The organism is Pseudomonas putida (assembly GCF_002906855.1).
In the GTDB taxonomy this organism is placed as follows: Bacteria; Pseudomonadota; Gammaproteobacteria; order Pseudomonadales; family Pseudomonadaceae; genus Aquipseudomonas; species Aquipseudomonas putida_N.
The window spans coordinates 1,074,501-1,187,792 of record NZ_MINI01000038.1 but is presented as its reverse complement, the minus strand read 5'-3'; the positions used below and the strand labels follow the sequence as shown (position 1 = coordinate 1,187,792).

Below are 113,292 nucleotides of genomic sequence, written 5' to 3'. Positions count from 1 at the left end.
TCGCGTTTGCGAGGCCTTCATCTTGCTCAAGCTGTATCAGCCAAACGGCCGTAGCCCCTGGCGCATGCCAAAGAGGAACAACAGCAGGTCCTGGTCCGGTTCGGCCTTGTTCTGCTGCGCCTTGACCTCATGCGGCACCGCGCACTGGTCTGCCTTGCTGAATACCACAGGCCGTGGCTCTTCCCAGGCAGCTACCGCCGCCGTGGTCACAGCCAACCCAGCCACCAGGAATAAAGCTCGAGCTATTTCTAGTTTCATTACCCTAACCCTTTGACAGCGCTGCCAAACGCCATCTGGTAAAAATAGAGCAGCGTTTGCCATTCCGTGTCATTTAGCGACGAGTGGCGGCGCAGCTGACGCAGGTCGTTACCCGCAGCCCGCTGACAGCTGATGCGTCGTCGGCATTTTTCCAGATCCAGAAGTGCTACCTCGACGCGGGCCTGCTCACCCTCGCCGATGACCTTGATGAAGACGTGCTTGCCGTACAGGCAGCCATGCTGCCAATGGCCCAGGTGCATGCGCGCCAAGTTGTCGGCCAGATCCTTGAGCATGCGTTCATGCACAACTTGAGGATAGCGCTCGCGGGCGCCTTCGGCGTGCCACGTATCGAGTTCGACAAAGCCATCCAGCGCCTCGCTGACCAGCAGCGCGCGCCATTGGTGCTCGGGGTCACGCTCGGCGCCACAAAACACGATGCGCGGCACACGCACACCCAGTTGCTCGAAGCTGTTCAGTGCATCGAGCTCGCGCAACACGGTCGGCCTGCCGAGTGGGTGCAACAGGCTGCGATAGATATGGCCGACCTGACGCTTGGCATACAGCACCTTGCCGTTGCCATCGTTCAGCCGTTGTACGCCACTCTCACCACCGCGCCGCTGGTTGGGTTCCTCGACCCATTCGCCCTGCTGGCGCCAGTAATAATCGAACCGAGACTCCCCATTTTGCGCTACAGCCATCAAACACTACCCCTTACGCAATACATACACCCGCCACATGGCATAGAACGGCAGGAAGTCGAGGTGTTCCTGGATTCTGAAGCCGGCGGCCTTGAATTCTGCTTCGACCGTTTCTGCCGGTAACACGAAACGGTTCTGATAACTGCCCTGCTCGGCCTTGGCGTGACGCTCTTGCTCGAGCTTCTTGCGGCGCCAGGCCTTGAAGTTGCCGTCCACCCACAATGACAGGATTACACTGTCACGGCTAACCCTTTGAAACTCGTCAAGAATGGTCTTGCGGTGAGCCGCCTCGCCAATGTGGTGGAACAGGCGCATGCAGAAGATGCTGTCGACCGAATTATCCGGCAAGTCGATCGCGAATGCCGAAGTCTGCAAAGGACGTACCCGTGCCACCACTTCTGGTGGTTGTGCGGCACAGGCCGTCTGGATCATCGCCTCGGAGTTGTCGGCACCGATGATCACCCGGTTCGGCTTTTCCGCCAGCAGCGGCCAGAAACGGCCCGCGCCGCAAGGCAAGTCGAGGACCAAGCCCGGTTCTCCAGCCAGTGCCAGGGCACGACGGGCCAACTGCTCGTCACGCTTGTGGGACAGACGTCGGGCCAGTCCATCCTGGTGCTTGAGGAAGTAGTCCTGGGCATGTTGCTGGTCGTACTTCTCGGAAAATTCGAGTTTGATCGGGCTGCGCATCGAGTAGCTCCTGTCTCCAATGCGCATACCTTAGGTAACAAATCGTAGGCAACTGGTCATGCCAATGTGAAAATAATGTCATCAAACGGAAGGTATGTTTCACATTATTTCGTAGAAATTTTCCACCTTATTCTTGCGTGGGATCGATCTTTTCCGCGCTCTGGCTCAGGTCCACCTGGAAGCGGCAGCCATGCGGTGCCGTCGAAGTCAGCGTCACCCGCCAGCCCTGGTCATCGCAGATCCGCTGCACCAGCGACAGACCCAACCCAAGGCCTTCGCCACGCCGCTCCTCGCCGCGCACGAAAGGCTGGAACATGGCCTCGCGCTGCTCCTCCGGGATACCCACGCCACTGTCCTCGACACTGAAGCCGTTGAGCTCCAGGCTGAGGCGAATATAACCGCTGTCGGTGTAATGGGCGGCGTTGCGTAGCAAGTTGCCCATCACCGATTGCAGGAAGGTGGCGTTGTACAGCAATGGGCCTGCACTGACCTGGCCATCGTAGTAGAGCGCCAGGCCCTTCTGCTCGATGGTATCGCGCCACACCCCGATCAGGTCGTCGGCGACTTCGCGCAGGGTTGCCTGGGATGCCACGGCACCCTGGTCACGCTGGGCACGCGCCAGCATCAGGAAGGTCTTGACCAGCTCGCGCATTTCTTCCGTAGCGCGGGCGATACGCTCCACCTGGCTGCGCGCGCGGGTATCCAGATTGGGGTTTTCCATCAGCAGTTCGCACGAGGTGGCCAGCACCATCAGCGGCGTGCGCAACTCATGGCTGACATCGCTGGTGAACAAGCGCTCGCGGGTCAGCGCATCGCGCAGCCGGCCCAGGGTATCGTCGAACGCCACCGCCAGCTGGCCGACTTCGTCGGCCGCGTAGTCCGGGGCCAACGGCGGCGCCAGGCCAAGCAACTGATCACGATGGCGAACCTGTCGCGCCAGGCGGATGACCGGTGCCATCACCCTGCGCGCCAACAGCCAGCCGAGCACCACCGCCAGTACCAGGCTGAGCACGAAGCCCACCACCACGACGGCGAACAGCACGCGCTCGCGCTCTTCGAAATCGCTCTGGTCCTGCAGCAGCACATAGCGGCGACCATCGACGATCTCGACCATCGCGTGATAGGACAGCTGGTCGCGAAACACCTCATGGAAGCCGACGTCGAGGTGGCGCAGGTCCTTGGGCAGCTCGAAGTCATCGCGCCCGCCACTGAAGTAGAACAACTGGTCAGGCCGTGGCCGGTGGCTCCAGTCGCTCACGCTGTCCATGCGCAGCAAGCGCTGCAAGTCGCCGCCGAGCACCGACGAGATCAGGCGCTCTTCGACCAGGTGCACGGTGGCGACAATACCGAAGGCGAAGGCGCCGGCCACCAGCGCACTCATCAACGCAAAGGCGATGATGATGCGCTGGGCAAGGCTTTGCTTAAACTCCATCGCGGCCCTCGGCGAGGCGATAGCCGACGCCATGGACGGTATGCAGCAGCGGTTTTTCGAACGGTTTGTCGATCACCTGGCGCAACTGGTGCACGTGGCTGCGCAGGCTGTCGCTGTCCGGGCAGTCATCGCCCCACAGGGCTTCTTCCAGCACTTCGCGGCGCAGCACGTGCGGGCTCTTCTGCATCAATACTGCGAGCAGCTTGAGACCGACCGGGTTCAGCTTGAGCAGGCGGCCCTGACGGGTCACTTCGAGGGTATCGAGGTCGTAGCTCAAGTCTGCGACCTGCAGGGTACGCCGCCCGCCGCCCTGGGCACGGCGCAGCACGGCTTCGATGCGCGCGGCCAGCTCGGACAGGGCAAAAGGTTTGAGCAGGTAATCATCGGCACCGGAGCGGAAGCCCTGGAGGCGATCGTCCAGCTGGTCGCGGGCCGTGAGCATGATCACCGGGGTATCACGGCGGGCATCCTCGCGCAGGCGCTTGCACAGGGTATAGCCATCGATACCGGGCAGCATGATGTCGAGCACGATCAGGTCGTAGTGCTCGGTGGCGGCCAGGTGCAGGCCTGAGAGGCCGTCCTGGGCGCAGTCGACGGTGTAGCCTTTCATGCCCAGGTAATCGGCAAGGTTGGCAAGAATATCGCGGTTGTCTTCAACCAAAAGAATACGCATCGGGTTCTCCTGTGCGGCGCTTCGCTAGGGGGCGCGGCACGCGCAGCTTAAGGCCATCGCCGGTACTGTGCCAGCCCCAGGGCAAATTCAGCGAACTTGACAGTTTTTTCACTGATCCTTCACGGACAGAGAATAGCGGGCGCATGACAATGCCCGGTCTTTTTACCCCCTGGAGTCGTCATGCAACAACGCACTCGTCCGCGTCCGATCAATCTCTGGCTGTACCTGGGCATACCTCTGGCTATTGCCGCGGCCCTGCTCCTGCTGGAGTTGACATCGGTCGACATGGACGTCGCCAACCTGTTCTTCGACCCCGCCGCCGGGCAGTTCATCGGCCGTCACAGTTACTTGCTGGAAACCGTCATGCACGACCGGGTCAAGCAAGGTGTGATCCTGCTTGGGCTGATTTCGCTGGGCGCATTCGCCTCGAGCTTCTTCTGGAAGCGTCTGTTCAGCTGGCGCCGCGAGCTGGGTTGCCTGGTCTTGGCGCTGGGGCTGTCGACGGCCTTTGTCACGCCGCTGAAGAAGGTGACCCAGGTGCAGTGCCCGTGGAGCCTGACCCAGTTCGGCGGCAAGGAAACCTACAGCGAGCTGCTGCAACATCGCCCGGCCACCGACAAGCCGGGGCTGTGCTGGCCAGGTGGGCATGCGGCCACCGGTTTCTGCCTGTTCGGCCTGTTCTTCATGCTGCGTGACCGCAAGCCGAAGCTGGCGCGCGTGGCGTTCGGGGTAGCCCTGGTGGCTGGCTCGGCGCTGGGGTTGGGGCGGATGCTGCAGGGGGCGCACTTCCTGTCGCATAACGTGTGGACCGCAGTGTTCTGCTGGTTGATAGGCCTGGGCTCCTATTACCTGGTGCTGTATCGCAACGGCGTGGCCGAGACGGCAGCCGGCGAGCCTCGTACTGCCTGATAGGGGGCCGCGACAGAAAAACGAAAAAGCCCCGGTTCTCACGAACCGGGGCTTCTTCTTGCTGCAGGGGGTAAGGCTGGCTTACATCATGCCGCCCATGCCACCCATGCCGCCCATGTCAGGCATGCCAGCAGCTGGCTTGTCTTCCGGCAGGTCGGCAACCATGGCTTCGGTGGTGATCATCAGACCACCGATCGAAGCTGCAGCTTGCAGAGCCGAACGGGTGACCTTGGCTGGGTCGAGGATACCCATTTCGATCATGTCGCCGTATTCGCCGGTAGCAGCGTTGTAGCCGTAGTTGCCCGAACCTTGCTTGACCTTGTCAGCAACAACGCTTGGCTCGTCGCCGGCGTTGGCAGTGATCTGGCGCAGCGGAGCTTCTACAGCGCGACGCAGCAGGGCGATACCGACGTTCTGGTCTTCGTTGTCGCCTTTGAGGTCAACAATGGCAGCCAGGGCACGAACCAGGGCAACACCACCGCCAGGCACCACGCCTTCTTCGACGGCAGCACGGGTAGCGTGCAGGGCGTCTTCAACGCGAGCTTTCTTCTCTTTCATTTCAACTTCGGTGCCAGCACCGACCTTGATCACGGCAACACCGCCAGCCAGTTTGGCCAGACGCTCTTGCAGCTTCTCACGGTCGTAGTCCGAAGAGGTTTCTTCGATCTGGGCACGGATCTGCTTGACGCGTGCTTCGATGTCGGCGTCAACGCCAGCACCGTCGATGATGGTGGTGTTTTCCTTGGACAGGATGACGCGCTTGGCGTTACCCAGGTGCTCCAGGGTGGTGGTTTCCAGGGTCAGGCCGATTTCTTCGGAGATGACCTGGCCGCCGGTCAGGACAGCGATGTCCTGCAGCATGGCCTTGCGGCGGTCGCCGAAGCCTGGTGCCTTGACTGCAGCAACCTTGACGATGCCGCGCATGTTGTTGACCACCAGGGTCGCCAGCGCTTCGCCTTCGACGTCTTCGGCAACGATCAGCAGTGGACGGCCGGCCTTGGCAACGGCTTCCAGAACTGGCAGCAGCTCACGGATGTTGGAGATCTTCTTGTCGACCAGCAGCAGCAGCGGGCCTTCCAGCTCGGCAACCATGGTGTCCGGCTTGTTGATGAAGTACGGCGACAGGTAGCCGCGGTCGAACTGCATGCCTTCTACGACGGACAGTTCGTTTTCCAGGCCCGAGCCTTCTTCAACGGTGATCACGCCTTCTTTACCGACTTTTTCCATGGCTTCGGCGATGATTTCACCGATGGAGTTGTCGGAGTTGGCGGAGATGGTGCCTACCTGGGCGATGGCCTTGGAGTCGGCGCATGGCTTGGACAGGTTCTTCAGCTCGGCGACAACGGCGGCGGTGGCCTTGTCGATGCCGCGCTTCAGGTCCATCGGGTTCATGCCGGCAGCGACGGCTTTCAGGCCTTCGTTGACGATGGCCTGAGCCAGAACGGTAGCGGTGGTGGTGCCGTCACCGGCAGCGTCGTTGGCCTTGGAAGCGACTTCCTTGACCAGCTGGGCGCCCATGTTTTCGAAGGCGTCTTTCAGCTCGATTTCTTTGGCGACGGAAACGCCGTCCTTGGTGATGGTCGGAGCGCCGAAGCTCTTGGCCAGCACTACGTTACGGCCTTTCGGGCCGAGGGTCGCTTTTACCGCGTCAGCCAGAACGTTGACACCAACAAGCATTTTCTTACGAGCGGAATCGCCGAATTTTACGTCTTTAGCAGCCATGATCGTTTAATCCTTGTAAATCTTTGGAGTAACGGGAAGTCGGGGGTGAAATCAGCCTTCGATAACGGCGAGGATTTCGTTCTCGGCCATGACCAGCAGGTCTTCGCCATCGACTTTCACGGTGTTGCTGCCCGAGTAAGGGCCGAAAACCACTTTGTCACCGACCTTGACGGCCAGCGCACGTACTTCGCCGTTTTCCAGGACGCGACCGGTGCCAACAGCAACAACTTCGCCGCGGTTTGGTTTTTCAGCGGCCGAACCCGGCAGGACGATACCGCCAGCGGTTTTCGATTCTTCTTCGCTGCGACGGATGACTACGCGGTCATGCAGAGGACGAAGCTTCATTGTCGATCTCTCCCAAATTGTGGTTTTCATCGGCCGGTATCGACACCGGCGGGTTTATGCGGTCCGGCGTTGCCGGGGGTGGCCCGCAAAGGGCGAACCACCTGTGTCATGACTGGTGTTGCCACCAGAAACCTTGCGGTGACCACATACATGAGGCCGCCATATCCAATTACAAGGTTTGATATGCAAAATTTTTCAGCCGGTTGAAAAAGACCAGGGCCGCTTGTGCGGCCCCGGGGGTTGCAGGTCTGATTATTTGTCGCGGCGCTCGTACTCGCCTTCGATCACGTTCGGGCGATGGCCGCCATCACGCGGCTGCGGCTGGAACGGGTCGTCCTGGAACGCGCGCTGGCGCATGGCCTGGGCTTCGGCGCGCTCGCGCATCTTGCGGGCCGCCAGGTGGCGGGTGAAGGGCAGCAGGCACAGCAGGCCCAGCACGTCGCTGATGAAACCTGGCAGCAGCAACAAGCCACCGCCCACGGCCAGCATCAGGCCCTGAAACATGTCCTCGGCGGGCAGTTCGCCACGCTGCAGGCTTTCACGGGCACGCAGGGCAGTGGCGAGGCCCGCCACACGCACCACCAGCACCCCCAGGGCGGAGCCGGCGATGATCAGCAGCAGCGCCGGAAAGAAACCGATGGCCCCGGCGACCTTGACGAAGACGAACAGCTCCAGCACCGGGAACAACAGAAACAGCAATAGAAAAGCACGCATCAAAGCATTCCTCGTCGGAAGAGACCCTTCCTGTTAGACCTACAGTTGGATGCGTTCACTCGGGATTTCAAGCCTCGACTTCAGTCGCAGTCGGCCACTGGTCGGCGCGTGCCAGCAAAACCAGGGCTTCGCGGACTTGTGTCGGCGTGTTGCAAGGCGCGGGAAACGCTAACCAGTAAATACCCTGGCCGATACGCAGGTGCATGCCTTCGCTGTCGATGCCGACCATCTGCGCCGGTACGTTGCGCGGCAGGTCGCTCAGCTCGGCGTAATGGGCGATGGCATTGGCATGCTCGCTGTTCATGTGCTCGATCATGCCCGCCTCGGCCTTGCCCGCGAACGGATTGGCCAGGGTCACCTGATCGAGCCAGTGGATCGCACCGAAGCCACCGATATAGCGATGGCGCACCGGCTGCAGGCCCCAGAAGTCGAAGTCATGGGCCTTGTGGTAGTTGGCCGCATCGGGGAAATAGCGGTAGTAGCGCTCGGCCGCCGCCTCGATGGCGGCCTCATCGACCAGCTTGTGCGCTTCGGCCATCACCGTCAGGCGGCCCACAGCCTGCACGTCCTCGGCCTCACGCTCACCCACCAGCAGCGAGCACTTGGGGTCTTTGAGCAGATTGTGGGTGTGCTGTGCGATACGGCTGATCAGGATCAGCGGATTGCCCTCGGCATCCAGGCAGTAAGGCACCACCGAACCGAACGGGAAGCCCGGCATGGACTTGGAATGGGTCGAGAGCACGCCGCGGTATTCCTTGAGCAGCAGTTCCCGGGCGGGGCGGATGGCGTTGGTACTCACTTGGGGGCGGCTCCTGGCGGCGGACTGGATAGGTGACAAGATAAGCATTATCACATCCAGTGCCAATGGTGCTGCTGCGCCGCCATATGATCTACCAGGTCACACCGAAACCGGCGGTGTAACGGGTCTTGTCCAGGTCGCTATCCCGCGTCCCGGTAATGATGTCCTTCTCCGCCTTGAGGTTGAGCGAGGCCCATTCGGTGACCTTGTAGCGCAGCCCCACTTCGGCATCCAGCGAGTAATCGGCGACACCGCCCAGCGGCTTGGCAAATTCGCCATTGGTGAACAGTTGAACGTTCTTGCCGATCAGGTAGCGGGTGTAGTCCCACTTCACCGCCGCCGAATAGAAGTTGTCCTTGGCACCATCCTGGTATTCGAAATCGGTGCGGTTGATCAGCGAACCCAGCGAGAACGCGCCCAGTTCGTCATCCCAGAACTGGTAACCCGGGCCGGTACCGACCGTGCGCTGCCGGGCCAGTTCCTCGATGCGGTCGCGCTTGTACTCCATGCGCCCCTGCCAGAACCACTTCTCGGTGATGAAGCGGTCGAGCGCGTACTCGGCGCTCCAGTTGTCGGTGGTGGTGACGTCGTCCTTGGATTCGCGGTTGTATTCGCCTTCGGCATTGTGCCGCCAGCGGCCATGGCGGGCGGTGGTCTTGAAGCCGATGTCGTAGTCGTCGCTGTCAGTCTCGGCGCGCTTGTAGTCCAAGGCCACGTCGACGTTGCCCTTCCAGATGAAGTCCTCGACCAGCGGTTTGGGCTTCATGATCTGCTGGACACTGGCCAGCTCGACCGTCTTCGGCGCATCGCCGTTGGCCAGGGTCACCTTGCCCGGCTCGGCGGCCTTGAGTGACTTGGCCTTCTCGCCGCTGTAGGCGTCCTGCTTGACCAGCAGTTCCTGGTCGCTTTCCAGGGTCTGGACCTGTTTCCAGTCCAGCGAGATCGCGCCACCATACGGCGTTTCCAGCACCAGCTTGCCACCGTCGAATACACGAATCTTGCCGCTGAGCCGGTCCCCGTTCTTCATCCACACGGTATCGGCGAACGCCGGGGCGGCGCACAGCGAAGCGGTCAACAGGCAAAGCAAGGATCTAGAATACATAAGCGCGCTACAGGTTCGATTTGACGAAAAAAGCCGGGCATTATCCAGATACCGACGACCAGAGCAAGGACAGACCCAGGAGTATGCCGTTGAGTTCAACTCTCATTTGCCGTGACCACTCGTCCGGTTTCATCCCAGGCCTGGGCTGCTCTGATGTCTGAGTCATATGTGCACGTCGCGGAATCACCAGAGGCCCGACGAACGGCGCTGTTTACCGTGCTGGGACAAGTGCCACCGGGCAAAGTCGTGACCTATGGCCAGCTTGCCGAGCTGGCTGGACTGGGTCGCGCGGCGCGCTGGGTTGGTCGAGTGCTCGGCCAGCTGCCAGCGGACAGCCGCCTGCCATGGCACAGAGTGGTCGGTGCGGGTGGCCGCTTGAGCCTTGGAGCAAGCACGCCCTCTGGCGACGAACAGCGGGCACGCCTAAGGGCAGAAGGTGTTGAAGTGTCTAATAATCGTGTGGGAATAGCGCGCCATGGCTGGCGCCCGATGGATCACAGCGGTTAGAGTGCGCGCTTTGTTTTCGCAAATTTGAGGCAGATGTTGGCCCATGCCCCGTAAAACCTGGCGCGCTGCGCTTGCTGCATATGCCAGCCCGTCAACCTTGGTACTTTTGCTGCTGGGCTTTGCCGCCGGCCTGCCCTACATGCTGGTGTTCTCGACCCTGTCGGTATGGCTGCGCGAAGCGGGCGTGGCCCGTGAAACCATTGGCTACGCCAGCCTGATCGGCCTGGCCTATGCCTTCAAATGGGTCTGGTCACCCCTGCTCGACCAGTGGCGCCTGCCGTTGCTTGGCGGCCTGGGGCGACGCCGTTCGTGGCTGTTGCTCTCGCAAGCGCTGGTAGTGATCGGCCTGGTCGGTATGAGCTTGTGCGACCCGCAGCAACACCTTTCCTGGCTGATCGCCCTGGCGGTGCTGGTGGCCTTTGCCTCGGCCACCCAGGACATCGCCGTCGATGCCTATCGCCTCGAGATTGCCGACGACCAGCGCCAGGCAGCCCTCGCCGCCAGCTACATGGCCGGTTACCGGGTCGCCGCCCTGCTCGCGACCGCAGGCGCACTGTTCTTCGCCGAGTGGTTCGGTTCCACCGGCTTCAGCTACCTGCACAAGGCCTGGGCTGGCACCTACGTGCTGTTCGGCGTGATGATGCTGCCGGCGCTGTTCACCACCCTGGTGATGCGTGAGCCACCGGTACCCCTGCGCACTCAGCTGTCGGCCGCTCGCTATGGCCTGATGCATCAGATGGCCTCGGTGTTCGTGCTGATCATCCTGCTGGTGTCGGTACCGGCCAGCTTCACCCAGATGTTCAACACTGGCTGGTCGAGCGTCATTTCCGGCGATGCGACACCACTCGACCTGCTGCTCGAAGACCGCGCCTTCCTGCGCCTGATCCTCTACGTGCTGCTGACCTGGGCTTGCCTTTCGGGCATGGGCCGCCGTGGCCTGGCCCCGGTGCTTACACCGGTGCACGACTTCATCGCTCGCTACCGCTGGCAGGCGCTGCTGCTGCTAGGGCTGATCGCCACCTATCGCATGTCGGACACGGTCATGGGCGTGATGGCCAACGTGTTCTACATCGACATGGGTTTCACCAAGGACCAGATCGCCAGCGTCAGCAAGGTCTTCGGCCTGATCATGACCCTGGTCGGTGCCGGCGTCGGCGGATTGCTGATCGTGCGGTTCGGCATCCTGCCGATCCTGTTCATCGGCGGCGCGGCCTCGGCGGCCACTAACATCCTGTTCCTGATGCTGGCCGACATGGGGCCGAACCTGGAAATGCTGGTGGTGACCATTTCGCTGGACAACTTCAGCTCGGGCCTGGCCACTTCGGCGTTCGTCGCCTATCTGTCGAGCCTGACCAACCTGAAGTTCTCGGCCACCCAGTATGCGCTGCTCAGCTCGATCATGCTGTTGCTGCCGCGCCTGATCGGCGGCTATTCAGGGGTGATGGTGGAGAAGTACGGGTATCACGATTTCTTCCTGATCACTGCACTGTTGGGTGTGCCCACACTGATCCTGATCGCGCTGCACTGGCGCCAGGAAGTGAGCCGGGGAAAGCAGGTGCCGGTGGATAACCCGGCGGCCGAGCAGCCCTGATAGCTCTCTAAGGCCTGTACAAGCCCGCTCCTACAGTAAACGAGTTTGCCTGTAGGAGCGGGCTTGTCCCGCGAAGAGGCAAGTGCAGGCAAAATGGTTATTGAGCGACAGCCCCTTCCCCAGGCTGCCCACCCACTACAAACCACAAAGGCCACAGCGCCAAGGCACCTGCCACACCCGCCGCCAGGGCAAAGTGCAACAGGCTCGCCCCCGCCCCGATCATCGCCAATACCGCACCACCCAGCCCCAGCAAGGCAATGGTGATCATCCCCAGCATCGCCGATACCAACCCCTTGCTCTGCTCGCTGGCGAACAGCGTCATGCGGTACAGCACCGCATTGGCCACGCCCAGCCCCAACGCGTACAGCGACATGCCGGCGACCACACTGGTTACCGTCGGCCACACCCAAGTCGCCAGCACCATCAGGCACAGGCCGGCCAGGTACGGCCCCAGCGCGCCGCGCACAAGGGCCGGCAGCGGGTAACGGTCGGCGATCCGGTTGATGATCAGGTTACCCAGGATCAGCCCGCCGAACACCGGCAACTGCCAAAGCGCATATTCCATCGTGCTCAGCCCCTCATCGTGAATCAGCAGCACTGGCGAAAGGCCGATCCAGCCAATCAGCGGCAGGCCCACCAGGCCCAACGCGGCACTGCCGGCGACGAATTTGCGGTTGGCCAGCAGCTGGCCGTAACCGGCAAGCAGAGGCAACAGGTGGATTGGGGTGAACGGCAGGCGTGAGCCATCACGACGCTCCACACCGAGGGTTTCCGGCATTAGCCGATGCAGCAGCAGCCAGCACAGCACTGCTCCGATGGCGAAGGCCACGAACAGCCAGCGCCAGTCCAGCCACTGCAGCATGAGGGTCCCGACCAGCGGCCCGAGCAACGGCGACAGCAAGGCGATATTGGCCAGCAACGCCATCATGCGCACCGCGTCCGCTTCGCTGAACGACTCGTTCAGCGCTGGGTAGCTGACCGTCACCACGAAGCCCAGGCCGATGCCCTGCAGCAGGCGCAGCAGGTTGAACAGGCCAATGTCTTGCACCCAGTAGGTGGCCAGGCAGGCAACGCCGAAGAACGCGCAGCCGGCCAGCAGAAGCGGGCGGCGACCATAGCGGTCAGCCAGCGGGCCGATCAGCCATTGCAGCACCACGCCACCAAGCAGGTACAGGTTGAGCGCGTGGGGAATGTACTCGGGGCTGGCGTTCAGCTGCTCGACCACCACCGGCATGGCCGGCATCACGGCGTCGCTGGCCAGGTAGGTGAGCAGCTCGAACAGGGCCAGGGTCAGGCCGAACAGCAGGGCCCGAAGAGGCGTGATGTAGAGCAGTGGTTTCATGATGGCGTATCGGGTGCAGGCAGGAGGGGACAGGTTATATGCCAGAAATGGCGGGGGATTGCTGTGAACAAGTGTAAGGGGTGCTGAAAAGACTGGGGCCGCTTTCGCGGCCCCAGTCTGGCATCACTGCGCTGCAGTTTCCTGCACCACGCGGATCACCCGCTGCGGGAACGGAATGTCGATCCCTTCGGCCTTCAACCGGTCACGGGCATGCTCGTTGAGCATGAACATCACGTCCCAGTAATCGGAGGTCTTGGTCCACAGGCGCAGCGAAACGGTGATCGAGCTGTCGCCCAGGGTCGAGACGACCGCCTGCGGAGCAGGGTCCGCCAGCACGCGTGGGTCCTGCGCCAGCTCCAGCAGCACCTGGCGGGCCTTCTGCAGGTCGGCCTCATAGTCCACGCCCACATCGAACACCACCTTGCGCGTCGGCTGGCGGTTGGTATTGGTAATGATGCCGTTGGACAGGGCACCGTTGGGCATGATCACCGTCTTGTTGTCACCGGTACGCAGCACAGTATGGAAGATCTGGATGCTGTCGACGGTACCCGCCACACCCTGCGCTTCGATCCAGTCACCGATGCGGAACGGGCGGAACATCAGGATCAGCACACCACCCGCGAAGTTCGCCAGGCTGCCCTGCAAGGCCAGGCCGATGGCCAGGCCGGCAGCACCGATGGCGGCGACGAACGAAGTGGTCTCGATGCCGATCATCGACGCCACGCTGACGAACAGCAGCACTTTCAGCACAATGTTCGACAAGGTGCTGATGAACCCTTGCAGCGCCAGGTCGGCGTTACGCAACCCAACCAGTTTGCCCAGGCGGGCGCTGACCTTGTTGATGATCCACCAACCGACAGCCAGGGTCAGCAGTGCCAGCAGAAAGCGGCTGCCGTATTCCATGATCAAGGGGACCCAGGTCTGCGATTGGCGGACCAGCTGATCGACTTCAGCGTTCAAATCCATGTATTCATCTCCTGATGCCGAGCGGCACGTACACAGTAAAGCAGGCCGCGGGTCTAACAGCGGCCATGGCCCCCATGGACATCATTACGCCATCGAGGTTCCGCACAACCCGGCGATCAGTCGCGGAAGTTGTTGAACTGGATCGGCATGTCGAATTCCTTGGTGCGCAGCAGGGCAATGGCCTCCTGCAGGTCGTCGCGCTTCTTGCCGGTGACACGCACCTGCTCGCCCTGGATGGCGGCCTGGACCTTGAGCTTGCCGTCCTTGATGGTGGCGACGATCTTCTTGGCCAGGTCCTTGTCGATGCCTTCGCGGAACTTGGCTTCCTGTTTCTTTTCCTTGCCCGAGGCGTACGGGTCCTTGGTTTCCAGGCACTTGACGTCGATCTTGCGCTTGACCAGCGCCAGGCGCAGGATTTCCATCATGGCTTCGAGCTGGAACTCTTCCTCGGCGGTCAGCACCACGGTCTGTTCCTTGTCCTTGAACTCGAAGCTGCCCTTGCCCTTGAGGTCATAGCGGCGCTCGAGGTCCTTGATGGCGTTGTCGACCGCGTTCTGCACTTCGTGCTTGTCCAGTTCCGATACCACGTCGAACGAAGGCATGGGTAATCTCCATAAAATAAACGCGCGCTCAGTCTGAACATGGAGCGCGTCGGTGTTAGCGGGTTAAAATGCGGGCTCATTATAACGGGTTGCGAAACGCAGATGAGCAGCACCTGGCATATTCTCGGCGCCGGTAGCCTCGGCAGCCTCTGGGCCTGCCGCCTGGCACGCGCCGGCAAGGCGGTACGCCTGATCCTGCGTGATGCGCAGCGCCTGCAGGCCTACCAGCGGGCCGGTGGCCTGACCTTGGTCGAACAGGATCAAACCCGCCTCTACGCGATCCCGGCCGAAACGGCCGAGTCCGGTGGGCCCATCCATCGCCTGCTGGTGGCCTGCAAGGCCTACGATGCCGCCCCCGCCATCGCCCGCCTGGCGCCGCGCCTGGCTGAAGGCGCAGAAATCGTGCTGTTGCAGAACGGCCTGGGCAGCCAGGACGAAGTCGCCGATCAGGCCCCCCTTGCCCGCTGCATCTTCGCCTCCAGCACCGAAGGCGCTTTCCGCGAGGACGACTGGCAGGTGCGCTTCGCCGGCCATGGTTTCAACTGGCTGGGAGACCCGGCCAACCCCACCACCCCAGAATGGTTCGATGACCTGAACGACGCCGGCATCCCAGGCGAATGGACGGTCGACATCCTTACCCGCCTGTGGCGCAAGCTGGCACTCAATTGCGCCATCAACCCGCTGACCGTGCTGCATGACTGCCAGAACGGCGGTTTACTTGGGCATCTCGGCGAGGTCGAGGCACTGACTACGGAACTGGCCGAATTGCTGCGCCGTTGCGGCCAGCCGGAAGCGGCAACCGATCTGAATGAAGAAGTGCAGCGGGTGATCCTGGCCACCGCAGCCAACTACTCTTCCATGTACCAGGACGTGCGCGCTGGCCGGCGTACCGAAGTGCACTACCTGCTGGGCCACGCCTGCCGGGCAGCCGAACGCCACGACCTGGAGCTGCCACGGCTGGAACACCTGCACCAGCGCCTGGTCGATAACCTGCGAGCGCGTGGTTTGCCCAGCGCCTGACGTCAACCCAATACGGATATTGCCTTGCCCATGAGCCTGCGCCAACGCCTGGAAAACCTCCCGGTCGGGCAGAAACTGCTGGCAGCCCTGCTGGTACTGCTGGTAACCATCCTGCTGGTCGCCAACCTGACCTTCATCAGCGCCGCCTACTGGATCACCCAGGAGAGCATGGCGCCACAGGCATTGCAGACCATCGGCAAGCTGGTGGCCAATCCGCAACTGTCGGCCCGTGCCGGCGACTCGACCGAGACAGCCACAGCCCTGCTCAAGGAGCTGGACAGCTACACCCCGCTACGCGCCGCTGCCATCTACGGCGGCGACGGCAGCATGCTGGCCCAGCTGCAACACGGCGATCACCTGGCGCTGCCCAAGCGCTACCGCAACATCGACGGCTGGCGCCTGATGGAGTTTCGCAGCACCCAGCTCATCCGCATCCCCCGCGACGCCAACCCACCGGCGCACCTGCTGCTGGTGGCCAGCAGTGAACTGCCCACGGCGTTCTACACCGGCACGCTCAGCGCCAGCCTGGCGATCCTGGTGTTCAGCATCCTGCTGTGGATGATCATCGCCCGACAGATCAAGCGCCTGATCACCCAGCCGATCAACCAGCTCGAAGAACTCAGCCGCCAGGTCACCCGCGAAGAAAGCTATGCCTTGCGCGCCACCCGCGGCAACGACGACGAGATCGGCAGCCTGGCCGAAGCCTTCAACACCATGCTTTCGCGTATCGAGGCCCGCGAGCAGCAGCTCAAGCGCACTCGCGACGAATTCCAGACGGCCTACGACCAGGCCCAGGGCCTGGCCGAGGAAACCCGTCACACCAATCGCAAGCTGGAGCTGGAAGTCCAGGTGCGCAGCAAGATCGAGAAGAAGCTCACCGGTTTTCAGAACTACCTCAACAGCATCATCGACTCCATGCCCTCGGCGCTGATCGCCCTCGATGAGCAGCTTTACGTCACCCAATGGAACCACGAAGCCACGGTACTCTCCGGCACGCCGCTGGACGAAGCGCTGAACCAGCCGATATTCATCGCCTTCGAACCGCTCAAGCCGTTCCTGCCGCAACTCAAGGAAAGCGTGGAAAAGCACCGGGTGGCGAAGATCGAGCGGGTCACCTGGCCCAAGGGAGACGACCTGCGCCATTACGCCCTGACCTTCTACCCGCTGATGGGCGGCGGCGGCCGCGGCGTGGTCATCCGTATCGACGACATCACCCAGCGCCTGTCGCTGGAAGAAATGATGGTGCAGTCCGAGAAGATGCTCTCGGTCGGCGGCCTCGCAGCCGGCATGGCCCACGAAATCAACAACCCGCTGGGCGCGATCCTGCACAACGTGCAGAACATCCGCCGGCGCCTGTCGCCGGATCTGCCGCGCAACCAGGAGCAGGCGAGCGAGCTGGGCATCGACCTGGCCAGCGTCAACCGCTACCTGGACAACCGCGAAGTGCCGCAACTGCTCGACGGCATCCAGCAGGCCGGCGCACGCGCCGCCAAGATTGTCACCCACATGCTCAGCTTCAGCCGCCGCAGCAACCGCCTGCTGGTACCTTGCGAACTGCCGGCGTTGATCGACCAGGCCGTGGAAATTGCCAGCAACGACTTCGACCTGACCATCGGCTTCGACTTCAAGGGGCAGGCCATCATCCGCCAGTTCGACCCCAACCTGGGCCCGGTGCCCTGCACCGCCAACGAACTGGAGCAGGTGCTGCTGAACCTGCTGAAGAACGCCGCCCAAGCCATCCACCAGCGGCCTCAGCCCAGCGAGCCGGGGCGTATCACGCTGCGCACAAAGCTCAATCCCCCCTGGGCCGAGATTCAGGTTGAGGACAACGGCGTGGGCATGCCCGAAACCGTGCGCAAACGCACCTTCGAGCCGTTCTTCACCACCAAGGAAATCGGCCAGGGCACTGGGCTCGGGCTGTCGGTTTCGTACTTCATCATCACCAACAACCACAAGGGGCAGATGGAAGTGCAGTCCACGCCCGGCCAGGGCACCTGCTTTACCCTGCGCCTGCCCCTCGGCCAACCGCCAGCGGCTGCGCCGACCCACACGGAGGCATGACATGGGCTATCGCCTGTCGAAGATCTACACCCGCACTGGCGACAAGGGCGAAACCGGCCTCGGCGACGGGCGGCGGGTGCCCAAGGACCACCCACGGGTCGAGGCGATCGGTGAGGTGGACAGCCTCAACAGTCAGCTCGGGCTGCTGCTGGCCGGCCTGGATGACCACAAGCTGGATGAGGTAAGCAACGTCCTTGCGCCATGCCAGCATCGTTTGTTCGACCTTGGCGGCGAGTTGGCGATGCCCAGCTATCAGGCCCTGAACCAGGCCGAGGTGGAGCGGCTGGAGGCAGCGATCGATGTGTGGAACGAGGAGCTGGGACCGCTGCAGAACTTCATTCTGCCCAGTGGTTCGGCGCTGGTGGCGCAGGCCCATGTGTGCCGTAGCCTGGCGCGCAGTGCGGAACGGCGGTGTCAGCAGTTGAATGCGCTGGAGCCGTTGCAGGGGGTTGGGTTGGCTTATATCAACCGGCTTTCGGATCTGCTGTTTGTGGCGGCGCGGATCATTGGGCGGCGGCAAGGGATTGCGGAAGTGCTTTGGCAGCCTGCAGAAAAGCCTCAAGGCTGATATCGCCGGGGCTGCTTTGCAGCCCCGGATACTCAGGCCTCAGGCCAGAATGCGCGGATCCCGGCAACACCTTGGGCACCAGCCTCCCAGGCCTTCTCCCGCTCACCCGGCCCAACCCCACCCAACAGGTAAACCGGCTGGTTGAAACCGGCAATCAGCCGCTGCGCCTCATCCCAGCCCAACGGCACCGCCTCGGGGTGGGTCTGGGTTGCCTGCACCGGCGACAGGGTGACGAAATCCACGCCCATCTGCTCGGCCAGGGCCAGCTCTTCAGCACTGTGGCACGACGCCGCCAGCCAGCGCTCCTTGGGGAACGGGCGGCCTTTGGCTGCGTACTTGCGCAGCTGCGCGGCGGTCAGGTGCCAACCGGCGGACGGGAAGTCGCCCAGCCACTCCAGCGGCCCCTTGAGCATCAACTGCGCCTTGCCTGCGCACAGCCCGACCGCGTCCACTGCCACATCGCGGTACTTGGGGTCGTACATGTCCGGGGCGCGCAGCTGGATCAGACGGATACCGTTGGCCACGGCCTTCTGGATACCTTTGAGCATCTGCGGCACTTCGAGGCCATCCGGAGTGATCAGGTACTGGGCCGGCAAGCGCGCAGCAGCGACGATCGGCTTGTTGGCCTCAGGGAATTCGTATTGCCCCAGGTCGCGTGGCGCAACCCAGGCCAGTGGCTGGCCTTCGGCGCCGTGGGGCTCACCGGTGAACGCATCGACCTCACGCACATCCAGCAGCACCTGCTTGTCCGGGTAGTCGTGGCTGACCTTGATCAGCGCCCGCGAACGGGTCACTTCGATGCCAAGCTCTTCGCGCAACTCACGGGCCAGGGCCGCTTCGACGCCTTCGCCCTCTTCCACCTTGCCGCCCGGGAATTCCCACAAGCCGCCTTGGTGCTGAGTATCGGCGCGGCGGGCAATCAGAATGCGGCCGTCACTCCCGCGGATCACCGCGGCTACAACATGAATCCGTTTCAACCTTCACGCTCCGCCAGGCCAGCTTGCTGCCAGGCCTGGAAGGCCGGCCACTGGTAAATGGTTTCGATATAGGTGGCTGCCTCGGCGGGCACTTCCACGCGGTAGGTACGCAGGCGCACCGCCACCGGGGCAAAGAAGGCATCGGCCAGGGTCGGCTTGCCGAACAGGAAGGGGCCATTGCCCTTGGCCACCAGGCGGCACTCGGACCACAGCGCGACGATGCGGTCGATGTCCACTTGCACGTCCAGAGGCATGTCATCCAGCCCCTGGTCACGGGACAGGTCGAACGGCATGGCACCGCGCAAGGCGAAGAAGCCGCTGTGCATCTGCGCGCAAGCCGAACGGGCCTGGGCACGAGCAGCCACATCGGCCGGCCACAGCTGGGCCTCTGGGTGACGCTCGTTGAGGTACTCGGCAATAGCGAGGGAGTCGGCAATCACCCCGTGTTCGGTCTTGAGCAGCGGCACCTTGCCGGTGGAAGAGAATTCGAGGATGCGCTTGCGGGTATCGGGCTGGTTCAGGCTGATCAGCGTTTCTTCGTACGGCACGCCGGCCAGCTCAAGGGCCAGGGCACCACGCAGCGACCAGGAGGAATACAGCTTGTCGCCGATGATCAGGTGATAGCTCATGGTTCGGCTCCATTTCTTGAGAGGTTGGGGCCGCTGTGCGGCCCCGGGTGAATCAGGTGCGGTATTCGGCGTTGATCTTCACGTATTCGTGGGACAGGTCGGTGGTCCAGATGGTTTCGCTGCACTGACCACGGCCCAGCTCGATACGGATGGTGATCTCTTCCTGGGCCATCACGGCCGAACCCTGCGCTTCGGTGTAGCTCGGGCTGCGGCCGCCTTTGCTGGCGATGCACACGCTGTCCAGGTAAACGTCGATCAAGCTGACATCCAGCTCCGGCACGCCGGCACGGCCCACGGCAGCCAGGATACGGCCCCAGTTCGGGTCGGAGGCGAACAGCGCGGTCTTGATCAGCGGCGAGTGGGCCACGGCGTAACCGACATCCAGGCACTCCTGGTGGTTGCCACCACCGTTGACCTGCACGGTGACGAACTTGGTGGCGCCTTCGCCGTCACGGACGATGGCCTGGGCCACTTCCATGCACACTTCGAATACGGCCTTCTTGAGCGCTTCGAACAGCGCGCCGCTGGCTTCGGTGACTTCCGGCAGGTTGGCCTTGCCGGTGGCGATCAGCATGCAGCAGTCGTTGGTCGAGGTGTCGCCATCGATGGTGATGCGGTTGAACGACTTGTTGGCGCCGTCGAGCATCAGGTCCTTGAGCACCGCCGGGGCAACTTTGGCGTCGGTGGCGATGTAGCCGAGCATGGTGGCCATGTTCGGGCGGATCATCCCGGCGCCTTTGCTGATACCGGTCACGGTGACGGTCACGCCCTCGTGCTGGAACTGGCGGCTGGCACCTTTTGGCAGGGTGTCGGTGGTCATGATGCCGGTGGCGGCTTCAGCCCAGTGGTTTTCCGACAGGTTGTCCAGGGCGGCCTGCAGCGCACCTTCGATCTTCTCGACCGGCAGTGGCTCACCGATCACACCGGTGGAGAACGGCAGCACCGATTCGGCCGGCACGCCGGTCAGTTCGGCCAGCTTGGCGCAGGTACGTTCGGCAGCGGCCAGGCCTGGCGCGCCGGTGCCGGCGTTGGCATTGCCGGTGTTGGTCAGCAGGTAGCGCACGGTACCCTGCACGCGCTGCTTGGACAGGATCACGGGAGCGGCACAGAAGGCGTTGAGGGTGAACACGCCAGCCACGCTGGAGCCTTCGGCGCAGCGCATGACCACCACATCCTTGCGCCCAGGACGCTTGATGCCGGCAGAAGCAATACCGAGTTCAAAACCCGGAACCGGGTGCAGGGTGGGCAAAGGACCAAGACCAACAGCCATTAGAGCGCTCCTAGAAATACGGTGAATATGGAAAAAGGGGGCCGCAATGCGGCCCCCAGGGATGTCACGATACAACAATCAGGTCAGGTCACTCGATCTGACCATGGCAATGCTTGAATTTCTTGCCCGAACCACACCAGCACGGCTCGTTGCGGCCCAGCTTGAGGTCGTTGCGCACCGGGGCAGCGGCCACGGCCACTTCGGCGCCCTCCTCGCTCAGTTGCTCGCTTTCAAGGCCCGGCGCGGCTGCGTGCTGGAACTGCATGCGGCTAGCCAGCTCCTCGGCCTCGCGGCGCAGGCGGGCTTCTTCCTCGGCCGGGTCTTCGCGGCGCACTTGAACATGCGACAGCACGCGGATGGTGTCGCGCTTGATCGACTCGAGCAGTTCCTGGAACAGCGTGAACGACTCGCGCTTGTACTCCTGCTTCGGGTTCTTCTGTGCGTAACCACGCAGGTGGATACCGTGACGCAGGTGGTCCATGGTCGACAGGTGGTCTTTCCACAGGTCGTCCAGCACGCGCAGGAGGATCTGCTTCTCGAAGGTACGCAGCGCTTCGATGCCGGCCTGGTCTTCCTTCTCGGTGTAGGCGGTGGTGATCTCGTTCAGCAGCTTCTCGCGCAGGGTCTCCTCGTAGAGGTGATCGTCCTCGTCCAGCCACTGCTGGATCGGCAGCTTCATGGCGAAGTCGCTGGCCAGCGAAGCTTCGAGGCCGGCCACGTCCCACTGCTCTGGCAGTGACTGCGGCGGGATGTGCTGGCTGATGGTGGCGTCCAGCACTTCCTGGCGGAACTCGGCGATGGTATCGCCAATGTTATCGGCTGCCAGCAGGCTGTTGCGCATGTGGTAGATCACCTTGCGCTGTTCGTTGGCCACGTCATCGTATTCAAGCAGCTGTTTGCGGATGTCGAAGTTGCGGCCTTCGACCTTGCGCTGGGCTTTTTCGATGGCGTTGGTGACCATGCGGTGCTCGATGGCCTCACCAGACTGCATGCCCAGTGCCTTCATGAAGTTCTTCACCCGGTCGGAGGCGAAGATGCGCATCAGGCTGTCTTCCAGCGACAGGTAGAAGCGGCTCGAACCCGGGTCACCCTGACGGCCGGAACGGCCACGCAGCTGGTTGTCGATACGGCGCGATTCATGACGCTCGGAAGCGATCACGTGCAGGCCACCGGCTTGAATCACCTGCTGGTGACGCTTCTGCCAGTCGGCCTTGATCTGGGCGATCTGCTCGGGGGTCGGGTTTTCCAGGGCAGCCACTTCGGCTTCCCAGTTACCGCCCAGCAGGATGTCGGTACCACGGCCAGCCATGTTGGTGGCGATGGTCAGCGCACCCGGAGCACCGGCTTGGGCGATGATCTCGGCTTCCTTCTCGTGGTACTTGGCGTTCAGTACCTTGTGGTCGATACCTTCCTTCTTCAGCAGGTTCGACATGTGCTCCGAAGTTTCGATGGTGGCGGTACCCACCAGGATCGGGCGGCCCTGGGTCATGCTCTCTTTGATGTCGGCGATGATCGCGGCGTATTTCTCGTCGGCGGTCAGGTACACCAGGTCGTTGAAGTCTTTACGCGCCAGCGGCTTGTTCGGCGGAATGACCATCACGTTCAGGGCGTAAATCGACTGGAACTCGAACGCTTCGGTGTCGGCGGTACCGGTCATGCCGGACAGCTTGCTGTACAGACGGAAGTAGTTCTGGAAGGTGGTCGATGCCAGGGTCTGGCTTTCGGCCTGGATGTTCAGGTTTTCTTTTGCCTCGATGGCCTGGTGCAGGCCTTCGGACAGGCGACGACCCGGCATGGTACGGCCGGTGTGTTCGTCGATCAGCAGAACCTGGCCGTCCTGGACAATGTATTCGATGTTGCGGTGGAACAGCTTGTGTGCCCGCAGGCCAGCGTAGACGTGGGTCAGCAGGCCCAGGTTGTGCGCCGAGTACAGGCTCTCGCCTTCGGCCAGCAGCCCGGCCTGGGTCAGCATCTCTTCGATGAACTGGTGACCGGCTTCGTTGAGTTCGACCTGGCGGCTCTTCTCGTCGATGGTGAAGTGGCCTTCCTGGGTGACCTGGCCTTCGACTTCTTCGATGTGCTGGGTCAGGCGCGGGATCAGGCGGTTGATCTCGATGTACAGCTTGGAGCTGTCTTCGGCCTGGCCGGAGATGATCAGCGGGGTGCGCGCTTCGTCGATGAGGATCGAGTCGACTTCGTCGATCACGGCGAAGTTCAGTTCACGCTGGAACTTCTCTTCCTGGCTGAACGCCATGTTGTCGCGCAGGTAGTCGAAACCGAATTCGTTGTTGGTGCCGTAGGTGATGTCGGCGGCGTAGGCGGCACGCTTTTCTTCAGGCGGCTGGAAGGCCGAGACGATGCCTACGGACAGGCCAAGGAATTCGTACAGCGGGCGCATCCAGTTGGCGTCACGGCGGGCCAGGTAGTCGTTCACCGTGACCACGTGTACGCCTTTGCCAGACAGGGCATTGAGGTAAACGGCCAGGGTACCGACCAAGGTCTTGCCTTCACCGGTACGCATTTCTGCGATCATGCCCTCGTGCAGGGTCATGCCGCCGATCAGCTGCACGTCGAAGTGGCGCATGCCCATCACGCGCTTGCCGGCCTCTCGGGCCACGGCGAAGGCTTCGGGCAGCAGTTGGTCCAGTGTCTCGCCTTTGGCCAGGCGCTCCTTGAACTCTGCGGTCTTGGCCCGCAGTTGCTCGTCGGAGAGGGCCACCATCTTCTCTTCGAAGGCATTGACGATAGCAACCGTCTTGAGCATGCGTTTGACTTCACGCTCATTCTTGCTTCCAAAAAGTTTTTTTAACAAAGGCGCAAACATATCGGCAGGATCTTCCACACGTAGGGATGGAGGGCGGCCCCATGAGTCGCCCGTGCAGCCCTGAGGCCGCATGCGAACGAGCATTCTACCCGGAAACGATGGTGAGGAAAGTGGTCGATTGCCACGATGCTGGCACAGCGCTTAGGCGGGGGCTTTTCTAAGATAGGGGTATTTTCCCCGAGTTCAACCCGCGGGTTGATGAAACAATAGCGAGAATGACTCCTATCCTGCGAAGAGGCCAGCTCAGGCAACGAGGATGTTAGACTGGCCACCTTGTCACTGGATGCACACCACCATGGCCTTCAAACCCTCCCCCGCCCAGCCGCCCGCCACCCTGCTGCGCCAGAACCGCCCGCTGCGCCTGCTGCTGAACCAGGCCGAGCGCCTGGAGCACCTGCAGCGCCTGCTGGAAAGCCAGCTGCAACCAGCGGCCCGCGAGCATTGCCATGTGGCCTCGTGGCGGGACGGCACATTGTTGCTGGTGGTCACCGACGGCCATTGGGCCACGCGCCTGCGCTACCAGCAGAAGCGCCTGCTGGCGGCGTTACAGGCCATGGAAGCCTTCGGCAACCTCAGGCGCATCCTTTACAAGGTGCAGCCGCCGCTAGTGCCCGCCAAACGCGCTGGACATGCTGCAGTGCTCTCCAATAATGCGGCTGAAAGCCTTCGTGATACCGCAGAAGGCATCAGTGACCCTAAACTCCGCGCAGCACTCGAACGGCTAGCTGGCCATGCGATCATTGATAGCAGCACAACAAGGTAAAATATCTCCCTGGGCAGAACGGCAGAACTGATATTTTTGTCAGTAGCCAGCGTCGTATGAGAATGGTCAATTGAGCACTCTTAACCGAGGATTGCGAAATGACTACCAACCCTGCCGACCACAGTGAACGTACCCAATTTTCCGACAAACAGTGGAATGATTGGTCGCACAGCAAACAAAAGCGTTGCCTATCGCTTGAAGAACAGAATTTAAACACTTACGTCAGCCTTTCCAGCGCACCCAATGATCTGTCACCACCCAGTTGCTACCAAGCAACACCACTGATTCGAAAAACCATCGAAAACCTTGTTGCAGGTAATATTTACGCAATCAGCCTGCTCGCAAAACGCCCCCAAATTGATGGCGCGCCAACGCAGTTATCCTGGAGTATCGATGATATTTTTCACCATCGTTCCGACCTGAAAAAAACGGATGAATGGGAGCGCTTCATCGTCGACTTTAGGGCTACCGCTTCTGAGCACACCTTGACCCTTGGCAGCGTCGAGCCCGAAGAGGGAGTAGTACGGATCGAATTTGATGACATCCGCCTCTATCCGCACGTTGTTGAAATTGACTTTGAGAACGAAGAGCCCAAGCTGATTCAGCCAGGCGAAAGCCTCAAGCTACGCCATTTCACCTTGCATAATCAGGGCGGAAAAAATGGCTCAGAGATGGGAGTAAAAAACACCGACAAAACAGTACCTGGAATGTCTGAAAAGAAGGGCATCATACTGGCGAAAAGCCAAAGCAGTGACAGACAGCGTGCCGTGTTTGAGCTCAATGGAGAGTACGGATATATACAGTTCGCGTGGACCCAAGTCCACTATGACTGCACCGTCAGCTTCCATGACGACCTTGCGGCCAACCCACTGCACACCATCGATGTAAAAGGGGCCGCCGAACCGGTTAGCCCGTTGAACTATTGGGTCAGGTATCGGAGCAACGAAGGAAAGTTGGTCAAATACATTGTCTTCAACGCAATCGATAATAGCCTCATTGACTTCATGACAATGAAGTCACCTTCAATCTTGACCAGCCACGACAAAAATTCCCTGCCTGAGATCGTGTAAAAATAAAACGCCTGCTTTGCAAAATGCAAATACTCGCGAGCATTGTCGAATCAGAGCGAAGATAAAAAAGGCCACCCGAAGGTGGCCTTAATGAACTAGAGAGTGTTCGAACTTACACAGCCGCAACAGGGCGCATGTAGGAGATCGGTGCCGTGCTGGCATCTTCGAAAGTGACCACTTCCCAGGCATCGGTTTCAGCGATGAGCTTGCGCAGCAGCTGGTTGTTCAGCGCGTGGCCGGACTTGTAGCCCTTGAACTCGCCGATCAGGCTGTTGCCCAGCAGGTAAAGGTCGCCAATGGCGTCGAGGATCTTGTGCTTGACGAATTCGTCATCGGAACGAAGGCCGTCTTCGTTGAGCACACCGGTCTCGTCGACCACGATGGCGTTCTCGACACTGCCGCCCAGCGCAAGGTTGTGCTTGCGCAGGTACTCGATGTCACGCATGAAGCCGAAAGTACGGGCGCGGCTGACTTCCTTCACGAAAGAGGTGCTGGAGAAGTCGACGACCGCACTCTGGGTCTGGCCCTTGAGGACCGGGTGATCGAAGTCGATCTCGAAGCTCACCTTGAACCCGTCGAATGGCAGGAAGGTGGCGCTCTTGTCGCCCTCCACCACTGTCACTTCGCGCAGGATGCGGATGAACTTCTTGGCTGCGTCCTGCTCTTCCAGGCCAGCAGACTGAATCAGAAATACGAAGGGACCGGCGCTGCCATCCATGATCGGCACTTCCGAGGCGGAGAGCTCGACGTAGGCGTTATCGATGCCCAGGCCCGCCATGGCGGAGAGCAGGTGCTCGACCGTATCGACCTTGACGTCACCGTTGACCAGCGTGGTGGACATGGTGGTCTCACCGACGTTAGCCGCACGCGCCGGGATCTCGACCACAGGGTCAAGGTCGGCGCGACGGAAGACGATGCCGGTGTCGACAGGCGCAGGCTTGAGGGTCAGGTAGACCTTCTCCCCGGAGTGCAGGCCGACGCCCGTGGCACGGATGGTATTCTTCAGGGTGCGTTGTCTAATCATGGCATTGGCCGCTTCAGCGCAAATAATGCGAACAGGTATCAACAAAGGCTGGGGATGATAACAGACCCGGCCTTTGCTGAACACCAATCACCCTTATACCCCTGATAAATTCCATCAATCAGCCTGACGACGCAAGAAGGCTGGGATATCGAGGTAGTCCAGATCATCCTGAGGGTTGAGTTTAGCTGCCGCAGCGGCACCGGCGTGGGCCTGGTTGCGCATCACGGTCGGGCGCTCCAGGTCACGGTAGTTGACGGCTGGCTGCTCCTGACGCACCGGCGCCGGGTTGGAAGCCTCGTACACCTGCTGAGCGGTCTGCAGGGTGTTGTCGACCACCTTGACCGGTTTTTCGATGCGCGCGCCCAGACCGGTGGCAACCACGGTCACGTGCAGTTCGTCACGCATGTCAGGGTCGATCACGGTACCGACCTTGACCATGGCGTGGTCGGAGGCGAAGGCTTCGATGATGCTACCTACATCGGAGTACTCACCAAGCGACAGGTCAGGACCGGCGGTGATGTTCACCAGGATGCCGCGGGCGCCCTGCAGGTTGACGTCTTCGAGCAGCGGGTTGCGAATGGCCGCTTCGGTGGCTTCGCGAGCACGGTTCGGACCGCTGGCGCAGCCGGTACCCATCATCGCCATGCCCATTTCACCCATGACGGTGCGCACGTCGGCGAAGTCGACGTTGATCATGCCCGGGCGCTTGATGATGTCGGAGATACCGCGAACGGCACCGGCCAGTACATCGTCGGCCTTGGCAAAGGCGGACAGCAGGCTGGCATCCTTGCCCAGGATGGTCAGCAGCTTCTCGTTGGGGATGGTGATGAGCGAGTCGACGCTCTCAGCCAGCATGCGGATGCCTTCGTCGGCGATCTGCATGCGCTTGCGGCCTTCGAACGGGAACGGACGGGTCACCACTGCAACGGTGAGAATACCCATTTCCTTGGCCACTTCGGCGATGATCGGCGCCGCGCCGGTACCGGTACCGCCGCCCATGCCGGTGGTGATGAACACCATGTTGGTGCCCTGCAGCACCTCAGCGATGCGCTCACGGTCTTCCAGCGCGGCCTGACGGCCGACTTCCGGATTGGCACCAGCACCCAGGCCCTTGGTCACGCCGGTACCCAGTTGCAGGATGGTGCGTGCGCCAATGTTTTTCAGCGCCTGGGCATCGGTGTTGGCGCAGATGAACTCGACGCCTTCGATGCTGCTCTTCACCATGTGGTTGACGGCGTTGCCGCCGCCACCGCCGACGCCGATCACCTTGATGACCGGACTTTGCGGGACGTTGTCTACGAGCTCGAACATTTTCCCTCTCCTTACAGTTCTCTAGTTGTTGCGCCTACCACTACTGCTTTGAAACTTAGAAGTTGCCCTGGACCCATTTCTTGAAGCGCTCAAGCACTGGGGCCTTCGGTTCATCGCCATAGCTGTTGTTGCTGCTGTTGGTGTTACCGGTCAGGACCAGGTCCTCGGACTGCTTGAGCAGCCCATAGGTGAGCAAGCCCACACCGGTGGAATAGATCGGGTTGCGCACCACGTCGCTCAGCCCCCGAACGCTGTGCGGTACGCCCAGGCGTACCGGCATGTGGAAGATTTCCTCGGCCAGTTCCACGGCGCCTTCCATCTTCGCGGTGCCGCCGGTGAGGACGATGCCGGCTGGCACCAAGTCCTCGTAACCGCTGCGGCGCAGCTCGGCCTGGATCAGGGTGAAGAGCTCGTCGTAACGTGGCTCCACCACCTCGGCCAGGGCCTGGCGCGACAGCTCGCGCGGTGGGCGGTCGCCCACGCTCGGCACCTTGATGGTCTCGCCGGCGCCGGCCAGCTTGGCCAGGGCGCAGGCGTAGCGGATCTTGATTTCTTCGGCGTACTGGGTCGGCGTACGCAGGGCCATGGCGATGTCGTTGGTCACCTGGTCGCCGGCAATCGGGATGACCGCGGTGTGACGGATCGCACCCTCGGTGAAGATGGCGATGTCGGTAGTGCCACCACCGATGTCCACCAGGCACACACCCAGTTCTTTCTCGTCATCGGTCAGCACCGAGTAGGCCGAGGCCAGCTGCTCGAGGATGATGTCGTCGATTTCCAGGCCGCAGCGGCGTACGCACTTTTCGATGTTCTGCGCCGCGTTGACCGCGCAGGTGACCACGTGAACCTTCGCTTCCAGGCGCACGCCAGACATGCCCAGCGGCTCGCGCACGCCTTCCTGGTTGTCGATCACGTAGTCCTGCGGCAAGGTGTGCAGCACGCGCTGGTCAGCCGGGATGGCCACGGCCTGGGCGGCGTCGAGCACACGCTCGAGGTCGGCAACGCTGACCTCGCGGTCGCGGATGGCGACGATGCCGTGGGAGTTCAGGCTGCGGATGTGGTTGCCGGCTACGCCGACGAACGCCGAGTGGATACGGCAGCCAGCCATCAGCTGGGCTTCTTCCACTGCACGCTGGATCGACTGCACGGTCGATTCGATGTTCACCACCACGCCCTTCTTCAGGCCGCGGGATGGATGGGTGCCGATGCCCACGATCTCGAGGGTGCCGTCTTCGCCCACTTCACCCACCAGCGCCACCACCTTGGAAGTGCCGATGTCCAGCCCGACGATCATTTTGCCGCTATGCGCGTTTGCCATGGTCCTGCCTCTCTCTAATTCTTCGCAACGGCGGGTTTGGCCGTCGTCGGTGCGTTCGGTTCCCGCCAACCAACGGCAAGTCCGTTGGCATAACGCAGATCAATGCGGGCGATATTGGTGATCTGCTCTTTGAGTGTCTTGTCGTAAATGGCAATGAAACGGCGCATCTTCTCCACCAGATGGTCGCGCCCCAACAGCAGCTCGATGCCCGGCCCGGCACTGCTCGCACCGGTGGTCAGGAACCAGCTGCCCCGCTCGCGCAGCTCAAGGCGAGCGATGGAAAAGCCCAAGGGGCGCAGCATCTGGCTCAATACCTGATATTGCTGCATGACTTGTTGCTGAGCACGCTGCGGCCCGGCCAGCTGCGGCAGGTGCTCATAGTTGGCCAGCTCGCGCGGAGTGAAGGCCTGGCCCTGGTTGTTGAGCAAGGCCTCATCACCCCAGCGCGCCACCGGCAGCTGTTCTTCCAGGCGAATCACCACTTCGTCCGGCCACACCCGGCGTACTTCGGCATGGGCGATCCACGGCATCTGCTCGAGCTCGGCGCGCATCGCGGTGAGGTCGACGCTGAAGAAGCTCGCCGCCACATACGGCGCAATGCGCTGCTGCACCGACTGCTGGCTGATGTAGCTGAGGTCACCCTGCACGTCGATCTTGGTGATCGGCCGGTCGGCATAGGGCATCAGGCGGATGGCGCCCTCATAGGCGCCGAAGCCTGCAGCCACCAGCACGATCGGCCACAGCAGTCGCTTGAGGCCGCCCAGGCTGGGCCGCGGCAGGCGCGCCGATACGGGCTCGTCGGCCACCAGTCGGCTGGCACCGCGCGGCACCGGCTTGCTGCGGCCGGTAACGGGTTGCTGCTGACGTATCATTGCGCCTTGCATGATGGTTAACCTCGCGTCGCCACGCTTTCGGCCAGGATCGCCAGCACCAGTTGCTGGAAGTCCAGGCCGGCCGCGCGGGCCGCCATGGGCACCAGGCTATGATCAGTCATGCCGGGTGCGGTGTTGACTTCGAGCAGCCAGAACCGGCCCAGCTCGTCCTGCATCACGTCCAGCCGGCCCCAGCCTTCGATGCCGATGGCATCGCAGGCGCGCGCGGTCAGGTCGATCAGTTCCTGCTCCTTGGCACTGTCCAGGCCACACGGGATGCGGTACTGGGTGTCATTGGCGATGTACTTGGCGTCGTAGTCGTAGAACACGTGCGGAGTGCCCAGGGCGATCGGCGGCAGCACCTGGCCACGCAGAACGGCGATGGTGAACTCCGGGCCGTGAATCCATTGCTCGACCAGGACTTGCGAATCGTAGCGGGCGGCGTCTTGCCAGGCAGCGATCAGTTCCTGCTCGCTATTCACCTTGGCCATGCCGATGCTAGAGCCTTCATGGGCAGGTTTGACGATAAGCGGGAAGCCCAGTTCCGTACTGGCTGCAACACAATCCTGGACACTGGCCAGCACCGCGTGGCGCGGGGTCGGAATACCCAGGCTCTGCCACACCTGCTTGGTGCGCAGCTTGTCCATGGCCAGTGCCGAAGCGAGGATGCCGCTGCCGGTGTAGGGGATGCCCAGGCACTCGAGCAGGCCCTGCATGCTGCCGTCCTCACCGCCACGGCCGTGGAGGATGATGAAGGCGCGGTCGATTTTCTCGCTCTGCAGGCGCTCCAGCAGGTCGTCACCGACATCGATGCCGACCACATCGACACCGGCACTGGTCAGTGCGTCGATCACCGCGGCGCCGGACTTCAGCGACACTTCACGCTCGGCGCTCTTGCCGCCGTATAGCACGGCCACGCGGCCGAATGCTTTCACGTCCAGGGTCGAGTGCAGTTGTTCGTAGGCGCTGGTCATTTCGACTTCTCCTGCTGGGCGCCAGCGAACAGCGGGCTTTTCATCAGTTGCGGAGCCAGGCCACCGACGTCACCGGCACCCTGGCAGATCAGGATGTCGCCGGCGCGCAGCAGCGGCTTGACCAGCGGCGCCAGCTCGGCACCACGTTCGATGTAGATCGGGTCCAGCTTGCCGCGCTGGCGGATGCTGTGGCACAGCTGGCGGCTGTCGGCACCGGGGATCGGCTCTTCGCCGGCCGGGTAGACCTCCATCAACAGCAGCACGTTGGCATCGCCCAGCACCTGGACGAAATCGTCGTACAGGTCGCGGGTACGGCTGTAGCGGTGCGGCTGGTAGACGATCACCAGGCGACGGCTTGGCCAGCCACCGCGCACGGCCTTGATCACTGCTGCCACTTCGGTCGGGTGGTGACCATAGTCATCGACCAGCATCACGCTGCCGCCGTCGACCGGCAGTTCGCCGTAGACCTGGAAGCGTCGGCCGACACCCTGGAAGCCGGACAGGCCCTGGACGATGGCTTCATCGCTGATGCCTTCGTCAGTGGCGATGGCGATGGTGGCCAAGGCGTTGAGCACGTTGTGATTGCCAGGCATGTTCACCGACACCTCGAGCGGCTCGCAGTCACGGCGCAGCACGGTGAAGTGGGTCTGCATGCCCTGCTGGCGCACGTTGATGGCGCGGATGTCGGCCTCTTCGCTGAAACCGTAGGTGACGGTCGGGCGCTTGACCTGCGGCAGGATCTCGCGCACGACAGGGTCGTCCAGGCACATCACGGCCAGGCCATAGAACGGCAGGTTGTGCAGGAACTCGACGAAGGTCTTCTTCAGCTTGTTGAAGTCACCCTCGTAGGTTGCCATGTGGTCGGCGTCGATGTTGGTGACCACGGCTACCATCGGCTGCAGGTGCAGGAAGCTGGCATCGCTTTCGTCGGCTTCGGCAATCAGGTAGCGGCTGGTGCCCAGCTGCGCGTTGGTACCGGCAGCGGTCAGGCGACCACCGATGACGAAAGTCGGGTCCAGACCGCCGGCGGCGAATACCGAAGCCAACAGGCTGGTGGTGGTGGTCTTGCCGTGGGTACCGGCAACCGCCACGCCATGGCGATAGCGCATCAGCTCGGCGAGCATCTCGGCACGCGGTACCACCGGAATACGCCGCTCCAGGGCGGTGGCGACTTCCGGGTTGGCTGGGTTGATGGCGCTGGACACCACCAGCACATCGGCATTGGCGGCGTTCTCGGCGCGGTGGCCGACGAAGATCTCGGCGCCGAACGACTCCAGGCGCTCGGTAACCGGCGACGCCTTGAGGTCGGAACCGGACACCTGGTAGCCCAGGTTCAGCAGCACTTCAGCGATACCGCACATGCCCACGCCGCCGATACCGACGAAGTGGATACGATTGATGCGGCCCATCTTCGGCTGGGGCATGGCTTTCTGGCTTTCAACCATGGGCCACCTCCAGGCAGATATCGACCACGGTGCTGGTTGCAGCAGGTTTGGCCAGGCGCCGTGCGGTGCCAGCCATGGTGTTGAGTTTCTCGGGTTGCATCAGCACCTCGTTCAGGCGTTCAGCGAGTTGCGCTGCGCCAGTTGTCGCTTGTGGCATGAGGAAGGCAGCACCTTCCTGGGCCAGATATTGGGCGTTGTAGGTCTGGTGGTCGTCGATCGCGTGGGGCAAAGGCACCAGCATTGAAGGCAGGCCCGCCGCCGCGAGTTCGCTGACTGTCAGGGCACCGGCCCGGCAGACCACGATATCGGCCCAGCCATAGGCATGGGCCATGTCCTTGATGAACGGTTCGACCTGAGCGTCGACACCCGCTTCGCGGTAACGCTCGGCAGTGGCCGGCGCATGGTGCTTGCCGGCCTGGTGGAACACCTCTGGGCGCAGGTTCGCCGGTACTTCGGACAGGGCCTTAGGCAACAATTTGTTCAATGGTTCCGCACCCAGGCTGCCCCCCATCACCAGCAGGCGCGCGCGGCGCTCGGCCAGGGGCGCCCGTTGGGCATCCATGAACAGCTCCGGGCGCACCGGGTTGCCGGTGGTACGCAGCTTGTCGCTGGCGTCGAAGGTCGCCGGGAAGGCTTCGCAGACACGCGCCGCAAGGGGCAGCAGCAGGCGGTTGGTGGTACCGGCACGGGCGTTCTGCTCGTGGATCACCAACGGCACACCGCACAGCCGTGCGGCAACGCCGCCTGGGCCGGTCACATAGCCGCCGAAGCCAACTACACAGACGGGCTTGAGCTCGCGCACGATACGGCGCGCCTGGAGCACCGCCTTGACCAGGGTGAACGGTGCCTTGAGCAGCGAAAGCTTGCCTTTGCCACGCAGGCCACTGACCTGAATCAGGTGCAGTGGCAGGCCGGCTTGCGGCACCAGTTCGTTCTCGATGCCACGCGGGGTGCCCAGCCAATGCACGGTGTAGCCGCGGGCCTGGAATTCACGGGCGCAGGCCAGGGCCGGGAACACGTGGCCCCCGGTGCCGCCTGCCATGATCAGTACGTTCCTGCCGTCAGCGGCCATGACTGGTCTCCTCGGCAAAATCGCTCTCTTTGAATTCGTGCTCCTCGCTGCCCAGGTGCGTGCGACTTTCCCATTCGATGCGCAACAGCAAACCCACGCAAGCACAGCAGATCACCAGCGATGAACCGCCGTAACTGAGGAATGGCAGGGTCAGGCCCTTGGTCGGCAGCAGGCCGACGTTCACGCCGATGTTGATCAGGAACTGGCCGATCCACAGGAACGCCAGGCCGAACGCCATGTAGGCGGCGAAGAACTGCTTCGCCTTCTCTGCCCACAGGCCGATGTACAGCGCGCGGATGGTGACGAAGACGAACAGCGCGATGGTCACCAGCGAGCCAACCACGCCAAGCTCTTCGGCCAGTACCGAGAACACGAAGTCGGTGTGCGCTTCAGGCAGGTAGAACTGCTTCTGCACGCTGTTCCCCAGGCCGACACCCAGCCACTCGCCGCGGCCGAAGGCGATCAGTGCCTGGGTCAGCTGGTAGCCGGAGCCGAACTGGTCGGACCAGGGGTCGGTGAAGGTGATCAGGCGCGCCATCCGGTAAGGCTGCGCCTGTACCAGGATGAACACCGCAGCCACCGCCAGCACCACCATCAGGCTGAAGCGGAACAGCCCCACCCCGCCGAGGAACAGCATCGCGGCGGCGGCCCCCATCATCACCACGGTGGCGCCGAAGTCCGGTTCCATCAGCAGCAGAGCCGCCATTGGCAGCAGCACGATGAACGGCTTGAAGAAGCCCATCCAGGTCTCGCGCACCTCGGTCTGCCGGCGCACCAGGTAGCCAGCCAGGTAGATGACCACGAACACCTTGGCGATCTCAGAGGGCTGCACGTTGAAGAAGCTGAAGCCGATCCAGCGCATCGAACCGTTCACTTCACGGCCGATCCCCGGCACCAGCACCAGCACCAGCAGGCCGAAGGCACCGATCAGCATCATGAAGCCCATGCGCTGCCAGGTGGCGATCGGCACCATCATGGTCGCGCCACAGGCAACCAGGCCGAGGAACACGTACACCAGGTGACGGTACATGTGGTACAGCGGGTTACCGGACTGCACCGCAGCAACTTCCGACGACGCCGAGGTGATCATCACCAGGCCCAGGCCCAGCAGCGCCAGGCAACCGGCCAGCATGGCGAAGTCGAGGTCGACGCCACGGCCGCTGATCAGCGGCGACGGATACGGCTTGAGGATGCCGAAGATCATGCCAGCCCTCCCGCCGCCTGGGCGAACAGGCGCCCGCGTTCTTCGAAGTTCTTGAACATGTCGAGGCTGGCGCAGGCCGGCGACAGCAGCACCGCGTCACCCGGCTGGGCCAGCTCGGCGCACTGCTGCACAGCCTCATCCAGGGTCTTGACCCGCACCAGCGGCACGCCATCGCCCAGGGCCTCGGCCAGGCGCTCGGCATCACGGCCAAGCAGCACCACGGCGCGACAGAAGTTGTTGACCGGCTCGCGCAGGGCGGCGAAATCGGCACCCTTGCCGTCGCCACCGGCGATCAGCACCAGTTTGCCGTCGATGTCCGCACCCAGGCCTTCGATCGCCGCCAGGGCAGCACCAACGTTGGTGGCCTTGGAATCGTCGTACCAGTTGACGGCGTTGCGCTCACGGATCCACTGGCAACGGTGAGCCAGGCCCTTGAATTCACGCAGCGCTTCGAGCATTGGCTCGAACGGCAGGCCGGCAGCGTGACCGAGGGCCAGGGCCGCCAGGGCGTTGCTCTGGTTGTGGGCGCCACGAACCTTCAACTCACGCACCGGCATCAGCGTCTGGAATTCGTACGCCAGGTATTTCTCGCCATCGACTTCGCGCAGGCCGAAGGCCTTGAAATCTGGCTGGTTGAGACCGAAGGTGAAGCATGGGCGGCCTTCCACCGGCAGCGGCCGGCTCAGGGCATCCTGGCGGTTGACCACGACCTGACGGGCACCGCGGAAGATCCGGTGCTTGGCCAGGTGGTAGGCCGGCAGGCCGCTGTAGCGGTCCATGTGGTCTTCGCTGATATTCAGCACGGTGGCCACTTCGGCGTTGAGCTGGTCGGTGGTCTCCAGCTGGAAGCTCGACAGCTCCAGCACATACAGCTCGACATCGTCGCTCAGCAGGTCCAGCGCCGGGGTGCCCAGGTTGCCACCCACGGCCACGCGCTTGCCGGCCTTGGCGGCCATCTCGCCGACCAGGGTGGTAACGGTGCTTTTCGCGTTGGAGCCGCTGATCGCCACGATCGGCGCCTTGGCATGGCGGGCGAACAGTTCGATGTCACCGGACAGCTGCACGCCACGTGCCGCCGCCTGCTGCAGGGCCGGGGTGGCCAGGGCCAGGCCCGGACTCACGTACAGCTCGTTGGCGCGGCACAGGAAGTCCACGTCCAGTTCACCACAGCGCACTTCCACCTGCGGGTAATCACGGCGCAGGGTTTCCAGTTCCGGCGGTTGCTCACGGGTGTCGGCGACCGCAAAGGCAATGCCCCGGTTCGCCAGGAAGCGAACCAGGGACATGCCGCTCTTGCCGAGGCCGACAACGATGCGGAATTGGTCGGAAGCGATCAATGACACGCTTTTCTACCTCAGTTTCAGGGTTGCCAGGCCGATCAGTACCAGAATCACGGTGATGATCCAGAAACGGACGATCACGCGTGGCTCAGGCCAGCCCTTGAGTTCAAAGTGGTGGTGAATCGGTGCCATGCGGAACACGCGCTTGCCGGTGAGCTTGAACGAGGCGACCTGAATCACCACCGACAGGGTTTCCATCACGAAGATGCCGCCCATGATGAACAGCACGATCTCCTGGCGCACGATCACGGCGATGGTGCCCAATGCAGCGCCCAGCGCCAGTGCGCCGACGTCGCCCATGAACACCTGGGCCGGATAGGTGTTGAACCACAGGAAGCCCAGGCCGGCACCGATCAGCGCGCCGCAGAACACGATCAGCTCGCCCGAGCCCGGTACGTAAGGGATCAGCAGGTATTCGGCAAACTTCACGTTACCCGACAGGTAGCAGAAGATACCCAGGGCGCCGCCGACCATCACGGTTGGCATGATCGCCAGGCCATCGAGGCCGTCGGTCAGGTTGACCGCGTTGCTCGAACCGACGATGACGAAATAGGTCAGTACGACGAAGCCGATACCCAGCGGGATGGTGACGTCCTTGAGGAACGGCACGATCAAGGTGGTTTCGACAGTAGTCGGGGCGGTCATGTACAGGAACACCGCCGCGCCCAGGCCGAACACCGACTGCCAGAAGTACTTCCAGCGGCTCGGCAGGCCACGTGAGTTCTTTTCGATCACCTTGCGGTAGTCGTCGACCCAGCCGATGGCACCGAACAGCAGAGTGACGATCAGCACGGTCCAGACATAGCGGTTGGACAGGTCGGCCCACAGCAGGGTGCTGACGCCGATTGCAGACAGGATCAGTGCGCCACCCATGGTCGGAGTGCCGGACTTGGACAGGTGCGATTGCGGGCCGTCGTTACGAACGGCCTGACCGATCTGGCGAATCTGCAGGGTACGGATCATCCACGGCCCCAGCCACAGCGCCAGTGACAACGCGGTCAGTACACCAAGAATCCCGCGCAGGGACAGGTACTGGAAGACCGCGAAGCCCTTGTGGAACTGTTGCAGATACTCGGCCAACAGCAGCAGCATTAATGTTTCTCCCCGCTGGCACCGCACAATGCAGCCACGACGTTTTCCATCGCAGCGCTGCGCGAGCCCTTGATCAAGATAGTGGTGTCGCTGGCAGTCTCGGCGCGAACGGCGTCGATCAGCTCAGCTTGAGTGGCGAAATGACGGCCATTGGCGCCGAACGCCTTGACCGCATGAACCATGTTTGAACCTGTTGCATACACGGCGTCAACCTTGCCGCGTGCGTAATCACCCACCTGCCGGTGGCCTTCTTCCGCCCACTGACCCAGTTCGCCGATATCCCCCAGCACCAGAACGGTGCGCCCGGAAAAGGCGCGGAGTATATCAATGGCCGCGCACATCGAGGTGGGATTTGCGTTGTAGGTATCGTCGATTACCCGCACACCGCTCGGGGCGATTTGCGCCACGGTACGGCCCTTGACCGGCTGCACGGCGTTGAGGCCGGCGGCGATGCCATTCAGGCTCAGACCAACGGCATGGGCAGCGGCGGCAGCGGCCAGGGCGTTGCTGACGTTGTGTTCGCCTAGCACATTGAGTTGCACGTCTACCGTTTCACCCGCGCCATGCAGTTTGAACGACGGGCAGCCACGGGCATCGCGACCGATGTCGCTGGCGTAAAAATCAGCCTGATCGTTGCCACGAGCGAAGCTGATTACCTTGTGCGCACCGGCACGGGCCTTCCAGATGGCGAAGGCTTTGTCGTCCAGGTTGAGAATGGCGATACCGCCCTCGCCCAGGCCTTCGAGGATCTCGCCCTTGGCTTCGACGATCTTCTCGGGGCCGCCGAACTCGCCAACGTGGGCAGTACCGGCGTTGTTGATGATCACCACCTGCGGCTGGGTCAGGCCGACGGTGTAGCGGATTTCACCGATGCGCGAAGCGCCCAGCTCGATCACCGCAGCGCTGTGCTCCGGAGCGATTTCAAGCAAGGTCAGCGGTGCACCTAGGTCGTTGTTCAGGTTGCCGCGGGTGGCATGCACCAGGCCGCGGGTGCGCAAGATGCTGGCGAGCATCTCCTTGACCGTGGTCTTGCCGCTGGAACCGGTGATGGCGACGACTGGCTTGTCGAAGGCAGCGCGGTTCAGCGCACCGAGCTGGCCGAGTGCTACGCGGCAGTCGGCAACCAGCAGCTGCGGCAGATCAACATCGGCAATTTCGCGCTCGACCAGTGCAGCAACGGCGCCTTTGGTTTGCACGTCGGCGAGGTAGTCATGGCCATCGAAGCGTGGCCCGCTCAGGGCAACGAACAACTGGCCGGCAGCAACGCTGCGGCTGTCGATGCTGACACCGGTGAAGCTGGCGTCGGCGTTGACCAGGCGCGCATTCAAAGCGCCGGTCAGCTGGCTGAGGGTCATGGGCTTAAGCATGTGGTGCCTCCCAGGCTGCAAGTGCCTTGTCGGCTTCGATCAGGTCGGAGAAGGCATGGCGCTCGCCATTGATCTCCTGGTAGTCCTCGTGCCCCTTGCCGGCCAGGACGATCACGTCATCGGCAGCAGCGGTGGCGATCAGGTGAGCAATGGCTTCACCACGGCCAGCGACGAACTCGATGTCGGCAGGCTTGGCGAAACCAGGGCGAATGTCGTCGAAGATGCGCAGCGGGTCTTCAGTACGCGGGTTGTCGTCGGTGACCAGCACCCGGTCGGCCAGGCGCTCGGCCACTTCGGCCATCAGCGGGCGCTTGCCGCGATCACGGTCACCACCGCAGCCGAACAGGCACAGCAGCTCGCCGTGAGCATGCGGGCGCAAGGCTTCGAGGACTTTTTCCAGGGCATCAGGGGTATGTGCGTAATCGACCACTACCAGCGGCTTGTCACCGCCACCCAGGCGCTGCATGCGGCCGACCGGGCCCTGCAGGGCGGGGACGACCTTGAGGATCTCCTCCAACGAGTAGTCCAGCGCCAGCAGCGTGGCCACCGCCGCGAGCATGTTGCTCAGGTTGAAGCGACCCAGCAGCTGGCTACGCAGAGTGCGCTCACCTTGAGCGGTGACGAGCGTGGCGCGCACGCCATCATCATCGAAATGCGCTTCGCGGCAGAACAGCGAAGCGTCCGGGTTTTCCAGGCTGTAGCTGAGCAGCCGGGTCTCGATATGATCGACACTCGGGCGGCGAGCAAAATCGTCGGCCAAGCGGCGACCGAAGTCATCATCCAGGTTGACCACCTGGCAACGCAGGCTCGGCCATGCGAACAGCCTGGCCTTGGCGGCCTCGTAGGCCTCCATGCTGCCGTGGTAGTCCAGATGGTCGCGGGACAGGTTGGTCATGACCGCGATATCGAATTCCAGCGCAGCAACACGGCCCTGCTCCAGGGCGTGGGACGAAACCTCCATGGCCACAGCCTTGGCGCCGCCCTTCTTGAGGTCGCTCAAGGTCGACTGCACGGCGATCGGATCGGGCGTGGTCAGGCGGCCGCTCTGCAGCTCGCCATAGAAGCCGGTGCCCAAGGTGCCGATCAGGCCGCAGCGCTGGCCCAGCGCATCGAGCGCCTGAGCCACCAGCTGCGTGACGCTGGTCTTGCCATTGGTGCCGGTGACGCCCACCAGGTTCAGCTGACGGCTCGGCTCGCCGTAGAAGCGCCCGGCAATTTGCGACAGCTGGCCGATCAGACCCTTCACAGGAATCAGCGGTACATCGGTAAGCGGCAGCACGTTGACGCCCTGCTCTTCGTAAGCCACGGCCGCAGCGCCACGCGACAGTGCATCGGCAATGTGCTCACGGCCATCAACCTTGGCACCTGGCACGGCCAGGAACAGGTCGCCCTGACGCACCTGACGGCTATCCAGGGTCAGTTCACGGATCAGCGGATCACGGCTGGCGTGGGCGAAAAGCTTGCTCAATGGCATCGTCATCATCCACGCCCTCCCTTGGCGGGTGCTGCACTGGCCTGCTGCGGATCACTCGGCGGCGGCAGGTTATCTGGCGGCACGTTCATCAGGCGCAGGGTTCCCGACATGACCTTGCTGAATACGGGGGCCGATACCAGACCACCGAAGTAACCACCCTTGCCCGGCTCGTCGATGACCACGACGATGGCGTAGCGCGGGTCGCTCATCGGGCCGAAGCCGGCGAACAGCGAGCGGTAGGCGTTTTCGGTGTAACCCTTGGAGCCGACGGTGGCCTTACGTGCGGTACCGGACTTGCCGGCCACGTGGTAGAACGGCACCTGGGCACGGAACACGCCGCGCGGCGCTTCGATCACCTGCTGCAGCATGCCTTGGACGGTTTCGGCGGTTTCCTTCGGAATGGCCTGCACCGCTTCCGGCGCCTTGTCGACCTTGAGGATCGACAGCGGCACCATCTTGCCGTCGTTGGCCAGCGCCGCGTAGGCGTGCACCAGCTGCAGGGCGGTCACCGACACACCGTAGCCGTAGGACAGGGTCGCGGTCTCAGCCTTGCGCCACTCACGGTGGTTGGGCAGGTTGCCGACGCGCTCGCCCGGGAAGCCGAGGCCGGTGTACTGGCCCAGGCCGACCTGGGACATGACCCGGTAGATGGCCTCGCCGCCGATATCGAAGGCGATCTTGCTCATGCCGACGTTGGATGAGTTGATCAGGATGCCGGTCAGGTCGAGGATCGGGCCCTCGCTCTTGGACACGTCCTTGATGGTGTAGCGACCAATCTGCAGGCTGCCCGGATACACCTCGACCTTGTCGCTCGGCTTCCAGCGGCCACTCTGCAGCGCCGCACTCATCGAGATCGGCTTGACCGTCGAGCCCGGCTCGAACACGTCGATGATCGCCCGGTTACGCATGGCGGCCGGGAACATGCTGCGACGGTTGTTCGGGTTGTAGGTCGGCTGGTTGACCATGGCCAGGACCTCACCGGTCTTGACGTCCATGATCACCAGGCTGCCGGCCTTGGCGTCCTGTTCGGCAATGGCGTTGCGCAGTTCGCGGGTGGCCAGGTATTGCAGGCGCAGGTCGATCGACAACGCCAAGGTCTTGCCGGCCTTGGCGTTCTTGGTGACCTGGATGTCCTTGATCAGCCGGCCGCGCCGGTCCTTGATCACTTGCCGCTTACCGGGCACGCCGGCCAGCCATTCATCGTAGGCCAGCTCCACGCCTTCGCGACCATGGTCGTCGAGGTCGGTGAAGCCGACCATGTGCGCGGTCACGTCGCCGGCCGGATAGAAGCGGCGGAATTCTTCCAGTCCATACACGCCCGGGACTTTCAGATCGAGCACGTGCTGGCCCTGCTCCGGGGTCAGGCCGCGGACCAGGTAGATAAACTCTTTGTTGGCCTGCTGGGTCAGGCGCTCGGTCAGTTGCTGTGCGTTCTGCCCAAGGGCAGCAGCCAGCTGCGGCCAGCGATCCTTGGCGGCCTGCATTTCCTTGGGGTTGGCCCACAAGGTGGTGACCGGGGTACTGACCGCCAGCGGCTCGCCGTTGCGGTCGGTGATCAGGCCACGGTGCGCAGGAATGGGAATGTGACGCAGGCTGCGAGCATCGCCCTGGCCCTTGAGGAAGTCACGGTCGACTACCTGCAGGTCGATGATGCGCCAGCAGATGGCGCCGACCATCAGGGCCAGCAAGCCGATCACTACCCGGAAGCGCCAGGGGTAGAGTGCGCCTTCGAGCTTCATCATGGCGCCACCATCCGTACTTCGTCAGCTGCAGGCACACGCATCTTCAGCTGCTCGGAGGCCAGGCTCTCGATACGGCTGGAGGCGGTCCAGGTGCTTTGCTCGAGAATCAGCCGGCCCCACTCGGCCTGGGCCTTGTCACGCTCGTTCAACTCGCCGTACAGGGTGTTGAGCAACTGACGATTCCAGTGGGCACTGTAAGACACGGCAATGGCCGAAATGAGCACACCGACAAACAGCAGAAGCATCAGGAAGCTTCCGCCTGGCAGAGGTTTGGCAAATAGCCGGCTCACCGAAGCTTCTCCGCCACCCGCATCACGGCGCTGCGCGACCGCGGGTTGGCCTTGAGTTCGGCTTCGGAGGCAAACTGGGCCTTGCCGATCAGCTTGATCTTCGGCTCGAAGATCTTGTGCTGTACCGGCAGGTTGCGTGGCAGGTTGTCGGCCTCGCCCTTGACCAGTTTGCGCATGAACAGCTTGACGATGCGGTCTTCCAGCGAGTGGAAGCTGATGACCGCCAGACGGCCGCCTACTTCCAGGGCGTCGAGCGCAGCTTCCAGGCCAGTCTCGAGGTCACCCAGCTCGTTATTGACGTGGATACGCAGGCCCTGGAAGGCACGGGTCGCCGGGTTTTTGCCCTTTTCCCAGGCCGGGTTGGCGACCTTGAGCACTTCAGCCAGATCAGCGGTGCGGGTGAAGGGCTGCTTCTCACGGCGCTCGACCACGGCACGGGCCATGCGCCCGGCAAAGCGCTCTTCACCGTATTCCTTGAAGACACGGGCAATTTCTTCGACGGGGGCGGTGGCGATGAACTCGGCAGCGCTGATGCCCTGATCCGGATTCATACGCATGTCCAGCGGCCCATCGTTGAGGAAGCTGAAGCCACGCTCGGGGTCATCCAGCTGCGGCGAGGACACGCCCAGGTCAAGCAGGATACCGCTGACCTTGCCGGCCAGACCACGCTCGGCGACTTCCGAGCCGAGCTCGGCAAAACTGCGTTGCACAATGACAAAGCGGCCGTCTTCGGCCGCCAGCGCTTGCCCGGTGGCAATCGCTTGAGGATCTTTGTCGAAGCCCAGCAGCCGCCCTTGCGGTCCGAGTTTGCTGAGGATCAGGCGGCTATGGCCGCCACGCCCGAAGGTGCCGTCCAGATAGCAACCGTCGGCGCGCAGGGCCAATGCCTCGACAGCTTCGTCGAGGAGGACGGTGATGTGGTTGAAGCCGCTATCTATGGTCACAGGATCAGGTCACGCAAATCGTCGGGCATGGCGCCCGGTTGTTGGATAGCTGCAAGGTCGGCTGCCGAAACCGCGTTCCAGGCATCCTCATCCCACAGCTGGAATTTGTTCAGCTGCCCCACCAGCATCGCCTTCTTGTCCAGCTTGGCGTACTCACGCAGGCGGGGCGGCACCAGGAAACGCCCACTGCCATCGAGCTCCAGGTCAACCGCATTACCGATCAGCAAGCGCTGCAGGCGGCGGTTTTCCTCACGCAACGACGGCAAGGCACGCAACTTGGCTTCAATCTGCTCCCACTCATCGAGGGGATAAACACACAAGCAGGGGTCAACAGCGTCGATGGTCACGATCAGCTGACCATTGCAACGCGAATCGAGCTCGTCACGGTACCGGCTCGGCATGGCGAGACGGCCCTTGGCATCGAGGCTGACGGCGTTGGCTCCGCGGAACACGGCTGCGATTCCCCACAATGGTAACTTTTTTGTGCCAGAAAACCCACTTCATCCCACTTTCTGCCACTTGCGCACACTATAGGAATCCGCCCGCTGCACCGTCAAGGCACGTTCATAAGGAAAAGCCTTACAGGACCGAGATTTAGCGCAACAAAGGAATGCGGAAGGACTGCCAGACGGGGAAAAACACGAGAAAAATCAAACCGACTCAAACGAATGCCGTTCGAAGTTAAAGTGAATTATTAAGAGTAAGATCTTTTTGGTATTACCAAGAGGGATCTGCTATCGAATCAAGCAGGAAGGGAAAAGGTGGAGAGTCGATCTGTAAGCCGGGTTTTGTCGAGGACAGTCATTCCTCTACGACGGCCATCACTGGACGCCTCTAGCAACCTACCCGGTTCCGACGCGGGCCACGCCTGATGGAACCCTATTTGGTCTTGCTCCGAGTGGGGTTTACCTAGCCACGAACTGTTGCCAGCCGTGCGGTGCGCTCTTACCGCACCTTTTCACCCTTACCGGCACCGAAGTGCTTAGGCGGTTATTTTCTGTGGCACTTTCCGTAGGCTCGCGCCTCCCAGGCGTTACCTGGCACTCCGCCCTATGGAGCCCGGACTTTCCTCCCCCATCTTTTGCGGAACAAAAGACGGCAGCGACTGTCCGATCGACTCTCCGCCGACAAGGTTAACGGCACGCGCGCGCAAGAACAAGCGATACCGTCAATTATGTCTAATTGCCACTACTGCGCTTTCTGTTTTTCCAGGGCCACTTGATACAACAGGTTCTTGCGCACGCCAGTGATTTCCGCTGCCAATGCCGCCGCCCTTTTCAGTGGCAATTCGGCCAGCAGCAGATCCAATACACGCTGCGCCTCGGCACTGATCGCATCCTCGCCTTCAGGTGCACTCCAGCCACCGACCAGCACCACGCACTCGCCGCGCTGCTGGTTGCTGTCGCCGGCGACGAACGCACGCAGTTCAGCCAACGGCAGGCCTTTGAGGGTCTCGAAGGTCTTGGTCAGCTCGCGCGCCAGCAGCGCCGGGCGCTCGCCGCCGAACACCAGCTCCATGTCTTCGAGACACTCCAGGATGCGGTGAGGCGCCTCGTAAAAGATCAGCGTGCGAGGCTCTTCCTTGACCTGCTCCAGACGCGCCCGACGCCCGGCGGCCTTGGCTGGCAGGAAGCCTTCGAAGATGAAGCGGTCGGAAGGCAGGCCGGCTGCCGAAAGCGCGGCAATCAAGGCGCAGGCGCCTGGCACTGGCACCACGCTGACCCCGGCGGCCCGCGCCTGGCGCACCAGATGGTAGCCCGGGTCGGAAATCAGCGGCGTACCGGCATCGGATACCAGCGCCACATCTTCACCGGCCAGCAGCTTGGTGATGAAGCGCCCGCCCTCGTCGCGCTCGTTGTGCTCATGACAGGCCGCCAGCGGCGTATCGATGCCGAAATGCTGCAACAGGCGGATCGAATGCCGGGTGTCCTCGGCGGCGATCAGGGCGACATCGGCCAGCACCTTGAGCGCCCTGGCGCTCATGTCATCAAGGTTGCCGATGGGGGTCGCGACCACATAAAGCGTCCCCATGGTGGATTTCGAAGCCCCGGCCACATCAGTCACTGCACACATCCTGCCTTTCGGATCAAAGGCGCTATTGTAGCCCGAGCGCCGGTAACAGGGCGCAAAGAACTTCATCGGCGGTCATCGGCCAGACGCCTATAGTGAAGGTTCTGCTAACGGCAGATCGCGCCCCGGCCGCCGCTTGGGTACAATTGCCGGCCAACTTGATCGAGTAACAGGACCTTTACATGATCGCTTGCCTGCGGCTGCTCACAGCCCTCTGCCTCGCTGCCCTGCTGGCAGCCTGCGCCAGCTCGCCCTCATCCAGCCTGGGCGAACTGCCACGCACCCCGGATGCCAGCATCGAGCAACTGCTCGAGAAGGCCGCCACCAGCAAGTCCGCCGAAGACGCTGCCCTGCTGCGCCTGAGCGCTGCCGACCTGGCTTACAAGCAGAAGGACTTCCCACGCGCCGCACGCATCCTCGAGCAGGTGCCGATGGACACGCTCAAGCCGGCCCAGCAGATCTTCGCCGCCACCCTCGGCGCCGAACTGGCCATGAGCCGCAACCAGCCCAAGGCCGCGCTGACCGCGCTGTCCCACCCGAGCCTGCAACACATCGCAGAGCTGCCCGAGCAACAGCAGGTGCGCACCTACAGCGTCCACGCCGCCGCCCTCGAGGCCGACGGCCAGGCCATGGCCGCCGCCCAGCAACGCGTGCTGCTGAGCCCGCTGCTCAGCGGTCAGGCTGCCAGCGCCAACAATGACGCGATCTGGGCCCTGGTCGCTTCGCTGCCGCCGGAGCAGTTGCAACAGCCTGCCAACAACGAAATCCTGGCCGGCTGGACCAGCCTGGCGCTGGCAGTGAAAAGCGCCGGCACCCTGGAGCAGCAGCAGGCTGCCATCGAAGCCTGGCGCAACCAGCACCCTGATCACCCAGCCGCCAAGCAGCTGCCAACGGCCCTGACCAAGCTCAAGGAACTGGCCAGCCAACCGCTGACCAAAATCGCCCTGCTGCTGCCCCAGGAAGGCCCACTGGCCGGCGTTGCCCGCGCCCTGCGTGACGGCTTCATGGCCGCCCACTTCCAGGCCCAGCAGGCAGGCGGGCAAGCGCCTGCCGTGCAGGTCTACGACAGTTCGCGCATCGGCTCGCTCGACGCCTTCTATCGCCAGGCCCAGGCCGATGGCGTGCAACTGGTGGTCGGCCCGCTTGAAAAGCCGCTGGTCAAGCAGCTTGCTGGCAACACCCAGCTGCCCATCACCACCCTCGCCTTGAACTACGCCGACGCCGGCCAGAAAGCACCACCCCAGCTGTTCCAGTTCGGCCTCGCCGCCGAGGACGAAGCCCGCGAAGTGGCACGTCGCGCCCGCGCTGACGGCATGGTCCGCGCCGTGGCCCTGGTACCGAGCGGTGAGTGGGGTGACCGCGTGCTGGCCGCCTTCCGTCAGGACTGGGAAGGCAATGGCGGCATTATCATCGCCGCCGAGCGCATCGCCCAGCCGGTTGCACTGGCCCAGCAGATCGCCAGCCTGTTCCAGTTGCGCCAGAGCGAAGGCCGCGCCCAGAGCCTGCAGAGTACCGTGGGCGGCAACATCGCGGCCCAACCGTCGCGTCGCCAGGACATCGATTTCATCTTCCTCGCCTCGACCCCACAACAGGCACAGCAGATCAAGCCGACCCTGAACTTCCAGTACGCCGGTGACGTACCGGTCTACGCCACCTCGAACCTGTACAGCGCCAGTGGTGACGTCAACCAGTACAACGACATGAACGGCATTCGTTTCTGCGAAACCCCGTGGCTGCTCGACACCAGCAACAGCCTGCGCCAACAGGTCGTGCAGCAGTGGCCGCAAGCCGCAGGCAGCCTCGGCCGCCTGTACGCCATGGGTGTCGACGCCTACAGCCTGGCACCACGCCTGGGCCAGCTGAAGGCATTGCCAGACAACCGCGTGCAAGGCCTGTCCGGCAGCCTGAGCATCAACGCCAGCCAGCGCGTCGAGCGCCAGCTGCCATGGGCCGAGTTCACCGGCGGCCAGGTCAAGCGTCTGCCAGACACCTCGCGCTGATGCCCAAAGCATCGCCGACTAGCGCTGGCCAGGCGGCAGAAACCCAAGCCCTTGAGTACCTTCAAGGGCAAGGCCTGCAACTGCTGACACGCAATTGGCGATGCAAAGGCGGCGAGCTTGATCTGGTCATGCTCGACGCCGATACAGTAGTATTCGTCGAAGTCCGCTACCGGTTGCACGCGGACTTCGGTGGCGCCCTCGGCAGCATTGACGGGCGCAAGCAGAAACGGTTGGTGCTTGCCGCCACTCTGTTCCTGCAGAAGGAGTTCCGCTGGGCCAATCACCCCTGCCGCTTCGATGTTGTCGCCATGCAGGGCAGTCGCCATGCAGGCCAGCCGCTTCAATGGCTGAAAAACGCCTTCGAATGCTGAACCCACTCCGATTTTTTTGCTCTATGTTTCGCGGGCTGGTCCTTGTTGCGCGTAGCAAAGGCCACCGCCCCACTTAAGGTCACCAGATGGACATGCAATCCCGAATTCGCCGGCTGTTCCAGGCCAGCATCGACACCAAGCAACAGGCAATGGACATCCTGGCACCGCACATCGAGCAGGCTAGCCTGGTCATGGTCAATGCGCTGCTCAACGAGGGCAAGATGCTCGCCTGCGGCAATGGCGGCTCGGCCGGCGATGCCCAGCACTTCTCTTCGGAGTTGCTCAACCGCTTCGAGCGTGAGCGCCCGAGCCTGCCGGCCATCGCCCTGACCACTGACAGCTCGACACTGACCTCGATCGCCAACGACTACAGCTACAACGAGATCTTCTCCAAGCAGATCCGCGCCCTGGGCCAGCCCGGCGACGTGCTGCTGGCGATTTCGACCAGCGGCAACTCTGCCAACGTGATTCAAGCGATCCAGGCCGCACATGATCGCGAAATGATTGTCGTAGCATTGACCGGACGTGACGGCGGCGGCATGGCCTCGCTGCTGCTGCCCGAAGACGTGGAAATCCGCGTACCGTCGACGGTCACCGCACGTATCCAGGAAGTCCACCTGCTGGCGATCCACTGCCTGTGCGATCTGATCGACAGCCAACTGTTCGGGAGTGAAGAATGACCCCCATACGCCTCGGCCTGATGGCCCTGACCCTGTGCCTGAGCGTCACCGGCTGCAGCTCGGTACTGACCTCGACCCGCAACTCGCCGATCGAGGATGATCGCGGCACCCGTACCATCGGCAGCAAGATCGACGACTCGCTGATCGAAACCAAGGCTTCGGTCAACATCGCCAAGGCCAGCCCAGACCTGGACAAGAGCTCGCACATCGTCGTCAGCAGCTACAACGGCATCGTCCTGCTCGCCGGGCAAACCCCGCGCGCCGATCTCAAGAGCCTGGCCGAACAGACTGCCAGCCAGGTCCAGCGGGTGAAGAAGGTGCACAACGAGCTGCAGGTGATGCAGCCCTCCTCCATCCTGGCGCGCAACAACGATGCCTGGTTGACCACCAAGATCAAGACCCAGATGCTCACCGACAATGCGGTGCCCAGCTCGCGCATCAAGGTGATCACCGAGAACGGCATCGTCTACCTGCTGGGCCTGGTGACTCAGCAGGAGGCCAACTCTGCCACTGCCGTGGTACAGGGTGTGTCTGGCGTGCAGAAGATCGTCAAGCTGTTCGAGTACATCGACTGATTCAGTTGCCGCCGTTACCAGTCACTGACTGGTATCGGCAGCAGCTTGCCCCACCTGTTCAATTTCCAGGAAATACCGCATGAAAAAGCTTTTGCTGCCCGCCCTGCTGTTCGGCACCTTCGCCACCCTGGCCGGCTGCTCCACCCCAAGCCTGATCACCCTCAACGACGGCCGCGAAATCCAGGCAGTGGACGCTCCACACTTCGACAAGGACTCGGGCTTCTACGAGTTCCAGCAGCTCGACGGCAAGCGTACCCGCATCAACCGGGACCAGGTCCGCACCATCAGCGACCTGTAAGCACCGCGTCGCGGCAAATAAAAAGGCGATCCATTTGGATCGCCTTTTTTGTTACTTGACCACCTTCAGGCTGGGTCGCCCGCTTGGGCGTGGCGGCTGCCCACCCCCTTCCGGCGGGCCATCGTCATCAGGCTCGACACCCTCGTCTTCCAGCTCATCATCCTCCATCAGCGGCGGTTCGAGCTCGAATACCATGCCCTGGCCATTCTCCCGGGCATAGATACCCAGGATGGCGCCCGCTGGCACGAACAACGAATGGGCAACGCCACTGAAGCGCCCCTCGAAACTCACTGCGTCGTTGTCCATGTGCAGGTTGCGCACGGCACTCGGCGAAATGTTCAGGACGATCTGGCCATCACTGGCAAAACCTTGTGGCACCTGGACCGCCGGAAATTCGGCATTGACCAGCATATGGGGGGTGCAATCGTTGTCGACGATCCACTCGTACAGTGCTCGAACCAGGTAGGGGCGACTGGAGTTCATCAACGGCTCCTTAAAGCTTGCGCATTTCACGTTCAACAGAGGACAGGCTCGCCTGGAACGGCTCGCGGGCGAACTGTCGCTCCATGTATTCCAGCAGCGGCTTGGCCTGCCGCGGCAATTCGATACCCATTACCGGCAAACGCCATAATATGGGCAATAGACAACAGTCGACCAGACTTTGCTCCTCACTCATGAAGCAAGCAAACTCGCCGAACAGCGGCGAGACGCCGGTCAGGCTTTCGCGCAGCGCCTTGCGCGCCTCGGTACGGGCGCCCTCAGCGCTGCGCGGGTCGAGAATGGTATCCGCCAGGGCGCACCAGTCACGCTGGATGCGATGCATCAGCAGACGGCTGTTGCCACGCGCGACCGGATATACCGGCATCAGCGGCGGATGCGGATAACGCTCCTCGAGGTATTCCATGACCACGGTCGACTCATACAACGCCAGGTCACGATCGACCAGGGTCGGCACACTGCCGTAAGGGTTCACCTCTGCCAGCTTGGCTGGCAGCCGTGCAGGATCGACGTCGATGACCTGCACGCTGACGCCCTTCTCGGCAAGCACGAGGCGTACCCGATGAGAATAATGGTCAGCAGGGTCGGAATAACAGGCTAACCGGTTGGTTGCGCCCATGTAGCGCCTCCTCGCAGGGGATGCTTGTAAAACTCTAAATGAAAACGCGCCCGCGGGGCCCTGGCACATGTGCCAGGGCCCCGCGGGCGCGTTCAACTACCAGAAATTACTGCGTGATCAGTGCACGTCCTTCCAGTATTCGCGCTTGAGCAAGTAGGCAAATACGAAGAAGAAAGCCAGGTACAGCAACACGTAGGTACCGATGCGCTGGCTTTCCAGTTTGACCGGGTTGGCCGAATAGGCCAGGAAGGTCACCAGGTTCTTGACCTTCTCGTCGAACTGCTCGGTGTTCAGGGTACCGGAATTCGGCGTAATGGTCAGCTGGTCACAGGCTTCATGGGTAAGCGGGCTACCCGTCAATGGGTCGAATTGCTTCTTGCCATCCACCACCATCTGCACCTGCTTGCAGCCAACCACCTGGTTGCCTTGCAGGCCGACCAGCACGTTGGGCATGCCGACGTTCGGGAACACCTTGTTGTTGACCCCGTACGGGCGCGACTTGTCTTCATAGAAGCTGCGCAGGTAGGTGTACAGCCAGTCGGTACCCCGCACCCGGGCGACCAGGGTCAGGTCGGGTGGCGCGGCGCCGAACCAGGTCTTGGCGTCGCTGGGCTGCATGCCGATCTGCATGTGGTCACCGATCTTGGCACCGGTGAACACCAACTTCTCGAGCATCAACTCATGAGGGATGCCAAGATCATCGGCAACCCTCTCGTAACGCTGGAACTTGGCGCTGTGGCAACCCATGCAATAGTTGGCAAAGGTTCGCGCACCGTCCTGCATGGCTGCCTTGTCGGTCAGATCGATATCGACCTTGTCCAGCTCCAGGCCCTGTTCGGCAGCGAAGGAAAAGGCAGGCATCACTGCCAGCAAAAATACTGCAATCAACTTTTTCATCAGCCAGTCACCCTTTCCGGAACCGGTTTGGTCTTCTCGAGCCTTGTGTAGAACGGCATCAGCAGGAAGTAGGCGAAATACAGCACCGTGCACACCTGCGACAGCAAGGTACGGCCAGGTGTAGGCGCCAGTACGCCGAGGATACCGAGGATGACGAAGGCAATGCAGAACACCAGCAGGAAGACCTTGCTGATCCAGCCCTTGTAGCGCATGGAACGCACCGGGCTGCGGTCGAGCCAGGGCAGCACGAACAACACGGCGATCGCAGCACCCATGGCGATTACGCCCATGAGCTTGTCAGGTACCGCTCGCAGGATCGCGTAGAACGGCGTGAAGTACCACACAGGGGCAATATGCTCGGGCGTCTTGAACGCGTTCGCTTGCTCGAAGTTAGGTTTTTCCAGGAAGTAACCGCCCATTTCCGGGAAGAAGAACACCACGGCGCAGAACACGAAGAGGAACACCACCACACCGACAATGTCCTTGACGGTGTAATAAGGATGGAACGGAATGCCGTCGAGCGGAATGCCGTTTTCGTCCTTTTTCTTCTTGATGTCGACACCATCGGGGTTGTTCGAACCCACTTCGTGCAGGGCCAGGATGTGCAGCACCACCAGGCCGAGAATCACGATCGGCAGGGCCACCACGTGCAAGGCGAAGAAGCGGTTCAGGGTGATGCCCGAGATCAGGTAGTCACCACGAATCCACTGGGTCAGGTCGCCACCGATCACCGGAATGGCGCCGAACAGCGAGATGATCACCTGGGCACCCCAGTACGACATCTGCCCCCATGGCAGTAGATAACCCATGAAGGCTTCAGCCATCAGCGCCAGGTAGATCAGCATGCCGAACAGCCACACCAGCTCACGAGGCTTCTGGTAGGAGCCGTAGAGCAGGCCGCGGAACATGTGCAGGTAGACCACGATGAAGAACGCCGAAGCACCGGTGGAATGCAGGTAGCGCAGGATCCAGCCGTATTCGACGTCACGCATGATGTACTCGACCGAGGCGAAGGCCTCTTCCGCCGAGGGTGTGAAACTCATGGTCAGCCACACGCCAGTGACGATCTGGTTGACCAGCACCAGCAGCGCCAGCGAGCCGAAGAAATACAGGAAGTTGAAGTTCTTGGGCGCGTAATACTTGCTCAGGTGGTCTTCCCACATCTTGGTGGCGGGGAAGCGAGCGTCAATCCAGTCCATGAACTTGCTCATCATGCTTTCTCCTGGTCGACGCCGATGACGACAATGTCGTCCGACTCATAAGAATGCGGCGGCACTGGCAGGTTGAGAGGCGCCGGCTGCGACTTGTAGACACGGCCTGCCAGGTCGTAGTGGGAGCCGTGGCAAGGGCAGAAATAACCACCGACCCACTTCGGCCCGAGGTCTGCGGGCGCGACTTCCGGGCGGAAGGTCGGCGAGCAGCCGAGGTGCGTGCAGAGGCCGACGAGAATGAGGATTTCCGGCTTGATCGAGCGAACCTCGGGGTCGACATAGGTCGGCTGCACCGAACTCTTCGATTGAGGGTCGGAGAGGTCACCCTCGATCTTCTTCAGGTTGCCAAGGATCTCCTGCGTTCGCCGAACGATGAACACCGGCTGGCCACGCCACTCGGCAACCATCTGCTGCCCAGGCTCGACCTTGGCAATATTGACCTTCACCGGTGCGCCGGCCGCCTTCGCCTTGGCACTGGGAAACCATGACCCCACGAACGGTACCGCAGCCCCCACTGCCCCCGCTGCCCCGACCACGGATGTCGCGGCTACGAGGAAGCGGCGCCGGCCTGCGTTGACGCCGTCATTGCTCATTCAGTCCTCTCCCATCAGCTTTGCTTGGCCAGTTGGACCTGGCCTGTACTTAGGTTGTGTCAGTGGCGCTAAAAATTGGTCGTCATGGTAAGAAACAAATCCACACAGTGACAAGGTGATTACCCCCACCAGGAGCTATAACCCGCGCTTTGCTTGATCTGCGTCTATGCGACAAGTGGTCACCGACATGCTGACAGGTTAGTTCAAGCACAAAAAAAAGCCCGGTTCCAAGGAACCGGGCTTTTTTCGACTGCCGAAGCGGTATTAACGCTTGGAGTACTGAGGACGCTTACGCGCTTTACGCAGACCCACTTTCTTACGCTCGACTTCACGAGCGTCGCGGGTGACGTAGCCAGCACGACGCAGAGCGCCACGCAGGGTTTCGTCGTATTCCATCAGAGCGCGGGTGATACCGTGACGGATCGCACCGGCCTGACCGCTGACACCACCACCGGAAACGGTGACGTAGATGTCGAACTTCTCAGTGGACTCGGTCAGCTCGAGCGGCTGGCGAACAACCATGCGAGCGGTTTCGCGACCGAAGAACACGTCCAGAGAACGGTTGTTGATGGAAATGTTACCAGTACCCGGACGCAGGAAAACGCGAGCGGTTGCGGTCTTGCGACGGCCAGTGCCGTAATTTTGAGTCGCCGACATAATGAACTTTCCCGTTAGATCTTCAGTTCTTGAGGCTGCTGAGCAGTGTGTGGGTGAGCAGCACCCGCGTACACTTTCAGCTTACGGTACATGTCGCGACCCAGCGGGTTCTTAGGCAGCATGCCCTTGACCGCGGTTTCGATAACACGCTCAGGGGCCTTGGCGATCAACTTCTCGAAGTTGATTTCCTTGATGCCGCCTGGGAAACCGGAGTGGGAGTAGTACATTTTGTCGGAAGACTTGGCACCAGTCACACGAACCTGTTCAGCGTTGATGACGACGATGTAGTCGCCGGTGTCAACGTGAGGGGTGTATTCTGGTTTGTGCTTGCCACGCAGACGGGTAGCGATTTCGGTAGCCAGACGACCCAGGGTCTGGCCAGCGGCGTCAACTACGAACCACTCGCGCTTTACTGTTTCCGGTTTAGCAGTAAAAGTTTTCATTCTCTAAAGCCTCAGAGGCCGCCCAGCGAAAAATAGACGGCGAATCTTACTGGATAGTGCACAACTTGCCAAGGGCAAGCGCGCAGCCGAACGCTGACGCTTTTGGGGGCTCGGGTCGGGCACGCCAATGTTCGACGGGGTTCTTCCTGCGTGGTGGTGCATCACTTCCGCCACACGGAGAGGGGCAGAATTATCCAGATTGCGCGAAAAATTTCAACCTGCTTTGATGGGCTTCTTTTGCCAAGGAGTGTTTTCCCGATGGAATACCGCAAGCTCGGCCGTACCGACCTCGGCGTCAGCGCCCTGTGCCTGGGCACCATGACCTGGGGCGAGCAGAACACCCAGGACGAGGCCTTCGAGCAGATCAAGCTGGCCAAGGCCAGCGGCATCAACTTCATCGATACCGCCGAGATGTACCCGGTGCCGCCCCGTCCGGAAACCTATGCCGCCACCGAGCGCATCATCGGCAACTGGTTCCGGGCCAACGGTGATCGCGATGACTGGGTCCTGGCCAGCAAGGTTGCCGGCCCGGGCAATGGCATCAGCCACATCCGTGACGGCCAGCTCAAGCACAACCGCCAGCACATCGTCGCCGCACTGGACGAGAGCCTCAAGCGCCTGCACACCGACCGCATCGACCTCTACCAGTTGCACTGGCCGGAGCGCAGCACCAACTTCTTCGGCAAACTGGGTTACCAGCACCTGGCCAACGACCTGTTCACCCCGCTGGAAGAAACCCTCGAAGTGCTCGACGAGCAGGTGCGTGCCGGCAAGATCCGCCACATCGGCCTGTCCAACGAAACCCCGTGGGGCACCATGAAGTTCCTGCAACTGGCCGACAGCCGTGGCTGGCCGCGGGCGGTGTCGATCCAGAACCCTTACAACCTGCTCAACCGCAGCTTCGAAGTGGGCCTGGCGGAAGTGGCGATCCGCGAGCAATGCGGCCTGCTGGCCTATTCGCCACTGGCGTTCGGCATGCTCTCGGGCAAGTACGAGAATGGTGCCCGACCAGAGAAAGGCCGCCTGACCCTGTTCAGCCGCTTCGCCCGCTATTCCAATCCGCAGACCGTGGCGGCCTGCAGCCGATATGTGCAGCTGGCCCTGGCCCATGGCCTGGACCCGGCCCAGATGGCCCTGGCGTTCGTGACCCGACAGCCGTTCGTGACCAGCAATATCATCGGCGCGACCGACCTGGTGCAACTTCAGAGCAACCTCGACAGCCTGCAACTGAGCCTCAACGACGAACTGCTCGCGGCAATCGAGGCAATCCATCAGGAGCAGCCGAACCCGGCGCCTTGAACCGCATGGGCCGCTTTGCGGCCCCTCTGCGACACGGGGTAGACACAATCGCCAAAAAATAAGACGATCCAGCCGGTGATTGACCACTCTACCCTATAAGAACAATGACAATGATGTTTACCCAACCCTCCGCGTCGTTGCGGCGCGTCAGCATCCTGGCCATTGACAAGGTGTTCGCTTCGACCCTGATGCAGGCCAAGGATTTCTTCCACCTCGCCAGCTTGCGCTACAGCAAGCAGCTGGGCCTGGGCTTGCAGCCCATGTTCGAGATTCACCTGGTGAGCCCCGATGCCCAGCCGGTAGACAGCTTCAGCAATGTGCAGCTGCCGGTCGATGGCGGCCTCGATGATGCCGACGTGATCATCCTCCCGGCCTTCTGGGAGGATTTCGACAACCTGCTGCAACGTTATCCACAGGTGCTGCCTTGGCTGCGCGAACAGCACGCCCGTGGCGCCGTGCTGTGCGCCGAAGCCAGCGGGGTGTTCTGGCTGGCAGAATCCGGCCTGCTCGACGGTAAGGAAGCGACCACCTACTGGCGCTTCTTCAACAGCTTCACCGAGCGCTTCCCGAAGATCCGCCTGAACCAGGACAAGCACCTGACCGACGCCGACAATCTGTACTGCGCCGGCGGCACCACATCGGCCTGCGACCTGTACATCTACCTGATCGAGCGTTTCTGCGGCGCCAATGTGGCGCGTGCCGTGGCCCGCGACATCCTCTACGAAGTGCAGCGCAACTACACGCCAGGGCGCATGGGCTTCGGCGGCCAGAAGCTGCACCAGGACCTGATCATCCTGCAGATCCAGCACTGGCTGGAGGAACACTTCGCCGACAAGTTCCGCTTCGAGGATGTGGCCCGCAACCATGGCATGAGCATCCGTAACTTCATGCGCCGCTTCCAGGGAGCGACTGGCGACAAGCCGTTGCACTACCTGCAGCGGCTACGCATCGAGACGGCCAAGGGGCTGCTGTCGAGCACGCGCAAGAGCATCAAGACCATCAGTTATGAGGTCGGCTATGACGATGCGAGTTTCTTTGCGCGGTTGTTCCGCCAGCACACGGAGTTGTCGCCGAACCAGTATCGGCAGCAGTTCATGCAAGAGGCTTGAGGCCTAGGGGCTGCTTTGCAGCCCCCAACTTTCTTATGGCTTGTGCGCACGCGACAGGAATTCGTGCGACTGCATTTCCAGCAAGCGGCTCAAGGTCCGCTGGAACTCGAAGCTCAGGCGCCCGCCGGTGTACAGGTCCTTGAGTTCCACTTCGGCCGAGATGATCAGCTTGACGTTGCGGTCGTAGAACTCGTCCACCATGTTGATGAAGCGGCGGGCGATGTCGTCGGTGGTGACGCCCATCTGCTCCACGTTGCTCAGCAACACGGCATGGAAGATCTTGCCCAGCTCGATGTAGTCGTTCTGGCTGCGGGGCCCGTCGCACAGGGCGCGGAAGTCGAACCAGGCGACGTCGTCGCAGGTGCGCAGGGCATTGATCGGGCGGTTTTCGATCATCAGCACGTCGTTCTCGACTGCCTGGGTGCACTCGGGCGTCAGCGCCTTGAAGCTGGCGCGCATGCTCTGGTGCGCCGCATCATTGAGCGGGAAGTGGAACAGTTCGGCCTGCTCCAGGTGACGCAGGCGGTAGTCGACACCACTGTCGACGTTCACCACGTCGGTGTACTGCTTGATCATGGCGATGGCCGGCAGGAAGCGTGCGCGCTGCAGGCCGTCCTTGTACAGGCCGTCGGGGACGATGTTGGAGGTCGCCACCAGCGAGACGCCGTTCTTGAACAGCTCCTCCATCAAGGTGCCGAGGATCATGGCATCGGTGATGTCGGATACGAAGAATTCGTCGAAGCAGATCACCTTGGCTTCTTCGCTGAAGCGCTTGGCGATCAAGGTCAGCGGGTTCTTCTCACCCTTGAGGGTTTTCATTTCCTCGTGGACGCGCTTCATGAAGCGGTGGAAGTGCGTGCGCATCTTCTGCTTGAACGGCAGCGCTTCATAGAAGGTGTCGACCAGGTAGGTCTTGCCACGCCCTACTCCACCCCAGAAGTACAGGCCTTTGACCGGCGTCTGCTCCTTCTTGCCGAACAGCTTGCCGAACACACCAGGCTTGTTGTTCTGCGCGTGCACCAGGTCGTCGTACAGACGCTGCAGGTGACGTACCGCAGTTTCCTGCGCCGCGTCATGGAAGAAGTCGGGACGTTTCAGATCTGCTTGATATCGTTCTAGGGGCGTCATGATTTCGTTAGCGAGGCAACAAAAAACGGGCCGTCACTGTAGCGACAGGCCCGCTTAATGGCAATCAGACTTGCGTCAATATGCCTCATCCATACCAGTAATGTGCTGGATGGCACCGGCTTTGCCGGTGTTCGCGGGGCAAGCCCGCTCCTACAGGCGAAATGCGTCAGTCCGGTTGTGGTGCAAGCGCTACACGCAGGCTTTCGATAGCCGAATCACGGGCTTCGGCGCTGTCGAACTGCGGCCCGTCGGCAACCTGCTCGTCGTTCAGCCACAAGCTGAAGCCCAGGCCGTCAACGCGCACGTCGGCATCAGAGCCCTGCTGCAGCTGCTTGCTCACGGCACCGGCACTCTTGCCGTCGGCGAAGCTGCGCGAAAGCAGCAATTGCTCGCCATCGGCGGCCAGCAGGCGGAAGCGGAAGCTGCCGTCTTCGTCACGGAAGCTGACGAAGCGCGCGCTCTTGGCGGCTTTCTTCTTCACTTCGGTGCTGGCCTGTACGCTGCTGCGGAACGAGCGCAGGCCAACGGCTTCACGCAGCTGTTCGAGGAACGGCGTGGCGATCTTGCGGGCCTTGGCGGCGCCGGTCAGGAGGATGTCCTCCAGGTCTGCCGGGCGCGCGATCAGCTGGCGGTAGTGCTCGCGCTTCTCGGCCAGCTGGCCGTCGAGCAGCTGGAACAGGCGTTGCTTCGCTTCGCCCCAACCAAGGCCCTGCAACAGCTCTTCGCGGAACTCGGCGCACTGCGACGGCGTCGAGAAGGCCTGGAACAGGGTGAACAGATGCGAATTGTCCGGATCCTTGGCTTCGCCAGGTGCACGCGAGTCGGTGACGATGCGCGAGATGGCGTCTTTCATGTCCTTGGCGCTGGTGAACAGCGGGATGGTGTTGTCGTAGCTCTTGGACATCTTGCGACCGTCCAGGCCCGGCAGGGTGGCCACGCTCTCTTCGATCACCGCTTCCGGCAGGGCGAAGAAGTCGTTGCCCTGGCCGAACAGGTGGTTGAAACGCTGGCCGATGTCGCGGGCCATTTCCACGTGCTGGATCTGGTCACGACCGACCGGCACCTTGTTGGCGTTGAACATCAGGATGTCCGCGGCCATCAGCACCGGGTAGCTGTACAGGCCCATGGTCACGCCGGCATCCGGGTCTTCGCCGGCTTCCAGGTTCTTGTCCACCGAGGCCTTGTAGGCGTGGGCGCGGTTGAGCAGGCCCTTGGCCGCAACGCAGGTCAGCAGCCAGGTCAGCTCGGGGATCTCGGGGATGTCGGACTGGCGGTAGAAGGTCACCTTCGCCGGGTCCAGGCCACCAGCCAGCCAGGTGGCGGCGATTTCCAGGCGCGAGCGCTGGATGCGCAGCGGGTCGTCGCACTTGATCAGGGCGTGGTAGTCGGCCAGGAAGTAGAACGAGTCGACACCCGGTTGCTGGCTGGCGACGATCGCCGGGCGGATGGCGCCGGCGTAGTTGCCCAGGTGCGGGGTGCCGGTGGTGGTGATACCGGTGAGGATGCGCGTGGTCATGGGTGTTCGCTTATTCAGGCTTGGCTCAGTTCGAAAGGCGCGGCAGCAGCAGATCCTTCAGATCGGTCAGCTTGCCATGGAAGAAGTGTCCGCATTCTGCCACTTTCAGCAGCTCATGGGGGCGCCCCAGTGCGTCGGACCATTGGTAAACCAGCTGCGGATCGACGACTTCGTCGGCGTCAGGCTGCACCACGGCGATCGGGCAGCGCTGCGGCAGCGGGAAGTCGGCGGTCAGGCGCATCACCGCCGGGGCGATCATGAACAGCTGCTGCAACTCCACGCCTTGCGCTTCCAGGCGCCCGGCCAGGCTGGTGGCGACAAAGCCGCCGAACGAGAAGCCCATCAGTACCAACGGCAGCTCGGGGTGCCTGGCACGCAACCAGGCCGCCGCCGCCTCGGCATCGGCCACTTCGCCAGCGCCCATGTCATGGCTGCCGGCGCTCTGGCCGACACCGCGGTAGTTGAAGCGCAGGGTCACGTAGCCAGCGTCGCGGGCGGTGCGCTGCAGGGTCGAGACCACCTTGTTGAGCATGGTGCCGCCCTGTACCGGGTTGGGGTGGCAGATCAGCACCGCACCGCGGGCATCGGCCACGTCCAGGTACAAGGCTTCCAGCTGGCCGATCGGGCCGTCGATGAACAAGGGGGTTTCGCGGACAAGCAAGGCACTACTCCGTGACCTCGAAGGGGGTCGTTTCGTCTAGGTGAGGAATTCTGTTCTGATTTGCGATCGCTCGCGGTATACAGCGCAGGTCTGAGCCGTTAACGTAAAGCAAAGCCGTTTATAGAGGAAGGACTCGTGGAACTCTCGCTCCTTGTTTGGTTGTTGCCAACCCTGGCCCTGGTCATCGGTGTGGCGGTCGGTTTCATCGTGGCCCGCCTGCTGCCCAACGCGGCGCCCAGCAGCACCCAGCGTCAGCTGGATGATATCCAGCAGCGCTTCGACAGCTACCAGAACCAGGTGGTTACCCATTTCAACAGCACCGCGGTACTGGTCAAGAAGCTGACCCAGAGCTACCAGGACGTGCAGGATCACCTGGCCGACGGCGCCAACCACCTGGCGCTCGACGAGCTGACCCGTCAGCGTCTGCTCGCCGCACTGCATTCGGAGGGCACCCAGGGTCCGCGTGACCGCCTGACCCCGCCGAAAGACACCGCTGAAGTGCCACGTGACTATGCACCGAAGTCGCCGAACTCGCCGGGCATGCTCGACGAGAGCTACGGGCTCAAGCGCTGAAATGAACAAGGCCTCGCATGAGGCCTTTTTCTTGGGCTGGATTTACTGGTCTCTTCGCGGCGGTTCGGCGTGAAGAGGCCCGCAACAGGCAACCTAGCTGCAAGCCTTCAATGCCTGCTCCAAATCAGCCAGCAGATCCTCCACATCCTCCAGCCCCACCGACAACCGCACCAACCCCTCGGAAATGCCGTGATGCGCCCGCTCCTCGGGCGTATAGCTGGAATGGGTCATGCTCGCCGGGTGCTGCGCCAGCGACTCGGCATCACCCAGACTCACCGCCCTGGCAAACAGTTGCAGAGCATTCATGAATCGCCGCCCGGCTTCGATCCCGCCCTTGAGTTCGAAAGCGATCATGCCGCCCGGCAAGCGCATCTGCCGCTGCGCCAGTTCGTATTGGGCAAACGATGGCAGCCCAGGATATTGAATCAGCTCCACCTGCGGCTGGCGCGCAAGAAACTCGGCAACCTGCTGGGCATTCGCGCAGTGACGGTCCATGCGCAAGGCGAGCGTCTTGATGCCACGCATCAGCAGCGAGGCGTCGTGCGGTGATAGCACCGCGCCAGTCATGTCCTTGAGGCCTTCCAGGCGAATCCGGTCCACCAGCGCCTTGCGCCCGATTACCAAGCCTGCAGTGATATCGCCGTGGCCGCTGAGGTACTTGGTCGCCGAATGCACGACCAAGTCAGCCCCCAGCTCCAGTGGCCGTTGCAGGTAGGGCGTGCAATAGGTGTTGTCGACCACGATATGCAGGTCATGCCCCCTTGCCGCTTCGGCCACTGCCGCGATATCGACCAGTTGCATGTTCGGGTTGGCCGGGGTTTCGAAGTAGATCATCCGGGTCTTGTGGGTAATCGCCGCCTTTAGCGTCTTGGTGTCATTGAGGTCGACATGGCGGACCTTTACCCCGAACTCGCCAATGCCATGGTGCATGTAGGCGAAGGTGCAGCCATACACCGTGCGCCCGACAATCAGCTCGTCGCCAGGGCGTAGCAGGGTCCACAAGGTCGAGGTGATGGCCCCCATGCCCGAGGCCAGCGCCAGGCCGGCCTCACCCCCTTCGAGGGACGCCATACGCTGCTCCAGCAACGCCAAAGTCGGGTTGGAGATGCGGCTGTAGAAGTGCCCGCCCTCCTCCCCGGCAAAGCACGCTGCGCCGTATTCAACGCTGGGGAAGGCATAGGTTGCAGTCTGGTAAACCGGTGGCACCAAGGCGCCGCCGTGGGAAAGCGGGTCGTAGCCATGATGGATGGCGCGGGTGGAAAAACCGGTGTTGTTATGGGAGTCGCGCATGGCAACAGCCTCTGGTGGTTTGCTATAAGCTTATGCCACCGAGCTGCCTGAATTTTTCCAAAATAGCCCAAGCATTCGCGCTTGTTTTGGAAAGGAAACAACAAATACAACAACAGGAGGGCAAATCATGCCTTCAAGCCTCGACCGTACCGATCGCGCCCTGCTCGCGGCCTTGCAGGACAATGCCCGCCTGACCATCTCCGAACTCGCCGACCAGGTTGCGCTGACCACCTCGCCTTGCTGGCGACGGGTCAAGCTGCTGGAGGACAACGGCTACATCACCGGTTACCAAGCCATCTTGTCGCCCAAGTCGCTGGGGTTTGGGGTGACGGCGTTCGTCAGCATCATGATGGACTCGCATACCAAGGATATGGCTTTGGCGTTCGAGCAAAGGCTGATGGAGATTCCCGAGATAGTGTCCTGTCACAACATATCCGGACGGTATGACTTTCTGTTGGAAATTCTGGCGAGGGATCTGGAGTCGTTTGGGGAATTTACCCGGGAAGTGCTGCAGCGGTTGCCGGGGGTGAAGGAGATTTATTCGAGTTTTTCCTATAAGGCTGTTAAGGAAAAGCGCGTTATTCCTGTTTCCGAAAAGCACATTTAAACCAGATCTTTCCAGTCAGCAGGAATACTCCTACTGATTGACGAGCAGCGCCTGACATACAGGAAAAACTGCCTGGAGCACGCTTTGCCATGTAGCGACCAGGAGGATGACTACATGGCTCAAAATGAAACCGTCAATTTTGGTGAACCCTTCCGTGATTCCCGCGGTGCGCTGCATCTGAACGAGGGCGTCTTGACGCGCGCACAAGCTCCAGACCGCGTGTCTCTCAGCCCGTTGCCGCCGTTAACCGGGACCGGCTATGGCGGCTGGGGGCTGGATGCAGGGCGGCCTCGAGGTACTGGAGGGCCTAGCCCTTTCGCCCAGGAAAAAGGCTGGCGAACGGTTTTCGGCGAGGAGTTTACTGCCGTCAACAATATCCACGCCGAACAGTATGCACCCGCTCTTGAGCAACTTCCCGCACAAATCAGCGCTGAACGCGCTGCCATCGAACAACAGGCAATCGCGGGAGCTGCGGGTCAGCCTGTCCAGCATCTGGGGCTACGCCAACAGCTGGCCACGACGAGCTTGCAACAAAGGCGCGCCGAGTATCTTCAGATCGCCCCCGTGGCAACCAGCTTCTACGGTGCCATTCCTTTTTATAAACGCTACGACTCCTTCGCCACCCGGTTGAACGACGATGGCGCATTCCCGATAGGTACCTCTGGCGAGGCATGGGGCCGACAGGTCTGGGAGACTTTCAACGCTTCTGTCGATGCCGCCTACCGCTTGCACATCGCAGCGCAGAAGTTTCAGGCGTTGGCGGTGGACCTGCCGGAAATGGCTCGCCAGGTTGACGAGGCAGAAATTGCCCAACCTGCTGTCGACCTCCCTAAAGCCATCGAACGGCGGTATGGGCAAATTCTTCATGAACAGCAGATCTGCTTCGACTGCCTGCCCAGCTTCCTGCAACACCAAGTGGCTCAATCCACCCCAACCCAGGAAACCGATACCCTCATCCAGCGTTTTTCGGCCTATGTAAACGCCGCAAATGCGCTGATCGGTGCGAAGCAAGCCGAGGTACCCGCTTTCGGCGACTCCAACCCGAACATCGTCGGTCCACTTTCCAAGCCACAAACCGAGGCACTGCAAGACCTCGTCGACGAACAGGCCACCCGCCGGGCTGGCGTGCTTTGGGCGGATTATCACCGAGCGCTGGCGCTCACAGAGTCCATTCGCTATTTGCAGCAGTTCAGCGTGGCCATGACGAACCTCACCCAGCGAGCGATGGAACTGAAACAACTGCAGGAAAGGCTTGCAGCCGAACGTGCAGCTGCCGAGGAGGCTGCACGTCAGCAAGCAGAAGCAGCGCGGATAGCTGCCGAAGAAACCGCACGTCAGCAAGCAGAAGCCGAACGCATAGCCGCCGAAGAAGCCGCACGCCAGCAAGCAGAAGCCGAAACTGCACGCCAACGCATCAACTACATCAACGACACCCATTCTGTTGCATCTGCGACGACCGTCATTCCGATTGGGGCAGCGACCTTCGCTGTCGAAGCCGCGTCGGTTGCCCTTCGCGCTACGATCACCGCTGCAGTAAGTCGATTGGCTGCCACTTCGGCCACCGTGGCTGTAGCCATACTTTCGGCAGCATGGCCTTCGACACTGGGTAACGCAGAAAGGCGCTACTTGATCAGCACTCCTCTTTCCAGCCTTGCTCCGCCTGGCGGGCCTGACCTGGCCGCCCTCGCCCTTTCATCAACCAGCGTGGATGTGCCTTATCTACTTGCAGGTAGTGAAGACGCAAACGACATCAGCCTCTACGTGGTTCCCGGCGGTAAGGCAGTGCCGGTAAGGGCCGCAACATTTGATACTGAACGACAGGTTTACAGCCTCGCACTGGAGAACCCACCGCGCATCCTGACCTGGACACCCGCCAGCCCGCCCGGAGGCGGTGAAGGTAGCTCCACTAGCCTGCCACCCGCTGCGCCGGGCACGATTGTTTACACCGGCAGCAGCCTCAACCCTGTAAGCAACACAACGGAAAGCTATCCTGCACTGGATCTGCTCGATCAGGAACGGCTGATCATCACCTTCCCGATCGACTCGGGATTGCCGCCTATCCTGGTGGTTTTCAAGAGCCCCAGGTATGAGCCAGGTACCGCCACAAGAGTCGGTGCGCAGATAACAGGGCTCTGGCTTGGCGAGGCAACACGCGGAGAAGGCGCCCCGATACCGGCACATATTGCTGATCAGCTTAGAGGTATCGAATTTCGGAGTTACGATGCTTTTCGAGAAAAACTCTGGAAAATTGTTGCAAATGACCCCGAGCTTTCAAGGCAATTTTCCAAACAGAACATTATTCGCATGCGGGAAAATGGACATGCTCCCAGAGCGCGAACTCCTGACCTTTACGGAAAAAAGAAGAGTTTTGAGCTGCATCATGTGGTGCCAATCAGCGAAGGCGGCGCAGTGTACGACATCGACAATCTAAGGGTTGTCACACCAGCAGCTCATCATAAGATTCATTATGGAGACAAACCATGATCATTAAACCCAACTATAACGACTATACGGAAATGGAGTTCGTTGAGTTTCTGAAGGAAATCTATCGCGCCAATGCCGAGGAGCCAGATGAGGTACTAGATCCATTACTGGAGCACTTTGCTGCAGTTACCGAGCACCCTAGCGGCACAGACCTGATTTATTGGCCTGAAAATGATGATCAGGGTGAGCTTGAAGCAGTTCTGAGCATTATCAAATCGTGGCGCGCAGCTAACGGAAAACCTGGATTCAAGGATAGCTGAACGCACACCCCGCTTCGGCGGGGTGCCTCTCTCGCTGAAGTAAGAACATTCCTACTGATTCTGAGAAAAAGCCTACATCCGATGTGGCACGGTGAGTATTTCCATCCCAAACAAGTGAAGCCATGATCTCGATTTCACTTAGAGAGAAATATTGACATGGCACTCCACCCTCCCGACCACATCGCAAAGAAACTGGCAGCACAAACCTTCGACAACTTCGACGATTTCTCTCAAGCCTTCTGGTTGGCAATCGCCGAAGACCCGATTTACTCCCAACAATTCGTAACCTCCCAGCTCAACCGCATCAAGCAAGGCTGGCCACCCCGCGCGCCCTTTGGCGAAACCGCAAAAGGCGTGCGCGACTATCAAGTCTGTCACCTCGACCCACCCGCCTTTGGCGGCGCAATGTATGACGCCGAGAACCTACGGATCATGAGTGCCCTGCAGTACGCGCTGTCATCGGAGGTGAAGTGGTGATCAGTCAAAAACACACCCTTGCCGACTACACCTGCGCCGAATTCAGGACTGTGGTTGAGGAATTGCTACAGGCATCTGGTACCTCCGCCTGGCAGGACCGCTTGCTCGAACACTTTATCGAAATGGCCGAACACCCGGACGGATCCGACCTCCTCTACTACCCGGCAAACGAGCTGGAGGGCTGCGCCATGGGGGTGATCGCACGTATCATCGCCTGGCGAAAATCAAAGGGACTTCCCCTGTTCAAGAACGTGCAATGAAAAAGTCTGTATGGATGCTGATGCTGTTTCTGACCGGTTGTGTAGACGGCAAGTTCTTTCTTTTGCCTGACCAGCAGAACCAGAAATTCTCCTGTGACATGGATCCTTACAAGCAGGGATGTGAACGCCAAAGTGACTATGACCGGCACTTCAAGTCAGTCGAGGACAAGAAGAACTAGGTAGCCCAGCCCATTCATTTGGCGCTATCTGCGAACACCACCGCGATTGCTCGGAGGCATTTCATGAGCGGTACGGCAAAGCAGCCCGAGGATACAATCGCCAGCCAAGTGCTGGAAACACTGAGCAGATACCCGGAACTGATACGCGAGATCCCCGAGGGTACAATACTGCACCGCGTGCAGCCCTCCCGCTACGATGCCAACCCCGTCAACTATCATGCGGACTCCGACACACGCTATGCCGATCCCGCCAGGCAGATTGGTGTCTATTACCTCGGTCTCACCGAGGAAGTTGCCGTAGCCGAATCTTTCCAACCTGGGCAAGGTGTTGACGACCAGTCAGTTAGTTTCTGGCGACTTGAGCAAACGTCACTGCACCGACTCAAGGCAGCACGCGTGTTGAACGTGGTTGACGTCGCCGCCTTGGCGAACAGAGCCACCCACCACAAAGTGCGCGATATCGTGCAGGCCAAGGGACAGGGGCGAGAGGGATATGCACTCACCCAAAAAATCAGCCAAGCATGCATGAATGTCGGTGAGGTCGATGGCCTGCTCTATCAGTCAGCGGTTTACACGGTGACCGGGTCCATGGACGGGTGCAACCTTGTGCTGTTTGAGGGCCGTAGGCGCCAAGTCGAGGCGATCAGCCACCAGCTGGCAATGGAAGCACTGCTATCGAATGGGGAGACGGCTGTGGAATTCCTGGAGAGTCTGGGTGTAGTGCTGGAGTAAGCACAAAAAACGGACCTCTCACGAGGCCCGCCTTCACTGTCCCGCCATCAACGCATTCTGGTAGTCACGCTTGATGATTTCCAGAGCGGCTGGATCATCCAGCACTTCGAATCGGGGCAATACGTTGCCAGGTTCGCCTGGGTCGGAGTAATCCATCCTGCCGACCAGATGCTGAACTAGCGTGTTCATGGCTTCGGTGTCAGCAGGGTCGACATCAAGCGACCTGATCAATGCTTCAACAATCAACCTTGGCTTGTTTTCGGCAAACTGAAACGAAGGGTAGAACTTTCTGCGGTTGCCCGTGTTGGTATACGCCAAGAGTTTACCCGCCTTGGTCTTCTGACTCAGCGCTTGCTTGGTAATGCCCAGAATTTCGCAGGCTGCTTTGGCATCGAGCAGTTCACAACGGCTGTCTACCCGTTCAAAGGCACGTGCCTTCATCCTGGCCACAGCTTCCTGATTGCGCGTTGCAATACTGCGCTTGGCTTCAACTTCGACCTTGGCGAGCGCAGCAAAAGCCTTCTCGTCCGCAAGCGCCACGGCTTTTAGCACTACCGCCGCCGACGCTCGCGCAAGATGCTCCTCGAAGCGCTCCCGCAATGCCGTCTTGGCGGCCTCGATATGAGCGAGCGCAGGATGAATGGCATCGTGGGTGACCACACTCATGGTTCCTCCTCAGGGCCTGAATAGCCCCTGTGCACATAGGCTAAGGCGCCACATCACGCGTGTCAACTTGTCAATTAGTCCATATGTAAAGCTTGTGCTGACTTCACAGATACAAAAAACCCCGCCGAAGCGGGGTTTTTCACAAGCAGCAATACTTAGATCGCGCCACGCTGACGCAGCACATCCAGCACCTGCTTCACGCCTTCCTCAACACTGGTGTTCTGGGTATCGATCACCAGGTCGGCATCCAGCGGCACATCGAACGGGAAGCTTTCACCCGGGATGTTGTCGCCACCAGCTGCATACAGGCCCTGCGGGTCACGCTCGCGGCACGCCAGCGGCGAGGCCTGAACGTAAACGGTCACCAGGCGCTCCTTGCCGATCAGCGCCTTGGCCTGTTCGCGGCCTTCGGCATCCGGGGCGACGAACGCAGCCAGGGTCAGCAGGCCAGCTTCGTTGAACTGGCGCGCCACATGGGCGGCGCGGCGCCAGTTCTCGGTGCGGCCGGCGCGGTCCTGTGGCAGGCCCTTGTTCAGGTCGTGGCGCAGGTTCTGACCATCTAGCACGTACACCGCACGGCCCATGTCGAACAGCTTGCGTTCGACAGCATAGGCCAAGGTGCTCTTGCCAGCGCCGGACAGGCCGCTGAACAGCACGGTGGCCGGCTGCTGGCCGAAGCGCAGGGCGCGCTCTTCGGTGGCCACGTGAGCGAGCTTGCCATGCTGACCAGTGCCGCCGTGCGGCAGGACTGGCGGCGCGATGATCATGCCGGCGCCGACGGTGCCATTGGTCAGGCGGTCGATGACGATGAAGGCACCGGTGGTGCGGTTGCTGTCGTAACCGTCCAGGGCGATCGAGGCGTCCAGGGCGACCTTGACGCGGCCGATCTCGTTCAGTTGCAGCGCGCTGGCAGCGCCCTGCTCCAAGGTGTTCACATCGACCTTGTGGGTGATGCTGGCGATCGAGCCCGGCACGTAGCTGGTGGCGCGCTTGATGTCGTACTTCTTGCCCGGGAGCATCGGCTCCTCGGCCATCCACACCAGCATGGCGTCGAACTGGTCGGTGACTGGCGGCACGTTATCGGCGTGCACCAGCAGGTCGCCACGGGAGATGTCGATCTCGTCTTCCATGGTCAGGGTCACGGCCTGGCCTGGGCCGGCGTTTTCCAGTTCACCTTCGTAGGTGACGATGGACTTGACCCGGCTGCTCTTGCCCGAAGGCAGCACGACCACTTCGTCACCCTTGTGCACCACGCCGCTGGCGATGGTGCCGGCGAAGCCGCGGAAGTTCAGGTTCGGGCGGTTGACGTACTGCACCGGGAAACGCAGGTCGGTGAAGTTGCGGTCGGCCGACACTTCGACGGTCTCGAGGATTTCCATCAAGGTCGGGCCGGCGTACCACGGCGATTGCTCACTGTGGTTGACCACGTTGTCGCCCTTGAGCGCCGACATCGGCACGAATTGCAGGCTGCTCGGCTTCAGGTTGATGGCGTCGGCGAACTTCAGGTAGTCGGCCTTGATCGACTCGAACACGCCTTCATCGAAGCCTTTGAGGTCCATCTTGTTGACCGCGACCACGATGTGCTTGATGCCCAGCAGCGAGGCGATGTAGCTGTGGCGACGGGTCTGGGTCTGCACACCGTAGCGGGCATCGACCAGAATGATTGCCAGGTCACAAGTGGACGCGCCGGTAGCCATGTTGCGGGTGTACTGCTCGTGGCCCGGGGTGTCGGCAATGATGAACTTGCGCTTGGCGGTGGAGAAGTAGCGGTAGGCGACATCGATGGTGATGCCCTGCTCGCGCTCGGCCTGCAGGCCGTCGACCAGCAGCGCCAGGTCGACTTCTTCGCCGGTAGTGCCGACTTTCTTCGAATCACGGGTGATGGCCTCGAGGTGGTCCTCGTAGATCATCTTCGAGTCGTGCAGCAGGCGCCCGATCAGGGTGCTCTTGCCATCGTCGACGTTGCCGCAGGTCAGGAAGCGCAGCAGTTCCTTGCGCTCGTGCTGGGCCAGGTAGGCGAGGATGTCCTCGCTGATCAGATCAGATTGGTGCGACATGGAGTAACCCTGAAATTAGAAGTAGCCTTGGCGTTTCTTGTCTTCCATGGAACCGGCGCCATCGTGGTCGATGACACGGCCCTGGCGTTCGGACGTACGGGTCAGGAGCATTTCCTGAATGATGTCCGTCAGGGTCTCGGCTTCCGACTCGACAGCGCCCGTCAGCGGGTAGCAGCCGAGGGTACGGAAACGCACCTTCTTCTTGACGATGCGCGCCTTCTCTTCCTCGGAGAGGTGTTCGAGGATGCGCTCGTCGTCGATCATGATCAGGGTGCCGTTCTTCTCGATGACTTCACGCTCGGCGGCGAAGTACAGCGGCACGATCGGGATGCCTTCGAGGTAGATGTACTGCCAGATGTCCAGCTCGGTCCAGTTCGACAGCGGGAACACGCGGATCGACTCGCCCTTGTTGACCTTGCCGTTGTACACGTTCCACAGCTCAGGGCGCTGGTTCTTCGGGTCCCAGCGGTGCTTGCTGTCACGGAACGAGTACACGCGCTCCTTGGCCCGCGACTTCTCTTCGTCGCGGCGCGCACCACCGAAGGCGGCGTCGAAACCATGCTTGTCCAGCGCCTGCTTGAGGCCCTGGGTTTTCATAATGTCGGTGTGCTTGGAGCTGCCATGGGTGAACGGGTTGATGCCCTGCGCCACACCCTCGGGGTTGACGTGGGTGATCAGCTCCAGGCCCATTTCCTCGACCATCTTGTCGCGGAAGCTGTACATCTCCTGGAATTTCCACTGGGTGTCGACGTGCATCACCGGGAACGGCAGCTTGCCCGGGAAGAAGGCCTTGCGCGCCAGGTGCAGCATCACGGCGGAGTCCTTGCCGATCGAGTACAGCATCACCGGGTTATCGAACTCGGCGGCCACCTCGCGGATGATGTGGATGCTCTCCGCCTCCAGCTGTTTCAAGTGCGTCAGTTTGTCGACCATGGCTACTCACGAAAAAACACGAAAAACGATCTTATGGACGGCCTGCGGGCCGTGTTCGAGCGAGCCACTTTATCACAGCGACTGCTTCTATTTAGGAGGCGGACTAGATCGAAAAAGTCTAACGATATGACTGGGGGTTTGGGCCGCTTCGCGGCCCAAGAGTCGGCACGGTCAGATAGGATTCGGGCAGTCGACGAACAAATGCTCCAGGGCAAACCGCCGCGCCAAATAGTCACCCAGCGCCTGCACCCCATAGCGCTCGGTGGCGTGGTGCCCAGCAGCAATGAAGCTGACGCCATTCTCCCGGGCACTGTGATAGGTCTGTTCGGACGCCTCGCCAGTCAGGTATAGGTCCACCCCGGCGGCAATTGCCGTGTCGATATAGCCCTGCCCGCCGCCGGTGCACCAGCCGACTCGGCGAATCATCTCGTCGCCCTCGACCAGCAATGGCTCACGTCCGAGCACTTCCTGCACCCTCCGGGCAAAATCACGTGCAGTCACCGGCTCCGCCAGCGAGCCGACCAGCCCGACCACCTTGGGGTTTTCCGGGTCCAGCGGCCCTTCGACGGTGATATCCAGCTGCCGCGCCAGCTGCACGTTGTTGCCGACCTCAGGGTGCACATCCAGCGGCAGATGAAACGCCAGCAGGCTGATGTCGTGCTTGAGCAAGGTCTTCAGGCGGCGCTGACGGATCCCGGTAACGCACGGGTTCTCGCCCTTCCAGAAGTAACCATGGTGCACCAGGATCAGGTCGGCCTCAGCCTCGACTGCGGCATCCAGCAAGGCCTGGCTGGCGGTGACGCCGCTGACGATGCGGCTGACCTGCGGCCGGCCCTCGACCTGCAGGCCATTGGGGCAATAATCCTGGATCTTCGCGCTGCCTAGGTAGCGTTCGGCCTCCTCGACCAGGGTGTTGAGTGCGACGGCCATGAAAATCTCCTCGAAATCTGCGCTTTTCACGGGCGCAACGCCTGCAGAACGCCCGTATAATGCCGGCCATTATGGGCCGTCGCCGGCATCGGGGGAACCGGTGTATGATCGCGCGCGCTCATGCCCCACTGCGCGGCCTCCGGCCCCCGCTCTTTCCAGGACTCGTTCATGTTCAAGGCTTTGCGTTACTTCGGCTGGCCCCTGCTCACCGGTATTCTGATCGCCGTACTGATCATCCAGCGCTACCCGGAGTGGGTCGGTCTGCCCAGCCAGGACGTCAACCTGCAGCAAGCCCCGCAGACCACGCGGATCATGCAGGGCCCGGTGTCCTACGCCGACGCCGTGACCCTCGCCGCCCCGGCCGTGGTCAACCTGTACACCACCAAGGTGGTGAACAAGACCGCTCACCCGCTGTTCGAAGACCCGCAGTTCCGCCGGTTCTTCGGTGACAACCTGCCCAAGCAGCGCCGTTGGGAGTCGAGCCTGGGTTCGGCGGTGATCATGAGCCCGGAGGGCTACCTGCTGACCAACAACCACGTCACCAGCGGCGCCGACCAGATCGTCGTGGCCCTGAAGGACGGCCGGGAAACCCTGGCGCGAGTGATCGGCAGTGACCCGGAAACCGACCTGGCGGTGTTGAAGATCGACCTGAAGAACCTGCCAGCCATCACCATCGGCCGCTCCGACAACATCCACATCGGTGATGTGGTGCTGGCCATCGGCAACCCGTTCGGTGTTGGCCAGACCGTGACCATGGGCATCATCAGTGCCACCGGCCGCAACCAGCTGGGCCTGAACAACTACGAAGACTTCATCCAGACCGACGCGGCGATCAACCCGGGCAACTCCGGTGGTGCGCTGGTCGACGCCAATGGCAACCTGGTCGGCATCAACACCGCGATCTTCTCCAAGTCCGGCGGCTCCCAGGGCATCGGCTTCGCCATCCCGATCAAGCTGGCGCTGGAAGTGATGAAGTCGATCGTCGAACACGGCCAGGTGATCCGCGGCTGGCTGGGCATCGAAGTGCAACCGTTGAGCCAGGAACTGGCTGAATCTTTCGGCATGCAGGGCCGCCCAGGCATCGTGGTGGCCGGTATCTTCCGCGACGGCCCGGCGCAGAAGGCCGGGTTGCAGTTGGGTGACGTGATCCTGAGCATCAACGGCGAACCGGCGGGTGACGGGCGCAAGTCGATGAACCAGGTGGCGCGAATCAAGCCGACCGAAAAGATCACCATCGAAGTGATGCGCAATGGTCAGCAGCTGAAGCTGATTGCCGAGGTGGGGCTGCGCCCGCCGCCAGCGCCTGCAACAACGCAGGAAGAGAAATAAGAAAAAGGGGCCGCATTTGCGGCCCCTTTTGCATCAGTGCAGGATCTGGCTGAGGAACAGCTTGGTCCGGTCACTGCGCGGGCGATCGAAGAAATCATCCGGCGCCGCCTGCTCGACGATCTCCCCCTTGTCCATGAAGATCACCCGGTTTGCCACGGTGCGGGCAAAGCCCATTTCGTGGGTCACGCAGAGCATGGTCATGCCGTCCTCGGCCAGGCCGACCATGGTGTCGAGCACTTCCTTGACCATTTCCGGGTCCAGTGCCGAGGTCGGTTCGTCGAACAGCATGATCTTCGGCTTCATGCACAGCGCCCGAGCAATCGCCACGCGCTGCTGCTGGCCACCCGACAGCTGCCCCGGGAACTTGTGGGCCTGTTCCGGAATGCGCACCCGCTCCAGGTAGTGCATGGCGATTTCCTCGGCCTTGCGCCGGGGCATCTTGCGCACCCACATCGGCGCCAAGGTGCAGTTTTCCAGAATGCTCAGGTGCGGGAACAGGTTGAAGTGCTGGAACACCATGCCCACCTCGCGGCGGATCGCCTCGATCTGCTTGAGGTCGTTGGTCAGTTCCACGCCATCGACCACGATGCGGCCCTGCTGGTGCTCTTCCAGGCGGTTCAGGCAGCGGATGGTGGTCGACTTGCCGGAACCGGACGGGCCACACAGGACGATGCGCTCGCCCTGGCGCACGTTCAGGTTGATGTCCTTGAGCACATGGAACTGGCCGTACCACTTGTTCACGCCCTGCATCTGGATGATGCCTTCGGGGCCGGCAGGCTGCTTGATCGCTTCACTCATTTTGAAACTCCTAACGCTTGTGGCCAGTGTCCAGCTTGCGCTCCAGGTGCATGGAGTAGCGGGACATACCGAAACAGAAAATCCAGAACACCAGGGCGGCGAACACATAGCCCTCGGTGGCCATGCCCAGCCAAGCCGGGTCAGCGGCGGCTTGCTTGACGCTGTTGAGCAGGTCGAACAGGCCGATGATGATCACCAGGCTGGTGTCCTTGAACAGGGCGATGAAGGTGTTGACGATGCCAGGGATCACCAGCTTGAGCGCCTGCGGCAGAATCACCAGGCCCATCGAGCGCCAGTAGCCCAGGCCCATGGCCGCGGCGGCTTCGTACTGGCCCTTGGGGATGGCCTGCAGACCGCCGCGCACCACCTCGGCGACATACGCCGACTGGAACAGGATCACCCCGATCATTGCCCGCAGCAGCTTGTCGAAGCTCATGCCTTCAGGCAGGAACAACGGCAGCATCACCGACGACATGAACAGCACAGTGATCAGCGGCACGCCACGCCAGAACTCGATGAAGGTCACGCAGACCACCTTCACCGCCGGCATCCGCGAGCGTCGCCCAAGGGCCAGCAGAATGCCCAGCGGCAAGGCGCCGACGATCCCCACCGTGGCAATCACCAGGGTCAGCATCAGGCCGCCCCACTGGCTGGTGGCGACGTTGCTCAGGCCCAGTACGCCGCCGTGCAGCAAGGTGTAGGCGATGACCGGGTACAGCACCAGGAAGCCCAGGCCGTAGAAGGCCTTGCGCGGGAAGCGTTTGATGAACAGCGGCGCCGCGCCGAGCACGGCCAGCCACACCGTGAGGTCCACGCGCCAGCGCAGCTCGACCGGGTAGTAGCCGTACATGAACTGGCCGAAGCGCTGTTGCACGAACACCCAGCAGGCGCCCTCTTTCGTGCAGTCGGCGCGGGTGGTGCCGACCCAGTTGGCGTCGATCAACGCCCACTGCACCAGCGGCGGCACGATCAGCCACACCAGGTACACGGCGAACAGGGTCAGCAGGGTGTTGAGCCAGCTGGAGAACAGGTTTGCACGCATCCATGCGAGCACGCCGACGGTTTTCACCGGTGGCGGCATGTCGGGTTTGAAAACATGAGCATTCACGGGCGTATCCTCACCGCTCGATCAGCGCGATGCGCTTGTTGTACCAGTTCATCAGCAGCGAAATGCTGATGCTGATGGCGAGATAGACACTCATGGTGATGGCGATCACCTCAATGGCCTGGCCGGTCTGGTTGAGCACGGTACCGGCGAACAGCGAGACCATCTCCGGGTAGCCGATACCGGCTGCCAGCGACGAGTTCTTCGCCAGGTTCAGGTACTGGCTGGTCAGTGGCGGAATGATCACCCGCAGTGCCTGGGGAATAATCACCTTGCGCAGGGTCGGGCCGTCGCGCAGGCCGAGCGAATGGGCGGCTTCGGTCTGGCCGTGGCTCACCGAACGAATGCCCGAACGCACGATCTCGGCAATGAAGGCCGCCGTGTAGATGGTCAACGCCAGGGTCAGCGCCAGCAGTTCAGGGATCAACACCCAACCGCCGACGAAGTTGAAGCCCTTGAGCTGCGGCACCTCCCAATGCACCGGACTGCCGAACAGCAGCGCGCAGGCGCCTGGAATGGCGATGAGCAGCGCCAGCCCCACCCAGAACTTGTGGAACGGCTCGCCGGTTTCGTCGAAACGCTTGTTGGCGTAACGCACCATCGCCACGATCGCCACCAGCGCCAGCAGCAGAGCAACGACGAACGGCCAGAAACCCTCCGCCATCGACGCACCGGGCATGTTCAGGCCGCGGTTGCTGATGAAGAAAGTGTCGTCGATGTTGATGCTGCCCCTTGGCCCCGGCAGGGTCAGGAACACCGCGAAGTACCAGAACAGGATCTGCAGCAGTGGCGGGATGTTGCGGAAGGTTTCCACATACACGGTCGCCAGCTTGCTGATCATCCAGTTGGGCGACAGCCGCGCCACGCCGATGATGAAGCCGAGGACGGTCGCCAGGATCACGCCAATGAACGTCACCAGCAGGGTATTGAGCAGGCCGATGACGAACACCCGCGCATAGCTGTCGGACTCCACGTAGGGAATCAGGTGCTGGGCGATGCCGAAGCCGGCGCTACGCTCGAGGAAGTCAAAACCCGAGGTGATACCCCGGTGTTGCAGGTTGGTCTGGGTGTTGTGGAACAGATACCAGCCCAGGCCCACCACGAAGATGATGGTGAGAATCTGGAACAGCCAGGCGCGCACACGCGGGTCGTTCAGGGACAGCCCCTTGGGTGCGCCAATTTGATTTTGCATGAAGTGCCCCGAAAAATAGGGATTCGAACAACCTGCGGCGACGGGATGCCGCCGCAGGGTGCAGCCATCAGCGCACAGGTGGCGCGTACTGGATGCCGCCGTTGTTCCACAGGGCGTTCATGCCACGGTCGATCTTCAGGTCGGTGCTCTGGCCCAGGTTCTTCTCGAACACTTCGCCGTAGTTGCCGACTTGCTTGACGATCTGCACTACCCAGTCTTTGGGCAGCTTGAGGTCCTTGCCATATTCACCGTCCGCGCCCAGCAGGCGGGCGACGTCCGGGTTCTTGGTGGACTTGGCCTCGGCCTCGACGTTCTTCGAGGTGATGCCGGCCTCTTCGGCATTGAGCATGGCGAACAGGGTCCACTTGACGATGCTGAACCAGTCCTCGTCGCCCTTACGCACCACCGGGCCCAGAGGCTCCTTGGAGATGGTTTCCGGCAGTACCACGTAGTCGGTCGGCGCGGCCAGCTTGGAGCGCTGGGCGAACAGCTGCGACTTGTCCGAGGTCAGCACGTCGCAACGGCCGGACTCAAGCGACTTGGCGCTTTCATCGGAGGTATCGAAGGTGATCGGGGTGTACTTCAGGCCATTGGCACGGAAGAAGTCCGACACGTTCAGTTCGGTGGTGGTACCGGCCTGGATGCAAATGGTCGCGCCGTCGAGTTCCTTGGCGCTGGAAACGCCGAGCTTCTTGTTGACCAGGAAGCCAACGCCGTCGTAGTAGGTGACACCGGCGAATACCAAGCCCATGCCGGCATCGCGAGAGCTGGTCCAGGTGGTGTTGCGCGACAGCACGTCGACTTCACCCGACTGCAGTGCGGTGAAGCGTTCCTTGGCGTTGAGCTGGCTGAACTTGACCTTGGTCGCATCACCGAACACGGCGGCGGCCACGGCGCGGCAGACGTCGGCGTCAATACCGACGATCTTGCCCTGCGCATCAGGGACCGAGAAGCCTGGAAGACCGTCGCTCACGCCACACTGGACGAAGCCCTTCTTCTTTACCGCATCGAGGGTGGCGCCGGCCTGGGCGGTGCTCACGGCGCCCAGCGCAGCGGCAGCGGTCAGGACTGCCAGGGCGGTTTTCAACATCTTCATTCACAACCTCCAAATCGCTCTTGTTGTATGAGCCGGAATTGCACCGCACCCTTATGAGGCGCATCCGACCCGTGTTGGCTTGTTCTTGGGTCAATTGGCGCAATGGGCTGTTCTGTGACAGCCTTCGCGTGCAAAGGGTGTTACCGTCACGGCCTGCCCTTTGCATCGAATGAAGAATTGCAAAGCGCGTACCAGATTTGTTGGCTGTAGCGTTTAAGCGATCGTCAAGTAGGGAAAGTTGTATCGTTGCGACATTCTTTTTCTGACAATCAATTGCAGCGCCTTCTTTTCATGCACGCCATAACAAGACCCGCACTCTTTCGGAGCAGTCATGACCAACCCGCTGATTCTCGAACCCCAGAAAACCGCCGACGCCTGTGTGATCTGGTTGCACGGTTTGGGTGCCGACCGTTACGACTTCCTACCTGTGGCTGAATTCATGCAGGAACGCCTGCCCAGCACCCGCTTCGTCATGCCCCAGGCACCGACCCGCCCGGTGACCATCAACGGCGGCTACGCCATGCCCAGCTGGTACGACATCAAGGCCATGACCCCGGCCCGCGCCATCGACGAAGCGCAGCTGGAAGAATCAGCCGAGCAGATCATCGGCCTGATCAAGGCTGAGCAGGCCAAAGGCATCAACCTGTCGCGGATCTTCCTCGCCGGTTTCTCCCAGGGCGGTGCGGTGGTGCTGCACACCGCCTATATAAAGTGGCAGGAAGCGCTGGGCGGCGTGATCGCCCTGTCCACCTATGCCCCGACCTTCACCGACAGCCACCAGCTGAGCGCCTGCCAGCAACGTACCCCGGCCCTGTGCCTGCACGGCGTGCACGACCCGGTGGTGATTCCGTCCATGGGCCGTACCGCGTTCGAATACCTCAACACCTGGGGTGTCGCCGCACGCTGGCACGAATACCCGATGGAGCACGAGGTGGTGGTCGAGGAACTAAGCGATATCCACGACTGGCTGAGCAAGCAATTGCAATAAGCCAACCCCACCTGTAGTTGTGGGAGTTTTCCGCTACGCCGCGCCCAGATCTTGCATTACACTGCCCGGCGTACATTCCTTAACCAGTTGATGAGACGATCGTGCTCAAGGCACTCAAGAAAATATTCGGCAAAGGAGACGCCGCGCCACAGGCCGTCGCTCCTGCTGCCAGCGTGACGCCAACGGCGCCCGCCCCCACCGCAGAGGCCCGGCCCGAACCGAAACCGGCCGCGCCACGCGCCAAGCCCTCCGCCAAGCCCGCCGCCAAGGTAGAAGCAGCCGCCGACGCCCCAGCGCCTGCCGACAAGCCGGCCAAGGACAGACCACATCGCGAACGCAAGCCCAAGCCCCAGGCGAGTCTGTGGAAGCCGGAAGACTTCGTGGTCGAGCCGCAGGAAGGCAAGACCCGCTTCCACGACTTCAAACTCTCCAACGAGCTGATGCATGCCATCCACGACCTCGGTTTCCCTTACTGCACCCCGATCCAGGCGCAGGTGCTGGGTTACACCCTGGCAGGCCAGGATGCCATCGGTCGCGCCCAGACCGGTACTGGCAAGACGGCGGCGTTCCTGATTTCGATCATTTCCCAGCTGCAGCAGACGCCGCCGCCGAAAGAGCGCTACATGGGCGAGCCGCGCGCGCTGATCATCGCGCCAACCCGCGAGCTGGTGGTGCAGATCGCCAAGGACGCCGTCGCCCTGACCAAGTACACCGGCCTGAACGTGATGAGCTTCGTCGGTGGCATGGACTTCGACAAGCAGCTCAAGGCCCTGGAAGCCCGCCATTGCGACATCCTGGTGGCCACCCCGGGCCGTTTGCTGGACTTCAACCAGCGCGGCGAAGTGCACCTGGACATGGTCGAGGTGATGGTGCTGGATGAAGCCGACCGCATGCTCGACATGGGCTTCATCCCCCAGGTACGGCAGATCATCCGCCAGACCCCGCCGAAGAGCGAACGCCAGACCCTGCTGTTCTCCGCCACCTTCACCGAAGACGTGATGAACCTGGCCAAGCAGTGGACCACCAACCCGGCGATCGTCGAGATCGAGCCGGAGAACGTCGCCAGCGAGACGGTCGAGCAACACGTATATGCGGTGGCCGGCAGCGACAAGTACAAGCTGCTGTACAACCTGGTGACCCAGAACAAGTGGGAACGGGTAATGGTGTTCGCCAACCGCAAGGACGAGGTACGGCGAATCGAGGAAAAACTCGTGCGCGATGGTATCAATGCCGCGCAGTTATCGGGCGATGTGCCGCAGCACAAACGTATTCGCACCCTGGAGAACTTCCGTGAAGGCCGGGTCACGGTGCTGGTGGCCACTGACGTGGCAGGCCGTGGCATCCATATCGATGGCATCAGCCATGTGATCAACTTCACGCTGCCGGAAGACCCGGACGACTATGTCCACCGTATCGGCCGTACCGGGCGTGCGGGCGCCGATGGCGTGTCGATCAGCTTTGCCGGTGAGGATGACTCCTACCAGCTGCCGGCTATCGAAGAGCTGCTGGGCCGCAAGATCAAGTGCGAGATGCCGCCAGATGAGCTTTTGAAGCCGGTACCGCGCAAGCATCACTGATTTATCAGCGCTAGCCGCACCCTTGTAGGAGCGGCCTTGTGCCGCTCCTACAAGAGATCCGCGCAGCCTGGGCTACCAGCGCCCGGCAGCATCCTGGTCACTCTGCTTCCCTTCCACCCAGCGCGGCCCATCCTGGGTATTTTCCTTCTTCCAGAACGGCGCCCGGGTCTTCAGGTAGTCCATGATGAAGTTGCAGGCATCGAACGCCGCCTGCCGATGGGCACTGGCCACACCGACAAAGACGATTGGCTCACCCGGCTCAAGCGCACCGATGCGGTGCAGCACTTCGACCTTGAGCAACGGCCAGCGCTGCTCGGCCTCGACCACGATCTTGGCCAGGGCCTTCTCGGTCATGCCCGGGTAATGCTCGAGGAACATCCCCGCCACGTCCCGACCATCGTTGAAGTCGCGCACATAGCCAACAAAACCGACCACGGCGCCGACGCCGACATTGGCCGCATGCATGGCATTGACCTCGGCCCCCGGGTCGAACGCGCCGTGTTGCACTCGCACTGCCATATTCAGCCTCCGGTCACCGGCGGGAAGAACGCCACTTCATCGCCCTCTTCCAGCGGCTCGTCGAGCTTGCACAGCTCTTCATTGCGCGCACTCATCAGGTTCTGTTCGGCCAGCACCGCGTACTGTCCGCCCTTGGCCACCAACGCCTGGCGCACATCATCGACCACCTTGAACTCACCTTCCAGGCGCTCGGTATCGACGCCCAGCAGCTCGCGGTAACGGGCGAAATACATCACTTTGACCTTCATCACACTTCTACCTTGTAGTGCCCGCTCTTGCCACCAACCTTTTCCAGCAGGCGCACCTGCTCGATGACCATGCCCTTGTCCACCGCCTTGCACATGTCGTAGATCGTCAGCGCTGCGACGCTGGCGGCGGTCAGCGCTTCCATCTCGACGCCGGTCTGCCCGGCCAGCTTGCAGCGGGCGACGATATGCACCGCATCTTCGCCGTCGGCACTCAGTTCGACCTTGACGCTGGTCAGCATCAGCGGGTGGCACAGCGGGATCAGGTCGCTGGTCTTCTTCGCCGCCTGGATACCGGCAATGCGCGCCACGGCGAACACATCGCCCTTGGGATGCTCGCCGTCGACGATCATCTGCAAGGTCTGCGGCAACATGCGCACCCGCGCCTCGGCCACGGCCTCGCGCTCGGTCACGGCCTTTTCAGTGACGTCGACCATATTGGCGCGCCCCTGGGAATCAAGATGAGTCAGCACTGCTCTGCTCCTTTGAAGGGAACAGAGAGTGTAAACCCGTGGGTCAGGATTGCGCAGCGGAAAAAAGCCGGGCGGCGAGCCACCCGGCTAGGAGGGTTACAGATGCGACTCGGCGTACTCGGCCAGCACCGAGCGCGGCACACCCTGCAGGGTGATGTGCACGCCATGGGGGAAGTCCTTGAAGCGCTCGGTCAGGTAGGTCAGTCCCGAGCTGGTCGCGGACAGGTACGGCGTGTCGATCTGCGCCAGGTTGCCCAGGCACACCACCTTGGACCCGGAGCCGGCACGGGTGATGATGGTTTTCATCTGGTGCGGCGTCAGGTTCTGGCACTCGTCGATCAGGATCAGGCTCTGCTGGAAGCTGCGCCCACGGATGTAGTTCAACGACTTGAACTGCAGTGGCACACGTTCGAGGATGTATTCGACGCTGCCATGGGTGCTTTCATCATCCATGTGCAAGGCTTCGAGGTTGTCGGTGATGGCGCCCAGCCAAGGTTCCATCTTTTCCGCCTCGGTGCCCGGCAGGAAGCCGATCTCCTGGTCCAGCCCCTGCACGCTGCGGGTGGCGATGATGCGCCGGTAGCGCTTGCTGACCATGGTCTGCTCGATGGCTGCGGCCAGGGCCAGGATGGTCTTGCCGGAGCCGGCAGCGCCGGTCAGGTTGACAAGGTGGATATCCGGGTCGAGCAAGGCGAACAGCGCCAGGCTCTGATGAATGTCCCGTGGCTTCAGGCCCCAGGCCTCCTGATGCAGCAATGGCTCCTGGTGCAGGTCGAGCAATAGCAGTTCATCGTTACGGATGCCTTTTACCCAGCCGACAAAACCTTGCTCGTCGATGATGAACTCGTTGATGTGCACGGCGGGCAAGTTGTCGATCATTTGTACCCGATGCCAGGTGCGGCCACGCTCCTGGCGGGTATCGACCTTGCTGACCCGGTCCCAGAACGAGCCGGTGACCGAGTGATAGCCCTTGGACAGCAAGGACACATCGTCGACCAGTTGGTCGGTGCTGTAGTCCTCGGCCGCGATCCCGCAGGCGCGCGCCTTCAGGCGCATGTTGATGTCTTTGGTGACCAGCACGACGTCCAGTTCGGTGCGCCGGGTCCTTACGTCGAGCAAGGTGTTGATGATGATGTTGTCGTTGAGGTTTTCCGGCAGCAACTTGCTGGGCTCGTTGCGCGGGCTCATCAGGATCGACAGGAACCCCTTTGGCCCACTCTTGCCGCGCTGGATCGGCACGCCCTGCTCGACATCGCTGGGCGAAGCGTCACCGAGGGTCTGGTCGATCAGGCGGATGGCCTGGCGACATTCGGCGGCGATGGTCTGTTTACCGGTCTTGAGCTTGTCGAGTTCCTCCAGCACCGTCATCGGAATGGCGACGTGATGCTCCTCGAAGTTGAGTAATGCGTTGGGGTCGTGAATCAGGACGTTGGTATCGAGCACATAGAGGATTGGCTTGCTGGAGGAAGGGTTGCGTCCTTGGTCATCCATACTCGGTCACCTTATGTCGAAGCCACACGGCACGCTCTGTAGTGCGCCGCAGAGTGACCGCCGTTCTCCCCGTATCCGCGTTGCTACGGGCGGGAAGCGTACCTGGCAAGGTGGGGTGGATGACGCCACCTGTGCTGCAGGATTCGGCTGTCTGGTTTCTTCATACCGCAAAAACCATGACCGAAAAAAGCATTTTTACGAGATTTTGAAGTTTATTTTTCCGATTGACGAAGAGCGCTTGGCGGCAACGCCAGACGGGACTACAGTCAAAAGTCATACCCTCTATTCGCGATACGCGTAATCACGGCAGTCTTCCCAGCCGATCCCGCTCTGCACCGTGTTGTGCAGCAACCACTCGACCGCCGGCTGCGCCTTGGGCAGGCTGTCATGGAACTGGATCACCCCCTTGCGCCATAGCAGCATCAAGGTCAGCACCCGCTGGGCCGAAGCGTCGGCAGTCAGCGGGCCATCATCCTGAGCGTCGATATCCCATAGCGAAACCCTTAGCTGCTGGCTGGCCATGAACGCTTCTCCGTCAGCCCGACGCTGGCCGTAGGGCGGGCGGAACAGCGGCACGTATTGCGCTGGCAGGTCGGCCTGGACCCGCCCCTGGGCGCGCTTGATCGAGTCCTGCCAACCCTGCCACTGGGCGTGGGAGCGATATTCCCACCCCTGGATGCCCACGCATTGGCCGGCGTAGAGCTGGGCCAGCGCATTGGCCGCGCCGGTATCGCGCCGCTGCTGCAGGCGATTGCCCAAGACAAAGAAGGTGCCCTGCAGCTTCTGCTTGCGCAGGTATTCGGTCAGCGCATCGGTGCTACCACCATCGGGCCCCGGGCCACCGACGAAGGTCAACAGGAACATGCGGTCGTTCAGTTCATCGCCATTGCGCTCGCGGCTGGACAGGCGCTCGACCTCACTGCTGGTCTGCGGCAGCAGCGCGGCCTTGCGCAGTTGCTCATCCAGATAACGCACATGAAACTGATGACTGGGCTCGATCCAACCGGTATAGAACGTGCCGACATCGGTAGCGAATGTCGCTGCTCTGGTGCGCAAGTCAGCCATGGATTCGAGCAAATAGCAGAACGAGGCGTCCTGCTCGCAACTGCGCTGGGCCTGCTGATAGCCCTGCCACAACCGCTGCCACATCTGCGCGCGCACGGCGCGAACCTTCTGCAGGTTGATCTGCCTCAGCCCCAAGCGCGCAGCCAATGCACCATCGTCGAGCAGCTCGCTTTCATGCAGCACCTGGGCAAACGACAGGATCTCGGCCCGCGAGGCGACGTCGAACAGCACCGGGCTGTCCAGCTGCTCGGGCCACTGGCTGCGGTCCAGGCTGGCCGACGGCATGGGGGCGGCCTGGGCGGCCAGGCTCAACAAGGTGGCCAGCAAGGCCCCGGCAATGCGCACGATCAGTCTCTCCGTGACAGCCAAAACGCGCACTATAACGCCTGCTTTGGCGATGGTCTGTGACTATTGTCGCCATAGTTTGGCGTTACCGGCCGCGATCCGTAGAATTCCCCGCAACGATTCCAGGAGCCGACCCGATGCTGACGGTGATTTCCCCCGCCAAGACCCTCGACTACGACACCGCGCCGGTGACCGAGCGCTTCACCCTGCCGCAATACCTGGACGATTCCCAGGAACTGATCCTGCAGCTGCGCGAGCTGTCGCCGGCGCAGATCAGCGAGCTGATGCACCTGTCCGACAAGCTAGCCGGCCTCAATGCCGCGCGCTTCGGCAGCTGGACCCCGGACTTCACCCCGGCCAACGCCAAGCAGGCACTGCTGGCGTTCAAAGGTGACGTGTACACCGGCCTGGATGCCGAAACCCTCGGCGAGGATGATTTCAGCTATGCCCAGGAGCACCTGCGCATGCTCTCCGGCCTGTACGGCCTGCTGCGCCCGCTCGACCTGATGCAGCCCTACCGCCTGGAAATGGGCACCAAGCTGGCCAATGCCCGCGGCAAGGACCTGTATGCCTTCTGGGGCACGCGTATCAGTGAATGGCTGAACCAGGCGCTGGCCGACCAGGGCGACGACCTGCTGCTGAACCTGGCCAGCAATGAATACTTCAGTGCGGTGAAACGCAGCGCGCTCAAGGGGCGGGTGACCAACGTCGACTTCAAGGACCTGAAGAATGGCCAATACAAGATCATCAGCTTCTACGCCAAGAAGGCTCGCGGCATGATGAGCCGCTTCGTGATCCAGGAACGGGTCAACGACCCGGAGCAGCTCAAGCGCTTCGACGTGCAGGGCTACTACTACAGTGCCGAACAGTCGAAGGCCGATCATTTGGTATTCCTGCGCGATCATCCAGCCGATTGATCGATGCCGGAGCCGCCTGGCGGCTCCGGCGGTATCAGCACGTAACCACTCTCCAGCCCCTGAACTTCGACACCCTGCACCCCCGTCGAGCCTGGCGTGACAGGCACTTTACGCGGTGCCTGGCCTTCATCGGCCCGGAACAGCACATAGGTGCGCCCGGCCTCGTCCACCTGCAACGCCTGCGCAGGCACCACCATCGCCTGCTCCTGGCGGTGAAGCACCAGCGCCAACTGCGCGCTCATGCCCAGGCGCAAGCCCAGTTGCAGGGCCGTAGCCGGCAAATCCACACTGACTCGCAGGTCGTACCAGGCCCCCTGCCCTGTGTCGTCTCTTGCTTGCATGGCAATCCGGTCGATGCGGCCTGCAAACTGCTGCCCCGCGATGACGGCCTCGACCTGCATGCCTTCACGCACCTTGGCCAGATCGTGCTCCTCCAGCCTGGCCACCACCTGCAAGCGCTCCAGGTCGACCAGGGTCAACAACGGCATGCCCTGGCTCACCGCTTGCCCGACATGCACCTGCCGGCCAGCGGGGCCGGCATCCGTACTCACGGGTAAGAGCACGCCGGTGAAAGGCGCCTCGATCACCTGCTGCTCACGCATTCTGGTCAAGACCTGCCAGCGCGCTTGCGCATTGTCCAGCTCCATTTCCGCAATCAGCAACGCATCGCCCTGCCCCCGCGCACGCGTCAACAGCAACTCCTGTTCAGCATCCAGCAATGCCTGACGCTGCGTCTGGTGCAGTTGTTCGAGGCTGGCGACTTCCATACGGGCGACGATGCCACGCTCGAACAGACGCCGGGTGTCCTCCAGGCTCGCCTGGGTGGCCGCCAGCGCGGCGCGGGCCGCTCTTACAGCGCGCAAGCCTCGCGCCACCTGCGGGCCGCTTTCCCAGGTACGCAACTGCAGAAGCTGCTCCTGGGCCTTGAGGCGCTCGGTTCGGGCCTGGCGAAGCTGGATGTCAAGCTGAGCAGTCTCGAGGCTGATCAAGGGTTGGCCCGCTTCAACGCGCTGGCCATCCTGGGCGGGTATTGCAGCTACCACACCATCGAACGGAGCGCTCAATGTCACCTGGCGGGCCGCCTGCAGCCTGCCCGCCAACCCCAGACGGCTTTCCAGCAATTGCGGTTCGACACGCAGCCACGTCTGCTCGGGGGGCTGAACTGCGCTGGGCCAGATCATCATCGCCAATTCGCCACACATCACCGCGACGGCCAGCCAACAGCCCCGCTTAATCATTGAGGGCCACCTCCCAGTTGGCCAAGGTGGTCCCCACGACCTGATCGAGGATGACTTGCGCATCCAGGTACGCGATCGTCGCTTCAAGCTGCATGCTTTGCGTCTGACGCAGATCATTTTCGAAACTGAGCACCTGAAAATTGCTCGAGCGCCCTGCCGCGAGCTTTTGCTGTTCGATTTCCAGCTTGCGCCGGGTCAGGGCCAGCGCACGCCTGGCGATCTCCAGTTGCCGCCAGCGGACCTGGAGATCGCGTATTGCCGTACTCACCTCGCGCTGAAGCTGCTGACGGGATTCGGCCAGGCGCAAGCGCTGGTTCTCCACCTCAACCTTGGCCCGCACCTGCGCCTGGCGGCGGCTCTGGTCACCGATCGGTATCTCCAGCTCCAGCCCTAGGTAGTGCTCCCACGTCGCCTCACTGCCGGGACGTTCCCGGGCCTGGCTGGCCCCGCCGATCAGTGACAGATCCCACCATTGCGCGTTGCTTGCGACCTGCAGCTCGATGGCCGCCTGTTCGGCCGCCAGCCGCTGCATCAGAAACGCCGGCTGCAGCGCTTCTGCCTTGGCCTGGGCCTGCTCGGTGCTCACCTGCTGATGCTCGGCCAGCAGCCGCTCCGCGGCCCGTAACGGTGTCGCAAGGTCCAAGGCCAGCAATTGCGCCAGGGCCACACGGCTATGCTGCAGCTGGTTGCGGCTGCCTTCGAGGGCCAGCTCCTGGCTGGCGACCTCGGCTTCTGCCTGCACGACTTCGAAGGCTGCCATGCGCCCGGCAGCGATCAACGCCCGGTTCACCTCCACCAGCTGACGGGAACGCGACAGGCCATCTTCGGCAATATGCAGTTGCTCCTGTGCGCGCAGCAGATCGCGGTACGACAGCAGGGTCCGGGTAATGACTTGGGCCACGTTGTCGGCGAGCGTCAGACGGTTCGACTGCTCCGCCAGGTAAGCCTGGCGCAGCGGCGCGCTGGCGATGTCCCGCCCGGCGCCGCGCAGCAATGGCTGGACGATCATCAGGCTGGCGCCATCCCGATACCGCCGCCCCGCCCCATCGGCTTGTGTATGCCCGTAGCCCCACTCCAGGTTGAGGCGCGTACCGTATTGGGTCAGCAGGCTGGCGCTCGGGGCCAGCTGCGCCTCCCGGTAGCGATCGGCATGATTTCGATTGCCCAGGTAGCGGGCCTTGAGCGACAGCTGCGGGGCGAACCGGTCATGGGCCACGCGCAGGTCGAATTTTTGCGCGACACGCTCAAGGTAAGCACTGCGGATCGCCCGGTTGTCGCGCAGGGCCAGGGCAACGGCATCGGCCAGGTCGATATCCACAGGTTCACTGTGCAACGCCGACAAGGCACTCACCGAGCCACCCTGATGCAAGGTCGGACGGGAGGGCTGCAAAGCGCTGTCGGCCAGGCCGAACAGGGGCAGTGACCAGGCGCAGGTCATCGCCAGCCACTTACTCATCACGCAAGGCGACGACAGGCTGAAGCCGCGCCGCAGATAGGGCGGGCTGCAAACCGAAGAACAACCCCAGGGTCAGTGATACGCCCATGCTCGCCGGAAGCGACCTTGCATCGAGCGCAAGATCCCACCCTGAAACCCGGGCGAACAACCACGCGGCCGCCAGGCCAAGCACTGCGCCCAGCAGCGCTCCGGCCACCGACAACAGCAACGCCTCAAGCAGGAACTGCCAGGCGATATCGCGACTGCGCGCGCCCAGGGCCATGCGCACCCCGATTTCGCGTCGGCGCTGGGTCACGTTCATCACCATCACATTCATCACCCCGACACCCCCCAGTAGCAGGGCAACGGCGGCGGTGCCGGCCAGCAGCCCGGTCATCACCCGTGACTGGCCGGCCATACCTTCGAGCATCTGCCTGGGTAACTGGACATCCACGTCATGCTGCGTGAGCCTGGCGCGCAGATGGCGTTCCAATGAACGTGCAGCCTGGGTGAGGGTTGAGGCATCGATCCCTTTCGCGATCAGCGTTGCAACCTCGGGTACCGGGCTCAAACGACGCGTGCCTGGCAAAGGCATCAGAACGCTATCGTCGAAATTGACCGGCAACATCGGGTTGTAGCCACGTGGCGCGAGCACACCGACCACATCGAACAGATAGCTACCCAATTGCACTCGGTCACCCGGCCTCACCTGCAACCGCGCCGCCAGCGAAGCCCCCAGCAGCACATGCGCGGCCTGGTCATCGTAAGCAGACAGCGAGCGGCCGCGGGCTGCCTGAAGGTCGACGACCTCGAACAGCTGTGCAGTGCTGCCTGCCACCATGGTCTCGATGCTTCCCCCGTTGAACTGCACAGCGAACACACCAGCTGCCAAGGGGGCCACAGCTCGGATGCCCGGCGGCAACTCGAAAGGTTGCAGACGCACGGGCGCGCCGCCTTCGACCGTGGCTTTCAGGTTGACGACCAGCAATTCGCTACCCAGCCCCTGGAACAATTGCCGGGCATACTGTGCTGCGCTGTGGCCGATATTCATCAGGGCCACCAGTGCGGCACAACCGACTGCGATGCCAAACAGCGCAAGCCAGGCCCGGGCACCAAGCTGCCGAACGCTGAACAGGGCCTCGCTGAAGCGTTGCGGCCAGCCTGGGCCGTAGGCGGCTTCAGGCATCGAATACGCCACCGTTGCGAACCAGCAGGCAGCGATCCATGCACTGCGCCATGGCCGGGTCGTGCGTCACCATCAGCAGCGTCATGAACTGCTCCCGGTTCAACGTCGTGAGCAGCTCGATGATGTCCTGCGCCGTGTCACCATCCAGATTGCCTGTGGGCTCATCGGCCAGCAGAATCCGTGGTTCCGTAACCAGAGCCCTGGCAATTGCCACTCGCTGCCGCTGGCCGCCGGAGAGGTCGGCCGGGTGATACTTCGCACGAGGCGCCAGGCCGACTTTCTCCAACTGGACCTTGGCGATCTGCCGAGCCGACGCCAGGCGGATGCCGCGGTAGCTCAACGGCAGCGCAACATTGTCCAGCACGGACAGTCGGGGCAGCAGGTTGAAGCTCTGGAACACGAAACCAAGCAGGCGATTACGTGTAATAGCACGCTGATCGGCATCGGCCTGGGCTACCTCACTCCCATCCAGTACCAGGCGCCCGTGACACGGCTGGTCAAGGAGACCGATCAGATTGAGCAGTGTGCTTTTGCCAGAGCCGGAGGCACCGACGATGGCGCAGGATTGGCCTGCGGGAAGGGAAAACGATACGTCCTGGAGGACGGCTTCACCTCCCAGCCTACGTGTGACGCCGTGCAGGGCAATAATCGAGGTCATCCCTTGCTGCCCCCCTTGCCAATGGCATCAGAGGTGGGATCAAACGGCACTGAGGACGAGGTTTCTTCCGTTTTCCATTGTTTGGCAATCAGGTCGATCAATGAAGTATTGGACGCTGGCCACTCTACCTCCTGCAGGGATAACTGCATCATGATATTGGCCTCGTAGTTCCCATATTCGGCCACTTCTATAGGCGGTAGTGAATTATAAAAATCAAGAATTTCGCGCAAGCCCTGATCAGTACGCCCCGTCAATTGATATTCAGCATTCATCTTGCCAATGATGGAGTGGGCCCACTGATTGTGCTGATCTGTTTTTTCCATCAATGCAGCACGGCGCTCACTTACGGTAAAGGCTCCGCTCTCATCATGTACAATCAAGCTAAGTTGTTCACGAGGCAGCCCTTTGAAGGGATTTTCTCCTCTTCCCTTGGCAAAATCATTCGCCTGCCGTGCGCGTTCACGCCACTCCTCATCATGCGTATCAGGCAACTGCGAGTCATAAAAATCCTTTGCTAATGAGTAGCTTAGACCGCCAAGCCGATCCATGATCCTTGCAGCCAGATCGGCCAATTCCTGGCGTGAAAGACGGCTGTCACGCTGCGCCGCCAGCTCAGCGGCAGCACTCAGTTTCTTGGCCAGACTTGATAGCTGCTCATCTGAGCTGTCCGACTGTGCGATGGGAAGTTGGGTGTTCAGAGTACTCGCTTTATCCGCCTGCCTAATAGTTTGCAGCGCGCCTGACTCACTACGCGCGACGGAACGACCGTTGATGGCATCCATTAATCAAACCCTCTCAAGCACATGATCCCGATACAGTTGCTAAACACATGCACTGCCTTGAGTTAACCAAAGCAGTGCACTGTTCGCCTGACTGTCACTTCATGGTGAATTCAGCTTTCCATGAATAATCTGCGGCAGTACTGGTGATCGTGGCCGTACAGGTCGCCCCTCCACTCGGGGTGGCCGTTTTGGTCCACTCGGGCTGTTTGATGCCTCCAGGTAACGTTCGCATCTGGAATGTCGTACCGAAAGCACAGGTCTTCCCGCCGATCGTGTACCGGATCATGGCTGCATTCACATCCGGGCTGACAACCCGCTGAACGCGCATAGGAGTCGACGATCCAGCCTGGATTGTCTTGGAGGGTTTTGGGTTGGCTATCTGGTAGGTGCTGGTTTCATTGGAGGTCACCAGCTTCATCGTCGCGGCTTGCGTGCCAAGATTCTTGATGATCACTTCAACGGGGGGACCCGCCTGCACCATGCCAGCCAGCAGCAGCGATGCCCCGCCGATCACTACCTGTGTTGTCTTCTTCATAAGCTTTCTCTCGCCTCTTCCATGTGATTGATGGATGAGACGCCCGCGGTGGCCAGCGGCCCGAGGTTGCCCAAGACGCTCCTTCGTACATGAACAGCTCCACAGAGCGTCCAAAGGGGGTAACGGCAGTCGCCGGAAAAGCCTTAGCTTGTGTGAGGCCTTTGTGTGTTACCGGATATGTGCCAACCTGTGCCCCATTGCAGGGCGATTGCAAATAGCCTTCAAGTCAATAGTCAGGCGCCAAAAACCCGACGATTACCCGTCTATCGCCAAACGTCATAAGACCGTTCGTGCTTTTTTGACGAATTTTGAAAAATATTTTTTCATGGTGGCATAACAACACCGCGCTTCACTCTCGTCCTTTATAACTGGGGGTGAAACTGTGACGTGCTATCAATTTGAAAGTATTTGCTACTGAAAAATTATTTAGAAATTTTTCATCGAAGCGGAACCCGCTCAGGAACTTCTCCTGCGACCTATCGCTCATAGTGCCGTAACGAATTTCCTGCCCCTGGGGTGTGAGAGATGACTTACAGATGACAACCAGCAGGTATTACTACCCGCTTCGATAACCTGGCAAGTGCAACGGGAACCCCCACTGGCACTGCCAACCGAGGAGTAACGCGCCCCTTTAAACTCGTCCTAGTGGTTGATTTCAAAGGATTTTTCCACTTGAAAGAACAAGCACAGCAAAGCACCAAGTAGCGCTTTGCAATAAAGACGGCTGCATGACAGGGCACGCCTTTTAAAGACTGGCTTAATACTGCCAACTTTTAGTGCACAACTTTGTGCGCGACGGATTTATTCATGCCTGCGCTCGGCGAAGTGAGCTTTCGCCCATGGATCCGTGCGCCCGAAAACTGTTGTTAATCAACCCAGTCCGGCTCTTTCCGGAAGAGCTGGCGTGATAAACACATGAGGTGATAGCGATGCGTATCAGCATCTTTGGTTTGGGTTATGTGGGTGCGGTGTGTGCAGGCTGCCTGACGGCGCGGGGCCATGACGTGATTGGTGTGGACGTGTCCAAGACCAAGATCGACCTGATCAATCAGGGCAAGTCGCCGATCGTCGAACCTGGCCTGGAAGCACTGCTGCAACAAGGCATCGCCAACGGCCGCCTGCGTGGCACCACCGACTTCGCCGAGGCCATCCGCGCCAGCGACGTGTCGATGATCTGCGTCGGCACCCCGAGCAAGAAAAACGGCGACCTGGGCCTGGAATACATCGAGTCGGTGTGCCGCGAAATCGGCTACGTACTGCGCGACAGCGATCGTCGCCACACCATCGTGGTCCGCAGCACCGTGCTGCCGGGCACCGTGAAGAGCGTGGTGATCCCGATTCTCGAAGACTGCTCAGGCAAAAAGGCCGGCGTCGACTTCGGCGTGGCCGTCAACCCGGAGTTCCTGCGTGAAAGTACCGCGATCAAGGACTACGACCACCCACCGATGACCGTCATCGGTGAACTGGACAGCGCCAGCGGTGACGTGCTGCAAGCACTGTACGAAGAACTCGACGCGCCGGTCATTCGCAAGCCGATCGAAGTGGCCGAGATGATCAAGTACACCTGCAACGTGTGGCACGCCACCAAGGTCACCTTCGCCAACGAGATCGGCAACATCGCCAAGGCCGTCGGCGTGGATGGCCGTGACGTGATGGACGTGGTCTGCCAGGACAAGGTGCTGAACCTGTCGCAGTACTACATGCGCCCTGGCTTTGCCTTCGGTGGCTCGTGCCTGCCCAAAGACGTGCGTGCTCTCACCTACCGCGCCGCGTCCCTCGACGTCCGTGCACCGCTGCTCGACTCGCTGATGCGCAGCAACGAATCGCAGGTGCAGAACGCATTCGAGCTGATCGAAGCCCACGACAAGCGCAGGGTCGCCCTGCTCGGCCTGAGCTTCAAGGCCGGCACCGACGACCTGCGTGAGAGCCCACTGGTCGAACTGGCCGAGCGCCTGATCGGCAAGGGCTACCAGCTGGATATCTACGACGAGAACGTCGAGTACGCCCGCGTCCATGGGGCGAACAAGGAGTACATCGAGTCGAAGATTCCGCACGTCTCGTCGCTGCTCAACGCCGACTTCCAGAAGGTCATCGCCAACGCCGACATCATCGTCCTGGGCAACCGTGACGAGCAGTTCCGCGCCCTTGCCGAGCAAGCGCCGGCCGGCAAGCAGGTGATCGACCTGGTCGGCTTCATGGGCAAGCCGACCTGCACCACCAGTCGTACCGAAGGCATCTGCTGGTAAGTGCTCGACCGGGCAGCGGGGTGCTCTTGCAAGAGCGGCACCTGCGCTGCCCACCCTTTCCCGAATTCTCGACGGATGCTGAACATGCAAAGGCTCCAGACTGTGCTGTTGCAGTGCGCCGGGTGGCTGCTCTACATGAGCCTGCTCATGCTGATCGCCCTGGCCCTGCCAGCCGATATCTTCGACTCGCAGTCGAAGCACTTCATCTTCCTGGTCGGCGCAGTCGGCATCTGGCGCTATTCCATGGGCGCCACCCATTTCATCCGCGGCATGATCTTCCTCTACGGCGTCTACCCGTACCTGCGCCGCAAAGTACAAAAGATGGGCGACTCCGCCGCGCCGTCGCATGTATACCTGATGGTCACCAGCTTCCGTATCGAAGCGCTGACCACTGCCCAGGTGTACAGCTCGGTGATTCGCGAGGCGATCGAATGCGGCTATCCCACCACCGTGGTCTGCTCGCTGGTGGAAATGTCCGATGAACTGCTGGTGAAGAGCCTGTGGGCCCGCTACAACCCGCCCGCCCACGTCAAACTGGACATCGTGCGCATCGCCGGTACCGGCAAGCGCGACGGCCTGGCCTACGGCTTCCGCGCCATCTCGCGGATGCTGCCGGACGAAAACGCCGTGGTCGCGGTGATCGACGGCGACACCGTGCTCGGCGAAGGCGTGGTACGCAAGACCGTGCCGTGGTTCAAGCTGTTCCCCAACGTCGGCGGCCTGACCACCAACGAGTTCTGCGAAGTGCGCGGCGGCTACATCATGAGCGAGTGGCACAAGCTGCGCTTCGCCCAGCGCCACATCAACATGTGCTCGATGGCCCTGTCCAAGCGCGTGCTGACCATGACCGGGCGCATGTCGATGTTCCGCGCAAGCGTTGTGACCAACCCCGAGTTCATCGCCGACGTCGAAAGCGACTCGCTGATGCACTGGCGCCTGGGCCGCTTCAAGTTCCTCACCGGTGACGACAAGTCCAGCTGGTTCAGCCTGATGCGCCTGGGCTACGACACCTTCTACGTGCCGGACGCCGCGATCAACACGGTCGAGCACCCGCCGGAAAAGAGCTTTCTCAAGGCCAGCCGCAAGCTGATGTACCGCTGGTACGGCAACAACCTGCGGCAGAACTCCCGTGCCCTGGGCCTCGGCCTGCGCCGCCTGGGCCTGTTTACCAGCATCGTGCTGTTCGACCAGCGCGTGTCGATGTGGACCAGCCTGCTCGGGCTGACCGTGGCGGTGATCGCCAGCCTCAAGTTCGGTATGGCGTTCCTGCTGGTGTATCTGCTGTGGATCGGCATCACCCGCCTGATCCTCACCATCATGCTGCTGTGCTCCGGCCACAACGTAGGCCCGGCCTACCCGCTGATTCTCTATTACAACCAGATCGTCGGCGCGCTGATGAAGATCTACGTGTTCTTCCGCCTCGACAAGCAGTCCTGGACCCGCCAACCGACTGCCCTCAAGCGTGACCTCGCCAGTTTTCAACAATGGTTCAACACCTGGTCCTCGCGGACCATGACCTTCTCGGCTGCCAGCATCTTCGTCGCTGTGCTGTTCATGGTCGTGTGAGCCCAACCCGGATCGGAACTAACAGGAACAAACCCAGATGAATACCGCCGTGAACGTCAACGTCGTGCATGAGTCCGAAGCCCAGCGCCAACACGCCCGAGTGCGCATCCCGGCCAAGCTGCGCTTCCTCGACAAAGAGCGCCAGGCCCACGATGTGAAGGTCGACGACCTCTCCGCCGGTGGCCTGAGCTTCCACACCAAACAGCCACTGTCGGTCGGTGAAGTACTGCGCGGTCGCCTGCAGTTCACGGTCGACAACCTCGGCCTGTCGATGGACATCGAGTTCCAGGTGCGCGGCTACAACAGCGGCAGCGGCCGTACCGGTGCGCAGTTCCAGAACCTCGAACCCCGCGACATCGCCACCCTGCGCCACATCATCACCAGCCACCTGTCGGGTGAGTTGATCACCGCAGGCGACGTACTCAGCACCCTGCAGCGCGACAACTTCACCAAGGCCCGCAAACAGAAGGATGGGGGCTCCGGCCTGTCCGCCTTCGGCCGGCTCAAGGCGGTGACCGTGACCCTCGGCGTGTTCGTGGTCGGCGTGGCCGCGTTCGGCTTCGTCGCCAAGTCGCTGTACGGCATGTACTTCGTCAGCCATGCCGAAGCCGGCGTGGTCGCCGTGCCGACCACCACCGTCACCATGCCGCGCGACGGTACCGTCAACAGCCTGGCCGAAACCGGTGGGCAGATCGTCAAGGGCGCGCCGCTGGCCAGCTTCACCACCAGCATGCTGGACATGCTCAAGGGCAACCTGGACGACTCGCAACTGGAGCCGGCGAAGATCGAGGAGCTGTTCGGCAAGCAGCTCTCCGGCACCCTCACCAGCCCTTGCGATTGCGTGATCGCCCGCCAACTGGTGGACGACGGCCAGTACGCCGCCAAGGGCCAGCCGATCTTCCAGCTGGTGCCGCGCACCACCACCCCGATGGTCGAGGCGCGCTTCAGCTACCGCCAGTTCGACGAGGTCAAGCCAGGTACCCGGGTCAACTTCCAGGTGGCCGGCGAAGACGACGTGCGCACTGGCCAGATCGTCAGCAGCGCCAGCCTCAACAGCGATGACCTGGCCTCCGACATCCGCGTGCAGATCAAGCCCGACAGCGCCCTGCCGGCTGAACTCGCCGGCCGCCCGGCCGCGGTCAACAGCGACCGTGGCCCTTCGCTGAACTGGCTGATCGACAAAGCCGTGGCCCGTGGTCTGTAAGAGGATCCCGTGATGATTTCCCATAAGAAAAGCGCAAGCCTGGGCCTCTGTGCCCTGGCTGCGGCGGTCGCCCTGGCCGGCTGTGCGGGCTTGCCCGACCAGCGCCTGGCCAACGAAGCCCTCAAGCGCGGTGACACCGCGCTGGCCGAGCGCAACTACAAGGCCCTGGCCGACCTCGGCTACAGCGACGCGCAAGTGGGCCTGGCCGACATCAAGGTAGCCACCCGTGAGCCGGCGAAAATCCGTGAAGCCGAAGCCACCTATCGCGCTGCCGCCGCTACCTCGCCCCGTGCCCAGGCACGCCTCGGCCGCCTGCTGGTGGCCAAGCCGGACAGCACCCAGGCCGAGCGCGAGGAAGCCGAAACCCTGCTCAAGCTCGCCGCCAAGCAAGGTGAAGGCAATACCCTGATCCCGCTGGCGATGCTCTACCTGACCTACCCGCAGAGCTTCCCCAAGGTCAACGCCCAGCAGCAGATTGACCAGTGGCGCGCCGCCGGCAACCCGGAAGCGGGCCTGGCCCAGGTGCTGCTGTACCGCACCCAAGGTACCTACGACCAGCACCTGGGCGATGTCGAGAAAATCTGCAAGGCCGCCCTTAACACCACCGACATCTGCTACGTCGAGCTGGCCACCGTGTACCAGAAGCGTGGCCAGGCCGATCAACAGGCCGCCCTGCTCGGCCAGCTCAAATCCGCCTATGCCCGTGGCGCGGTGCCGGCTACCCGGGTCGACAGTGTCGCCCGCGTGCTGGCTGACCGCAGCCTCGGCCAGACCGACGAAAAAGCCGCCAAGGACCTGCTCGAACAGGTCGCCCCGGCCAACCCGGCGTCCTGGGTCAGCCTGGCGCAGCTGCTGTACGACTTCCCCGAGCTGGGCGACACCGACCAGCTGATGGCCTACATCGACAAGGGCCGCGAAGCCGAACAGCCACGCGCTGAGCTGCTGCTGGGCCGCCTGTACTACGAAGGCAAGACCTTGCCCGCCGATGCGGTCAAGGCCGAGCAACACCTGCAGGCCGCCGCCGACGCCGGCGAAGTCAGCGCCCATTACTACCTCGGCCAGCTGTACCGCCGCGGCTACCTGGGCAAGGTCGAGCCACAGAAGGCTGTGGACAACCTGCTGACTGCCGCCCGTGGCGGCCAGAACAGCGCCGACTATGCCCTCGCCCAGCTGTTCAGCGAAGGCCATGGCATCCGCCCGCAACCGGGCAACGCCTGGGTGTTCGCCCAGCTGGCTCAGGTCAACCCGACGCCACAGTCCAGCGAACTGCTGCAGCAGCTCGACCAGCAACTCACGCCTGACCAGCGCAGCCAGGCGCAGAGCCTGCTGGCGCAGGAGAAACAGGCCCGCGGCAGCATGGTTCAGGGCGCCAACAGCACCCTGGCCCTCGAAGCCCTGCAAGACGACGAAAAAGAAGTAGACGGTGAGGACTCGCTATGACGCTCAATCCCTTCGTGAAAGCCGGCATCGGCCTGAGCTTCGCCCTGCTGTGGTCCTGCCCGACCCTGGCGGACATGACCGCCCAGAAGAACTTCGGCCTGGATGTGAAGATCACCGGCCAGTCAGAAGACGACCGTGACCTCGGCACCCGCTCCGGCGGCGACGTAAACGGCCTGGGCCTCGACCTGCGCCCGTGGGTCTACGGCGAGCGCGGCAACTGGAGCGCCTACGCCATGGGCCAAGCGGTTGCGGCCACCGACACCATCGAAACCGATACCCTGCGCCAGAACGACGACGGCACCACCACCGACACCGGCGACGACAGCCGCAAGCCCGACAAGAGCTACCTGGCCATGCGCGAGTTCTGGGTCGGCTACAGCGGCCTCACCGCCTACCCGGGCGAGCAACTGCGCCTCGGCCGCCAGCGCCTGCGCAGCGACGACGGCATGTGGCGTGACACCAACATCGAAGCGCTGAACTGGACCTTCGACACCACCTTGCTCAAGGCCGACCTGGGCGTGGCCCAGCGCTTCAGCGAATACCGCACCGACCTCACCGAGCTGGCCCCGGAAGACAAGGACCGCACGCATATCTACGGCAACGTCGCCACGCAGTGGACCCCTGGCCACTGGGTGGGTGTACGCGCCCATCACACCCATGACAGCGGCAGCCTGAAGAACCCGGGCGAAACCGTCGACGCGCTGGACAAGACCCGCACCGGCGACCTCACCTGGCTGGGCCTGGAAGCCAACAGCGACGCCTACAACTGGCGCAACGACCACACCGTCAACTACTGGGGCAGCGTCACCTGGCTGACCGGCAACCGCGACACCCTGAGCTCACAACTGGTCGGTGACGACCAGGTCGCTACCGGCAAGCAGAGCGGCGACGTCAACGCCTGGGCCACCGACCTTGGCATCCGCCTGCGCCTGGACCCGCAATGGCAGGTCGGTGCAGCCTACGCCCGCGGCAGCGGCGGCGGAGGCGACGATGGTTCGAACAACTTCGAGCAGACAGGTCTTGAGAGCAACCGCTCCAACTTCACCGGCACCCGCTCGCGCGTACACCGCTTCGGCGAAGCCTTCCGCGGCGAGCTAGGCAACCTGCAGGCGGCCACCCTGTTCGCCTCCTGGCAGCTGCGCGACGACTACGACGCCAGCCTCATCTACCACAAGTTCTGGCGCGTCGACGGCAACCAGAACATCGGTTCCAGCGGCATCAACGCGGTGGTCGACGACAACGGCGTGAACCGCCAGCTGGTCGACGGCGAAAAAGACCTCGGCCAGGAAATGGACGTGGTCGTCACCAAGTACTTCAAGCAAGGCCTGCTGCCGGCCTCGATGAGCCAGGCGATCGATGAGCCTTCCGCCCTGGTGCGCCTGCGTGCCGGTGTGTTCAAGCCGGGCGATGCCTACGGCAAGGAAACGGACTCGTACATGCACCGCGCCTTCGTCGACGTGATCTGGCGCTTCTGAGGCCGGGAGACCCCTGATGAACCTTCACCCGCACATCCGTCACAGCCTCCTGGCCAGCGCTTTGCTGCTGGCAAGCCACCTGGCTGTCGCCGCAGAGCCCCAGGTGATCGCCAAGGAGCTGCAGCAGGCCAAGACCTACACCGTGGCCAGCGCTCCGATCGAGCCGCTGCAGATGGACCCGCCGAAACTGCCCGACCTGACCGGCTACACCGCCGCAGCGGTGCAGAAGAAGATCGACCGCCGTCACAAGGGCAAGGTCAGCGTCCGGCGCATGTTCCAGGAGGACACCCTCAAGGAATTCGTCGGCGGCGACAACAAGGCCGCCGAGTGGGTGCAGCGCCAGCATGGCATTCCCCAGGCGATCTTCATCGATGACGGCCATATCGACCTGGTCGAACTGAGCAAGAAGGTGCCCAAGCAGTACCTCAGCGAAGTCGAACCAGGCGTGTACCTGGCGCGCCTGCCGATCGTGGTCGGGCAGAAGGGCATTCTCGAGATCGATGGCAAGGTCAAGCAGCTGCGCCTGTCCCAGGAAGGCGGTTCGTTCCTGGTCAACGACGGCAAGCTGTTCGTCACCGACACCCAGGTGACTGGCTGGCGCGAGAAGGACAACGGCCCGGCGACCTTCCGCTCGCCCAAGGAATTCCGCCCGTTCCTGTTGTCGTGGGGCGGTACCGAGACCTATATCGTCAACACGAAGATGGCCAGCTTCGGCTATGCCAAGTCCAAGTCGTACGGCGTGAGCATTTCGCAGTACACACCGAACATGTCCCAGCGCATGGGCCGCCCGGAGCCGACCGGCTGGATCATCGGCTCGACCTTCAGCGACATGTGGTACGGCTTCTATTGCTACGAGACCTCCGACTTCGTGGTCAAGGACAACACCTACCACGACAACATCGTCTACGGCATCGACCCGCACGACCGTTCGCACCGCCTGATCATCGCCGGCAACACCGTGTACGGCACCAAGAAGAAGCACGGCATCATCGTTTCCCGTGAAGTCAACGACAGCTGGATCATCAACAACAAGAGCTACGACAACAAGCTCTCGGGCGTGGTGATCGACCGCAACAGCGTCAACAACCTGGTGGCCTACAACGAGATCTACCGCAACCACACCGACGGCATCACCTTGTATGAGAGCGGCGACAACCTGATCTGGGGCAACAAGCTGATCAACAACCGTCGCCACGGTATCCGCGTGCGCAACAGCGTGAACATCCGCCTGTACGAGAACATCGCCATGGCCAACGGCCTGGTCGGCGTGTACGGGCACATCAAGGACCTGTCCGACACCGACCGCGACATCGCCCTCGACCCGTTCGACACCAAGGTGTCGCTGATTGTGGTCGGCGGCGAGCTGGCGGCCAACGGCTCCGGCCCGCTGTCGATCGACTCGCCGCTGTCGGTCGAGTTGTACAAGGTGTCCATGCTCGCCCCGCGCAAAGCCAGCGGCATCAGCCTCAACGGCATCCTCGGCGAGCGCCAGGACGAAATCCTCGACCTGCTGGTGCGCCAGCAGAAGGCCGTGCTGATCGACCCGGTCGAACGCCAGACCGAAATGATCGATTAAGGAAGCCCAGACCATGACTCCACACCTGATGAAACTGCTGGGCCTGTCCGCCGCCCTCCTGGCCATCAGCCAGGGCGTGCGCGCCGACGAAGTGAAGGCCCCGACCTTCACCGCCGAACCTTGCTGCCAGCTGTGCCCCGAGGCGCATGACGCCAGCCGCTACACCACCCGCTACCAGCAGAACTTCACCACGCTGGTGCAGGCCCAGGGCGACTGGCTGTTCCGGACCCGCGAAGACCTGCGCACCGAGTTCAACACCACACCGGCCGGCTACAAGCGCCTGCAGCAGGTGCACGATGCGTTCAAGAAACGCGGTGTGGAACTGGTCGTGGTCTATCAGCCGACCCGTGGCCTGGTGAACCGCAACATGCTCAAGCCCGACGAGAAAGCCGCTTTCGACTATCAGAAGGCGCTGGGCAACTACCAGGCCATGCTCAAGCGCTTCGCCAGCATGGGCTACAACGTGCCCGACCTGTCGCCGCTGACCAACGAGCAGCTGGCCGCCGCCGACCAGGGCAAGGATTTCTACTTCCGCGGTGACCAGCACTGGACGCCCTACGGCGCCGAGCGCGCGGCCAAGATCGTGGCCGACACCGTGCACAAGATGCCGGCCTTCGAAGGCATCCCGCGCAAGGAATTCGAAACCCACAAGTCCGGGCGCATGGGCAAGACCGGCACCCTGCACAACGTTGCCGGCCAGCTCTGCGGCACCAGCTACGCGGTGCAGTACATGGACCAGTTCGCCACCGAACCGAAAGGCTCGACCGGCGGCGGCGACGACCTGTTCGGTGACAGCGGCAACGCTCAGATCACCCTGGTCGGCACCAGCCACAGTGGCAAGAACTACAACTTCAGCGGCTTCCTCGAGCAGTACATCGGCGCCGACGTGCTCAACGTCGCCTTCCCCGGTGGCGGCCTTGAAGGCTCGATGATCCAGTATCTGGGCAGCGAAGAATTCCAGAACCACCCGCCGAAGATCCTCATCTGGGAGTTCTCGCCGCTGTACCGCCTGGACCAGGAGACCATCTGGCGGCAGATCCTCGGCCTGCTCGACGACGGCTGCGATGCGCGCCCGGCGCTGATGAGCGCCAGCACCACGCTCAAGCCTGGCAAGAACGAGCTGATGGTCAATGGCAAGGGCGGCGTGATCAAGGACCTGGTCAACCGCAACCTGCAGATGGACATCAAGTTCGAAGACCCTTCGGTGAAGGTGCTGCAGGCGACCCTGTGGTACCTCAACGGCCGCCACGAGGACATCAAGCTGGAAAAACCGGAAACCTCCGATACTGACGGCCGCTTCGTCTTCCAGATGCGCGAAGACGAGGACTGGGCCAGCCAGAACCTGTTGGCCTTCGAGGTCCAGGGGCCGGAAAGCGGCACCCAGAAAGTCGAGGCCAAGCTCTGCAAACGCAACAACTTCGCCGTGCCCGCGCAGACTGCGCAGGCCGGACAGTGAGGCGATCATGACCCTATTCAAGCGAATCTTCAGCCCCGCCCTGCTCACCCTTGCCATGTTCGGTAGCGCCGCCCATGCCGCACTGGTGCCCCCGCAGGGTTACTACGAGGGCATCGAGAAGCTGAAGACCGGGGACGGCAACTTCCGCTGCGAACCGGCCCCCAAGCCGTACACCGGCGCGCTGCAGTTCCGCAGCAAGTACGAAGGCTCGGACAAGGCCCGGGCGACGCTCAACGTCGCCTCGGAAAAAGCCTTCCGCAAGTCCACCGAAGACATCACCACGCTCGAGAAGGGCGTGAGCAAGATGGTCGGCCAGTACATGCGTGATGGCCGCCCGGCGCAGCTCGATTGCACCCTGGCCTGGCTCGGTAGCTGGGCTCGCGCCGATGCGCTGCTGTCCACCGACTACAACCACACCGGCAAGTCCATGCGCAAATGGGCGCTGGGCAGCATGAGCGGGTCGTGGCTGCGCCTGAAATTCTCCAACTCGCAGCCGCTGGCCGCGCACCAGGCCGAGGCCGAGCTGATCGAGAAGTGGTTCGCCCGCCTCGCCGAGCAGACCGTGCGCGACTGGAGCGACCTGCCGCTGGCGAAGATCAACAACCACAGCTACTGGGCGGCCTGGTCGGTGATGGCCACCGCCGTGGCCACCGACCGCCGCGACCTGTTCGACTGGGCCGTGAAGGAATACAAGATCGGCGCCAACCAGGTGGACGATCAGGGCTTCCTGCCCAATGAGATCAAGCGCAAGCAGCGCGCCCTGGCTTATCACAACTACGCCTTGCCGCCGCTGGCAATGATCGCCAGCTTCGCCCAGGTCAACGGCGTCGACCTGCGCGCCGAGAACAACTTCGCTCTGCAACGTCTGGGCGAGGGCGTGTTGGCCGGTGCCCGCGACCCAAGCCACTTCAAGGAGCGCGCCGGTGAGAAGCAGGACCTGACCGATCTCAAGGTCGACAGCAAGTACTCCTGGCTCGAACCCTGGTGTGCGCTCTATCACTGCGTTGGCGACACCCTGCAGCGCAAGCAGCACATGCAGCCGTTCAACAGTTTCAGGCTCGGCGGCGACATGACGCGGGTCTACGACCCGAGCGCAGAATCGAAGAAATAACGCGCCCCCGCGGGGGCTAGGTCCCCCCACCTTTGGCGTGGGGGGTTTGGGGGGCGCTGTGCCCCGGATGCTGTGAACAACAAGGAGAACCGGGATGGTCTTCTCGTCCAACGTGTTCCTGTTCCTGTTCTTGCCGGTCTTCCTCGGCTTGTACTACTTGAGCGGGCAACGCTATCGCAACCTGCTGCTGCTGGTCGCCAGCTACATCTTCTACGCCTGGTGGCGAGTCGACTTCCTCGCCCTGTTCGCTGGGGTGACCCTGTGGAACTACTGGATCGGCCTGAAAGTCGGCGCCGCCGGCGTGCGCACCAAACCGGCCCAGCGCTGGCTGCTGCTCGGCGTCGGCGTGGACCTGGCGATCCTCGGCTACTTCAAGTACGCCAACTTCGGCGTCGACAGCCTCAATGCGATCATCACCTCGTTCGGCCTGGAGCCTTTCATCCTCACCCACGTGCTGCTGCCGATCGGTATCTCGTTCTACATCTTCGAGTCGATCAGCTACATCATCGACGTGTACCGCGGCGATACCCCGGCCACCCGTAACCTGATCGACTTCGCGGCGTTCGTGGCGATCTTCCCGCACTTGATCGCCGGCCCCGTGCTGCGCTTCAAGGACTTGGTCGACCAGTTCAACAACCGCACCCACACCCTGGACAAGTTCTCCGAAGGCTGCACCCGCTTCATGCAGGGCTTCATCAAGAAAGTGTTCATCGCCGATACCCTGGCGGTGGTCGCCGACCATTGCTTCGCCCTGCAGAACCCGACCACCGGCGACGCCTGGCTGGGTGCCCTGGCCTACACCGCGCAGCTGTACTTCGACTTCAGCGGCTACAGCGACATGGCCATCGGCCTGGGCCTGATGATGGGCTTCCGCTTCATGGAGAACTTCAAGCAGCCGTACATCAGCCAGTCGATCACCGAATTCTGGCGGCGCTGGCACATCAGCCTGTCGACCTGGCTGCGCGACTACCTGTACATCACCTTGGGCGGCAACCGCAAAGGCACCTTCAACACCTACCGCAACCTGTTCCTGACCATGCTGCTGGGCGGCCTGTGGCACGGTGCCAACTTCACCTACATCATCTGGGGCGCCTGGCACGGCATGTGGCTGGCGATCGAGAGGGCGCTGGGCATCGACACCAACCCGCAGCGCTTCAACCCGGTCAAGTGGGCCTTCACCTTCCTGCTGGTGGTGGTCGGCTGGGTGATCTTCCGTGCCGAGAACCTGCACGTCGCCGCCCGCATGTACGGCGCCATGTTCAGCTTCGGTGAGTGGCAGCTGTCGGAACTCAACCGCGCCCAGCTCACCGGCCTGCAGGTGGCGACCCTGGTGATCGCCTACCTCACCCTGGCGTTCTTCGGTCTGCGCGACTTCTACCGCAACGCGAACCCGACGGCGAACGCCACCCCGGTGCAAGTCAACGCCGACGGCTCGATCGGCCTGGACTGGACCCGGGTGATGACCCGCGCCCTGATCCTGCTGCTGTTCGTGGCCTCGATCCTCAAGCTTTCGGCGCAGAGCTACTCGCCGTTCCTGTACTTCCAGTTCTGAGGTGGATGACATGACCCGGACATTACGCGTCACCTATTCCCTGTCGTTCCTCGGCCTGCTGGTGGGCATGGGTGCCTGGTCCACCGGTGGCTTCGAGAGCTTCCACCGTACCGAGCAGATGACCCTGCTCAACGGCAAGCTGGCCAAGGCCGCAGAAACCCACTACGACGACCAGTTCCCGATCAAGCGCCTGGGCACCAACCTTTGGGCCGCACTGGACTTCAAACTATTCAACGAAGGCCGCCCTGGCGTGGTGCTGGGCCGCGACCAGTGGCTGTTCAGCGACGAAGAGTTCAAGCCCACCGCCGGTGCCGAACAGCTGATGCAGGACAACCTGGCACTGATCCGCGGTGTGCGTGACACCCTGCAGAAGCATGGCAGCCAGCTGGTGCTGGCGATCATCCCGGCCAAGGCACGGGTGTATTCCGAATACATCGGCAAGGAGCAACCCGCCAGCCTGCATGACGACCTGTACAACCAGTTCCATGCCCAGGCGCGCCAGGCCAACGTGTTCGCCCCTGACCTGATGGCTGCACTGGAGCAGGCCAAGGCTCGTGGCCAGGTGTTCCTGCGCACCGACACCCACTGGACGCCGATGGGTGCCGAAGTGGCGGCGCAGGCACTGGCCGAAGCGGTCAGCCGCCAGAGCCTGCTCAACGGCGACCCACAGACTTTCATCACCGAGGCCGGCAGCACCGCCCCGTACAAGGGCGACCTGACCAACTTCCTGCCGCTGGACCCGCTGTTCAGCAACCTTTTGCCGACCCCGGACAACCTGCAACAACGCACCACCCGTCCAGCCGAGGCCGAAGGCGATGGCAACGACGCCCTGTTCGCCGACAACCAGATCCCGGTCGCCCTGGTGGGCACCAGCTACAGCGCCAACCCGCACTGGAACTTCCTTGGTGCGCTGCAACAGGCACTGCACAGCGACGTCGCCAACTACGCCGAAGACGGCCACGGCCCGCTGCTGCCGATGCTCAAGTACCTGCAGAGCGATGCCTTCAAGAACGCCGCGCCACAAGTGGTGGTGTGGGAATTCCCCGAACGTTATCTGCCCATGACCAACGACCTCAGCAGCTTCGACCCGCAGTGGATCGCGCAGCTGAAGAACTCCAGTCAATCCGAAGAAAACCTGGCCTTGTCGTCCACCCGGACGAATCACTGATCGATAGAGAGGAAATGCACATGACTACCAAGACTTCCATTGCCAAAGCCCTCACCCTCGCGGCCGGCCTTTCCCTTGCGTCCATGCAGGCCTTCGCCGGTGCCGACGCCGCGCTGTACGGCCCGAGCGCACCAAAGGGCTCGACCTTCGTGCGCCTGTACAACGCTGCCAGCGCCCCGGCTGCGGCCAGCGTCGGCAACACCCAGATCAAGCAGGTTGGCGCCCAGGCCAGCAGCGACTTCAGCTTCCTGCCGGGCGGTGACTACACCGCCCAGGTTGGCGGCAAGAGCGTGCCGGTGAAGCTGGCTGCGGACAAGTACTACACCCTGGTCAACAGCACCAGCGGCAGCCCGCAGCTGATCGAAGAACCACCGTTCAAGAACAAGCAGAAAGCCCTGGTACGCGTGCAGAACCTCAGCGACCAGGCAGTGACCCTGAAAACCGCCGACGGCAAGACCGAAGTGGTGCCGTCGGTGGCCACCAAGGGCCGTGGCGAGCGTGAAATCAATCCGGTCAAGGTCAACCTGGCCTTGTTCGAAGGCAACAAGAAAGTCAGCGACCTGAAACCGGTCGCCCTGGAGCGTGGCGAAGCGGCCGTGCTGTACGTAACGGGTTCCGGCAGCAACTTGTCGCCGGTGTGGGTAACTCGCCCCGTGGCTAGCAACTGATCCCCCTGCCTCATAACGACTATTGGAGAAACATGATGATCCCGGTAATTCTTTCTGGTGGTAGCGGTTCGCGTCTGTGGCCTCTGTCGCGCAAGCAGTTCCCCAAGCAGTTCCTGGCGCTGACCGGTGAACACACTCTGTTCCAGCAGACCCTCGAGCGCCTGCGCTTCGAAGGCATGGACACCCCGGTCGTGGTCTGCAACAAGGACCACAAGTTCATCGTCCAGGAGCAGCTCGCGGCGCTGAAACTGGAAACCCAGGGCATCCTGATGGAGCCGTTCGGTCGCAACACTGCGCCAGCGGTGGCGATGACGGCCATGAAACTGGTCAACGAAGGCCGTGACGACTTGATGCTGGTGCTGCCTGCCGACCACGTGATCGACGACCAGAAGGCCCTGCAACGTGCCCTGGCCCTGGCCACTGTGGCCGCCGAGCGTGGCGAAATGGTGTTGTTCGGCGTGCCCGCGACCAAACCGGAAACCGGCTACGGCTATATCCGTTCCAGCCAGGACGCATTGCTGCCCGAGGGCGTGGCCCGGGTCGCCCAGTTCGTCGAGAAACCCGACGAAAAACGCGCCGCCGAGTTCGTCGCCGCCGGTGGCTACTTCTGGAACAGCGGCATGTTCCTGTTCCGCGCCAGCCGCTTCCTCGAAGAACTGAAAAAGCACGACTCCGACATCTACGATACCTGCCTGCTGGCCCTGGAGCGCAGCCAGGAAGATGGCGATATATTGAGCATCGACGAAGCCACCTTTGCCTGCTGCCCGGACAACTCAATCGACTACGCGGTGATGGAGAAGACCCAGCGCGCCTGCGTGGTACCGATGTCGGCCGGCTGGAGCGATGTGGGCTGCTGGTCGTCGCTGTGGGAGGTCCACGACAAGGACCCCAACGGCAACGTCACCAAGGGCGACGTGGTGGTGCAGGACAGCCGCAACTGCATGATCCACGGCAACGGCAAGCTGGTGTCGGTGATCGGCCTGGAGAACATCGTCGTGGTCGAGACCAAGGACGCGATGATGATTGCCCACAAGGACAAGGTCCAGGGCGTCAAGCAGATGGTCAAGACCCTCGACGAGCAGGGCCGCAGCGAAACCCAGAACCACCTGGAAGTGTATCGCCCGTGGGGCTCGTACGACTCGGTGGACATGGGCGGCCGCTTCCAGGTCAAGCACATCACCGTCAAGCCGGGCGCCAGCCTGTCGCTGCAGATGCACCACCACCGTGCCGAACACTGGATCGTGGTCTCCGGCACCGCCGAGGTGACCTGTGACGAAAACGTGTTCCTGCTTACCGAAAACCAGTCGACCTACATCCCGATCGCCTCGATCCACCGCCTGCGCAACCCGGGCAAGATCCCGCTGGAGATCATCGAGGTGCAGTCCGGCAGCTACTTGGGCGAGGACGACATCGAACGCTTCGAGGATGTGTATGGACGCACCTCGACGCCGATCGAGCGCGGCGTATCGGTGAAGACCATCGCGCAGTAAGCAATACCCAAGGGGCCGCCAATGCGGCCCCTTACTTTTGAGGCCGACCCGATTTGGCGCTACGATGGTCAGACCTGCGCAACCAAGGTCTGCCTGCCCCATGATCATCGGTGCCTTTCTCATCCTCACCTGGCTGGTGCTGCTGTTGCGCTACCCGGCCAAGGCCTTGCCGATCACCCTCGCCGCCGTCTGTGGCCTCGGCCTCGTGGCAATGTTCGTCATCTGGCAAGACAGCCGCGAAGCCTCGCAACTGGCACGCCTGGAACTGCGTCTTGCCTATGCTCCCGAACACTGCCCTGCCGACCGAGCGCTGCAAGTGCGCATGAAGAACGGCAGCCAGGCGCCACTGACCGAACTGCGCTGGCGCGTGGCGGCGTACGCGCCGGGCGATACCGTGAACCTGGCGGAAAACACCTACAACGCACCGCGCTATCGCGGGCCGGGTGAATTGCAACCTGGGGCCGAGTGGAAGGACTGCCTGCCACTGCCGCCGCTGCGCTCCGGCTACCGGCCGCAGACCCTGGAATTTCGCGCTGAACACCTGCAAGGCTCATTCGCCAATTAATTGAAGGCTTACTCCATGCCCACCGTCCTGATCACTGGTTGTTCCAGCGGCATCGGCCGCGCTCTGGCCGACGCCTTCCGCGATGCCGGCCACGAAGTCTGGGCCACGGCCCGCAAACCCGACGATGTCGAGCAACTGTCCGCCGCCGGCTTCACCGCACGGCAACTGGATGTCAACGATGGCGAAGCGCTCAGGCGCCTGGCCGATGAGCTGGAAGCGCAACACGGGCGCCTCGACATGCTGATCAACAACGCCGGCTACGGCGCCATGGGGCCGCTGCTCGATGGCGGCGTCGAGGCGCTGCGCCAGCAATTCGAGACCAACGTCTTCGCCGTGGTTGGCGTCACCCGCGCACTGTTCCCGCTGCTGCGCCGTGCGCGCGGGTTGGTGGTGAATATCGGCAGTGTCTCGGGCGTGCTGGTCACGCCGTTCGCCGGGGCCTACTGCGCGTCCAAGGCTGCCGTGCATGCCTTGAGCGATGCCCTGCGCCTGGAGCTGGCGCCGTTCGGAATTCAGGTGATGGAAGTGCAGCCCGGAGCGATTGCCTCGCAGTTCGCCAGCAATGCCCAGCGCCAGGCCGAAGAGGTGTTGGCGGCGGATTCGGCGTGGTGGCCGCTGCGCGAGCATGTGCAGGCGCGGGCGCGGGCGTCGCAGGATAAGCCGACATCAGCGGCGGTGTTTGCCCAAGGGGTGTTGGCGGCAGTGGGCAAGTCGCCGGCACCGGCGGTGGTGCGGTTGGGCAATGGCAGCACGGCGTTGCCATTGATGGCCCGGTTGCTGCCTACGCGGTTGCTGGATTGGGCATTGCGCAAGCGCTTTGGGTTGCTGAGGCCTCTCTGAGCTCTGTACCGGCCCCGCGAAGAGGCCGGAACAGGCAACGGACAATCAGGCGATGGAGCGCAGTACCCCGCCATCCACCCGCAAGGCAGCCCCGGTGGTGGCACTGGCCTGCATCGATGCCAGGTACACCACCATGTTGGCCACTTCCTCCACCGTCGCCAGCCGCTTGATCAGCGAAGTCGGCCGGTGCTCGGCGAGGAAATTGGCCTCCAGCTCATCGGTGGAAACACCCTGTTCCTGCGCCAGCTTGGCAAAGAAGTCGCCCACCCCTTCCGAGCGGGTCGGCCCCGGCAACACCGAGTTCACGGTCACCCCGGTACCGGCCAAGGTCTCAGCCAGGCCACGGGAAACCGCCAGCAGCGCTGTCTTGGTCATGCCGTAATGAATCATCTCGGTCGGGATCTGCAACGCCGACTCGCTGGACAGGAAGACCACCCGCCCCCACTTGCGCTCGGCCATGCCCTGGGCGTAATGGCGCGACAGGCGCACGGCGCTGAGCACGTTGACGTCGAAGAAGCGCTGCCAGTCGGCATCGTCGATCTCAAAGAATGGCTTGGGCTCGAAGATACCGAGGTTGTTGACCAGGATATCGGTATGCGGCACTTGATCGAACAGCTGCTGCGCGCCCTCTGTCGTGCTCAGGTCGGCGGCGATGCCGATGATTCGCGCTTGCGGCAAACGCTCGCGCACGGCCTTGAGCGCGTCGTCGACACGGGCCTGGGTGCGGCCGTTGAGTACCACTTCGGCGCCCGCCTCGGCCAGGCCGATAGCGATGGCCAGGCCAATGCCAGCGGTGGAGCCGCTGACGATGGCGCGCTTGCCGTTCAAGGAAATTTGCATCTGTGCTCCCTCTCTAGCTGTGAGAATGCTGCGGCTGCTCATCGAATGCCTGCCAGCCTCCGCCCAAGGCCTTGTACAGGCCCACCAGCGCCTGCGACACCGCGGCAGAACTGTCGATCAACTGCTCTTCGCTGGCCAGCAAGGCCCCCTGCACGGTCAGCACGTTGAGAAAGTCCACCGCCCCTTCCACATACTGGCGCTGGGCGGTTTCCAGGGCGATGCGGTTCTGTCGCACCGCTTCGGCCAGGTGATCGCGACGCAACTGACTGGCGTTGTAAAGGCGTAGCACATCGTCGATTTCGTGCCAGGCGCCGAGCACCACCTTGCGGTAGTTCAACGCGGCCTCCTGCTGCTGCGCCTCGCGCAGTTCCAGGGTGCCTTTGAGCCGGCCACCCTCGAAGATCGGCAGTGACAGCTGCGGGCCGAAGGCAAAGCGGCGCGAATCCCAGCCGCCGAAATCGGCCAGTTGCATGGCCTGGAAGCCGACGTTGCCAGACAGACGGATGCTGGGATAGAAGTCGGCCTTGGCCACCCCAATACTCGCGGTGGCAGCATGCAGGCGCGCCTCGGCCTGGCGAATGTCGGGGCGCCGCTCGGCCAGCTCGGACGGCAGGCCGATGGCGAACGTCTGCTGCGGTGCCGGCAGCTCACCACCCTGCAGCAACTCGGCCTGCAGGCTGCGTGGCGGTTCGGCGGCAAGCAGGCTGAGGGCGTTGATCAGGTCGTCGCGCCGGGCTTCAAGGCTTGGCAGGCGCGCCTCGATGGACGCCACCTGGGCGCTGGCCTGGGCTACATCAAGGCGGGTAGCTACACCTTCGGCCTGGCGATCCTGGGAGAGCTTCAGGCTGTGTTTGGCGACCTTGAGGTTGTCGCGGGTCACGTCCAGGGTGTGCTGCACGGCACGCAGCTGAATGTAGTTGCCGGCGGTTTCCGAGAGCAGCGCCAGCAGCACGCCGCGGCGGTCGTTCTCGGCCACTTCGACCGTGGCATCGGCCGCCTCAACCTGGCGACGCACGCGGCCCCACAAATCCAGCTCCCAGCCCGCCACCAAATCGCCCTGCCAAAGGTTGAAGGCCTCCTTGCCCGCCTTGCCGGACGGATCGTTCAGGCCTACGGCACTGTTGCGAGCGCGGCTGTAGCCAGCGTTGACGTCCACCGACGGTGATTCGTCGGCCGCCACCGTGCTGCGCAGGGCGCGGCTTTGCAGCAGGCGGGCACTGGCCATCTGCAGGTCGAGGTTGTTATCGGCCACGCGCTGGATCAGTGCGCTCAGGCGGGCATCATGAAAGGTTTCCCACCAGCGCAGTTCCAGCGGTTCGGCTTGTGGCTGGCTGGCAGCGGCCTCGCCTTGCAGCGCCGCCCATTGCTGTGGTGCCTGGCTGTCCGGGCGCTGGAAGTCCGGCCCCAGGGTGCAGCCGGCCATCAGCACGGCCAGCAACAGCGGGCTCAAGCGTACGGCAGGTTTCATCGGGCGCTCACCTCTTTGCCGGCCAGCTGGTCGCCGTGGGTGTCGATGGTTGCTTCCACCGACATGCCCACACGCAGGCGTTCGAGCAGCGGCTGGCCGTCATCGAAGACGATCTTCACCGGAATGCGTTGCACCACCTTGGTGAAGTTGCCGGTGGCATTGTCCGGCTTCACCGCAGCGAAGGTCACGCCAGTGGCCGGGGCGATGCTCTCGACGTGGCCCTTGAGGGTTTCACCGGAGAAGGTGTCGACGCTGATGCTGACCGGCTGGCCTGGCTGCACATGGGTCAGCTGGGTTTCCTGGAAGTTGCCGACCACGTAGGCATGCTGCAGCGGCACCACCGACAGCAGCCGTGCGCCCGGGTTGACGAAGGCGCCGACGCGCAGCGCCCGCTCGCCGACCATGCCGTCGACCGGCGCGGTGATGCGGGTGTAGGACAGGTCCAGCTGGGCCTTCTCCAGGCCGGCTTCGGCCCGTTTCAACTGACCATCGGCACTGGCCACCTGGGCCGTGAGGATGTCCACCTGCTTGCGTGTCGCCACCAGCGCTGCCTGAGCGTTGGCCAAGCGTGCGCGGGCCTGGTCGACCCGGCTGCGTGCCTGCTGGGCGTTCTGCACGGTGCCGGCGCCCTGCTCGGCCAGGCGGCTGTAGCGGTTGACCTCATGGTCGGCGAACGCTGCTTCCGCCTGGGCCGCCGTCACCGCTGCCTGAGCCTGGGCAATCACTGCGGCCTGGCGCTCCAGGGTGGCGCGGGCATCGGCGCTCTGCGCCTTGGCCACCAGCAGTTGTGCCTGGGCCGCATCCAGCGCAGCCTGGTAATCGCGGGCATCGATGGTCGCCAGCAACTGGCCGGCCTGCACCTGCTGGTTGTCTTCGACCAGCACTTCCTTGATGAAGCCGGCAACCTTGGGGGCGACCACGGTGTAATCGGCGATGACGTAGGCATCGTTGGTACGCTGGCGGTGGTCGCTGCCGAACAGCCACGGGCCGACGATGCCGGCCAGCACGGCCACGGCGAGCACCGAGCCGATGAGAAGGGTCTTGCGGTTGTTGGTCATGTTCAGTGTCTCGAATTCATCCAGGGTTCAGGCCACCGCGCGCGGCGGATAGACCCGGGTAGGCACGAAAGGAATCAGGCAGATCAACGCCACGGCGATGCAGGCCATGACCAGGTACAGGTCGGCCGAAGTCAGCACCAGCGCCTGGTCATGGAGGCGCTTGGCAAGGCCGACGGCGTTGTCGTCGATCAGCGGGGCATTGCCCAGGCTGTCCACCAGGTGGTTGGAATGAAAGTGCCGGCGCAGGGTGCCCAGGGCATCCAGCAGGCCACCGGCAATCACTGCGGCCAGGCCTTTGACGGTGTTGAACCAGCTGGAGGCGAACGGCCCTTCCTGCGGGCTCATGCCGTTGGTGGACAGCATCAGCAGCGGCAGCACGGCCATTGGCTGGCCAAATACCTGCAGCAGGTAGAACGGGTAGAAATCGCCACGGATCCACTCGCTGGTCAGCAAGCTGCTACCCACGCACGACACCGCCAGCATGGCCAAGCCGATGGCCAGCACCCAGCGGCAGTCCACCGCACGGATGTTGCACAGCGCTGCGGTCAGTGGCAGCGCGATCAGCTGCGGCATGGCCACCAGCAGCATCAGCGGGCTGGTCTGCGCCGGGCGGTAGCCCTGGATCTGCGCCAGGTACGCCGATGGAATGCTGCCCACGCCGGACAACACGATCAGCACGCCGGCCAGGGTCACCAGGGCGAAGCTGAGGTTGCGCCGCTGTAGCATGCGCAGCTGGAAGAACGGCAGCGGCTCGGACCATTCGTTGTACATGAACAGCACCAGCAGCAGCACGCCACCGCCGAGCAACCAGCAGATCAGCGGCGAATCGAACCAGCCCCAGCGGTCACCCAGCGACAGGCCGAGGACAATGCTGCTGATGGCCGGCAGGCCGAGCAACACGCCGCGCCAGTCGAACTGCTTGAAGCGCTCCAGGCGCAGCGGGTCCTGCGGCAGGCCCCAGCCGACGCAGAACATGGCCAGCGCCGAGGGCAGGATGATCTGCCAGAACGCCCACTGCCAGCCGACGTACTCGGTCCACAAGCCAGCCAGCGGCGTGCCGAGGTTGGGCCCGAAGGTGGCGGTCAATGCGTAGCAGGCCAGCCCATAGACCTTGATGCCAGGTGGCAAAAAACGCAGCGCCACACTCATCAGCATCGGCGGCAAGGCACCCGAGGCGAAGCCTTGAAGCACACGCAGCAGCATCAGGCTGTGCAGGTTGGGGGCGAACGGTTGCAACAGCCCGAGCACGGCAAACAGGCCGACCGCAACCATGGTGAAGCGGCGTAGGGAAAAAGTAGTGGCCAGCCAGGGGGCGAAGGCCATGGCCGACACCGACGCGGCGCTGTACACCGCCAGCAGCCAGGCCCCTTCGTCGGCGCCAATGCCCATGGCGCCGCGAATGTCAGCGAGGGAAATCTTGGTGACCGACTCGTTGAGGCCGGCACACAGCACGGCCAGCAATACACCGAACAGCCCGACCACCACCCGCAGGCCGAACGCCGTCTGCACAGGCGCGGCCGGCGC

108 protein-coding genes and 1 other RNA gene (1 of these 109 cut by a window edge) are annotated in these 113,292 nt (G+C 62.3%); 40 read left to right on the top strand and 69 right to left on the bottom strand.

Annotated elements, in window-relative coordinates:
* Positions 1-36 precede the first annotated feature (36 nt).
* The 5 genes from BGP85_RS18135 to colR form a co-directional block, all read right to left on the bottom strand.
* A complete protein-coding gene (locus BGP85_RS18135; protein ID WP_103449268.1) occupies positions 37-258 on the bottom strand; it encodes a hypothetical protein in 222 nt (73 codons plus the stop codon).
* A complete protein-coding gene (locus BGP85_RS18130) occupies positions 258-956 on the bottom strand; it encodes a lipopolysaccharide kinase InaA family protein (RefSeq protein WP_103449266.1) in 699 nt (232 codons plus the stop codon). Before BGP85_RS18130 ends, BGP85_RS18135 begins: the two co-directional genes overlap by 1 nt.
* 6 nt (positions 957-962) lie before the next feature.
* Positions 963-1,643: a class I SAM-dependent methyltransferase gene (locus BGP85_RS18125; RefSeq protein ID WP_103449264.1), complete on the bottom strand. Its 681-nt coding sequence runs from the start codon at positions 1,641-1,643 to the stop codon at positions 963-965.
* 127 nt (positions 1,644-1,770) lie between these two features.
* Positions 1,771-3,075 carry a sensor histidine kinase gene (locus tag BGP85_RS18120; protein WP_103449262.1) on the bottom strand — a complete coding sequence of 435 codons (1,305 nt, stop codon included), beginning with the start codon at positions 3,073-3,075 and terminating at the stop codon, positions 1,771-1,773.
* Positions 3,065-3,748: a two-component system response regulator ColR gene (gene colR, locus BGP85_RS18115; protein ID WP_003255215.1), complete on the bottom strand. Its 684-nt coding sequence runs from the start codon at positions 3,746-3,748 to the stop codon at positions 3,065-3,067. The genes BGP85_RS18120 and colR overlap by 11 nt, the downstream gene beginning before the upstream one ends.
* Before the next feature lie 180 nt (positions 3,749-3,928).
* Here colR and BGP85_RS18110 point away from each other — a divergent pair, with 180 nt between their 5' ends.
* Positions 3,929-4,657, top strand: a complete 729-nt coding sequence (locus BGP85_RS18110) for a phosphatase PAP2 family protein (protein ID WP_103449260.1) — start codon at positions 3,929-3,931, stop codon at positions 4,655-4,657.
* 81 nt (positions 4,658-4,738) lie between these two features.
* On the opposite strand, the gene groL is transcribed toward BGP85_RS18110, so the two are convergent.
* From groL to BGP85_RS18085, 5 genes are all read right to left on the bottom strand, one after another.
* On the bottom strand, positions 4,739-6,379 hold the full coding sequence (gene groL / locus BGP85_RS18105) for a chaperonin GroEL (RefSeq protein ID WP_079226656.1): 1,641 nt from the start codon (positions 6,377-6,379) through the stop codon (positions 4,739-4,741).
* A gap of 51 nt (positions 6,380-6,430) precedes the next feature.
* On the bottom strand, positions 6,431-6,724 hold the full coding sequence (locus BGP85_RS18100; RefSeq protein WP_009684394.1) for a co-chaperone GroES: 294 nt from the start codon (positions 6,722-6,724) through the stop codon (positions 6,431-6,433).
* Positions 6,725-6,976: 252 nt separating this feature from the next.
* The gene (locus tag BGP85_RS18095) at positions 6,977-7,438 is read right to left on the bottom strand and encodes an FxsA family protein (RefSeq protein ID WP_103449258.1); all 462 of its coding nucleotides are present in this window, start codon (positions 7,436-7,438) and stop codon (positions 6,977-6,979) included.
* A 67-nt stretch (positions 7,439-7,505) separates the two neighbouring features.
* The gene (locus BGP85_RS18090) at positions 7,506-8,237 is read right to left on the bottom strand and encodes a HugZ family pyridoxamine 5'-phosphate oxidase (protein WP_103449256.1); all 732 of its coding nucleotides are present in this window, start codon (positions 8,235-8,237) and stop codon (positions 7,506-7,508) included.
* Between the two features lie 91 nt (positions 8,238-8,328).
* A complete protein-coding gene (locus tag BGP85_RS18085; RefSeq protein ID WP_103449254.1) occupies positions 8,329-9,339 on the bottom strand; it encodes a DUF481 domain-containing protein in 1,011 nt (336 codons plus the stop codon).
* 153 nt (positions 9,340-9,492) lie between these two features.
* On the opposite strand from BGP85_RS18085, the gene BGP85_RS18080 reads away from it, so the two are divergent.
* Together BGP85_RS18080 and BGP85_RS18075 are read left to right on the top strand one after the other, a co-directional pair.
* Positions 9,493-9,846, top strand: a complete 354-nt coding sequence (locus BGP85_RS18080) for an MGMT family protein (protein WP_103449880.1) — start codon at positions 9,493-9,495, stop codon at positions 9,844-9,846.
* A 43-nt stretch (positions 9,847-9,889) separates the two neighbouring features.
* On the top strand, positions 9,890-11,437 hold the full coding sequence (locus BGP85_RS18075) for an AmpG family muropeptide MFS transporter (protein WP_103449252.1): 1,548 nt from the start codon (positions 9,890-9,892) through the stop codon (positions 11,435-11,437).
* A 97-nt stretch (positions 11,438-11,534) separates the two neighbouring features.
* Here BGP85_RS18075 and BGP85_RS18070 read toward each other — a convergent pair whose 3' ends face one another.
* The 3 genes from BGP85_RS18070 to BGP85_RS18060 all read right to left on the bottom strand — a co-directional run bounded on the left by BGP85_RS18070 (position 11,535) and on the right by BGP85_RS18060 (position 14,347).
* A complete protein-coding gene (locus tag BGP85_RS18070) occupies positions 11,535-12,779 on the bottom strand; it encodes an MFS transporter (protein ID WP_103449251.1) in 1,245 nt (414 codons plus the stop codon).
* A gap of 123 nt (positions 12,780-12,902) precedes the next feature.
* Entirely contained in the window at positions 12,903-13,745 is an 843-nt protein-coding gene (locus BGP85_RS18065; protein ID WP_103449249.1) for a mechanosensitive ion channel family protein, read from the bottom strand.
* 116 nt (positions 13,746-13,861) lie between these two features.
* Positions 13,862-14,347: a YajQ family cyclic di-GMP-binding protein gene (locus BGP85_RS18060; RefSeq protein WP_103449247.1), complete on the bottom strand. Its 486-nt coding sequence runs from the start codon at positions 14,345-14,347 to the stop codon at positions 13,862-13,864.
* A 102-nt stretch (positions 14,348-14,449) separates the two neighbouring features.
* Between BGP85_RS18060 and BGP85_RS18055 the strand changes: the two genes are divergently transcribed.
* From BGP85_RS18055 to BGP85_RS18045, 3 genes are read left to right on the top strand one after another with little or no spacing between them, the layout of a single operon-like run.
* Positions 14,450-15,367, top strand: coding sequence for a putative 2-dehydropantoate 2-reductase (locus BGP85_RS18055; protein ID WP_103449245.1), 918 nt, complete (start codon positions 14,450-14,452; stop codon positions 15,365-15,367).
* Positions 15,368-15,397: 30 nt separating this feature from the next.
* A complete protein-coding gene (locus tag BGP85_RS18050; protein ID WP_103449244.1) occupies positions 15,398-17,428 on the top strand; it encodes a sensor histidine kinase in 2,031 nt (676 codons plus the stop codon).
* Between the two features lies 1 nt (position 17,429).
* Complete coding sequence (locus BGP85_RS18045) at positions 17,430-17,996, top strand: cob(I)yrinic acid a,c-diamide adenosyltransferase (protein WP_103449242.1); 567 nt, start codon at positions 17,430-17,432, stop codon at positions 17,994-17,996.
* A gap of 32 nt (positions 17,997-18,028) precedes the next feature.
* On the opposite strand, the gene BGP85_RS18040 is transcribed toward BGP85_RS18045, so the two are convergent.
* The 4 genes from BGP85_RS18040 to secA form a co-directional block, all read right to left on the bottom strand.
* Positions 18,029-18,973 (bottom strand): Nudix family hydrolase, encoded by a 945-nt coding sequence (locus BGP85_RS18040; RefSeq protein WP_103449240.1) that lies wholly within the window; start codon positions 18,971-18,973, stop codon positions 18,029-18,031.
* On the bottom strand, positions 18,970-19,602 hold the full coding sequence (locus tag BGP85_RS18035; protein ID WP_103449239.1) for a glutathione S-transferase family protein: 633 nt from the start codon (positions 19,600-19,602) through the stop codon (positions 18,970-18,972). Before BGP85_RS18035 ends, BGP85_RS18040 begins: the two co-directional genes overlap by 4 nt.
* A 52-nt stretch (positions 19,603-19,654) precedes the next feature.
* On the bottom strand, positions 19,655-20,872 hold the full coding sequence (argJ, locus tag BGP85_RS18030) for a bifunctional glutamate N-acetyltransferase/amino-acid acetyltransferase ArgJ (protein ID WP_103449237.1): 1,218 nt from the start codon (positions 20,870-20,872) through the stop codon (positions 19,655-19,657).
* 88 nt (positions 20,873-20,960) lie between these two features.
* On the bottom strand, positions 20,961-23,696 hold the full coding sequence (gene secA, locus BGP85_RS18025) for a preprotein translocase subunit SecA (RefSeq protein ID WP_103449235.1): 2,736 nt from the start codon (positions 23,694-23,696) through the stop codon (positions 20,961-20,963).
* Between the two features lie 295 nt (positions 23,697-23,991).
* On the opposite strand from secA, the gene BGP85_RS18020 reads away from it, so the two are divergent.
* Positions 23,992-24,459 carry a DUF721 domain-containing protein gene (locus BGP85_RS18020; protein WP_103449879.1) on the top strand — a complete coding sequence of 156 codons (468 nt, stop codon included), beginning with the start codon at positions 23,992-23,994 and terminating at the stop codon, positions 24,457-24,459.
* Positions 24,460-24,557: 98 nt separating this feature from the next.
* Positions 24,558-25,529: a hypothetical protein gene (locus BGP85_RS18015; protein WP_103449234.1), complete on the top strand. Its 972-nt coding sequence runs from the start codon at positions 24,558-24,560 to the stop codon at positions 25,527-25,529.
* A 112-nt stretch (positions 25,530-25,641) separates the two neighbouring features.
* Here the strand turns inward: BGP85_RS18015 and lpxC are convergent, their stop codons facing one another.
* The 18 genes from lpxC to rsmI form a co-directional block, all read right to left on the bottom strand.
* Positions 25,642-26,553, bottom strand: a complete 912-nt coding sequence (gene lpxC / locus BGP85_RS18010; RefSeq protein WP_060508542.1) for a UDP-3-O-acyl-N-acetylglucosamine deacetylase — start codon at positions 26,551-26,553, stop codon at positions 25,642-25,644.
* A 114-nt stretch (positions 26,554-26,667) separates the two neighbouring features.
* Positions 26,668-27,864 carry a cell division protein FtsZ gene (gene ftsZ, locus BGP85_RS18005; RefSeq protein ID WP_003260772.1) on the bottom strand — a complete coding sequence of 399 codons (1,197 nt, stop codon included), beginning with the start codon at positions 27,862-27,864 and terminating at the stop codon, positions 26,668-26,670.
* A gap of 55 nt (positions 27,865-27,919) precedes the next feature.
* Positions 27,920-29,182 carry a cell division protein FtsA gene (ftsA, locus tag BGP85_RS18000; RefSeq protein WP_103449232.1) on the bottom strand — a complete coding sequence of 421 codons (1,263 nt, stop codon included), beginning with the start codon at positions 29,180-29,182 and terminating at the stop codon, positions 27,920-27,922.
* Between the two features lie 14 nt (positions 29,183-29,196).
* Positions 29,197-30,066, bottom strand: a complete 870-nt coding sequence (locus BGP85_RS17995) for a cell division protein FtsQ/DivIB (RefSeq protein WP_103449230.1) — start codon at positions 30,064-30,066, stop codon at positions 29,197-29,199.
* A gap of 5 nt (positions 30,067-30,071) precedes the next feature.
* Entirely contained in the window at positions 30,072-31,028 is a 957-nt protein-coding gene (locus BGP85_RS17990) for a D-alanine--D-alanine ligase (protein ID WP_103449227.1), read from the bottom strand.
* Positions 31,025-32,473: a UDP-N-acetylmuramate--L-alanine ligase gene (murC, locus tag BGP85_RS17985; RefSeq protein WP_103449225.1), complete on the bottom strand. Its 1,449-nt coding sequence runs from the start codon at positions 32,471-32,473 to the stop codon at positions 31,025-31,027. The genes BGP85_RS17990 and murC overlap by 4 nt, the downstream gene beginning before the upstream one ends.
* On the bottom strand, positions 32,466-33,545 hold the full coding sequence (murG, locus tag BGP85_RS17980; protein ID WP_103449224.1) for an undecaprenyldiphospho-muramoylpentapeptide beta-N-acetylglucosaminyltransferase: 1,080 nt from the start codon (positions 33,543-33,545) through the stop codon (positions 32,466-32,468). Before murG ends, murC begins: the two co-directional genes overlap by 8 nt.
* The gene (ftsW, locus tag BGP85_RS17975; protein WP_103449223.1) at positions 33,535-34,749 is read right to left on the bottom strand and encodes a putative lipid II flippase FtsW; all 1,215 of its coding nucleotides are present in this window, start codon (positions 34,747-34,749) and stop codon (positions 33,535-33,537) included. The genes murG and ftsW overlap by 11 nt, the downstream gene beginning before the upstream one ends.
* A complete protein-coding gene (gene murD / locus BGP85_RS17970) occupies positions 34,746-36,092 on the bottom strand; it encodes a UDP-N-acetylmuramoyl-L-alanine--D-glutamate ligase (protein WP_103449222.1) in 1,347 nt (448 codons plus the stop codon). Before murD ends, ftsW begins: the two co-directional genes overlap by 4 nt.
* A gap of 6 nt (positions 36,093-36,098) precedes the next feature.
* Positions 36,099-37,181 (bottom strand): phospho-N-acetylmuramoyl-pentapeptide-transferase, encoded by a 1,083-nt coding sequence (gene mraY / locus BGP85_RS17965; protein ID WP_054884625.1) that lies wholly within the window; start codon positions 37,179-37,181, stop codon positions 36,099-36,101.
* Positions 37,181-38,548, bottom strand: a complete 1,368-nt coding sequence (locus tag BGP85_RS17960; RefSeq protein ID WP_103449221.1) for a UDP-N-acetylmuramoyl-tripeptide--D-alanyl-D-alanine ligase — start codon at positions 38,546-38,548, stop codon at positions 37,181-37,183. Before BGP85_RS17960 ends, mraY begins: the two co-directional genes overlap by 1 nt.
* Entirely contained in the window at positions 38,541-40,031 is a 1,491-nt protein-coding gene (locus BGP85_RS17955) for a UDP-N-acetylmuramoyl-L-alanyl-D-glutamate--2,6-diaminopimelate ligase (protein ID WP_374755324.1), read from the bottom strand. Before BGP85_RS17955 ends, BGP85_RS17960 begins: the two co-directional genes overlap by 8 nt.
* Positions 40,028-41,761, bottom strand: coding sequence for a peptidoglycan D,D-transpeptidase FtsI family protein (locus BGP85_RS17950; RefSeq protein WP_181004563.1), 1,734 nt, complete (start codon positions 41,759-41,761; stop codon positions 40,028-40,030). Before BGP85_RS17950 ends, BGP85_RS17955 begins: the two co-directional genes overlap by 4 nt.
* Positions 41,761-42,054 carry a cell division protein FtsL gene (gene ftsL / locus BGP85_RS17945; RefSeq protein WP_103449219.1) on the bottom strand — a complete coding sequence of 98 codons (294 nt, stop codon included), beginning with the start codon at positions 42,052-42,054 and terminating at the stop codon, positions 41,761-41,763. Before ftsL ends, BGP85_RS17950 begins: the two co-directional genes overlap by 1 nt.
* Positions 42,051-42,998, bottom strand: a complete 948-nt coding sequence (gene rsmH / locus BGP85_RS17940; RefSeq protein WP_103449218.1) for a 16S rRNA (cytosine(1402)-N(4))-methyltransferase RsmH — start codon at positions 42,996-42,998, stop codon at positions 42,051-42,053. The genes ftsL and rsmH overlap by 4 nt, the downstream gene beginning before the upstream one ends.
* Positions 42,995-43,450 (bottom strand): division/cell wall cluster transcriptional repressor MraZ, encoded by a 456-nt coding sequence (gene mraZ / locus BGP85_RS17935; protein WP_011535546.1) that lies wholly within the window; start codon positions 43,448-43,450, stop codon positions 42,995-42,997. The genes rsmH and mraZ overlap by 4 nt, the downstream gene beginning before the upstream one ends.
* 309 nt (positions 43,451-43,759) lie before the next feature.
* An RNA gene (gene rnpB / locus BGP85_RS17930) (RNase P RNA component class A) lies at positions 43,760-44,119 on the bottom strand.
* Between the two features lie 67 nt (positions 44,120-44,186).
* Positions 44,187-45,029 carry a 16S rRNA (cytidine(1402)-2'-O)-methyltransferase gene (gene rsmI, locus BGP85_RS17925; RefSeq protein WP_181004561.1) on the bottom strand — a complete coding sequence of 281 codons (843 nt, stop codon included), beginning with the start codon at positions 45,027-45,029 and terminating at the stop codon, positions 44,187-44,189.
* A 221-nt stretch (positions 45,030-45,250) separates the two neighbouring features.
* On the opposite strand from rsmI, the gene BGP85_RS17920 reads away from it, so the two are divergent.
* From BGP85_RS17920 to BGP85_RS17900, 5 genes are all read left to right on the top strand, one after another.
* Positions 45,251-47,068 (top strand): penicillin-binding protein activator, encoded by a 1,818-nt coding sequence (locus BGP85_RS17920; protein WP_103449216.1) that lies wholly within the window; start codon positions 45,251-45,253, stop codon positions 47,066-47,068.
* Complete coding sequence (locus BGP85_RS17915) at positions 47,068-47,439, top strand: YraN family protein (RefSeq protein ID WP_103449215.1); 372 nt, start codon at positions 47,068-47,070, stop codon at positions 47,437-47,439. Before BGP85_RS17920 ends, BGP85_RS17915 begins: the two co-directional genes overlap by 1 nt.
* 86 nt (positions 47,440-47,525) lie before the next feature.
* On the top strand, positions 47,526-48,119 hold the full coding sequence (locus tag BGP85_RS17910; protein ID WP_008097558.1) for a phosphoheptose isomerase: 594 nt from the start codon (positions 47,526-47,528) through the stop codon (positions 48,117-48,119).
* Entirely contained in the window at positions 48,116-48,694 is a 579-nt protein-coding gene (locus BGP85_RS17905) for a BON domain-containing protein (protein WP_085675072.1), read from the top strand. The genes BGP85_RS17910 and BGP85_RS17905 overlap by 4 nt, the downstream gene beginning before the upstream one ends.
* Positions 48,695-48,773: 79 nt before the next feature.
* Positions 48,774-48,992 carry a YgdI/YgdR family lipoprotein gene (locus BGP85_RS17900; RefSeq protein WP_103449214.1) on the top strand — a complete coding sequence of 73 codons (219 nt, stop codon included), beginning with the start codon at positions 48,774-48,776 and terminating at the stop codon, positions 48,990-48,992.
* Positions 48,993-49,043: 51 nt separating this feature from the next.
* Here BGP85_RS17900 and BGP85_RS17895 read toward each other — a convergent pair whose 3' ends face one another.
* The 7 genes from BGP85_RS17895 to rplM all read right to left on the bottom strand — a co-directional run bounded on the left by BGP85_RS17895 (position 49,044) and on the right by rplM (position 53,910).
* Entirely contained in the window at positions 49,044-49,475 is a 432-nt protein-coding gene (locus BGP85_RS17895; protein WP_103449213.1) for a ClpXP protease specificity-enhancing factor, read from the bottom strand.
* 10 nt (positions 49,476-49,485) lie between these two features.
* Positions 49,486-50,109 carry a glutathione S-transferase N-terminal domain-containing protein gene (locus BGP85_RS17890; RefSeq protein ID WP_103449212.1) on the bottom strand — a complete coding sequence of 208 codons (624 nt, stop codon included), beginning with the start codon at positions 50,107-50,109 and terminating at the stop codon, positions 49,486-49,488.
* A gap of 117 nt (positions 50,110-50,226) precedes the next feature.
* Complete coding sequence (locus tag BGP85_RS17885) at positions 50,227-51,006, bottom strand: cytochrome c1 (RefSeq protein WP_103449211.1); 780 nt, start codon at positions 51,004-51,006, stop codon at positions 50,227-50,229.
* Positions 51,006-52,217 carry a cytochrome b gene (locus BGP85_RS17880; protein ID WP_016395499.1) on the bottom strand — a complete coding sequence of 404 codons (1,212 nt, stop codon included), beginning with the start codon at positions 52,215-52,217 and terminating at the stop codon, positions 51,006-51,008. The genes BGP85_RS17885 and BGP85_RS17880 overlap by 1 nt, the downstream gene beginning before the upstream one ends.
* Positions 52,217-52,810: a ubiquinol-cytochrome c reductase iron-sulfur subunit gene (petA, locus tag BGP85_RS17875; RefSeq protein ID WP_016395498.1), complete on the bottom strand. Its 594-nt coding sequence runs from the start codon at positions 52,808-52,810 to the stop codon at positions 52,217-52,219. Before petA ends, BGP85_RS17880 begins: the two co-directional genes overlap by 1 nt.
* A 264-nt stretch (positions 52,811-53,074) precedes the next feature.
* Entirely contained in the window at positions 53,075-53,467 is a 393-nt protein-coding gene (rpsI, locus tag BGP85_RS17870) for a 30S ribosomal protein S9 (protein WP_103449210.1), read from the bottom strand.
* Positions 53,468-53,481: 14 nt separating this feature from the next.
* Positions 53,482-53,910, bottom strand: coding sequence for a 50S ribosomal protein L13 (gene rplM / locus BGP85_RS17865; RefSeq protein WP_003251819.1), 429 nt, complete (start codon positions 53,908-53,910; stop codon positions 53,482-53,484).
* Positions 53,911-54,168: 258 nt separating this feature from the next.
* Between rplM and BGP85_RS17860 the strand changes: the two genes are divergently transcribed.
* Together BGP85_RS17860 and BGP85_RS17855 are read left to right on the top strand one after the other, a co-directional pair.
* Positions 54,169-55,209: an NADP(H)-dependent aldo-keto reductase gene (locus BGP85_RS17860; protein ID WP_103449209.1), complete on the top strand. Its 1,041-nt coding sequence runs from the start codon at positions 54,169-54,171 to the stop codon at positions 55,207-55,209.
* A gap of 188 nt (positions 55,210-55,397) precedes the next feature.
* A complete protein-coding gene (locus tag BGP85_RS17855; protein ID WP_178120030.1) occupies positions 55,398-56,318 on the top strand; it encodes a GlxA family transcriptional regulator in 921 nt (306 codons plus the stop codon).
* Positions 56,319-56,351: 33 nt separating this feature from the next.
* Here BGP85_RS17855 and zapE read toward each other — a convergent pair whose 3' ends face one another.
* The 3 genes from zapE to BGP85_RS17840 form a co-directional block, all read right to left on the bottom strand.
* Positions 56,352-57,446: a cell division protein ZapE gene (gene zapE, locus BGP85_RS17850; RefSeq protein WP_103449208.1), complete on the bottom strand. Its 1,095-nt coding sequence runs from the start codon at positions 57,444-57,446 to the stop codon at positions 56,352-56,354.
* A gap of 166 nt (positions 57,447-57,612) precedes the next feature.
* A complete protein-coding gene (locus BGP85_RS17845; RefSeq protein ID WP_103449207.1) occupies positions 57,613-58,962 on the bottom strand; it encodes a tryptophan--tRNA ligase in 1,350 nt (449 codons plus the stop codon).
* A 25-nt stretch (positions 58,963-58,987) separates the two neighbouring features.
* A complete protein-coding gene (locus BGP85_RS17840; protein WP_103449206.1) occupies positions 58,988-59,623 on the bottom strand; it encodes an alpha/beta hydrolase in 636 nt (211 codons plus the stop codon).
* A 135-nt stretch (positions 59,624-59,758) separates the two neighbouring features.
* Here BGP85_RS17840 and BGP85_RS17835 point away from each other — a divergent pair, with 135 nt between their 5' ends.
* Complete coding sequence (locus tag BGP85_RS17835; protein WP_027918018.1) at positions 59,759-60,196, top strand: YhcB family protein; 438 nt, start codon at positions 59,759-59,761, stop codon at positions 60,194-60,196.
* A 93-nt stretch (positions 60,197-60,289) separates the two neighbouring features.
* Here BGP85_RS17835 and BGP85_RS17830 read toward each other — a convergent pair whose 3' ends face one another.
* Complete coding sequence (locus BGP85_RS17830; protein ID WP_103449205.1) at positions 60,290-61,486, bottom strand: methionine gamma-lyase; 1,197 nt, start codon at positions 61,484-61,486, stop codon at positions 60,290-60,292.
* Between the two features lie 127 nt (positions 61,487-61,613).
* On the opposite strand from BGP85_RS17830, the gene BGP85_RS17825 reads away from it, so the two are divergent.
* The 6 genes from BGP85_RS17825 (at position 61,614) to BGP85_RS17795 (ending at position 66,485) form a co-directional block, all read left to right on the top strand.
* Complete coding sequence (locus tag BGP85_RS17825; protein WP_103449204.1) at positions 61,614-62,093, top strand: Lrp/AsnC family transcriptional regulator; 480 nt, start codon at positions 61,614-61,616, stop codon at positions 62,091-62,093.
* A gap of 114 nt (positions 62,094-62,207) precedes the next feature.
* Positions 62,208-64,577 (top strand): S-type pyocin domain-containing protein, encoded by a 2,370-nt coding sequence (locus BGP85_RS17820; protein ID WP_103449203.1) that lies wholly within the window; start codon positions 62,208-62,210, stop codon positions 64,575-64,577.
* Positions 64,574-64,837, top strand: a complete 264-nt coding sequence (locus BGP85_RS17815; RefSeq protein WP_103449201.1) for a bacteriocin immunity protein — start codon at positions 64,574-64,576, stop codon at positions 64,835-64,837. The genes BGP85_RS17820 and BGP85_RS17815 overlap by 4 nt, the downstream gene beginning before the upstream one ends.
* A gap of 156 nt (positions 64,838-64,993) precedes the next feature.
* Positions 64,994-65,314 (top strand): S-type pyocin, encoded by a 321-nt coding sequence (locus BGP85_RS17810; protein ID WP_103449199.1) that lies wholly within the window; start codon positions 64,994-64,996, stop codon positions 65,312-65,314.
* The gene (locus tag BGP85_RS17805; RefSeq protein WP_103449876.1) at positions 65,311-65,574 is read left to right on the top strand and encodes a bacteriocin immunity protein; all 264 of its coding nucleotides are present in this window, start codon (positions 65,311-65,313) and stop codon (positions 65,572-65,574) included. Before BGP85_RS17810 ends, BGP85_RS17805 begins: the two co-directional genes overlap by 4 nt.
* 242 nt (positions 65,575-65,816) lie before the next feature.
* A complete protein-coding gene (locus tag BGP85_RS17795; RefSeq protein ID WP_103449195.1) occupies positions 65,817-66,485 on the top strand; it encodes an RES family NAD+ phosphorylase in 669 nt (222 codons plus the stop codon).
* A gap of 33 nt (positions 66,486-66,518) precedes the next feature.
* Here BGP85_RS17795 and BGP85_RS17790 read toward each other — a convergent pair whose 3' ends face one another.
* The 4 genes from BGP85_RS17790 to BGP85_RS17775 all read right to left on the bottom strand — a co-directional run bounded on the left by BGP85_RS17790 (position 66,519) and on the right by BGP85_RS17775 (position 71,071).
* Entirely contained in the window at positions 66,519-67,151 is a 633-nt protein-coding gene (locus tag BGP85_RS17790; protein WP_181004536.1) for a hypothetical protein, read from the bottom strand.
* A gap of 155 nt (positions 67,152-67,306) precedes the next feature.
* On the bottom strand, positions 67,307-69,208 hold the full coding sequence (gene cysN, locus BGP85_RS17785) for a sulfate adenylyltransferase subunit CysN (RefSeq protein WP_103449193.1): 1,902 nt from the start codon (positions 69,206-69,208) through the stop codon (positions 67,307-67,309).
* A gap of 15 nt (positions 69,209-69,223) precedes the next feature.
* Positions 69,224-70,141: a sulfate adenylyltransferase subunit CysD gene (gene cysD, locus BGP85_RS17780; protein WP_003251799.1), complete on the bottom strand. Its 918-nt coding sequence runs from the start codon at positions 70,139-70,141 to the stop codon at positions 69,224-69,226.
* A 171-nt stretch (positions 70,142-70,312) separates the two neighbouring features.
* Positions 70,313-71,071, bottom strand: coding sequence for a Nif3-like dinuclear metal center hexameric protein (locus BGP85_RS17775; protein ID WP_103449192.1), 759 nt, complete (start codon positions 71,069-71,071; stop codon positions 70,313-70,315).
* A 168-nt stretch (positions 71,072-71,239) separates the two neighbouring features.
* Here BGP85_RS17775 and algW point away from each other — a divergent pair, with 168 nt between their 5' ends.
* Positions 71,240-72,400, top strand: coding sequence for a Do family serine endopeptidase AlgW (gene algW / locus BGP85_RS17770; protein ID WP_103449190.1), 1,161 nt, complete (start codon positions 71,240-71,242; stop codon positions 72,398-72,400).
* A gap of 33 nt (positions 72,401-72,433) precedes the next feature.
* Here algW and BGP85_RS17765 read toward each other — a convergent pair whose 3' ends face one another.
* The 4 genes from BGP85_RS17765 to BGP85_RS17750 form a co-directional block, all read right to left on the bottom strand.
* Positions 72,434-73,198 carry an amino acid ABC transporter ATP-binding protein gene (locus tag BGP85_RS17765; protein ID WP_027918029.1) on the bottom strand — a complete coding sequence of 255 codons (765 nt, stop codon included), beginning with the start codon at positions 73,196-73,198 and terminating at the stop codon, positions 72,434-72,436.
* 10 nt (positions 73,199-73,208) lie between these two features.
* On the bottom strand, positions 73,209-74,306 hold the full coding sequence (locus tag BGP85_RS17760) for an amino acid ABC transporter permease (protein ID WP_103449188.1): 1,098 nt from the start codon (positions 74,304-74,306) through the stop codon (positions 73,209-73,211).
* Positions 74,307-74,316: 10 nt separating this feature from the next.
* Entirely contained in the window at positions 74,317-75,495 is a 1,179-nt protein-coding gene (locus BGP85_RS17755) for an amino acid ABC transporter permease (RefSeq protein WP_103449187.1), read from the bottom strand.
* Between the two features lie 67 nt (positions 75,496-75,562).
* Entirely contained in the window at positions 75,563-76,591 is a 1,029-nt protein-coding gene (locus BGP85_RS17750; protein WP_103449185.1) for an amino acid ABC transporter substrate-binding protein, read from the bottom strand.
* A gap of 331 nt (positions 76,592-76,922) precedes the next feature.
* Between BGP85_RS17750 and BGP85_RS17745 the strand changes: the two genes are divergently transcribed.
* Entirely contained in the window at positions 76,923-77,579 is a 657-nt protein-coding gene (locus BGP85_RS17745; RefSeq protein WP_103449183.1) for an alpha/beta hydrolase, read from the top strand.
* Positions 77,580-77,680: 101 nt separating this feature from the next.
* Complete coding sequence (gene rhlB, locus BGP85_RS17740; RefSeq protein ID WP_103449181.1) at positions 77,681-79,156, top strand: ATP-dependent RNA helicase RhlB; 1,476 nt, start codon at positions 77,681-77,683, stop codon at positions 79,154-79,156.
* A gap of 72 nt (positions 79,157-79,228) precedes the next feature.
* Here the strand turns inward: rhlB and moaE are convergent, their stop codons facing one another.
* The 5 genes from moaE to BGP85_RS17715 form a co-directional block, all read right to left on the bottom strand.
* Entirely contained in the window at positions 79,229-79,675 is a 447-nt protein-coding gene (moaE, locus tag BGP85_RS17735; RefSeq protein ID WP_099815832.1) for a molybdopterin synthase catalytic subunit MoaE, read from the bottom strand.
* Between the two features lie 2 nt (positions 79,676-79,677).
* Positions 79,678-79,923, bottom strand: a complete 246-nt coding sequence (moaD, locus tag BGP85_RS17730; protein ID WP_103449179.1) for a molybdopterin converting factor subunit 1 — start codon at positions 79,921-79,923, stop codon at positions 79,678-79,680.
* The gene (gene moaC / locus BGP85_RS17725; protein ID WP_103449177.1) at positions 79,923-80,393 is read right to left on the bottom strand and encodes a cyclic pyranopterin monophosphate synthase MoaC; all 471 of its coding nucleotides are present in this window, start codon (positions 80,391-80,393) and stop codon (positions 79,923-79,925) included. Before moaC ends, moaD begins: the two co-directional genes overlap by 1 nt.
* A gap of 96 nt (positions 80,394-80,489) precedes the next feature.
* Positions 80,490-81,884 carry a PhoH family protein gene (locus BGP85_RS17720; protein ID WP_103449175.1) on the bottom strand — a complete coding sequence of 465 codons (1,395 nt, stop codon included), beginning with the start codon at positions 81,882-81,884 and terminating at the stop codon, positions 80,490-80,492.
* A 282-nt stretch (positions 81,885-82,166) separates the two neighbouring features.
* Positions 82,167-83,294 carry a polysaccharide deacetylase family protein gene (locus BGP85_RS17715; protein WP_103449173.1) on the bottom strand — a complete coding sequence of 376 codons (1,128 nt, stop codon included), beginning with the start codon at positions 83,292-83,294 and terminating at the stop codon, positions 82,167-82,169.
* Positions 83,295-83,431: 137 nt separating this feature from the next.
* Here BGP85_RS17715 and yaaA point away from each other — a divergent pair, with 137 nt between their 5' ends.
* On the top strand, positions 83,432-84,211 hold the full coding sequence (yaaA, locus tag BGP85_RS17710; protein WP_103449171.1) for a peroxide stress protein YaaA: 780 nt from the start codon (positions 83,432-83,434) through the stop codon (positions 84,209-84,211).
* Here the strand turns inward: yaaA and BGP85_RS17705 are convergent.
* The 6 genes from BGP85_RS17705 to BGP85_RS17680 all read right to left on the bottom strand — a co-directional run bounded on the left by BGP85_RS17705 (position 84,196) and on the right by BGP85_RS17680 (position 90,045).
* Positions 84,196-85,449 (bottom strand): efflux RND transporter periplasmic adaptor subunit, encoded by a 1,254-nt coding sequence (locus BGP85_RS17705; RefSeq protein WP_181004535.1) that lies wholly within the window; start codon positions 85,447-85,449, stop codon positions 84,196-84,198. The two genes, yaaA and BGP85_RS17705, sit on opposite strands and share 16 nt — an antisense overlap.
* Positions 85,442-86,905 (bottom strand): TolC family protein, encoded by a 1,464-nt coding sequence (locus BGP85_RS17700; RefSeq protein ID WP_103449167.1) that lies wholly within the window; start codon positions 86,903-86,905, stop codon positions 85,442-85,444. The genes BGP85_RS17705 and BGP85_RS17700 overlap by 8 nt, the downstream gene beginning before the upstream one ends.
* The gene (locus tag BGP85_RS17695) at positions 86,898-88,070 is read right to left on the bottom strand and encodes an ABC transporter permease (RefSeq protein ID WP_103449165.1); all 1,173 of its coding nucleotides are present in this window, start codon (positions 88,068-88,070) and stop codon (positions 86,898-86,900) included. Before BGP85_RS17695 ends, BGP85_RS17700 begins: the two co-directional genes overlap by 8 nt.
* The gene (locus BGP85_RS17690; protein ID WP_103449163.1) at positions 88,063-88,728 is read right to left on the bottom strand and encodes an ABC transporter ATP-binding protein; all 666 of its coding nucleotides are present in this window, start codon (positions 88,726-88,728) and stop codon (positions 88,063-88,065) included. The genes BGP85_RS17695 and BGP85_RS17690 overlap by 8 nt, the downstream gene beginning before the upstream one ends.
* Positions 88,725-89,510, bottom strand: a complete 786-nt coding sequence (locus tag BGP85_RS17685; RefSeq protein WP_103449161.1) for a hypothetical protein — start codon at positions 89,508-89,510, stop codon at positions 88,725-88,727. Before BGP85_RS17685 ends, BGP85_RS17690 begins: the two co-directional genes overlap by 4 nt.
* Before the next feature lie 94 nt (positions 89,511-89,604).
* Complete coding sequence (locus tag BGP85_RS17680) at positions 89,605-90,045, bottom strand: hypothetical protein (protein ID WP_103449160.1); 441 nt, start codon at positions 90,043-90,045, stop codon at positions 89,605-89,607.
* A gap of 929 nt (positions 90,046-90,974) precedes the next feature.
* On the opposite strand from BGP85_RS17680, the gene BGP85_RS17675 reads away from it, so the two are divergent.
* From BGP85_RS17675 to BGP85_RS17610, 14 genes are all read left to right on the top strand, one after another.
* Positions 90,975-92,291 carry a nucleotide sugar dehydrogenase gene (locus BGP85_RS17675; RefSeq protein ID WP_103449158.1) on the top strand — a complete coding sequence of 439 codons (1,317 nt, stop codon included), beginning with the start codon at positions 90,975-90,977 and terminating at the stop codon, positions 92,289-92,291.
* Between the two features lie 84 nt (positions 92,292-92,375).
* Positions 92,376-93,857 carry a glycosyltransferase family 2 protein gene (locus BGP85_RS17670; protein ID WP_181004534.1) on the top strand — a complete coding sequence of 494 codons (1,482 nt, stop codon included), beginning with the start codon at positions 92,376-92,378 and terminating at the stop codon, positions 93,855-93,857.
* Between the two features lie 37 nt (positions 93,858-93,894).
* Positions 93,895-95,061, top strand: a complete 1,167-nt coding sequence (locus tag BGP85_RS17665; protein ID WP_103449155.1) for an alginate biosynthesis protein Alg44 — start codon at positions 93,895-93,897, stop codon at positions 95,059-95,061.
* A gap of 12 nt (positions 95,062-95,073) precedes the next feature.
* The gene (gene algK / locus BGP85_RS17660) at positions 95,074-96,501 is read left to right on the top strand and encodes an alginate biosynthesis TPR repeat lipoprotein AlgK (protein ID WP_103449153.1); all 1,428 of its coding nucleotides are present in this window, start codon (positions 95,074-95,076) and stop codon (positions 96,499-96,501) included.
* A complete protein-coding gene (locus BGP85_RS17655) occupies positions 96,498-97,976 on the top strand; it encodes an alginate export family protein (RefSeq protein ID WP_103449151.1) in 1,479 nt (492 codons plus the stop codon). The genes algK and BGP85_RS17655 overlap by 4 nt, the downstream gene beginning before the upstream one ends.
* Before the next feature lie 16 nt (positions 97,977-97,992).
* Positions 97,993-99,552 carry a mannuronan 5-epimerase AlgG gene (gene algG, locus BGP85_RS17650; protein WP_103449146.1) on the top strand — a complete coding sequence of 520 codons (1,560 nt, stop codon included), beginning with the start codon at positions 97,993-97,995 and terminating at the stop codon, positions 99,550-99,552.
* A gap of 13 nt (positions 99,553-99,565) precedes the next feature.
* The gene (locus tag BGP85_RS17645) at positions 99,566-101,008 is read left to right on the top strand and encodes an alginate O-acetyltransferase (protein WP_103449145.1); all 1,443 of its coding nucleotides are present in this window, start codon (positions 99,566-99,568) and stop codon (positions 101,006-101,008) included.
* A 7-nt stretch (positions 101,009-101,015) separates the two neighbouring features.
* Positions 101,016-102,119, top strand: coding sequence for a mannuronate-specific alginate lyase (locus BGP85_RS17640; RefSeq protein WP_103449143.1), 1,104 nt, complete (start codon positions 101,016-101,018; stop codon positions 102,117-102,119).
* Positions 102,120-102,213: 94 nt separating this feature from the next.
* Positions 102,214-103,671, top strand: a complete 1,458-nt coding sequence (locus tag BGP85_RS17635) for an MBOAT family O-acyltransferase (RefSeq protein WP_103449141.1) — start codon at positions 102,214-102,216, stop codon at positions 103,669-103,671.
* 10 nt (positions 103,672-103,681) lie between these two features.
* On the top strand, positions 103,682-104,839 hold the full coding sequence (locus BGP85_RS17630; RefSeq protein ID WP_103449139.1) for an alginate O-acetyltransferase: 1,158 nt from the start codon (positions 103,682-103,684) through the stop codon (positions 104,837-104,839).
* A gap of 20 nt (positions 104,840-104,859) precedes the next feature.
* Entirely contained in the window at positions 104,860-105,507 is a 648-nt protein-coding gene (locus BGP85_RS17625; RefSeq protein ID WP_103449137.1) for an alginate O-acetyltransferase AlgF, read from the top strand.
* Between the two features lie 35 nt (positions 105,508-105,542).
* Entirely contained in the window at positions 105,543-106,997 is a 1,455-nt protein-coding gene (locus tag BGP85_RS17620) for a mannose-1-phosphate guanylyltransferase/mannose-6-phosphate isomerase (RefSeq protein WP_103449135.1), read from the top strand.
* Between the two features lie 100 nt (positions 106,998-107,097).
* On the top strand, positions 107,098-107,562 hold the full coding sequence (locus BGP85_RS17615; RefSeq protein WP_103449133.1) for a multidrug transporter: 465 nt from the start codon (positions 107,098-107,100) through the stop codon (positions 107,560-107,562).
* Between the two features lie 15 nt (positions 107,563-107,577).
* Complete coding sequence (locus tag BGP85_RS17610) at positions 107,578-108,402, top strand: SDR family oxidoreductase (protein WP_103449131.1); 825 nt, start codon at positions 107,578-107,580, stop codon at positions 108,400-108,402.
* 45 nt (positions 108,403-108,447) lie between these two features.
* Here BGP85_RS17610 and BGP85_RS17605 read toward each other — a convergent pair whose 3' ends face one another.
* The 4 genes in view from BGP85_RS17605 to BGP85_RS17590 are tightly spaced (at most 27 nt apart) and all read right to left on the bottom strand, a layout consistent with a single transcriptional unit that may run on beyond the window.
* Complete coding sequence (locus BGP85_RS17605) at positions 108,448-109,242, bottom strand: SDR family NAD(P)-dependent oxidoreductase (protein WP_103449129.1); 795 nt, start codon at positions 109,240-109,242, stop codon at positions 108,448-108,450.
* Positions 109,243-109,255: 13 nt separating this feature from the next.
* Entirely contained in the window at positions 109,256-110,710 is a 1,455-nt protein-coding gene (locus tag BGP85_RS17600; RefSeq protein ID WP_103449127.1) for an efflux transporter outer membrane subunit, read from the bottom strand.
* Entirely contained in the window at positions 110,707-111,768 is a 1,062-nt protein-coding gene (locus BGP85_RS17595; protein WP_103449125.1) for an HlyD family secretion protein, read from the bottom strand. The genes BGP85_RS17600 and BGP85_RS17595 overlap by 4 nt, the downstream gene beginning before the upstream one ends.
* A 27-nt stretch (positions 111,769-111,795) precedes the next feature.
* Positions 111,796-113,292, bottom strand: partial view of an MFS transporter gene (locus BGP85_RS17590; protein WP_103449123.1) — the 3' portion only. The gene runs 45 nt beyond the window's last position; only the last 1,497 of its 1,542 coding nucleotides appear in the window; its start codon lies beyond the right edge, outside the window; it ends in the stop codon at positions 111,796-111,798.

What these genes read in the sequence shown, in the direction of transcription:
- BGP85_RS18135 (WP_103449268.1), bottom strand. Translation starts at nt 258, where the DNA reads ATGAAACTAGAAATAGCTCGAGCTTTATTCCTGGTGGCTGGGTTGGCT.
- BGP85_RS18130 (WP_103449266.1), bottom strand. Translation starts at nt 956, where the DNA reads ATGGCTGTAGCGCAAAATGGGGAGTCTCGGTTCGATTATTACTGGCGC.
- BGP85_RS18125 (WP_103449264.1), bottom strand. Translation starts at nt 1,643, where the DNA reads ATGCGCAGCCCGATCAAACTCGAATTTTCCGAGAAGTACGACCAGCAA.
- BGP85_RS18120 (WP_103449262.1), bottom strand. Translation starts at nt 3,075, where the DNA reads ATGGAGTTTAAGCAAAGCCTTGCCCAGCGCATCATCATCGCCTTTGCG.
- colR (WP_003255215.1), bottom strand. Translation starts at nt 3,748, where the DNA reads ATGCGTATTCTTTTGGTTGAAGACAACCGCGATATTCTTGCCAACCTT.
- BGP85_RS18110 (WP_103449260.1), top strand. Translation starts at nt 3,929, where the DNA reads ATGCAACAACGCACTCGTCCGCGTCCGATCAATCTCTGGCTGTACCTG.
- groL (WP_079226656.1), bottom strand. Translation starts at nt 6,379, where the DNA reads ATGGCTGCTAAAGACGTAAAATTCGGCGATTCCGCTCGTAAGAAAATG.
- BGP85_RS18100 (WP_009684394.1), bottom strand. Translation starts at nt 6,724, where the DNA reads ATGAAGCTTCGTCCTCTGCATGACCGCGTAGTCATCCGTCGCAGCGAA.
- BGP85_RS18095 (WP_103449258.1), bottom strand. Translation starts at nt 7,438, where the DNA reads ATGCGTGCTTTTCTATTGCTGTTTCTGTTGTTCCCGGTGCTGGAGCTG.
- BGP85_RS18085 (WP_103449254.1), bottom strand. Translation starts at nt 9,339, where the DNA reads ATGTATTCTAGATCCTTGCTTTGCCTGTTGACCGCTTCGCTGTGCGCC.
- BGP85_RS18080 (WP_103449880.1), top strand. Translation starts at nt 9,493, where the DNA reads ATGTCTGAGTCATATGTGCACGTCGCGGAATCACCAGAGGCCCGACGA.
- BGP85_RS18075 (WP_103449252.1), top strand. Translation starts at nt 9,890, where the DNA reads ATGCCCCGTAAAACCTGGCGCGCTGCGCTTGCTGCATATGCCAGCCCG.
- BGP85_RS18070 (WP_103449251.1), bottom strand. Translation starts at nt 12,779, where the DNA reads ATGAAACCACTGCTCTACATCACGCCTCTTCGGGCCCTGCTGTTCGGC.
- BGP85_RS18065 (WP_103449249.1), bottom strand. Translation starts at nt 13,745, where the DNA reads ATGGATTTGAACGCTGAAGTCGATCAGCTGGTCCGCCAATCGCAGACC.
- BGP85_RS18060 (WP_103449247.1), bottom strand. Translation starts at nt 14,347, where the DNA reads ATGCCTTCGTTCGACGTGGTATCGGAACTGGACAAGCACGAAGTGCAG.
- BGP85_RS18055 (WP_103449245.1), top strand. Translation starts at nt 14,450, where the DNA reads ATGAGCAGCACCTGGCATATTCTCGGCGCCGGTAGCCTCGGCAGCCTC.
- BGP85_RS18050 (WP_103449244.1), top strand. Translation starts at nt 15,398, where the DNA reads ATGAGCCTGCGCCAACGCCTGGAAAACCTCCCGGTCGGGCAGAAACTG.
- BGP85_RS18045 (WP_103449242.1), top strand. Translation starts at nt 17,430, where the DNA reads ATGGGCTATCGCCTGTCGAAGATCTACACCCGCACTGGCGACAAGGGC.
- BGP85_RS18035 (WP_103449239.1), bottom strand. Translation starts at nt 19,602, where the DNA reads ATGAGCTATCACCTGATCATCGGCGACAAGCTGTATTCCTCCTGGTCG.
- argJ (WP_103449237.1), bottom strand. Translation starts at nt 20,872, where the DNA reads ATGGCTGTTGGTCTTGGTCCTTTGCCCACCCTGCACCCGGTTCCGGGT.
- secA (WP_103449235.1), bottom strand. Translation starts at nt 23,696, where the DNA reads ATGTTTGCGCCTTTGTTAAAAAAACTTTTTGGAAGCAAGAATGAGCGT.
- BGP85_RS18020 (WP_103449879.1), top strand. Translation starts at nt 23,992, where the DNA reads ATGGCCTTCAAACCCTCCCCCGCCCAGCCGCCCGCCACCCTGCTGCGC.
- BGP85_RS18015 (WP_103449234.1), top strand. Translation starts at nt 24,558, where the DNA reads ATGACTACCAACCCTGCCGACCACAGTGAACGTACCCAATTTTCCGAC.
- lpxC (WP_060508542.1), bottom strand. Translation starts at nt 26,553, where the DNA reads ATGATTAGACAACGCACCCTGAAGAATACCATCCGTGCCACGGGCGTC.
- ftsZ (WP_003260772.1), bottom strand. Translation starts at nt 27,864, where the DNA reads ATGTTCGAGCTCGTAGACAACGTCCCGCAAAGTCCGGTCATCAAGGTG.
- ftsA (WP_103449232.1), bottom strand. Translation starts at nt 29,182, where the DNA reads ATGGCAAACGCGCATAGCGGCAAAATGATCGTCGGGCTGGACATCGGC.
- BGP85_RS17995 (WP_103449230.1), bottom strand. Translation starts at nt 30,066, where the DNA reads ATGCAAGGCGCAATGATACGTCAGCAGCAACCCGTTACCGGCCGCAGC.
- BGP85_RS17990 (WP_103449227.1), bottom strand. Translation starts at nt 31,028, where the DNA reads ATGACCAGCGCCTACGAACAACTGCACTCGACCCTGGACGTGAAAGCA.
- murC (WP_103449225.1), bottom strand. Translation starts at nt 32,473, where the DNA reads ATGGTTGAAAGCCAGAAAGCCATGCCCCAGCCGAAGATGGGCCGCATC.
- murG (WP_103449224.1), bottom strand. Translation starts at nt 33,545, where the DNA reads ATGGCCGCTGACGGCAGGAACGTACTGATCATGGCAGGCGGCACCGGG.
- ftsW (WP_103449223.1), bottom strand. Translation starts at nt 34,749, where the DNA reads ATGATCTTCGGCATCCTCAAGCCGTATCCGTCGCCGCTGATCAGCGGC.
- mraY (WP_054884625.1), bottom strand. Translation starts at nt 37,181, where the DNA reads ATGCTGCTGCTGTTGGCCGAGTATCTGCAACAGTTCCACAAGGGCTTC.
- BGP85_RS17960 (WP_103449221.1), bottom strand. Translation starts at nt 38,548, where the DNA reads ATGCTTAAGCCCATGACCCTCAGCCAGCTGACCGGCGCTTTGAATGCG.
- BGP85_RS17955 (WP_374755324.1), bottom strand. Translation starts at nt 40,031, where the DNA reads ATGATGACGATGCCATTGAGCAAGCTTTTCGCCCACGCCAGCCGTGAT.
- BGP85_RS17950 (WP_181004563.1), bottom strand. Translation starts at nt 41,761, where the DNA reads ATGAAGCTCGAAGGCGCACTCTACCCCTGGCGCTTCCGGGTAGTGATC.
- rsmI (WP_181004561.1), bottom strand. Translation starts at nt 45,029, where the DNA reads ATGGGGACGCTTTATGTGGTCGCGACCCCCATCGGCAACCTTGATGAC.
- BGP85_RS17920 (WP_103449216.1), top strand. Translation starts at nt 45,251, where the DNA reads ATGATCGCTTGCCTGCGGCTGCTCACAGCCCTCTGCCTCGCTGCCCTG.
- BGP85_RS17915 (WP_103449215.1), top strand. Translation starts at nt 47,068, where the DNA reads ATGCCCAAAGCATCGCCGACTAGCGCTGGCCAGGCGGCAGAAACCCAA.
- BGP85_RS17910 (WP_008097558.1), top strand. Translation starts at nt 47,526, where the DNA reads ATGGACATGCAATCCCGAATTCGCCGGCTGTTCCAGGCCAGCATCGAC.
- BGP85_RS17905 (WP_085675072.1), top strand. Translation starts at nt 48,116, where the DNA reads ATGACCCCCATACGCCTCGGCCTGATGGCCCTGACCCTGTGCCTGAGC.
- BGP85_RS17900 (WP_103449214.1), top strand. Translation starts at nt 48,774, where the DNA reads ATGAAAAAGCTTTTGCTGCCCGCCCTGCTGTTCGGCACCTTCGCCACC.
- BGP85_RS17895 (WP_103449213.1), bottom strand. Translation starts at nt 49,475, where the DNA reads ATGAACTCCAGTCGCCCCTACCTGGTTCGAGCACTGTACGAGTGGATC.
- BGP85_RS17890 (WP_103449212.1), bottom strand. Translation starts at nt 50,109, where the DNA reads ATGGGCGCAACCAACCGGTTAGCCTGTTATTCCGACCCTGCTGACCAT.
- BGP85_RS17885 (WP_103449211.1), bottom strand. Translation starts at nt 51,006, where the DNA reads ATGAAAAAGTTGATTGCAGTATTTTTGCTGGCAGTGATGCCTGCCTTT.
- BGP85_RS17880 (WP_016395499.1), bottom strand. Translation starts at nt 52,217, where the DNA reads ATGAGCAAGTTCATGGACTGGATTGACGCTCGCTTCCCCGCCACCAAG.
- petA (WP_016395498.1), bottom strand. Translation starts at nt 52,810, where the DNA reads ATGAGCAATGACGGCGTCAACGCAGGCCGGCGCCGCTTCCTCGTAGCC.
- rpsI (WP_103449210.1), bottom strand. Translation starts at nt 53,467, where the DNA reads ATGTCGGCGACTCAAAATTACGGCACTGGCCGTCGCAAGACCGCAACC.
- rplM (WP_003251819.1), bottom strand. Translation starts at nt 53,910, where the DNA reads ATGAAAACTTTTACTGCTAAACCGGAAACAGTAAAGCGCGAGTGGTTC.
- BGP85_RS17860 (WP_103449209.1), top strand. Translation starts at nt 54,169, where the DNA reads ATGGAATACCGCAAGCTCGGCCGTACCGACCTCGGCGTCAGCGCCCTG.
- BGP85_RS17855 (WP_178120030.1), top strand. Translation starts at nt 55,398, where the DNA reads ATGCAGGCCAAGGATTTCTTCCACCTCGCCAGCTTGCGCTACAGCAAG.
- zapE (WP_103449208.1), bottom strand. Translation starts at nt 57,446, where the DNA reads ATGACGCCCCTAGAACGATATCAAGCAGATCTGAAACGTCCCGACTTC.
- BGP85_RS17845 (WP_103449207.1), bottom strand. Translation starts at nt 58,962, where the DNA reads ATGACCACGCGCATCCTCACCGGTATCACCACCACCGGCACCCCGCAC.
- BGP85_RS17830 (WP_103449205.1), bottom strand. Translation starts at nt 61,486, where the DNA reads ATGCGCGACTCCCATAACAACACCGGTTTTTCCACCCGCGCCATCCAT.
- BGP85_RS17825 (WP_103449204.1), top strand. Translation starts at nt 61,614, where the DNA reads ATGCCTTCAAGCCTCGACCGTACCGATCGCGCCCTGCTCGCGGCCTTG.
- BGP85_RS17820 (WP_103449203.1), top strand. Translation starts at nt 62,208, where the DNA reads ATGGCTCAAAATGAAACCGTCAATTTTGGTGAACCCTTCCGTGATTCC.
- BGP85_RS17815 (WP_103449201.1), top strand. Translation starts at nt 64,574, where the DNA reads ATGATCATTAAACCCAACTATAACGACTATACGGAAATGGAGTTCGTT.
- BGP85_RS17810 (WP_103449199.1), top strand. Translation starts at nt 64,994, where the DNA reads ATGGCACTCCACCCTCCCGACCACATCGCAAAGAAACTGGCAGCACAA.
- BGP85_RS17795 (WP_103449195.1), top strand. Translation starts at nt 65,817, where the DNA reads ATGAGCGGTACGGCAAAGCAGCCCGAGGATACAATCGCCAGCCAAGTG.
- BGP85_RS17790 (WP_181004536.1), bottom strand. Translation starts at nt 67,151, where the DNA reads ATGAGTGTGGTCACCCACGATGCCATTCATCCTGCGCTCGCTCATATC.
- cysN (WP_103449193.1), bottom strand. Translation starts at nt 69,208, where the DNA reads ATGTCGCACCAATCTGATCTGATCAGCGAGGACATCCTCGCCTACCTG.
- cysD (WP_003251799.1), bottom strand. Translation starts at nt 70,141, where the DNA reads ATGGTCGACAAACTGACGCACTTGAAACAGCTGGAGGCGGAGAGCATC.
- BGP85_RS17775 (WP_103449192.1), bottom strand. Translation starts at nt 71,071, where the DNA reads ATGGCCGTCGCACTCAACACCCTGGTCGAGGAGGCCGAACGCTACCTA.
- algW (WP_103449190.1), top strand. Translation starts at nt 71,240, where the DNA reads ATGTTCAAGGCTTTGCGTTACTTCGGCTGGCCCCTGCTCACCGGTATT.
- BGP85_RS17765 (WP_027918029.1), bottom strand. Translation starts at nt 73,198, where the DNA reads ATGAGTGAAGCGATCAAGCAGCCTGCCGGCCCCGAAGGCATCATCCAG.
- BGP85_RS17755 (WP_103449187.1), bottom strand. Translation starts at nt 75,495, where the DNA reads ATGCAAAATCAAATTGGCGCACCCAAGGGGCTGTCCCTGAACGACCCG.
- BGP85_RS17750 (WP_103449185.1), bottom strand. Translation starts at nt 76,591, where the DNA reads ATGAAGATGTTGAAAACCGCCCTGGCAGTCCTGACCGCTGCCGCTGCG.
- BGP85_RS17745 (WP_103449183.1), top strand. Translation starts at nt 76,923, where the DNA reads ATGACCAACCCGCTGATTCTCGAACCCCAGAAAACCGCCGACGCCTGT.
- moaE (WP_099815832.1), bottom strand. Translation starts at nt 79,675, where the DNA reads ATGGCAGTGCGAGTGCAACACGGCGCGTTCGACCCGGGGGCCGAGGTC.
- moaD (WP_103449179.1), bottom strand. Translation starts at nt 79,923, where the DNA reads ATGAAGGTCAAAGTGATGTATTTCGCCCGTTACCGCGAGCTGCTGGGC.
- BGP85_RS17720 (WP_103449175.1), bottom strand. Translation starts at nt 81,884, where the DNA reads ATGGATGACCAAGGACGCAACCCTTCCTCCAGCAAGCCAATCCTCTAT.
- yaaA (WP_103449171.1), top strand. Translation starts at nt 83,432, where the DNA reads ATGCTGACGGTGATTTCCCCCGCCAAGACCCTCGACTACGACACCGCG.
- BGP85_RS17705 (WP_181004535.1), bottom strand. Translation starts at nt 85,449, where the DNA reads ATGATTAAGCGGGGCTGTTGGCTGGCCGTCGCGGTGATGTGTGGCGAA.
- BGP85_RS17700 (WP_103449167.1), bottom strand. Translation starts at nt 86,905, where the DNA reads ATGAGTAAGTGGCTGGCGATGACCTGCGCCTGGTCACTGCCCCTGTTC.
- BGP85_RS17695 (WP_103449165.1), bottom strand. Translation starts at nt 88,070, where the DNA reads ATGCCTGAAGCCGCCTACGGCCCAGGCTGGCCGCAACGCTTCAGCGAG.
- BGP85_RS17690 (WP_103449163.1), bottom strand. Translation starts at nt 88,728, where the DNA reads ATGACCTCGATTATTGCCCTGCACGGCGTCACACGTAGGCTGGGAGGT.
- BGP85_RS17685 (WP_103449161.1), bottom strand. Translation starts at nt 89,510, where the DNA reads ATGGATGCCATCAACGGTCGTTCCGTCGCGCGTAGTGAGTCAGGCGCG.
- BGP85_RS17680 (WP_103449160.1), bottom strand. Translation starts at nt 90,045, where the DNA reads ATGAAGAAGACAACACAGGTAGTGATCGGCGGGGCATCGCTGCTGCTG.
- BGP85_RS17675 (WP_103449158.1), top strand. Translation starts at nt 90,975, where the DNA reads ATGCGTATCAGCATCTTTGGTTTGGGTTATGTGGGTGCGGTGTGTGCA.
- BGP85_RS17670 (WP_181004534.1), top strand. Translation starts at nt 92,376, where the DNA reads ATGCAAAGGCTCCAGACTGTGCTGTTGCAGTGCGCCGGGTGGCTGCTC.
- BGP85_RS17665 (WP_103449155.1), top strand. Translation starts at nt 93,895, where the DNA reads ATGAATACCGCCGTGAACGTCAACGTCGTGCATGAGTCCGAAGCCCAG.
- algK (WP_103449153.1), top strand. Translation starts at nt 95,074, where the DNA reads ATGATTTCCCATAAGAAAAGCGCAAGCCTGGGCCTCTGTGCCCTGGCT.
- BGP85_RS17655 (WP_103449151.1), top strand. Translation starts at nt 96,498, where the DNA reads ATGACGCTCAATCCCTTCGTGAAAGCCGGCATCGGCCTGAGCTTCGCC.
- algG (WP_103449146.1), top strand. Translation starts at nt 97,993, where the DNA reads ATGAACCTTCACCCGCACATCCGTCACAGCCTCCTGGCCAGCGCTTTG.
- BGP85_RS17645 (WP_103449145.1), top strand. Translation starts at nt 99,566, where the DNA reads ATGACTCCACACCTGATGAAACTGCTGGGCCTGTCCGCCGCCCTCCTG.
- BGP85_RS17640 (WP_103449143.1), top strand. Translation starts at nt 101,016, where the DNA reads ATGACCCTATTCAAGCGAATCTTCAGCCCCGCCCTGCTCACCCTTGCC.
- BGP85_RS17635 (WP_103449141.1), top strand. Translation starts at nt 102,214, where the DNA reads ATGGTCTTCTCGTCCAACGTGTTCCTGTTCCTGTTCTTGCCGGTCTTC.
- BGP85_RS17630 (WP_103449139.1), top strand. Translation starts at nt 103,682, where the DNA reads ATGACCCGGACATTACGCGTCACCTATTCCCTGTCGTTCCTCGGCCTG.
- BGP85_RS17625 (WP_103449137.1), top strand. Translation starts at nt 104,860, where the DNA reads ATGACTACCAAGACTTCCATTGCCAAAGCCCTCACCCTCGCGGCCGGC.
- BGP85_RS17620 (WP_103449135.1), top strand. Translation starts at nt 105,543, where the DNA reads ATGATCCCGGTAATTCTTTCTGGTGGTAGCGGTTCGCGTCTGTGGCCT.
- BGP85_RS17615 (WP_103449133.1), top strand. Translation starts at nt 107,098, where the DNA reads ATGATCATCGGTGCCTTTCTCATCCTCACCTGGCTGGTGCTGCTGTTG.
- BGP85_RS17610 (WP_103449131.1), top strand. Translation starts at nt 107,578, where the DNA reads ATGCCCACCGTCCTGATCACTGGTTGTTCCAGCGGCATCGGCCGCGCT.
- BGP85_RS17605 (WP_103449129.1), bottom strand. Translation starts at nt 109,242, where the DNA reads ATGCAAATTTCCTTGAACGGCAAGCGCGCCATCGTCAGCGGCTCCACC.
- BGP85_RS17600 (WP_103449127.1), bottom strand. Translation starts at nt 110,710, where the DNA reads ATGAAACCTGCCGTACGCTTGAGCCCGCTGTTGCTGGCCGTGCTGATG.
- BGP85_RS17595 (WP_103449125.1), bottom strand. Translation starts at nt 111,768, where the DNA reads ATGACCAACAACCGCAAGACCCTTCTCATCGGCTCGGTGCTCGCCGTG.